This window comes from Fodinibius salicampi, from assembly GCF_039545095.1.
Classification (GTDB): Bacteria; Bacteroidota; Rhodothermia; order Balneolales; family Balneolaceae; genus Fodinibius; species Fodinibius salicampi.
In genome coordinates this window covers 1-114,090 of record NZ_BAABRS010000006.1, presented here as the reverse complement: position 1 = coordinate 114,090, position 114,090 = coordinate 1, and the positions used below count along the sequence as shown (strand labels likewise).

At 42.5% G+C, this 114,090-nt stretch carries 96 protein-coding genes and 2 tRNA genes; 38 read left to right on the top strand and 60 right to left on the bottom strand.

Features of this window, described 5'->3' with window-relative positions:
• From ABEB05_RS16770 to rpsL, 4 genes are all read right to left on the bottom strand, one after another.
• Positions 1–127 (bottom strand): GTP-binding protein (locus ABEB05_RS16770; protein ID WP_265790948.1); only part of this gene is annotated, 127 nt, incomplete at its 3' end.
• Positions 128–150: 23 nt separating this feature from the next.
• A complete protein-coding gene (gene fusA, locus ABEB05_RS16765) occupies positions 151–2,295 on the bottom strand; it encodes an elongation factor G (RefSeq protein WP_265791754.1) in 2,145 nt (714 codons plus the stop codon).
• Positions 2,296–2,321: 26 nt separating this feature from the next.
• Positions 2,322–2,789, bottom strand: a complete 468-nt coding sequence (gene rpsG, locus ABEB05_RS16760; protein WP_265791756.1) for a 30S ribosomal protein S7 — start codon at positions 2,787–2,789, stop codon at positions 2,322–2,324.
• 35 nt (positions 2,790–2,824) lie between these two features.
• Entirely contained in the window at positions 2,825–3,196 is a 372-nt protein-coding gene (gene rpsL / locus ABEB05_RS16755) for a 30S ribosomal protein S12 (RefSeq protein WP_095607485.1), read from the bottom strand.
• A gap of 197 nt (positions 3,197–3,393) precedes the next feature.
• Between rpsL and recG the strand changes: the two genes are divergently transcribed.
• From recG to ABEB05_RS16740, 3 genes are all read left to right on the top strand, one after another.
• Positions 3,394–5,463 carry an ATP-dependent DNA helicase RecG gene (recG, locus tag ABEB05_RS16750; protein ID WP_265791760.1) on the top strand — a complete coding sequence of 690 codons (2,070 nt, stop codon included), beginning with the start codon at positions 3,394–3,396 and terminating at the stop codon, positions 5,461–5,463.
• 457 nt (positions 5,464–5,920) lie between these two features.
• A complete protein-coding gene (locus ABEB05_RS16745) occupies positions 5,921–6,763 on the top strand; it encodes a helix-turn-helix domain-containing protein (RefSeq protein WP_265791762.1) in 843 nt (280 codons plus the stop codon).
• 391 nt (positions 6,764–7,154) lie between these two features.
• The gene (locus ABEB05_RS16740; RefSeq protein ID WP_265791764.1) at positions 7,155–10,568 is read left to right on the top strand and encodes an IPT/TIG domain-containing protein; all 3,414 of its coding nucleotides are present in this window, start codon (positions 7,155–7,157) and stop codon (positions 10,566–10,568) included.
• Positions 10,569–11,449: 881 nt separating this feature from the next.
• Here ABEB05_RS16740 and ABEB05_RS16735 read toward each other — a convergent pair.
• Together ABEB05_RS16735 and ABEB05_RS16730 are read right to left on the bottom strand one after the other, a co-directional pair.
• Positions 11,450–12,148 (bottom strand): DNA-binding domain-containing protein, encoded by a 699-nt coding sequence (locus ABEB05_RS16735; protein ID WP_265791766.1) that lies wholly within the window; start codon positions 12,146–12,148, stop codon positions 11,450–11,452.
• Between the two features lie 93 nt (positions 12,149–12,241).
• Positions 12,242–12,703, bottom strand: a complete 462-nt coding sequence (locus ABEB05_RS16730; RefSeq protein ID WP_265791768.1) for a DUF4112 domain-containing protein — start codon at positions 12,701–12,703, stop codon at positions 12,242–12,244.
• Positions 12,704–12,820: 117 nt separating this feature from the next.
• Between ABEB05_RS16730 and ABEB05_RS16725 the strand changes: the two genes are divergently transcribed.
• Positions 12,821–14,716: a M61 family metallopeptidase gene (locus tag ABEB05_RS16725; protein WP_265791770.1), complete on the top strand. Its 1,896-nt coding sequence runs from the start codon at positions 12,821–12,823 to the stop codon at positions 14,714–14,716.
• 76 nt (positions 14,717–14,792) lie between these two features.
• Here the strand turns inward: ABEB05_RS16725 and typA are convergent, their stop codons facing one another.
• Entirely contained in the window at positions 14,793–16,613 is a 1,821-nt protein-coding gene (gene typA / locus ABEB05_RS16720) for a translational GTPase TypA (protein WP_265791772.1), read from the bottom strand.
• A gap of 268 nt (positions 16,614–16,881) precedes the next feature.
• On the opposite strand from typA, the gene ABEB05_RS16715 reads away from it, so the two are divergent.
• Positions 16,882–17,658, top strand: a complete 777-nt coding sequence (locus tag ABEB05_RS16715; RefSeq protein ID WP_265791774.1) for an SDR family oxidoreductase — start codon at positions 16,882–16,884, stop codon at positions 17,656–17,658.
• Between the two features lie 71 nt (positions 17,659–17,729).
• A complete protein-coding gene (locus tag ABEB05_RS16710) occupies positions 17,730–18,161 on the top strand; it encodes a secondary thiamine-phosphate synthase enzyme YjbQ (protein ID WP_265791776.1) in 432 nt (143 codons plus the stop codon).
• A gap of 162 nt (positions 18,162–18,323) precedes the next feature.
• On the opposite strand, the gene ABEB05_RS16705 is transcribed toward ABEB05_RS16710, so the two are convergent.
• The 8 genes from ABEB05_RS16705 to ABEB05_RS16670 form a co-directional block, all read right to left on the bottom strand.
• Positions 18,324–18,563 (bottom strand): GIY-YIG nuclease family protein, encoded by a 240-nt coding sequence (locus ABEB05_RS16705; protein WP_265791778.1) that lies wholly within the window; start codon positions 18,561–18,563, stop codon positions 18,324–18,326.
• An 86-nt stretch (positions 18,564–18,649) separates the two neighbouring features.
• A tRNA-Ser gene (locus ABEB05_RS16700) sits at positions 18,650–18,739 on the bottom strand.
• A gap of 98 nt (positions 18,740–18,837) precedes the next feature.
• The gene (gene hpt, locus ABEB05_RS16695) at positions 18,838–19,395 is read right to left on the bottom strand and encodes a hypoxanthine phosphoribosyltransferase (RefSeq protein ID WP_265791780.1); all 558 of its coding nucleotides are present in this window, start codon (positions 19,393–19,395) and stop codon (positions 18,838–18,840) included.
• A 5-nt stretch (positions 19,396–19,400) separates the two neighbouring features.
• Positions 19,401–20,771, bottom strand: a complete 1,371-nt coding sequence (gene tilS, locus ABEB05_RS16690) for a tRNA lysidine(34) synthetase TilS (protein ID WP_265791781.1) — start codon at positions 20,769–20,771, stop codon at positions 19,401–19,403.
• Positions 20,743–21,537 carry a biotin--[acetyl-CoA-carboxylase] ligase gene (locus tag ABEB05_RS16685; protein ID WP_265791783.1) on the bottom strand — a complete coding sequence of 265 codons (795 nt, stop codon included), beginning with the start codon at positions 21,535–21,537 and terminating at the stop codon, positions 20,743–20,745. Before ABEB05_RS16685 ends, tilS begins: the two co-directional genes overlap by 29 nt.
• Positions 21,538–21,559: 22 nt before the next feature.
• Positions 21,560–22,603, bottom strand: coding sequence for a bifunctional phosphoglucose/phosphomannose isomerase (locus ABEB05_RS16680; protein ID WP_265791785.1), 1,044 nt, complete (start codon positions 22,601–22,603; stop codon positions 21,560–21,562).
• A 26-nt stretch (positions 22,604–22,629) separates the two neighbouring features.
• Positions 22,630–24,357, bottom strand: a complete 1,728-nt coding sequence (ptsP, locus tag ABEB05_RS16675; RefSeq protein WP_265791787.1) for a phosphoenolpyruvate--protein phosphotransferase — start codon at positions 24,355–24,357, stop codon at positions 22,630–22,632.
• The gene (locus ABEB05_RS16670; RefSeq protein ID WP_265791789.1) at positions 24,341–24,622 is read right to left on the bottom strand and encodes an HPr family phosphocarrier protein; all 282 of its coding nucleotides are present in this window, start codon (positions 24,620–24,622) and stop codon (positions 24,341–24,343) included. The genes ptsP and ABEB05_RS16670 overlap by 17 nt, the downstream gene beginning before the upstream one ends.
• Positions 24,623–24,785: 163 nt before the next feature.
• On the opposite strand from ABEB05_RS16670, the gene gatC reads away from it, so the two are divergent.
• Entirely contained in the window at positions 24,786–25,073 is a 288-nt protein-coding gene (gene gatC / locus ABEB05_RS16665) for an Asp-tRNA(Asn)/Glu-tRNA(Gln) amidotransferase subunit GatC (protein WP_265791791.1), read from the top strand.
• Between the two features lie 148 nt (positions 25,074–25,221).
• On the top strand, positions 25,222–27,696 hold the full coding sequence (locus tag ABEB05_RS16660; RefSeq protein ID WP_265791793.1) for a YfhO family protein: 2,475 nt from the start codon (positions 25,222–25,224) through the stop codon (positions 27,694–27,696).
• A gap of 14 nt (positions 27,697–27,710) precedes the next feature.
• Here ABEB05_RS16660 and ABEB05_RS16655 read toward each other — a convergent pair whose 3' ends face one another.
• Both ABEB05_RS16655 and ABEB05_RS16650 read right to left on the bottom strand, forming a co-directional pair.
• Positions 27,711–28,466: a sulfotransferase family 2 domain-containing protein gene (locus tag ABEB05_RS16655; protein ID WP_265791795.1), complete on the bottom strand. Its 756-nt coding sequence runs from the start codon at positions 28,464–28,466 to the stop codon at positions 27,711–27,713.
• The gene (locus ABEB05_RS16650) at positions 28,467–29,297 is read right to left on the bottom strand and encodes a glycosyltransferase (RefSeq protein ID WP_265791797.1); all 831 of its coding nucleotides are present in this window, start codon (positions 29,295–29,297) and stop codon (positions 28,467–28,469) included. It abuts the gene before it with no gap.
• 92 nt (positions 29,298–29,389) lie between these two features.
• Here ABEB05_RS16650 and ABEB05_RS16645 point away from each other — a divergent pair, with 92 nt between their 5' ends.
• The 6 genes from ABEB05_RS16645 to ABEB05_RS16620 all read left to right on the top strand — a co-directional run bounded on the left by ABEB05_RS16645 (position 29,390) and on the right by ABEB05_RS16620 (position 36,303).
• Positions 29,390–30,328: a glycosyltransferase gene (locus ABEB05_RS16645; RefSeq protein WP_265791799.1), complete on the top strand. Its 939-nt coding sequence runs from the start codon at positions 29,390–29,392 to the stop codon at positions 30,326–30,328.
• A gap of 11 nt (positions 30,329–30,339) precedes the next feature.
• On the top strand, positions 30,340–31,224 hold the full coding sequence (locus ABEB05_RS16640; protein ID WP_265791800.1) for an ATP-grasp fold amidoligase family protein: 885 nt from the start codon (positions 30,340–30,342) through the stop codon (positions 31,222–31,224).
• Positions 31,225–31,273: 49 nt separating this feature from the next.
• Positions 31,274–32,764: a lipopolysaccharide biosynthesis protein gene (locus ABEB05_RS16635; protein WP_265791802.1), complete on the top strand. Its 1,491-nt coding sequence runs from the start codon at positions 31,274–31,276 to the stop codon at positions 32,762–32,764.
• Between the two features lie 70 nt (positions 32,765–32,834).
• Positions 32,835–33,821 (top strand): NAD(P)H-quinone oxidoreductase, encoded by a 987-nt coding sequence (locus ABEB05_RS16630; protein ID WP_265791804.1) that lies wholly within the window; start codon positions 32,835–32,837, stop codon positions 33,819–33,821.
• Between the two features lie 159 nt (positions 33,822–33,980).
• Positions 33,981–35,240, top strand: coding sequence for a histidine--tRNA ligase (hisS, locus tag ABEB05_RS16625; RefSeq protein WP_265791806.1), 1,260 nt, complete (start codon positions 33,981–33,983; stop codon positions 35,238–35,240).
• Positions 35,241–35,259: 19 nt separating this feature from the next.
• Positions 35,260–36,303, top strand: a complete 1,044-nt coding sequence (locus ABEB05_RS16620) for a hypothetical protein (protein WP_265791808.1) — start codon at positions 35,260–35,262, stop codon at positions 36,301–36,303.
• A 38-nt stretch (positions 36,304–36,341) separates the two neighbouring features.
• Here the strand turns inward: ABEB05_RS16620 and ABEB05_RS16615 are convergent, their stop codons facing one another.
• From ABEB05_RS16615 to ABEB05_RS16605, 3 genes are all read right to left on the bottom strand, one after another.
• Positions 36,342–38,468 (bottom strand): amino acid permease, encoded by a 2,127-nt coding sequence (locus ABEB05_RS16615; RefSeq protein WP_265791810.1) that lies wholly within the window; start codon positions 38,466–38,468, stop codon positions 36,342–36,344.
• A 98-nt stretch (positions 38,469–38,566) separates the two neighbouring features.
• Positions 38,567–40,693 carry an amino acid permease gene (locus tag ABEB05_RS16610; RefSeq protein WP_265791812.1) on the bottom strand — a complete coding sequence of 709 codons (2,127 nt, stop codon included), beginning with the start codon at positions 40,691–40,693 and terminating at the stop codon, positions 38,567–38,569.
• Positions 40,694–40,806: 113 nt separating this feature from the next.
• Positions 40,807–41,037: a hypothetical protein gene (locus ABEB05_RS16605; protein ID WP_265791813.1), complete on the bottom strand. Its 231-nt coding sequence runs from the start codon at positions 41,035–41,037 to the stop codon at positions 40,807–40,809.
• Between the two features lie 314 nt (positions 41,038–41,351).
• On the opposite strand from ABEB05_RS16605, the gene ABEB05_RS16600 reads away from it, so the two are divergent.
• Complete coding sequence (locus tag ABEB05_RS16600) at positions 41,352–43,211, top strand: cation:proton antiporter (RefSeq protein WP_265791815.1); 1,860 nt, start codon at positions 41,352–41,354, stop codon at positions 43,209–43,211.
• Between the two features lie 199 nt (positions 43,212–43,410).
• Here the strand turns inward: ABEB05_RS16600 and ABEB05_RS16595 are convergent, their stop codons facing one another.
• Positions 43,411–43,785, bottom strand: a complete 375-nt coding sequence (locus ABEB05_RS16595) for a VOC family protein (protein WP_265791816.1) — start codon at positions 43,783–43,785, stop codon at positions 43,411–43,413.
• A 60-nt stretch (positions 43,786–43,845) separates the two neighbouring features.
• Positions 43,846–46,005: a cation:proton antiporter domain-containing protein gene (locus ABEB05_RS16590; RefSeq protein WP_265791817.1), complete on the bottom strand. Its 2,160-nt coding sequence runs from the start codon at positions 46,003–46,005 to the stop codon at positions 43,846–43,848.
• Between the two features lie 179 nt (positions 46,006–46,184).
• Here ABEB05_RS16590 and ABEB05_RS16585 point away from each other — a divergent pair, with 179 nt between their 5' ends.
• Positions 46,185–47,222, top strand: a complete 1,038-nt coding sequence (locus ABEB05_RS16585) for a S1 family peptidase (RefSeq protein WP_265791818.1) — start codon at positions 46,185–46,187, stop codon at positions 47,220–47,222.
• A gap of 12 nt (positions 47,223–47,234) precedes the next feature.
• Here ABEB05_RS16585 and ABEB05_RS16580 read toward each other — a convergent pair whose 3' ends face one another.
• The 3 genes from ABEB05_RS16580 to ABEB05_RS16575 form a co-directional block, all read right to left on the bottom strand.
• Entirely contained in the window at positions 47,235–47,477 is a 243-nt protein-coding gene (locus ABEB05_RS16580) for a D-alanyl-D-alanine carboxypeptidase (RefSeq protein WP_345694318.1), read from the bottom strand.
• Positions 47,366–47,653: a hypothetical protein gene (locus ABEB05_RS17155; protein WP_425558426.1), complete on the bottom strand. Its 288-nt coding sequence runs from the start codon at positions 47,651–47,653 to the stop codon at positions 47,366–47,368. Before ABEB05_RS17155 ends, ABEB05_RS16580 begins: the two co-directional genes overlap by 112 nt.
• A gap of 256 nt (positions 47,654–47,909) precedes the next feature.
• Positions 47,910–48,977 (bottom strand): hemolysin family protein, encoded by a 1,068-nt coding sequence (locus ABEB05_RS16575; protein ID WP_265791819.1) that lies wholly within the window; start codon positions 48,975–48,977, stop codon positions 47,910–47,912.
• 124 nt (positions 48,978–49,101) lie between these two features.
• On the opposite strand from ABEB05_RS16575, the gene ABEB05_RS16570 reads away from it, so the two are divergent.
• The gene (locus tag ABEB05_RS16570; protein WP_265791820.1) at positions 49,102–51,063 is read left to right on the top strand and encodes an ABC-F family ATP-binding cassette domain-containing protein; all 1,962 of its coding nucleotides are present in this window, start codon (positions 49,102–49,104) and stop codon (positions 51,061–51,063) included.
• Positions 51,064–51,098: 35 nt separating this feature from the next.
• Complete coding sequence (locus ABEB05_RS16565; protein WP_265791822.1) at positions 51,099–51,866, top strand: SDR family NAD(P)-dependent oxidoreductase; 768 nt, start codon at positions 51,099–51,101, stop codon at positions 51,864–51,866.
• A gap of 51 nt (positions 51,867–51,917) precedes the next feature.
• Here the strand turns inward: ABEB05_RS16565 and ABEB05_RS16560 are convergent, their stop codons facing one another.
• A complete protein-coding gene (locus tag ABEB05_RS16560) occupies positions 51,918–52,346 on the bottom strand; it encodes a VOC family protein (RefSeq protein ID WP_265791823.1) in 429 nt (142 codons plus the stop codon).
• A 197-nt stretch (positions 52,347–52,543) separates the two neighbouring features.
• Here ABEB05_RS16560 and ABEB05_RS16555 point away from each other — a divergent pair, with 197 nt between their 5' ends.
• Positions 52,544–53,134 (top strand): superoxide dismutase family protein, encoded by a 591-nt coding sequence (locus ABEB05_RS16555; RefSeq protein WP_265791824.1) that lies wholly within the window; start codon positions 52,544–52,546, stop codon positions 53,132–53,134.
• A gap of 114 nt (positions 53,135–53,248) precedes the next feature.
• Here ABEB05_RS16555 and ABEB05_RS16550 read toward each other — a convergent pair whose 3' ends face one another.
• The 5 genes from ABEB05_RS16550 to ABEB05_RS16530 form a co-directional block, all read right to left on the bottom strand.
• Positions 53,249–54,319, bottom strand: coding sequence for an alanine/ornithine racemase family PLP-dependent enzyme (locus tag ABEB05_RS16550; RefSeq protein WP_265791825.1), 1,071 nt, complete (start codon positions 54,317–54,319; stop codon positions 53,249–53,251).
• A 3-nt stretch (positions 54,320–54,322) separates the two neighbouring features.
• A complete protein-coding gene (locus ABEB05_RS16545) occupies positions 54,323–54,763 on the bottom strand; it encodes a GNAT family N-acetyltransferase (protein WP_265791827.1) in 441 nt (146 codons plus the stop codon).
• A gap of 31 nt (positions 54,764–54,794) precedes the next feature.
• Positions 54,795–56,243 carry a sodium:solute symporter family protein gene (locus tag ABEB05_RS16540; RefSeq protein ID WP_265791829.1) on the bottom strand — a complete coding sequence of 483 codons (1,449 nt, stop codon included), beginning with the start codon at positions 56,241–56,243 and terminating at the stop codon, positions 54,795–54,797.
• Between the two features lie 166 nt (positions 56,244–56,409).
• Positions 56,410–57,582 carry an alanine racemase gene (gene alr, locus ABEB05_RS16535; protein WP_265791830.1) on the bottom strand — a complete coding sequence of 391 codons (1,173 nt, stop codon included), beginning with the start codon at positions 57,580–57,582 and terminating at the stop codon, positions 56,410–56,412.
• Positions 57,582–58,736: an amidohydrolase gene (locus ABEB05_RS16530; RefSeq protein WP_265791833.1), complete on the bottom strand. Its 1,155-nt coding sequence runs from the start codon at positions 58,734–58,736 to the stop codon at positions 57,582–57,584. The genes alr and ABEB05_RS16530 overlap by 1 nt, the downstream gene beginning before the upstream one ends.
• Positions 58,737–58,946: 210 nt before the next feature.
• On the opposite strand from ABEB05_RS16530, the gene rocD reads away from it, so the two are divergent.
• Positions 58,947–60,188: an ornithine--oxo-acid transaminase gene (gene rocD / locus ABEB05_RS16525; protein WP_265791834.1), complete on the top strand. Its 1,242-nt coding sequence runs from the start codon at positions 58,947–58,949 to the stop codon at positions 60,186–60,188.
• A gap of 26 nt (positions 60,189–60,214) precedes the next feature.
• Here rocD and ABEB05_RS16520 read toward each other — a convergent pair whose 3' ends face one another.
• Positions 60,215–60,808 carry a peptidoglycan DD-metalloendopeptidase family protein gene (locus ABEB05_RS16520; RefSeq protein ID WP_265791914.1) on the bottom strand — a complete coding sequence of 198 codons (594 nt, stop codon included), beginning with the start codon at positions 60,806–60,808 and terminating at the stop codon, positions 60,215–60,217.
• 12 nt (positions 60,809–60,820) lie between these two features.
• The gene (locus tag ABEB05_RS16515) at positions 60,821–62,290 is read right to left on the bottom strand and encodes a glycine--tRNA ligase (RefSeq protein ID WP_265791835.1); all 1,470 of its coding nucleotides are present in this window, start codon (positions 62,288–62,290) and stop codon (positions 60,821–60,823) included.
• A gap of 139 nt (positions 62,291–62,429) precedes the next feature.
• Between ABEB05_RS16515 and asd the strand changes: the two genes are divergently transcribed.
• A complete protein-coding gene (gene asd, locus ABEB05_RS16510; protein WP_265791836.1) occupies positions 62,430–63,488 on the top strand; it encodes an aspartate-semialdehyde dehydrogenase in 1,059 nt (352 codons plus the stop codon).
• 69 nt (positions 63,489–63,557) lie between these two features.
• Here the strand turns inward: asd and ABEB05_RS16505 are convergent, their stop codons facing one another.
• Positions 63,558–63,950: a hypothetical protein gene (locus ABEB05_RS16505; protein WP_265791837.1), complete on the bottom strand. Its 393-nt coding sequence runs from the start codon at positions 63,948–63,950 to the stop codon at positions 63,558–63,560.
• 266 nt (positions 63,951–64,216) lie between these two features.
• Here ABEB05_RS16505 and ABEB05_RS16500 point away from each other — a divergent pair, with 266 nt between their 5' ends.
• The 3 genes from ABEB05_RS16500 (at position 64,217) to ABEB05_RS16490 (ending at position 72,060) form a co-directional block, all read left to right on the top strand.
• Positions 64,217–69,865 carry a lamin tail domain-containing protein gene (locus tag ABEB05_RS16500; RefSeq protein ID WP_265791838.1) on the top strand — a complete coding sequence of 1,883 codons (5,649 nt, stop codon included), beginning with the start codon at positions 64,217–64,219 and terminating at the stop codon, positions 69,863–69,865.
• 131 nt (positions 69,866–69,996) lie between these two features.
• The gene (gene murI, locus ABEB05_RS16495; RefSeq protein ID WP_265791840.1) at positions 69,997–70,821 is read left to right on the top strand and encodes a glutamate racemase; all 825 of its coding nucleotides are present in this window, start codon (positions 69,997–69,999) and stop codon (positions 70,819–70,821) included.
• An 18-nt stretch (positions 70,822–70,839) separates the two neighbouring features.
• Positions 70,840–72,060, top strand: a complete 1,221-nt coding sequence (locus ABEB05_RS16490; protein WP_265791842.1) for a BaiN/RdsA family NAD(P)/FAD-dependent oxidoreductase — start codon at positions 70,840–70,842, stop codon at positions 72,058–72,060.
• A 16-nt stretch (positions 72,061–72,076) separates the two neighbouring features.
• Here ABEB05_RS16490 and ABEB05_RS16485 read toward each other — a convergent pair whose 3' ends face one another.
• Both ABEB05_RS16485 and ABEB05_RS16480 read right to left on the bottom strand, forming a co-directional pair.
• Positions 72,077–73,408 carry a PhoH family protein gene (locus ABEB05_RS16485; protein WP_265791844.1) on the bottom strand — a complete coding sequence of 444 codons (1,332 nt, stop codon included), beginning with the start codon at positions 73,406–73,408 and terminating at the stop codon, positions 72,077–72,079.
• 126 nt (positions 73,409–73,534) lie between these two features.
• Entirely contained in the window at positions 73,535–74,320 is a 786-nt protein-coding gene (locus tag ABEB05_RS16480) for a TrmH family RNA methyltransferase (RefSeq protein WP_265791846.1), read from the bottom strand.
• Positions 74,321–74,441: 121 nt separating this feature from the next.
• On the opposite strand from ABEB05_RS16480, the gene amaB reads away from it, so the two are divergent.
• On the top strand, positions 74,442–75,971 hold the full coding sequence (gene amaB, locus ABEB05_RS16475; RefSeq protein ID WP_265791848.1) for an L-piperidine-6-carboxylate dehydrogenase: 1,530 nt from the start codon (positions 74,442–74,444) through the stop codon (positions 75,969–75,971).
• A gap of 80 nt (positions 75,972–76,051) precedes the next feature.
• On the opposite strand, the gene ABEB05_RS16470 is transcribed toward amaB, so the two are convergent.
• A complete protein-coding gene (locus ABEB05_RS16470; RefSeq protein ID WP_265791849.1) occupies positions 76,052–76,999 on the bottom strand; it encodes a DUF3078 domain-containing protein in 948 nt (315 codons plus the stop codon).
• A 75-nt stretch (positions 77,000–77,074) separates the two neighbouring features.
• Positions 77,075–77,587 (bottom strand): phosphoribosyltransferase family protein, encoded by a 513-nt coding sequence (locus tag ABEB05_RS16465; protein ID WP_265791851.1) that lies wholly within the window; start codon positions 77,585–77,587, stop codon positions 77,075–77,077.
• A 200-nt stretch (positions 77,588–77,787) separates the two neighbouring features.
• Between ABEB05_RS16465 and ABEB05_RS16460 the strand changes: the two genes are divergently transcribed.
• The 6 genes from ABEB05_RS16460 (at position 77,788) to ABEB05_RS16435 (ending at position 82,280) form a co-directional block, all read left to right on the top strand.
• Complete coding sequence (locus ABEB05_RS16460; protein ID WP_265791852.1) at positions 77,788–78,978, top strand: DUF2851 family protein; 1,191 nt, start codon at positions 77,788–77,790, stop codon at positions 78,976–78,978.
• A gap of 53 nt (positions 78,979–79,031) precedes the next feature.
• Positions 79,032–79,102 (top strand) — tRNA-Gln (locus tag ABEB05_RS16455).
• Between the two features lie 80 nt (positions 79,103–79,182).
• A complete protein-coding gene (locus tag ABEB05_RS16450) occupies positions 79,183–80,115 on the top strand; it encodes a ribose-phosphate diphosphokinase (protein ID WP_265791853.1) in 933 nt (310 codons plus the stop codon).
• Between the two features lie 139 nt (positions 80,116–80,254).
• The gene (locus ABEB05_RS16445; protein ID WP_265791854.1) at positions 80,255–80,971 is read left to right on the top strand and encodes a 50S ribosomal protein L25; all 717 of its coding nucleotides are present in this window, start codon (positions 80,255–80,257) and stop codon (positions 80,969–80,971) included.
• 27 nt (positions 80,972–80,998) lie between these two features.
• On the top strand, positions 80,999–81,556 hold the full coding sequence (gene pth, locus ABEB05_RS16440) for an aminoacyl-tRNA hydrolase (protein WP_265791856.1): 558 nt from the start codon (positions 80,999–81,001) through the stop codon (positions 81,554–81,556).
• 82 nt (positions 81,557–81,638) lie between these two features.
• The gene (locus ABEB05_RS16435) at positions 81,639–82,280 is read left to right on the top strand and encodes a hypothetical protein (RefSeq protein ID WP_265791858.1); all 642 of its coding nucleotides are present in this window, start codon (positions 81,639–81,641) and stop codon (positions 82,278–82,280) included.
• A gap of 31 nt (positions 82,281–82,311) precedes the next feature.
• On the opposite strand, the gene ABEB05_RS16430 is transcribed toward ABEB05_RS16435, so the two are convergent.
• Positions 82,312–83,100 carry an SAM-dependent methyltransferase gene (locus tag ABEB05_RS16430; protein ID WP_265791860.1) on the bottom strand — a complete coding sequence of 263 codons (789 nt, stop codon included), beginning with the start codon at positions 83,098–83,100 and terminating at the stop codon, positions 82,312–82,314.
• Between the two features lie 219 nt (positions 83,101–83,319).
• Here ABEB05_RS16430 and ABEB05_RS16425 point away from each other — a divergent pair, with 219 nt between their 5' ends.
• The 4 genes from ABEB05_RS16425 (at position 83,320) to rnhA (ending at position 87,336) form a co-directional block, all read left to right on the top strand.
• The gene (locus ABEB05_RS16425) at positions 83,320–84,588 is read left to right on the top strand and encodes an OmpP1/FadL family transporter (RefSeq protein ID WP_265791862.1); all 1,269 of its coding nucleotides are present in this window, start codon (positions 83,320–83,322) and stop codon (positions 84,586–84,588) included.
• Positions 84,589–84,606: 18 nt separating this feature from the next.
• Positions 84,607–85,923: an SGNH/GDSL hydrolase family protein gene (locus ABEB05_RS16420; protein ID WP_265791864.1), complete on the top strand. Its 1,317-nt coding sequence runs from the start codon at positions 84,607–84,609 to the stop codon at positions 85,921–85,923.
• Positions 85,924–86,051: 128 nt separating this feature from the next.
• Positions 86,052–86,891: an orotidine-5'-phosphate decarboxylase gene (pyrF, locus tag ABEB05_RS16415; RefSeq protein ID WP_265791866.1), complete on the top strand. Its 840-nt coding sequence runs from the start codon at positions 86,052–86,054 to the stop codon at positions 86,889–86,891.
• Positions 86,884–87,336 (top strand): ribonuclease HI, encoded by a 453-nt coding sequence (rnhA, locus tag ABEB05_RS16410; protein ID WP_265791868.1) that lies wholly within the window; start codon positions 86,884–86,886, stop codon positions 87,334–87,336. The genes pyrF and rnhA overlap by 8 nt, the downstream gene beginning before the upstream one ends.
• Positions 87,337–87,385: 49 nt before the next feature.
• On the opposite strand, the gene tsaD is transcribed toward rnhA, so the two are convergent.
• From tsaD to ABEB05_RS16355, 11 genes are all read right to left on the bottom strand, one after another.
• Positions 87,386–88,390, bottom strand: a complete 1,005-nt coding sequence (tsaD, locus tag ABEB05_RS16405; protein ID WP_265791870.1) for a tRNA (adenosine(37)-N6)-threonylcarbamoyltransferase complex transferase subunit TsaD — start codon at positions 88,388–88,390, stop codon at positions 87,386–87,388.
• Positions 88,391–88,470: 80 nt separating this feature from the next.
• Positions 88,471–89,412: a quinolinate synthase NadA gene (nadA, locus tag ABEB05_RS16400; RefSeq protein WP_265791872.1), complete on the bottom strand. Its 942-nt coding sequence runs from the start codon at positions 89,410–89,412 to the stop codon at positions 88,471–88,473.
• Between the two features lie 27 nt (positions 89,413–89,439).
• Positions 89,440–90,342, bottom strand: coding sequence for a carboxylating nicotinate-nucleotide diphosphorylase (gene nadC, locus ABEB05_RS16395; RefSeq protein ID WP_265791874.1), 903 nt, complete (start codon positions 90,340–90,342; stop codon positions 89,440–89,442).
• Positions 90,308–91,867, bottom strand: a complete 1,560-nt coding sequence (nadB, locus tag ABEB05_RS16390) for an L-aspartate oxidase (RefSeq protein WP_265791876.1) — start codon at positions 91,865–91,867, stop codon at positions 90,308–90,310. The genes nadC and nadB overlap by 35 nt, the downstream gene beginning before the upstream one ends.
• A 119-nt stretch (positions 91,868–91,986) precedes the next feature.
• Complete coding sequence (gene dnaK, locus ABEB05_RS16385) at positions 91,987–93,957, bottom strand: molecular chaperone DnaK (RefSeq protein WP_265791878.1); 1,971 nt, start codon at positions 93,955–93,957, stop codon at positions 91,987–91,989.
• Positions 93,958–94,067: 110 nt separating this feature from the next.
• Entirely contained in the window at positions 94,068–94,490 is a 423-nt protein-coding gene (locus tag ABEB05_RS16380) for an Hsp20/alpha crystallin family protein (RefSeq protein ID WP_265791881.1), read from the bottom strand.
• A gap of 137 nt (positions 94,491–94,627) precedes the next feature.
• The gene (gene aroA, locus ABEB05_RS16375; RefSeq protein ID WP_265791883.1) at positions 94,628–95,917 is read right to left on the bottom strand and encodes a 3-phosphoshikimate 1-carboxyvinyltransferase; all 1,290 of its coding nucleotides are present in this window, start codon (positions 95,915–95,917) and stop codon (positions 94,628–94,630) included.
• Positions 95,917–98,913 (bottom strand): tetratricopeptide repeat protein, encoded by a 2,997-nt coding sequence (locus ABEB05_RS16370; protein ID WP_265791885.1) that lies wholly within the window; start codon positions 98,911–98,913, stop codon positions 95,917–95,919. Before ABEB05_RS16370 ends, aroA begins: the two co-directional genes overlap by 1 nt.
• A gap of 281 nt (positions 98,914–99,194) precedes the next feature.
• The gene (locus tag ABEB05_RS16365; RefSeq protein WP_265791887.1) at positions 99,195–99,863 is read right to left on the bottom strand and encodes a CBS domain-containing protein; all 669 of its coding nucleotides are present in this window, start codon (positions 99,861–99,863) and stop codon (positions 99,195–99,197) included.
• A gap of 22 nt (positions 99,864–99,885) precedes the next feature.
• Complete coding sequence (gene hflX / locus ABEB05_RS16360) at positions 99,886–101,181, bottom strand: GTPase HflX (RefSeq protein WP_265791889.1); 1,296 nt, start codon at positions 101,179–101,181, stop codon at positions 99,886–99,888.
• Between the two features lie 39 nt (positions 101,182–101,220).
• Positions 101,221–101,808: a hypothetical protein gene (locus ABEB05_RS16355; RefSeq protein WP_265791891.1), complete on the bottom strand. Its 588-nt coding sequence runs from the start codon at positions 101,806–101,808 to the stop codon at positions 101,221–101,223.
• Positions 101,809–102,175: 367 nt separating this feature from the next.
• Between ABEB05_RS16355 and ABEB05_RS16350 the strand changes: the two genes are divergently transcribed.
• Positions 102,176–104,791: a BTB/POZ domain-containing protein gene (locus tag ABEB05_RS16350; protein WP_265791893.1), complete on the top strand. Its 2,616-nt coding sequence runs from the start codon at positions 102,176–102,178 to the stop codon at positions 104,789–104,791.
• A gap of 9 nt (positions 104,792–104,800) precedes the next feature.
• Here the strand turns inward: ABEB05_RS16350 and ABEB05_RS16345 are convergent, their stop codons facing one another.
• Positions 104,801–105,697 (bottom strand): TIGR01777 family oxidoreductase, encoded by an 897-nt coding sequence (locus tag ABEB05_RS16345; RefSeq protein WP_265791895.1) that lies wholly within the window; start codon positions 105,695–105,697, stop codon positions 104,801–104,803.
• 78 nt (positions 105,698–105,775) lie between these two features.
• Between ABEB05_RS16345 and ABEB05_RS16340 the strand changes: the two genes are divergently transcribed.
• Entirely contained in the window at positions 105,776–106,216 is a 441-nt protein-coding gene (locus ABEB05_RS16340) for a MauE/DoxX family redox-associated membrane protein (RefSeq protein ID WP_265791896.1), read from the top strand.
• 32 nt (positions 106,217–106,248) lie between these two features.
• Here ABEB05_RS16340 and ABEB05_RS16335 read toward each other — a convergent pair whose 3' ends face one another.
• The 9 genes from ABEB05_RS16335 to ABEB05_RS16295 all read right to left on the bottom strand — a co-directional run bounded on the left by ABEB05_RS16335 (position 106,249) and on the right by ABEB05_RS16295 (position 112,673).
• Positions 106,249–107,274 carry a dipeptide epimerase gene (locus ABEB05_RS16335; protein WP_265791898.1) on the bottom strand — a complete coding sequence of 342 codons (1,026 nt, stop codon included), beginning with the start codon at positions 107,272–107,274 and terminating at the stop codon, positions 106,249–106,251.
• Complete coding sequence (locus ABEB05_RS16330; protein ID WP_265791900.1) at positions 107,261–108,082, bottom strand: phosphatidate cytidylyltransferase; 822 nt, start codon at positions 108,080–108,082, stop codon at positions 107,261–107,263. Before ABEB05_RS16330 ends, ABEB05_RS16335 begins: the two co-directional genes overlap by 14 nt.
• 7 nt (positions 108,083–108,089) lie before the next feature.
• Complete coding sequence (locus tag ABEB05_RS16325) at positions 108,090–108,365, bottom strand: putative signal transducing protein (RefSeq protein ID WP_265791902.1); 276 nt, start codon at positions 108,363–108,365, stop codon at positions 108,090–108,092.
• Positions 108,358–109,320: a CPBP family intramembrane glutamic endopeptidase gene (locus tag ABEB05_RS16320; RefSeq protein ID WP_265791904.1), complete on the bottom strand. Its 963-nt coding sequence runs from the start codon at positions 109,318–109,320 to the stop codon at positions 108,358–108,360. The genes ABEB05_RS16325 and ABEB05_RS16320 overlap by 8 nt, the downstream gene beginning before the upstream one ends.
• Positions 109,321–109,337: 17 nt before the next feature.
• Entirely contained in the window at positions 109,338–109,931 is a 594-nt protein-coding gene (locus ABEB05_RS16315; protein WP_265791906.1) for a DUF4199 domain-containing protein, read from the bottom strand.
• A 17-nt stretch (positions 109,932–109,948) separates the two neighbouring features.
• The gene (locus ABEB05_RS16310; protein WP_265791908.1) at positions 109,949–110,401 is read right to left on the bottom strand and encodes a DUF2085 domain-containing protein; all 453 of its coding nucleotides are present in this window, start codon (positions 110,399–110,401) and stop codon (positions 109,949–109,951) included.
• A gap of 6 nt (positions 110,402–110,407) precedes the next feature.
• Positions 110,408–110,842, bottom strand: a complete 435-nt coding sequence (locus ABEB05_RS16305; protein WP_265791910.1) for an acyl-CoA thioesterase — start codon at positions 110,840–110,842, stop codon at positions 110,408–110,410.
• Between the two features lie 2 nt (positions 110,843–110,844).
• Positions 110,845–111,819 (bottom strand): acetyl-CoA carboxylase carboxyltransferase subunit alpha, encoded by a 975-nt coding sequence (locus ABEB05_RS16300; RefSeq protein WP_265791911.1) that lies wholly within the window; start codon positions 111,817–111,819, stop codon positions 110,845–110,847.
• Positions 111,820–111,944: 125 nt separating this feature from the next.
• Positions 111,945–112,673, bottom strand: coding sequence for a polyprenol monophosphomannose synthase (locus tag ABEB05_RS16295; RefSeq protein WP_265791912.1), 729 nt, complete (start codon positions 112,671–112,673; stop codon positions 111,945–111,947).
• Positions 112,674–112,832: 159 nt separating this feature from the next.
• Between ABEB05_RS16295 and tgt the strand changes: the two genes are divergently transcribed.
• A complete protein-coding gene (gene tgt / locus ABEB05_RS16290; protein ID WP_265791913.1) occupies positions 112,833–113,960 on the top strand; it encodes a tRNA guanosine(34) transglycosylase Tgt in 1,128 nt (375 codons plus the stop codon).
• The last annotated feature ends 130 nt before the right edge of the window (positions 113,961–114,090 follow it).

Genomic DNA, 114,090 nt, shown 5'->3' with positions numbered 1-114,090 from the left:
CGCCCCCGTAGTGCTTGGCCATCACCGTCGTGATCGCGGCCGTCAGGGTCGTCTTCCCGTGGTCTACGTGACCTATCGTTCCTATGTTTACATGCGGCTTATTCCGCTGGTATGTCTCTTTTGCCATAATACTGTAGTGTTAATGATGTTTTAAGATCTGGATTCTATAATTTCTTTTTCAACGTTCGAGGGAACTGCCTGATACTCAGCGAATTCCATGGTCGATGTTGCACGACCTTGTGTCATCGACCGGAGATCTGTTGTATATCCGAACATTTCGGAAAGCGGAACCTTTGCCCTTACCACAGACCCTTCCTTCTTATTGTCCATCTTACCAATGATTCCTCGTCGACCATTCAAATCACCAATCACATCCCCCATATATTCCTCAGGAGTAATTACCTCTACATCCATAATGGGTTCTAAAATAGCTGGATTGGCTTTCCTGGCAGAATTACGGAATGCAAGCTTGGCACAAAGCTCAAAGCTAAATGCATCCGAATCCACATCATGGTAAGAACCATCATAAAGACGAACTCCGATGTTTTGCACCGGATAGTCGGCCTGAATTCCACCGCTCATAGCTTGTTTGAATCCCTTCTCAACAGAAGGAATAAACTCACGGGGAATATTTCCACCGACAATTTCATCAATAAACTTAAATCCTTCACTTACTGACACATTATTGTCCTCTTCGTCATATTCCTCGAAATGATCGAGAGGAGCAATTTCAAATTCCATATCTGCAAACTTACCACGACCACCAGACTGCTTTTTATACGTTTCGCGATGTTCAATATTTGTGGTAATCGTTTCTCGGTAAGATACCTGGGGTGCTCCAACATTAGCCTCAACCTTGAATTCCCGCTTCAATCGATCAACAATAATCTCAAGGTGAAGTTCTCCCATTCCAGCAATTGTTGTCTGACCTGTTTCTTCATCGGTCTCAACCTGGAAAGTAGGATCTTCTTCAGCAAGCTTAATAAGTCCCGTTGTAAGTTTTTCCGCATCAGCCTTCGATTTAGGCTCAACAGCCAACTTAATAACAGGCTCAGGGAATGTAATTTCTTCAAGCAGAATAGGCTCATCAACATCACAAAAAGAATCTCCGGTGCGCACTTCCTTCACTCCAACAGCAGCAGCGATATCTCCGGCACGAACAATCTCTAGATCTTTCTTTTCATTGGCGTGCATTTCAAGGATACGCCCAATCCGCTCTTTTTTACCCGTAGTGGCATTATAAATATATGATCCTTTTTCAAGAGTTCCGGAATACACCCGGAAAAAAGTCAATTTCCCCACATAAGGATCAGACATGATCTTAAAGGCCAAGGCAGAAAATGGTTCCTGCACACTGGGCTTACGCAAGAGCTTCTCGTCATGATTTTCAGGATTCTTACCTTCGATTGGAGGAATATCATATGGACTCGGCATATACTTAATAACCTTATCCAAAAGCGTCTGAACACCCTTATTCTTAAGAGCAGAACCACACATAACCGTTGTAATATCCCGGTTCAGCGTAGCCTGACGAAGAGCATCTTCAATTTCTTCCTCACTAATCTCCTCATCCATCAAGTACTTTTCCATCAGCTCATCATTATGATCGGCAATAGCCTCGATCATAATTTTACGATACTTAGCGGCATCTTCCTTAAGATCATCAGGAATTTCGATCTCTTCATATTCCATTCCAAGAGATTCTTCATCCCAGATAATCCCCTTCATTTTGATAAGGTCAACAACACCGCGGAACGTTTCCTCTACTCCAATCGGTATCTGTATAGGAATAGGATTAGCTTTAAGCTTATCCCGCATCTCCTCAATCACATTAAAAAAGTCAGCCCCTACGCGGTCCATCTTATTGACAAACGCCATGCGGGGGACATCATACTTATTAGCCTGCCGCCATACCGTTTCGGACTGAGGCTGTACAGCACCTACCGAGTCAAAAACACCAATCACACCATCGAGAACACGCAGAGAACGCTCAACTTCAACCGTAAAATCAACGTGTCCGGGCGTATCAATAATATTAATACGGTGATCTTTCCATATACAATGAGTAGCAGCAGAGGTAATAGTAATACCCCGCTCCTTTTCCTGGTCCATCCAATCCATTTGGGATGCACCGTCATGAGTCTCACCTATACGATGAGTTATACCAGTATAATACAGAATACGCTCCGTAATAGTGGTTTTCCCTGCATCTACGTGAGCAGCAATACCAATATTACGCGTCCGTTTTATACGGTCTACAATTTTAGGATCTGTTTGTGTCTTTGTCTCAGCCATTACTATAAATTATATCTCTAAATCTTTTAGAATCTAAAATGGGCAAATGCTTTATTAGCTTCTGCCATTCGGTGGACTTCATCTTTCTTGCGCACTGCCCCACCTTCATTATTAGCAGCATCCATCAGCTCCCGTGATAATCGGCGAGCCATTGACTTATCATTTCTATTGGATGATGCGCTTATAATCCAACGCATCCCAAGTGCTGTTCCACGATCCGGACGCACCTCAACAGGTACCTGATAAGTAGAACCACCTACTCGTCGGGACCGAACCTCAACAACAGGCGATACATTACTTAAGGCATTCTTAAATACTTCCATACCGTCTTCGCCCGTCTTCTCTTCAATAATTTCAAAAGCCTGATAGAGTATTTTACGAGCTACATTCTTCTTACCATCTCTCATCAGATTATTTACGAAGCGCGTTACAAGCTTATCACCAAATAATGGATCCGGCTGTACATCGCGCTTATCTGCTGTCTTTCTTCTCATATTCCTATCGGTTTATTTCCTACCAACAATCTTATTTAATTAGGCTTTTTGGTTCCGTAAAGACTTCGACCCTGCTTACGGTCTTCAACGCCGGCTGTATCGAGCGTACCGCGTACAATATGGTAGCGTACCCCCGGCAAGTCTTTAACACGGCCACCGCGAACGAGCACAATACTGTGCTCTTGCAAGTTATGCCCCTCTCCGGGGATATAAGCCGTTACTTCATAACCATTAGTCAGACGAACACGTGCAACCTTACGCAAAGCCGAGTTAGGCTTTTTAGGCGTAGTAGTATAAACACGTACACAAACCCCGCGTTTTTGCGGGCAGTTTTCCAAAGCAGGGGCCGTTGTCTTTGACGGCTTACTTTTTCTACCTTTACGAATAAGTTGTTGTATTGTAGGCACGATTTTAAAACGCTTAATTGATTTTTCGGTCGAACAAGAGTTGCCAATGATAAGGAATTTATACCTACTTATGCAAGAAATAATTTATCTTTTCTTCTTCTTTTTTAGGTTTATGGCTTATTCCTTATATACCTTTCCTACATTGGGTTTATATACCTCAAATAAGTAGTATATTAATATATATCAGTATATCTATTTTGAATTTATCTGATCTTCCAAAGCTGGGTAACAAGCGAATAAAAGCGCTTTCTGAGAGTGGAATCGACACCATTCTCGATCTAATGAATTTCTTGCCTCGCCGGTATCTGGACAAAACTACAGTTTTACCTATTCGTCAAGTCAGCGGTAATGGAGAGCAAGTAACAGTAGTGGGACGTATCAAAAAGATCCAGCAGTCTGGCTATGGACGTAAAAAACGACTGGAAATTATTATACAGGATGATACGGCATCACTTAAAGGGGTATGGTTTAAAGGTGGGTATTATATAAAAAAGCAATTCTCTGAGGGAGAAGTAGTCGCTTTTTTTGGAAAAGCCAAGCAGTACGGTCGTTACCTGTCCATGGCTCACCCCGAAGTGGATAAACTGGATGATAAATCGGATATTAGCGATCTGAAAAAGATTGTTCCCATTTATCCAAGTAATAACGCCTTTTCCAAGCATCGCATTACAAACAAACTGATTCACAGCTGGCAGAAGCAGATCCTCCAGAAAGAAAAACCTCCGGAATTCCTCCCTCCTTATATTCTTTCTGAGTATGACTTACCCAAACGACATTTGGCTTACCGGATGATGCACTTCCCCCAGTCGAAGTCTGAATATAAGAAGGCCTTCATACGGTTTAAGTTTGAAGAACTTTTTCTATTTGAATTAAGTGTTGCTAAAACCAAGCACGAAGTAATTGAACAACACCAGGGACCGGTCTTTAATAATCTCGGAAATTACACCAAACAATTTTTTAATAAGAATCTACCCTTTGAACTAACAGAGGGACAAAAATCCGCACTTTCGGACATAAAAAAAGACGTCCGGTCCGGGAAGCAAATGAATCGACTTGTACAGGGAGATGTCGGTTCGGGAAAAACGATTGTAGCCATAGGCGCTATACTGATGGCTCTGGACAACGACTTCCAGGCTGCCTTTATGGCGCCTACCGAGATTTTGGCGGAACAACATTTTCGCACGCTCTCCAGTTTCCTGGATCCGCTGGATATTAACATCCGCTTGCTGGTAGGGAATCAAAAACCAACTCTACGTACAGATATTCTTACTGATATTGAAGGAGGGAATTGCGATATCGCAGTGGGGACTCACGCAATCATACAAGAAGAGGTCAATTTTTACCGACTGGGACTGGCTGTTATCGATGAACAGCACCGGTTTGGCGTAAAACAAAGAGCCGAAATTCTAACAAAAGGCTCCCATCCACATGTACTGGTCATGTCGGCCACCCCTATTCCGCGTTCTCTGGCGATGACCCTCTATAGTGATCTGGATATTTCTGTAATCAAAGGACTGCCCGGAGGACGAAAACCAGTAAAAACTGCTGTACGTCCCCAGAAAAAACAAGCAGATATCTACCGTTTTGTTGAGGAAGAACTCGCGGCTGGCGGACAGGCATATGTAGTGTATCCACTGGTGGAAGAATCAGAAAAAATGGATTTGAAAGATGCCACAGCAGGATTTGAGAAGCTCAAAAAGCGATTTTCGGATTTTGAGGTTGGATTATTACACGGGCAGATGAAATCCGAAGAGAAGGACGCCATAATGCAAAAATTTATTGAAAATAAGATTCAGCTACTTGTTTCAACGACCGTTATAGAAGTGGGAGTCGATGTGCCTAACGCCAGTATTATGATTGTTGAGCACGCCGAACGATTTGGCCTCTCTCAGCTCCATCAGCTAAGGGGACGGATTGGTCGTGGCAAACGACAGAGCTATTGTATTTTAATCCACGGACAAAAGGTAAGTAAAGAAGGACAATTCCGTCTGCGTAAAATGGCACAAACAAATGACGGCTTTGAAATTGCGGAAGCTGATCTTAAGCTTCGGGGGCCTGGAGATTTCCTGGGCACCAAGCAGAGTGGTATGCCTGAATTTAGGGTTGCTGATATTGTCGAAGACCAGTGGATACTGGAACAAACGAAATCTGCAGCTTGGGAGATCATGGATAAAGATCCCCACTTTGAAGAACCACCACATCAAGAGCTTAAGAAAGTATTCCTCCCATACTTTAAGGAACGAAGCAAATTTTACGGTATGGGATAGATAGCTAAAGTTAGGAACTGTAGACTAGTGCTTTTTTGCAGAATAGCGCCGATAACAGCGACAATCAATCCTCCCCCTCCTACTCAATCCTAGTAAGTCGATGTTCATCCTGTAAAGTTCAAATAATATTCTACGTATGGAGTTTACGAAACTACTACATTATAGCATTTAACCCTGATATAGTATAGATACCCTAATCCCTTGTCCCACCACGAGGTTCTTATTCATTTGCGATGCCTATTAAAATTAACTATTTACCTGATCAAGATTTACCGTTGGCCTAACCTGTTGATGCTGTACTGCTAACGCTATTGCCTAGGATTTTGTACTACAAATAAACGCAAAAATATTCTGTGATTGTACGCACGGAAGAGAGTAGAAATATCTTATAGGGAAATCAAAAAAATGATTCTATATCTAGTACAAAAATATACTCTGAGAAAGAATGTACTGACTTATGCATGAATTTATCTTGCCACCAAAGGAATTATCCCACTTTGTAAAGCGCATCTATGAGATCAATATACCGAGGCCAAGCACCTTCGAAGAAAATCGGGTTATCCCGATGGGAATGGGCACCATCACCATTGTTCTGAAAGGGAATCCACGTATTAAAGGGGTAAACGGTATTCGAAAGTTTCCAAAATATGCTTTGGGCGGACAGTATTTCCCCACCTTTTCTTTTGACAGTGACATCCCCTTGTTGTATTACGGTATTGCTTTAAAGCCCACAGCTACCTACAAGCTTTTCGGTATCTATTTAGCTGACATCCAAAATGATTTTATTTCTCTGGATCAGGTAATTGGTGAGGAGGCAAACCAGATTTGGCAACAACTCATTCAAACCAAATCCACTGAAAGCCGACTATTACTACTTAGCGATTTTATGCTCCGGAAAGTACCCAATATGACGGAATATACCCATTTGGATGTGGTAATCGATTATATTTATGAAAAAAAGGGCATATTGAAAGTTAAAGACCTATGTGATTATGAGGATGTAAGCCGGCGTTACCTGGAAAAGACATTCAAAAAGTTTATCGGTTTTACCCCCGGCCAGTTTATCCGTCAAGTCCGGTTCAATTTTACCTGCAGCGAAATTGCAGCAGCAGATACCGATGGTGATGTTGATCAAATTTTAATGAAGTTTGGCTATTACGACCGCTCCCATTTCATGAAAAAATTCAAGAAATATCACAGTGACGACCTTAGTGTACTCACTGGTGATAATCCCAGCCTTTTCAAAACTGTTTTCTCCAGGATTATGCGCAGCGATTCCGAAAATAGTTACCATCCATGAATCTAACGCACCGGACTTAGCCTTAATTCTCCGGATAAGGAATAATAACACCACAGTTATTGAACAAGTAATTCGATCTGTCTCTTGCCCTCCTGATTCTTGACCTATCCAAGACCGTTCGCATTTTTACTTTTCAATTCGAGAGAATCTCAATATTTATGCGCTTTCAATAATTAATGCTATTGAAAGACATTTATTAGCGATTGAATAAATATGATTATTTCTCCACAAAGGAGATACATATTACATCACCTACATTTATCTAAAAGTCCTATCGGGGCTCCAGCAGTTCAACTAAACAGTTCGTTGGCAAAGAATACTGCTATCAAATTTGGCTGTCCTATAGCTGATTAAATTAATTAACTAAGCATAACCCATATTACGTTTAAAAATGACAAAGACTATCCTTCGCCTTTCCTGGTCTATTTTACTACTTGTTTGTATTATCACCTTAAGCACTTCTTGCAGTGATACCGGAAGTAGTTCACAACAGAGCACCATCGAAATTACCAGCATCAGTCCCGATAGTGGCAAAGTTGGCAGTAAAGTAACTATCCAAAGCAATAGCATTGATCCCAAACACAACAGGAATCAAATAGAACTTAATGGCATAGATGTCCCCATCCTCAGTTATGGTTCAAACAGCCTTCGGTTTAAGGTTCCGGAAGGTGCAACTAGTGGACCCGTAACCCTGTCTGTAGGTGGAAAAGTAGCAAACGGTCCCTACTTCAAAGTGCTTACGGAGAAACCCCAGATTGAAGCCATAACACCTGCATATGGCGGTCCCGGGACCCAGGTCACTATCACGGGCAACCACTTTCTTCCCCCAGCTATGATGGCCACAGTACCCGGCGACAGCACTGTACAGAACCCAGGTTCAATGACAGACGATTCTCTTCAGTCCGATACTACCGGCATAACACTAAAAGCCAATGGAGAGCCTGGAACGAATATCAACGGACTGCCCGTCTCTGTCTCTTTTGGAAATCAGCTGGCACCCCTGCTTAGCCTCAGTGCTACAAAGATCATAGTTGAAGTTCCGGAAAACGCCAGCAGCAGCTCCATAGAACTGACCGTTGGCTCTAGGAGAGCTACCAGTACCGGTTTCACTCTCCTCAGGCAACCTCTGATTGATGAAGTGATCCCCAAAACCGGCCCTATTGGAACAAAAGTCACCATACATGGACACCACTTTTCTTCGCAGCCGGATAGCAACCAAGTGCTCTTTAATGACACACCAGCTATAATTACCCATACGGACAGTACAAAGCTCATAACCACCGTTCCCCAGAAAGCGACTTCAGGTTTGATCAAGGTTACTTCCAATGGTCAGACAATCACCGGACCAACCTTTACTCTATCGGAAGCCCCAGAACCGCAAGTCACAATCCAGGATATTAATCCCAAAGCAGGCCCGGCCGGCACTACCGTTACCATTTCCGGAACAAACTTCAGCCCCACCGCCACCAAAAATATTGTCACCTTTAATGGCACCCAGGCAACGGTCAACAGCGCTTCTACCACTGAATTGGTGACCAACGTACCCAACAATGCCACCAGCGGACCCGTCACGGTGAAGGTAGGTACCCAAACAGCTACTGGACCAACATTTACCGTTGGGAATAATGCCGCCCCCACGATTACCGGAGAGGGGTCTTTTGAAATTGAAGAAAACAGTTCTGAGGTCGGGACCATCACAGCATCAGATCCCGATGGGGATGCTCTGACCTTCAGCCTGAGCGGCGGGGCCGACCAGGGACAATTTAACATCGATCAAGACAGCGGCGCCTTGATATTTAGCACAATCCCTGATTTTGAGAATCCAGCTGATGCAGATGCTGACAATATCTACCAGGTAGAAGTCAAAGTCAGCGATGGCAATGTGAGCGTCACAAAAACCATTACCATAACTGTAACAAACGTCGACGAAGCTCCAGTCATGGTCAGCCCAGATATCCTGCTGGCCAATGAAAACAGCACCGACGCAGGTACCATTGACGCCAATGATCCAGAAGGAAATGCCATTACTTACAACATAACCGGTGGAACCGACGCAAAGGCATTGACGCTTGACCAAAACAGCGGTAAGCTGACCTTTAATACCGCTCCCAACTTTGAGAATCCGGCGGATGCCAACACCGACAACAGCTATGAAGCCGAAGTAACCATCAGTGACGGCAGCTTCAGCCTGACGAAAATCCTGGATATTACCGTTCAGGATGTAAATGAAGCCCCGGTCATTACCGGCGCAGGTCCCTTTACGATCGAAGAAAACACCGCTACCGTGGGCACCATCACTGCCAGCGATCCTGATGGGGATGCCCTTGACTTTGCCCTGCTGGGCGGCACCAAAGGGACGCTTACATTTAGTTCCGATGCCAATTCGGGGGAAATTTCTATCTCACCTGCACCGGATTTTGAGACCCCGCGCGATGATAATGGCGACAATACCTACGAGTTAGATCTAAACGTAAACGACGGGGCACTCGGCACCAGCCAGCAGGTGAGTATTACCGTAACCAACGTTGTAGAAGTGCCCACCATTAATCGTGGAGTCATTCGTCCGGCCACTACCGAAAGCTATTCCCTAAATTCGACGAATGAAGAGTATATCTACCGCTTTGATCCCGTCCCCGCTGGCACAGACCTACAAAATATTCTTAACTTTTCTCTTGGCACCAGCTTAACGGCGGACCTGGCGACCAGTGCCACTGTTACCGGGGGCACTGATGGCGGGCTGTTCAGCGTGAACAGTATTAATCAATATGCTATTCACATTGATGGCCCTTCCTCCCTTGATTACAACCACAGTGCCGACGGCAACGCCCACGAGTACCGGTTTACTATAACCGCTTCCAACGCGGGCGGCACCACCCCAACCTACACCATCATCATTCCGGTACAAAATCCCTTTCCCCAAGGCAGCGGCACGGCCACAGATCCTTACCAGGTAGAAACCATCGACCAACTGCAGGTTGTGAATCAATTTTTGGATGCTCACCTCGTACAAACCGCCGATATTGACGCCTCGGCCACAGCCGGCTGGAACGGGGGACAAGGATTTAAGCCTATTAGCGATTTAAACAACCAATTCTCAGGAAGCTATGACGGAAATGGCCATACGATCAACGGGCTGACCATGGACCGTAACCAAGGCACTATTTATGGATTATTTGGTGCAGTAAGCTCAGGAGGCCAAATTTCCAATGTACAACTGATCAACATCGATATAACCACAGAAGACACCGTGGGTGGACTGGCAGGGATTAATCAAGGGACCATCACCAACTCTTATGTTTCAGGAACCATAACCAATAGTATTAGTGGCACTACTGGTGGTTTAGTTGGTGAAAATAGTGGAGCCATAAGACGATCCTACTCCTTGGTCAATGTAAATGGCAGGGCTAATGTAGGTGGGCTTGTGGGAACTAACTATGCTGGTACTATCACCAACAGCTATGCCAGGGGCAATGTGTCTGCATCCTATACCATTGCCGGGGGATTGGTAGGAAATAATAAAGGAATAGTAGAACATTCCTATGCCACAGGAGCGATTTCTGGAAGTAATTCACTCGGCGGACTTGTGGGCTATGAAGATACACGCTTTGCTTCAGCTACTGCAACAGAAAGCTACTGGGATACCCAGACTACCGGTCTGGCCAATTCTGACGGCGGCACCGGGCTGACGACCAGTCAGATGCAAGGTTCCACCGCCCAAACCAATATGACGGGCTTTGACTTTGGCACCGTGTGGACGGTAAACCCAAATGAGTATCCAATTTTGATCGGGGTTGGAGGGCAATAGAAACTTTTATGAATGTATACTTTCGCGCACCGAAGCTTTAGCATAGGTGCGGCAAACCAATGCCGGGGATTACCCTTCCCTGCGCAACAACCCGGAATAATAACTTTATATAGGACCGGCTGCGAGCCCGTCCAGCCGGATTAGCAATCCAGCGTAAACAGAAACTGTATGTTATTAAAGGATTTTAGCCAGCATCATAATCCTGGCAATTGATAATAGTAGAGAGAGACAGATGACCAAGTAATGAGGCGTGTGGAAACGCAATATTCCGTTTCCACACGTTGGTCATCTTATTTTCTACCTCCTTGGAGGCTTTGAAAACCTTATTTGTCATCGCGAACGGAGTGCTGCGATCTCCTTATAGAGACTTTACTCACGAGATTACTTCGCTAACTCGCAATAACAAGGCTGAATTTGTGGAGTTTTGCAAAGGCTCCTCCTAAATAAATATCCGGTATTGTGGTAATCAGCTCAACAGCCCTCTCTTGCACCTACTCTATCAAGACTGGCCAAGAAAGGAAATGGTATCCGATCAATATACTGATTAGTCCCTGACACTATAGTGTCTTAATACAAGACATTAAGATGTCATACTTTCTGGCATTATAGTGTCGTATAGCACGACATTGTACTGTCAGTGATGCTGACACCAGAATGTTTTTTGCTTTGGTTAAGCAGTACAGAGAGGCTGATAGGGGCAGGTATGCCGCCGGCATTAGGTATTTGCCAGTATTCTCAATCGCATAGGGTCAAAAGGAGGGCAGTTATCAAGATTCGTCTTCGCTAACCAGCAATAGATCCATCAACGCATAAATGAATCTTTCTCCCAGAAAATGCTGCCCAGAAGAAGGATTAAACGCTTTTTATGGCAATGGGTACCCTTAAGATACGGTAAGCAAAGTATCCAATCTATCGCGCCGGATATGAGTGGTGCGACGTACAACCGCTCGTATTTCAATTTGGTAATCGCCGGCGGACAGATCCTCGGGCACACTCACATAAAGGGAACTGGGTTTATTGCGAATAGGTTTCGGTGCCCGGATCTGTCGGCCATCCGGTTCATTAAAAAAGATGCCCTGCTCTTCATCATCAGGATCGTACTTAAGCAGTTTACCGCGCACTTCAATAACACCGCCCGGGGTCAGCTGGCTGTTAACAGAATCCGTAGCAAAATCGGTGACGGATTGGATTTGCGGTCGCCGCTGATTAGGAGCTACTTTCCGGAGAGAGATATCCTCCATCGCCTCCTGCAGACGTTTACCCGGCGACAAGTTCAACCTTACCTCGTGCCGGGAAGCATCAAAGTAATCTTCCGTGCCTATAAAGTTACCTGCAATCGAGGGCGAAATATACATCAGAGAGGTATTAACGCCCCGACCCTGACTTACAAATTTTGCAATGGCAGCCTCGTAATTTTCGATATTGGCCAATGCATCTGCCCGGGTCAGGGTGCTTCCTCTGCTTATCATGTCATCGATAATATCATCTATAGTACAGCTGCGATAATTCTGAATGATGGCACGCCGGTGTTTTGGATTTTTGGCAAGTGAGTTGGGGTACAGGGCATATTTAATAGTCATGGCTCTCCGAATTTATGTGATTATTTATAAGTAAGACCGCTGACCAAGCAAATCCTTACAAACTTTTTTGAAAAATATGCCCTATCCTTGTTTTCAGAAAAGTATTTCAATAATGCTTGCAATGAGCCATCCAAGCAATGCCAACAGGCCGACGATCATCAGGATGAGTGTAATAGCAATAATCCAAAGCAGCCAACGGCTATGATGCTCGGTGGTTTTGGCATCCCGCCTGTATTTCTCCAAGAGCTCAGCATTGCGATTATTGGCTTTCCATCCCACATCAAAAAGATCGCCCAGAAGGGGCACAGAACCTATCACAATATCAATCAGAACATTGAATCCCATCCGCCAAAGAACTGCCGGAGGTAAATCAGCACGTGCGCCCAGCAGAATAAAATAACCGGAAATGATACCCGCCAGCCAGTCCCCGGCACCTGGTATCAGGCTGATAATGGGATCTAAACCAAAGCGTATGTTCGTACCGGGAATGGTGAAGCGGCTATCCAACCACTCAGCCAGCTTTGTTACTTTTTGCGCATTCTGGTTATTGTCCATTATTAAAAGATTTAAAATCCATATTTTTCCTGTAACACTACTGTTTAAAAAACGATATACTTTGTTCTTCAGCAATAATCAAAACTGTATTTAAAACGTTATCCAACAAAACTGTATATGCGAAGACTTCTTTATCTTTTTGTAGTATTAGTAACTTTTGCCAGTTGCTCTCCCAAAATGGGCGAGATGGTTGAAAATAAAAATCAAGAACCCCCTGCTGACCAAAAGCCTATAGCCTCATCCATCGATCTAACCGAGGTCAATAATGATCGGGTTTGGGTACAAATAAATCCCGGAAAATTTAATACGGACAGCGTCATCTTTCGCCTGCCCCGGGTTGTTCAGGGCACCTACTCTGTCAGTAATTTCGGAAATTTTACCGACAGTCTTGTGGCTTATAATTATGATGGCCAGCCCATAACTGCAACGAAGGAAGGCAAAAATACATGGATCATCCCAAATGCCAGCGAGCTTGACAAACTGGGGTACTATGTAAACGATACTTTCGATATTGAAAACAGTGATAAAGCAACTCCCTTTTCTCCATCGGGTACCAATATCAAGGAAGATAACTTTGTGCTAAACCTACATGGCTTCGTTGGGTATTTTGAGAATCTGCAAGACCAGGAGTATCGATTGGATATTACTGCACCCACAGAATTTAACCGCACAGCAGCACTACCTGTAATTAATACTACTTATAGCCGTGACAGTACTGAAGTGACCAACACCTATGCGGCGGATCGCTATTTCCAAGTTACTGACAATCCCATGATGTATGGCAACCTTGATGTTGCTAAATTCATGGTTGATGATATGCAGATTGTACTCAGTGTCTATTCGCCCAATGGAAATCATTCGGCATCGTCTATCCAAAAAACCATCAAAAGCATGATGGATGCCCAAAAAGATTACCTGGGTACCCTTAAGACGACCGACCGTTACGATATCTACTTGTACCTGGCTCCTCGAAGTGAAACGGCCCCCACGGGCTTTGGCGCGCTCGAGCATCACACCTCAACTGTGGTTGTGCTGCCGGAAGCCATGCCAGCTTCAAGGCTTAACCAAACTATGACGGATGTCGTCTCCCATGAATTTTTCCACATAGTAACACCACTGAACGTACACTCAGAGGATGTTCATTATTTTGATTACAATGCCCCGACATTCTCAAAACACTTGTGGATGTATGAAGGAGTTACGGAATATTTTGCCAGTCACTTCCAGGTTTATGAGGGGCTGCAGTCTAAGCAGGAGTTCTATGACAAAATGAATGGTAAAATTGCGTCTTCACTGGGGATGAACGACTCTATGAGCTTTACCAAGATGAGCGAAAACATCCTAGAAGAGCCGTACGCATCCAACTACTACAATGTATACCAGAAAGGGGCACTTATCGGCATGTGCATTGATATCTTGATGAGGGAAGAAAGCAACGGCAAGCGCAGCATGATGTCGCTTATGACCGAACTTTCTCAAAAATATGGTACGGAAAAACCCTTTACGGATGATAAGCTAATCAGCGAAATCACAACGATGACCTATCCATCAGTTGGTGATTTTTTGCAAACGCATGTAGTTGGAAACACGCCTATTGATTATAACGTTTTCTTCGACAAGGTTGGACTTGAGCGGGTAAAAGACTCGACGCAGACGTCCCTTTTCTTAAAGGGGCAAACACCGTTTATCAAAGCAAATCAGGAAGAAGGGAAAGTAGAATTCCGTGATATAGAGCTCAATAGTTCGCTTAAAAGACTTGGCGTACAGAGCGGAGATATTATCAAGTCAGTGAATGGAACGGAATACAGCCTTCAAAACATCCGTCAGCTCATCCCAGAATCTATGGGCTGGTCACCTGATACAGATATTAAAATGGTTGTTATCAGGGGAGATCAGGAAATTACCTTGTCCGGAAAGGTCGGAACCCCTATGGTTGAAGCGTTTAACCTTAAAGAAGTCGAAGAAGCAAATGAAGATCAGCTAAAACTCCGTAAACAATGGCTCGGCCAATAAATATTTGATAGCCAAACAAAAAGCCCTTCCTCTCAGAAGGGCTTTTTTATTTACAAGAATTTATCTCCTGTTCTATTTAAACGAACTCTTTGCGTTTCTCGGCACGCTTACGCTCGTTCGGGTCAAGATAGAGCTTACGGATGCGCAGGCTCTTTGGCGTGACTTCCAGCAGCTCATCATTGTCGATAAATTCGATATACTGTTCCAGGCTCATCTTCTTGGCGGGATCAATTTTAACGGCATCTGCGCTTTGAGTAGCCCGGTGGTTCGTGAGATTCTTTTTCTTGACCACATTAACAACCAAATCATCCGACCGGTTATTAATCCCTACAATTTGTCCCTGATAGACAGAATCGCCCGGTTCTACCAGAAAGGTTCCCCGATCCTGCAGACCTTCAAGCGCATAGCTGGTAACCTCTCCTCTTTCAAGGGCAATAAGCGTTCCACTCGTTCGTCCCGGTATTTCTCCGGCAAAAGGTTCATAGCTATCAAACTGCTGATGCATAATTCCGGTACCGCGCGTTTCCGTTAGCATTTCACTCCGGAAACCGATAAGCCCTCTGGAAGGTACTTTAAAGGTAAGCCGGTTATTCTCGCCTTCCTGCGTCATGGAAGTCATTATACCTTTCCTCTGCTGCAGGTTATCGATCACGCGGTTGCTATAGTCCTGATGCACATCCACCACTACTTCTTCAAAAGGTTCATGGCGCTGTCCATCAATCTCCTTGAAAAGTACCTCCGGGCGTGATACGGCAAATTCATAGCCTTCGCGTCGCATAGTTTCAGTAAGAATAGCCAGCTGCAGCTCGCCTCTTCCGGAGACTTTATAAATATCGGGATTTTCCGTTTGCTTTACCTCAATAGAAACATTCGTACGCGTCTCGCGCATCAGACGATCTTTAAGCATATTTGAGGTCACATACTCTCCCTCACGTCCGGCAAATGGAGAATTATTGACCCTGAAAAACATAGCCATGGTAGGCTGATCAATGTCATAGTAGTCGATAGCCGTCATATCAGAGGCATCGGTAAGTGTATCCCCGATATCAACCTGCTCATAACCGGCCAGTGCAAAAATATCGCCTGCTTCCGCCTTATCGATTGGTTCCCGTTTCAAGCCGTTAAATGTAAACAGCTTCGTTGCCTTTCCCTTTTCCTTCAGATTGCCTTTCCGGTCCAAGAGTGCAATCTGCTGATTTTGCTCAATGGTCCCCTGTTCTACCCGGCCAATAGCTATACGTCCCACATAATCATTCCAGTCAATACTACTGACCAACATCTTGAAATGAGTATCCGTATTTTGTTCGGGAGGTGGTATCTTTTCTACAATAGTTTCAAATAGAGGCTCTAAATCTTCATTATCATCCTCAAGCTCATATTTTGCAATACCGTTGATGCCTTCGGCATAAATGATAGGGAAATCAAGCTGTTCATTCGTGGCATCAAGCATTACAAAGAGATCAAAAATCTCATTGAGCACCTCATCGGGACGGGCGTCTTTACGGTCAATTTTATTGATCACTACAATGGGTTCATAACCAAGATCAAGTGATTTGCGCAATACAAATTTAGTCTGCGGAAGTGGTCCTTCTGCGGCATCCACTAATATGATAACCCCGTTAACCATTTTCAGGATACGTTCTACTTCGCCGCCGAAATCAGCGTGTCCAGGGGTGTCAATAATATTTATTTTGGTTTCTCCCCATTTTACAGCCGTATTTTTTGAGCTGATGGTAATGCCTTTTTCTTTCTCAAGATCACCGGAATCCATTACTCTCTCGGCAACCTCTTCATTTTCACGAAAAGTACCGCTTTGTTTGAGCATTTCATCAACCAAGGTAGTTTTACCGTGATCGACGTGGGCAATGATGGCAATATTTCTGATATCTTTGTACATATATAACATTGAATTAATTTGGATTAGGCAAGAAGCCAACCCAACGAAATTTAGCCTGCAAAGATACGGCTTTATTTGCGTAATTCATTATTATAAAATTTAATTCTTTTTTAGGATAAGGTTTTAGTACATAAATTGCTCATCAGCGTACATTTTGGTATATACACAGTTATTTGAAAGTGAATAAAAAATTTCTTTTCAGGTCAAAAAGAACTTTATTCCTGATAACTTCAGACCTTTTTAGAATCAAAATTAATTATTTTTACTCATGGATTTAAAAATTAGCGATCAACGCTTTATTGTGTGCGGTGCCAGCAGCGGTTTCGGCCGATCAATAGCTGAACAACTATTGGACGAAGGGGGGGGAGTTATTGCAGTAGCCCGCCGGGAGCAGAGACTCAATGAACTGCAAGAAGCGTATCCGGACCAGGTATCAATAGTTGCTGGTGATTTAACTGAAGATGATACCCACAATCAAATTGAGGCGGCCATTGGAAATAGCCAACTTCATGGCGTTGTAGTTAATGCCGGCGGACCTCCGGCCCTTACCCCTCTCGAAACGGCACTTTATGACTGGGACCAAGCCTATGAAAGTACTATGCGGTGGAAAATCGAACTAATACTACGTCTCGTTTCTTATTTTACATCCAAAAAGTACGGCCGAATACTCTTTGTGGAAAGCAAATCTGTTAAACAGCCTATTCCATCCCTTGTACTTAGCAACTCATTCCGTGCCGGAATTGTGGGCTTTGCAAAATCACTTTCCCAGGAAATTGCAGATAAGGGAGTTACGGTGAATGTTCTGGCCCCGGGAGCGCATGATACACCAGCCATTGAGCGGGTTATAAAGAAAAAAGTTCAGGATTCCGATAAATCCAAGGAGAAAGTTCGGGAGGAAATGGAGGCGGCTATACCAGTGGGACGCTTTGGTAAAGCTGAAGAAATTGCATCACTTGCCGGCTGGCTGCTCTCCCCACATTCGTCCTATGTAACCGGACAGACCATTAGTCATGATGGTGGGGCAATTCAAGGAATTTTCGGATGATAACGGATGCTTATTAATATAGAGGATACATAATCCCCGAATTTTTCATTTTAATTTTTTAATTGGAAAAAATGTGGAATCAAACAAAAATAACGCTTTCTAAAAAGGCACGGGGCTACCACATCATTACGGATGAAATTCTTCACCAAATTCCCGAGATCAAAAAGATTAAAACCGGCATTGCTCATATCTTTATTCAACATACCAGTGCCAGCTTAACCATTAATGAAAATGCTGATCCCTCGGTTCGGAGAGATTTTGCGACTCATTTTAAACGGATGGTTCCAGAGGATACCTCTATGTACGAGCATACACTCGAAGGGCCGGATGATATGACTTCGCACATCAAAAGCTCGATGCTGGGTTCATCGGTCAGTATTCCTATTACAGATGGAAGCCTAAACCTTGGGACATGGCAGGGTATTTATCTTTGTGAGCATAGAAATAATGGAGGGCGAAGAAAATTAGTAATAACACTCCATGGTGAAAAAGATATAGCCTGAACATAATACCCAGCTAAAATCCCAAAATAAAAAAAGCCTCGCTGAGCAAGCTTTTGCAAGCCTGCTCAACGAAGTACAGCCTACGTAGCCAAGCCCACTTCGGCGTAGTGGGCCTTTAGCGTAGTTGAGCGGAGAGGGTCGACTTCGCCAAGGCTTCGTCGACTACAAAATTCGCTTATTTAATACTGCACGTCCAGACCCAGTTTTAAAATATTTCTCTAACTCTTCTGCTTTTTTCTCCGTTTTCACTGCAACAAAAGCTTCAAGGGTGAAAGGGGCATAATGTTTAGTCGACTGTACGTTCCCTTCATTATGATTTTTTAAACGTCTTTTTAGATTCCCGGAATACCCAATGTATTGCCAATCTTTATGTTTACTTCTCAAAACATATACATACCACATAACTGTTCTCTCTTATATTGAATAAAAAAAAGCCTCGCTGAGCAAGCTTTTGCAAGCCTGCTCAACGAAGCTTCAGCGTAGTTGAGCGGAGAGGGAGGGATTCGAACCCTCGATACCCCGTATAGGGGTATACTCCCTTAGCAGGGGAGCGCTTTCGACCACTCAGCCACCTCTCCAAAGGAAGTCGCAAATATAAGTTGTTTTATATTTTATATCAATGAATTTGTGCGAAAAAAGATATTTCATACATCGGTCAATATTGAGTCAACACAACTTAATCTTCATCCAGGATATAAATTTGAGCCAGATTCCGTCCCTCCTGGGCGTAATCTAAACCGTAGCCTAATACAAAGAGTGTGGGAATTTCGAAACCTACATAATCCAGCTGCACATCGTGATGTGTAGCCTCAGTTTTATGTAAAAGCGTAACTGTTGCAATGGAAGCCGGCTTTTTCTTCTGCAGCTTTTCAACCAGGTACTTCATCGATAAGCCGGTATCAACGATATCCTCCACCAATATTACATGTCGTCCTTCAATATTAGCATCAATATCTTTCAGGTCAGTTACCTGTCCTGATGACACTTTTTCATCCCCATAACTGCTAAGCTTCAGGAAGTCCACCTCACAGGAAATCTCAACATACCGCATCAAATCTGAGAGAAAAATATATGCTCCGTTGAGCACTCCTATAAAAATAGGATGTCTATCTTTGTATTCCTGTGCAATTTCCTCTCCCAATTCACAGACACGCTCTTCAATCTTATTATCGGTCAAATATATCCGGAACGTTTCTCCATTACATTGAATGGTTTGAGGCTTGTATTGCGACATTAAATCTATTGACTGTATTTAATTTCCAGGCACTTTCCCGTATTGACTTCGCATTTTACCTCTTCGGAAATAGTACCAATTTTGATGCGTTTTTTTATTGGCGGAAAGATAACAGCACAGATTGTTTCTTCAAAAGATTCTATTACAAAGGCATCTCGTTTACGAGCTGCACTTATTTTCCGATTTGTCAGGTGATCAGCCACGGATTGGTGACCTTGCATTCCGAGGGGTTTAAACTGATCTCCATGCCACCAATGGCGAAGGGTCACAGGCCAGGAAATCTTATCAACATCCATAAAAAGGGTTTTATCGTTGAATAGCTCTTCAGAAAAGGTACACTCACTGATTGTCAGGAGAAGCTTATTATACCTATAATTACTTGCTACACGGCTTCTGGATAATGTTTCGATAACTTTTTTTTCTTCTGGACCGCCACTAATAAGGCGATAATACTCCCGGTCTCTCAACAACAGATAATCAGCGGTTAACTGAATTGTCTTCCCTGTTTGAAGCGTTTCTAACTTTTCTATCTGACTTAAACTATGGTTCGTTACTTCAATTCCCTCCTCTTCTTTTTTGAGCAAGTGTAGCAGTAAGGATTTTTGAAGATCTTCCTCGAGACTTTGAAACTGTTTTCTAATAATTCCATTTTCGTCTGTTACTTTATCTGCAATCCACTGTAAGGCATATTCAAAACATCCGGCCTGTTTACGAATACGAAGTACATTTTTTTTCCAGCCTGGAAAGAAGTTCGAAAGCTCTGTCAGCCATTCATTCCGAAGTAAATTACGGGCAAAATCTGAGGTTAGATTTGATTCGTCTGTTCGATAGGAAATGGCATTTTTCTCAACATAGGTCTTTATTTCTTCGCGACTGACCGTTAACAGGGGACGAAAAACACGCCCATCCCAAACTTCCATTCCCGACCAACTTGCCAGTCCACCACCGCGAAATATTTTTTGCAAAATAGTTTCAATCTGATCATCCCGATGATGAGCTACCGCTATTCCATCTGCCTTTTTACGCTCTAATACTTCTTCAAAATGCTCATATCGTTTATTTCGCGCCCATTGCTGGAAATTATATCCCTCTCCCTCCTTTGGCTCCACTTCAAAAGTTGTACAATCGATTCCCCACTTTCGGGCCGTATCGACAACCAGTTGTTCATCTTTTTCAGAAGCCCGGCCTCGTTTTTTGTAGTTAACATGAACTACGAAGGTAGAAATGCCAAGTTTTTTAAAAATATACAGAAGGCACATAGAATCCATGCCACCGCTTACACCAAGTATAAAGCTTGGAGTCTTTTTCTTTCCAAAAGTAGTGGTCACATTCTGTTCCACCGTCTCTTCAATCGGTGATAATTCGGATTTGCTCATATGCATATGATTGAAGTCCGCCTTCCTTATTCAAAACCAACAGCCGGCCCGTTTCATTAATACCGATAAGCTTGTAATGGTCAGATAATAGTTTGCCATCCACTTGCAAAGTAACCCAACGGCCATATCCTTGTATATTCCGATTAATCCTTCTCAACAGTTTTGTCTGTTTTTGTTGCCACAGCCGATATTTGTATTCTATCCGACTTAACAAATCAGCTAATAGAATTTCACGAGATACGGGCTCCCCCTTTTCCAAACGGACTGAAGTGGCAGTGGATACTAAATCTTTCCGAAAGTTCTGTTGGTTTACATTAAAACCTATTCCAATAATCAGTCGGGCAAGGCTATTGCCCAAATAAACGGTTTCCGTTAATAGTCCGGCGACTTTCTTTTCATTTAACAGAACATCATTCGGCCATTTGATACAGGCACAATTATGATTCACTATACTATTTAGCAGTTCAACCAAGACCAAGGCACAGGAGAGTGTCAAGGCATGAAACCCCTCGCGATTTTGAGGTCTGAGAATAATTGAAAATGTTAAGTTTTGCCCCTTCTCCCCCTGCCAGGATCTGTCATACTGGCCACGTCCGGCTGTTTGATCATCTGTTATAACAAGCGTACCATGGTTCACTTCATTATTTTTAACCTTTTTACTATAAGTATTGGTAGAAGGTAATGTTTCAAAATATCTAATATCCTGACCTAGCCACTGGGTAGACAAATGTTGCCTGAATGTTGATACCTCAAAAAAGTTACTCAAAACAGATCATTAAATATTTTGATTAAGCCTCTGCAAGCTTGCTTTTCAACAGGTCAATCTTTGTGACAGGGGTCGGGTCAATATTATTTAGCATAGCCAGGTAAAAGCTGGTCCAGTCAGCCAGCTGGATAAGTGAAAACATGCGTGCAAGCCTGCTTTCTCCCCGGGTTCTCAACAGGTGCATAGAAGCTGTTTGGTCTTCAATCAGTTCCCTAACAATATCCATACGCTTCTTTACCCGTTCATTATCGGCCTCATCAACCAGCATCAATACCGAGAGCCGGCCTGTCAAATGCACGATGCGCTCCCAACCAACAATTTCGTTGTGACTCATGCCAGGTAATGTATTGCCGTAAGCCAGTGTTTTAGCATTTTCTCCAAACTGTTGTCTCCATCGTAAATTTACCGGTTGCATAGTTATGGCATCCGAATAAATAATAGGAAGCGTATCATTAATATCAGTAGCTAAGCTCAGAGCTTCATTATCACTGGATTTGGAATAAAGTTCACTCTGTTCAGTTAGCAGGCGGTGTGTTTCATCCAGGGCATCTGTTCCCTCATCCAAAAAATCCAAATGCTGAAAAATCCAAAACAACGGCACAAAGCTGTACCCCAATGCAGCACGGGGCGGCATGCCCCCGGGAATTTTCACGTAGTCAAATTCTTCCTTAGCTGCTCTCAACATAAGCTCACCACCGGAAGTGATGCCAATGACTTGTGCCCCCTTTGCTCTTGCCTGTGTCAAAGCACTCAATGTTTCTTCCGTATTTCCGGAAAAACTACAGCCAATAAACAAGGTTTGTTCATTCACCCATTTGGGTATCTCGTAGTGCTGTACAACAGTAACCGGATACGGGCAGCTGTAATAACTATATGCCTGGATCAGCTTTGCGCCCGTTACAGATCCTCCCATCCCTACCAGACATATGGTACGAATACGTTTTTTATCAATCGTAAGTTCAATATCATCAGTCAGTCTTATTGCCTCAGCCCACTGATCGGGAAAATCCTTTAACAGATCCCACATATTCTGGGTATCCACTGATTGAATAGAAGATAAATCCATAATGCTTTAGAGGTAGTGCGTTTATTTTAAAAGTTGGAAAACAGTGAATCTACTTCAGCAGTTGTAGTGCATTTTAATACCTCAGAGACCAGTTGATCCATTTCCTTCAAAGTATGGCTGCATAATGCCTGCTTTACTTTAGGCAGCAGGGCTGGTGTCATACTTAATTCATTAATTCCCATTCCCAAAAGACAGCAAGCGGCAACGGGATCGGAGGATAGCTCTCCACAAACACTGACAGGAGTCCCCGTTCTCTTCCCCGCTTCTGCCACCATTTGGATTAATCTCCATACTGCCGGATGACGCTGATCATATAAATTGGAAATACGTTCGTTACCCCGGTCAACAGCTAAGAGATATTGGGTTAAATCGTTCGTTCCTATACTTAAAAAGTCGGTCTTTCTTGCAAAATCCTCTGCCTGGACGGCTACATTCGGCACTTCTACCATTAACCCGACCTCTATATCTTCGTCTACCTTACAGTTATTCTCTTTCAATTGATTCTGCAGCTTTTTGACGGTCTTATTAATGATCTCGACTTCATCAAGGGTAGTAACCATCGGGACTAAAATACGGGTACGGCCCGGATAGGTTCCGGCAGACTTCAATATAGCTTTCAGTTGTTGTTCCAACAGAGGTCGCTGATCCAGCAACATTCGGATGCCCCTCCATCCCAAAAAAGGATTTTGTTCTTCCTGGCCTAAATCAAAAAACTTATCTCCCCCTGCATCAAACAGACGAACGGTAACAGGATGCGGGTGGGTTGCCTTCAATACAGTACGATAAAAATCACATTGCTTTTCTTCGTCTCTAAAAGAAGACTGATGCAGGTACATCGACTCCGTTCTCAACAATCCAATACCTTCTGCCTGGTAGATATCTACAAAATTCAATTCCTCCTGAAACTCCACATTTGCCCGAAGAACAAAAGGATGTCCATCCGCAGTTTCACTCTTCTTCTCGCACAAGGCCTGCTCACGAGAATGTTCCTCGGCCACCCTGCTAATCCGCTCATCATATTTTTTTCGTGTTGTCGTTGAAGGATTAACTACGATCGAACCTTCAACTCCATCCAAAATCAAAAGTTCATCAGCGCCAATGGTTTCTGAAGCATCCTTAACTCCTACAATAGCAGGAATCTGCATAGCACGAGCCAATATAGCTGCATGTGAGGTCGTCCCTCCTTTATCCATTATAATACCCGCAATATTATTTTCGGAGAATTCGATAACCTCACGGGGACTTAAGTTATGGGCTACTAATATTGTTCCCGGCTCGAATCTCGGTTTCCCGTCTTCATTATTAACAATTTGTATCAGTCGATCTCGCACATCCGATATATCCACAGAGCGCTCTTTCAGCACCCCCTCTTGTCTCTTCATTACATTCAGATAGTCCTCAAATACCTTATCAATAGCGGCATCCGCAGCCTTGTTATTATTTTTTATTTCATTTTCTATCCGACTGTGCAAGTCGGGATCGCCAAGCATCTGAATCTGTGTTTGAAGCAGATCTGAGGCATCTTCATGATCTTGATCTGCGCGCAATGAGTCGAGTTCTTCCCGGGCTACATCCAGTGCCTTCTCAAAACGTTCCAACTGGTGACCTACCTGGTCATCCGTAATATTCTGACCATATATACGTGGACGCCGCTGCCTGTACAAGCTTGCCTTGCCCACAGCAATCCCGGGGGCAGCGGCAGCTCCCTTCAATAATACTTCCTCCGCTTGTAAATTATCACTCATCTTCTTCATACACCTCACCAAATCCATCTTCAATCAGTTCAATAATCGATTCCGCGGCCTCCTTTTCGTCCGGACCATCAATCTCAAGTTCCAATTCGGCTCCTTGTTCAGCGGCCAGAGTCATCACACCTAAAATACTCTTCCCATTTACCTTGTAGCCATACATGTGGATAAAAAAATCAGATTCAAATTTGCTGGCTAATTTAACAAGCGCCGCCGCCGGACGTGCATGAAGTCCGGCATTATTCACAATAGTAACTTTTTCTTTGATCATATAAAGTTTTATTTATCGTTTAAAATGCCAATAATTACATTAACTATCCATGCACTTTAACATACTTTTTTCGAAAAAATGTTTATAGTATTTAATTGCCGATTTCTATAATGTTTTATTAATTTACGATTCATTTTGAAACGAATTAAATATCAAAAATTTCATGTCTGTAACAAAAGAAGATGTTAAATATGTAGCTGATCTGGCTCATCTGCAGCTTACCGAAGAGGAAAGCGACTCATTAGTTAATGATATGAACCAGATTTTGGATTACATGACAACGTTAGAAGAGCTGGATACTTCCAACGTTGAACCATTGGAACATGTCATTGATCTGGAATATCGTCTGCGCAACGACGAGGCGAAAGAACCTGTAGATCACGAGGAAGCACTTAAAAATGCGCCGGATGCCGATAGCGACTACTTTCGGGTACCACGTGTTATTGAATAATAATTAAGCAATATCTGCTGCTTTCATTATTCTGAAGTTTTACCCAATCTGCTGACTCTTAAGTATTACTTTTTTTGTCTGCTATAGAAGCGGGCATACAATCTATCTCTGAATATAGGATAAATACTCAGCCTTAACCCTCACTGCTTTGGATAAACAAAAGAAGCAAACCCTGAAGGAAGATTTTATCTCAACCCTATCCCGGTCGAAACAACACTGGATAGCTCTTTCTGTTCTCTTTCTGCTTCCGCTTATCCTTTATTCGGCTATCTTTTTTGGGGGACACCAATTTTTGGGCAATGATGTGCTGCAGTACCGCGCCGGGGCAGAATCCGTCATTCAACATATGGAAGCGCACGACGGTGAACATCCCAATTGGGCTTCCAATATGTTTTCCGGGATGCCTTCTTACGTGCTCCATAATCCTTCGTCCCCTCCGAACATTGACAGTTTTTTTAAATGGGTTGGAGGTGATACCCATCCTCTTCCTTTTTTCTGGATCTTGCTCAGTGGAGCATACTTTTTCTTTGTTATACAGGGAGTACGACCATTTTCGGCGGCGTTGGGATCTATTCTCATTGGATTTACGACCTACCTTCCAATTATTATTGAAGCAGGGCACTACGGCAAATTCATGTCCTTTTCCTTTGTACCCTGGATGTTTGCCGGTTACTATATGGTATCCCGTTCCAGTCGCAAATTAGCAGCGTTTTTTATCTTCGCCCTTGCTATGGCGTTACAGCTAAGGGCTAATCATCCCCAAATTACCTATTACTTTTTATACCTGCTCGGTTTTTGGTGGATATATGACAGCTGGATGGCTTATAAAAAAGAGGATATTAAAGATTGGCTCGAACGGACAGGTATCGCCTTTGGTGCTGGGGTACTTGCTATAATTTGCAGTATCGATATATACTGGCGGCTCTATGAGTATTCCCAGTACAGCATGCGAGGGGGATCTTCACTGGGAAGTTCACAAACTAGTGGACTTTCACTCGACTATGCTTTCAGCTGGTCCCAGGGGGTTGGAGAGCTTCTGACACTCATCATCCCCGGCATTTACGGAGGATCATCCAGCGAAGCATACTGGGGACCAAAAACGTTTACAAGTGGACCTCATTATCTGGGAGCCATAGCCTTCGTACTGGCCTTGATTGGGTTATTTCGTTATCGAAAAAAAATAAAGTATGTCTTTTTTGGAGTCGGTACGCTGACCCTTCTCTTTTCTCTGGGAAATAATTTTCTGTTCCTTAATGAGTTTGCATTTAATTATATCCCCTTATTTGACAAATTCCGTGTGCCAGAGACATGGCTCATCGCCACGGTTTTCTGCTATTCTGTTCTGGCTGTTTATGGAATAGAGGCTCTATTCGATATTGCCCAAAATAAGAAAGCATCTCTTAAAAAATTATACTTGCCGCTGGGAATTGCCCTTGCACTCGGTATCCTGTTCTCACTGGCCAGCGATACTTTACTCTCCTTTGATAAGCCCGGGGAAATGGATCAGTATGCACAACAGGTAGCTCAGCAAAATAATGTTTCTCCGGAGAATCCCCAGGTGCGTCAGCAGATTGAAAACTTTATTAATACCCGGGTAAAGCCAGAGCGCAGGGAAATGGCAAGTAGTGATTCCATACGTTACCTTGTAATCGTTCTGCTGGCGGGAGCACTTATCTGGCTGCTCGTAAGAAAAAAAATAAGCAAGGGATATTTCTTAATCGGACTACTTTTACTTACTGCCTACGATATGCTAAGTATAGGCAACCGCTATGTTAGCGAAGACCAAATGGTTCCCAAACGCCTGGAAGCAGAACAGCTGATCCGCCAGCAACAGACAGAAGTCGATCGGTTTATCATGAAAAATATCGAGTCAGATGAAGGGTATCCATACCGAGTTTATCCACGGGCTGATAATGCATTTAACAATGCTATCCCCTCCTACTTCTATCCAACTATTGGCGGATATACCGGTGCAAAGCTGGGACATTACCAAGATCTTATCGATTACCTTTTGATGGATGGCAATAGGGGTTTCAATGATCCCATACTCGACATGCTGAATGTTAAGTATATCACCATACAGCAGTCTCTTACCTTCAGTGGTTATACCGAGGTAGAAAGTCAGGATGCCAAGCGTGTTTATCGGAATGACGACGTACTACCTAAAGCGTTTTTTGTAGATTCAGTTATAACTGTTAACAGCCCGCGACAAGCTGCTGAAAGAATGCAGCCCCAATCGAACTTCACCCCTGCCACAACCGCTATTGTAGAAAGCAGTGATGCAATCACTGCTACCCCCGACACTAATGCCCAGGTTTCTGTAACAACGTACAATTCCAAAACAATAGAGTTAGAGACCTCATCTTCTGAGAAAGGGTTCCTGGTACTCAGCGAAATCTATTATCCGGCGGGATGGGAGGCAACTATTGATGGAGAGGAAGCCAAAATTTACAAAACTAACTTTGTTTTACGCGGACTTCAGGTTCCGGCTGGAGAACACACCATCCGCATGACATTCGAACCTGCTTCCAGTTTGTGGGGAAAACGTATCGCCTGGGCGGGTCATATCCTATTGTGGATTGCCGGAGGCATGACCTTGATCGGCATTTACCGATCTGATTAAGGTATTAACTTCTACTATTTAGATAAGTCATCCGGACTAAAATAGTCCCCAAGCAGCTTATAATCTTTCTTATAAAATTCAATAGCCGCATCCAAAGCTTCTCTGGATATGTCATCCAGAGTAATATCTGTTCCCCCTGTTTTACGTTGGCGTAACTTTAAACCGGGCTTAAAACGCTGAAGCATTTCTTCCAACTCCGAAATCTCACTCAGCGTAAAAATTCTATCTAAATAATCGATTGTTTCGCCCAAAAATTCGTATTGAGGACGTGAATGGTGCTCAATACTTTTATTGATATGGCGATATTCTACTAAATTCAAAACGAAAGTATTGAGGTCCGGATTTATTGGCAATCCCTCATTTTTCAGTGTTTCTTGGCTGGATTCTAAGTCACCTAAATCCAGCACACGATTGCGATAGCAAGAGATTAACCGTTTTACCGGATCCCGTACCAGTGCAAAGCGGGTCGTATCTGTTCGTTTCTGAAGGGTAGATACGCTCGTAAAAGCAAAGGGGCGTTTTTTAAAATAGTCGTGATGCTCCCGATAATCGCTGAATTCCGGAAGGTTCGCATCGAAACGCTTACCGAATTCTATTTCGTGCAGGGCATGTTTAATAGACGTGCAGGCATTTTTGGGGATCGGAATATAAATCAGTCCTTGATCAGACAGGTATATTTGATGCACCTGATAACCAGGAACTCCCAGCATGCGACAGAAGTACCGGTAATATAGCCGTAATTCTTCCCAATTACGCTTCAATAAACCCATTTAAGTAGTAAAAAGTTTTTCCGCAAGCCAACTTTTTGCCTCCTTCCAATAGCGATGGGGAGGTACCCATCCCACTAAATCGGTAAAACCGGTTACCTTCCCTGTTGCCTTCCGGATATTATACAGCTGATACTTGCGCTGTCTCTTATTCATCTTATCCTTGTGTTTCTGATAAAACTTTAAATAACCTCTGAGCTGATCCCTAGGGTTAGAAATACGCTCCCCACCATGTTGCAAGTATACCTCCTGTAAAGGCTCCTGCACATTTCGAATGGGTCCGTATTCTTCTGCCAATCGAATCCATAGGTCATAGTCCTGTGCGGCATCCAGGGATTCATCAAATCCGCCCACGGCCTGTATGCGCTCTTTTTTTATCAATCCCTGATTGCCGACATAGTTGGTATACAGGAGATCTTCAAGCGTTATCACTTCAGGCTTCTGCCAGACAGGAACTCCTTTCTTGTACATCATGCGCACATCCGAAGTTACAAATGCATACTCATCAGAATATGCCTCTATCAGTTTTTCTATACGATCTTCTGTCCATGCATCATCGTCATCAAGTCCTGCGATAAAATCTCCAGAAGCTTCTTCTATTCCCTGATTCCGCGCTTTACATGCTCCCATAGGAGCCTCATTGCGAATATAGTGAAGAGAAATAGCATCGTAATAAGGTTCGACAATAGGCAGGGCTGACTGATGAGAACCATCATCAACTACGATTAATTCTATGTTATCATAACTCTGTACAACTACCGAATCGAGGGCCCGTGGCAAGAGCTGTAACCGGTTGTGGGTTGTAATCACAGCCGATACCAATGGTTTATCCATAGTTCCCAGTGCAATCTATTTGAAAATTGGCATTATTCACGGTAAAAAATGTATTTTCAAGCTTTCCAATAATGGTTATCATACCTTTTAGCATGAAACAGCGTTCAAAAGTTTCTTTTATTATCTGTAGTTATAACCGCGCTGGTTATCTCGACGATACCCTGCAATCCCTCGTGGAGTCCGGCCTTACCAGCCAACCGGCAGAATTGCTTATTATTGATAATAATTCTACCGACTCAACACCGGAAGTCGTTAAAGGTTATCAGCAGCAGTACGCTAAAGATGGTAATACCATCCGATATATCAAAGAGACAAAACAAGGTCTTTCGCATGCCCGAAACCGAGGCATAAAGGAGGCTCAAACTCCACGTGTTGTATTTTTGGATGATGATATACGGGCCACAAAAAAACTAATTCCCCGCTGGGTCTCTTTCTTTTCGAGCAATCCCAATGCCTTGGCGGCCGGCGGCAAAATTCATGTACAATTCGATGATCCGCGTCCCGATTGGATGTCCCATTTTTTATTACCCCTTCTAGGACATCATGATCTTGGTGATTCCCCCAGGAAATATCCTCAAAATAAATATCCCTTTGGCGGTAATATGGGGTTTCGTAAAAATATTTTTGGCCTGCTGGGTGGATTTGATACCGAACTTGGACGCAAAGGTAATCAGCTGAAAGCCAGTGAAGAAAAAGAACTCTTCCGACGGATCAGAGCTGAAAATATAGATATCCACTACCTGCCGGAAGCCAAACTCTTTCACAGGGTTAATGAAGAACGGCTTACCGAGGAATATATTCGCCGACAGGCTATTGGGCTGGGAGAAAGCATCGCCCTACAGGTACAAAATGAACCCAATCAAAGAACTGAAGAAATAGTAAGAGAACTTTTGAAAATAATTGCTACCTTTTTGCTCTTTTTTCCTTATGCATTCTCCTTACAGCTTCCGAAGGCCTTGATGCTCATTAAATTTCGCAAATGGATAGCAGAAGGATATTTTGGGATAAATGCTCAAACTCCTTCCCCATAAATATCAAGAATATGAAAAGAGGTATTAAACAGATACTCAGAAAACTCTTCTGGGGTTTTTACAGACATTTGCTTTCCGACAAGTGGTATGCAAGAGTGCGCTACTGGCTGGAGCTGGATGAATGGCCTGATCTCGAAAATCCTCAAAAATTTACCGAAAAAATACAATGGATAAAGCTTAACGAACGAACACAACTTCGGCAACTAGCAGCAAACCGCCTTGCAGTCAGAGATTGGGTAGACAAAAAAATAGGCAAAAGTCATCTGGTTCCACTCATAGATTCCTTTGATACCCTTACCCAACCCATTTGGGAATCTCTACCCCAACAATTTGTATTGAAAGCCAACCACGGCTGCGGAATGCTTTCAATAATAAGAGACAAAGAGAACGAACACTTAAACACTATTCAACAAAGTACAGAAGAGTGGAAGCAGACCAACTATTACCGATTCGGACGAGAGTGGGCCTACAAGGGATTACCCAGAAAAATCCTTGCTGAAGAATTACTGCTCACTCAAAAAGGAACCATCCCCAAAGACTATAAATTGTTTTGTTTCCATGGGAAAGTGAAACTAATACAGGTCGACTACGATCGCTTTGGCAATCAGAAACGAAATTTATTTAATCCCGATTTTGAACCTATTGAAGGCAGGCTACTTTATCCTCCCTACGAGCAACCTGTGCAATGCCCCAAAAATATTGATGAGGCGATTAACATTGCCGAAGCTTTGGCGGCTGATTTCAGTTTTATACGTGTGGATCTATACTTGTTAGAAAATCACATTTATTTTGGTGAACTGACTAACTATCCCGGAAACGGTTTCGTCCCTTTTCAACCTGAAGAGCTGGAATATAAAGTAGGATCTTGGCTTGACCTCAACAGAGAATTAACGTAACTACCAAAACAGTTAAACTACTTTTAATCCCTAACGTTCGATCAATACTTTGGGCGTAATTATTCGACAGAGCATAAAAAACACTATTATTTCCTATGTGGGAATAGGGTTGGGCTTTGTCACTACAATCCTACTCTTTCCCCGCATTATAACGCTCGATCAGTATGGACTTACCCGACTGCTCATTTCTCTTTCCGTGGTATGCTCCCAATTTGCCCATATGGGTATCAACAATGTGGTTATCCGCTTTTTTCCCTATTTCCAGCATTCGAAACGCTCTCGGAGCCGCTTCCTTTCACTCATCTTGTTAATACCGTTGGGAGGATTTCTGCTCTTCTCACTGATTTACCTGCTATTTGATGATCTTTTTATCTTCTATTTTAATGATCAATCCACGCTTTTCGCCGACTATTACCTCTATCTAATTCCCCTGGTGTTTGCTACTCTTTTTTTTGAAGTCATCAATAATTATGTCCGCGCTCTACAAGATTCGGTCACCGGCTCTTTTCTGAATGAAGTCCTGATGCGAGTGCTTATCATTCTGTTATTGGTTATCTACGATTTTGGGTGGATCTCTTTCACGCTTTTCATGATTGGCTTTGTTAGCATTTACTGTATTCAACCCTTTTATCTGCTGACCTACCTTTACCGTCGGGGAGAACTCTCGCTGGCTTTCCCCATACTCAATAAAAGATCAAAGTTTCTCAAAGGGATGGGGGTCTACGGCGCCTATTCTCTGCTCGGCGGACTCGCAACTTTACTGGTTGGCAATATTGATATTATCATGCTCGGGGCTATGACTAATCTCGACGATACGGCCGTGTATGCGATCGCCTTTTATGTCGGGTCTGTTATCGCGGTCCCTCAGCGTTCAATTGTGAAGATAGCTTCACCTGTATTAGCAGACCTTATCAAACAGAAACAGTTCAACCAGGTTGATTCGCTTTACAAACGTACTTCCCTGAATCAACTTATTGGCGGTGTATTGCTCTACGTTGGTATCTGGGCTAACATGCACAACCTGATGTTTTTACTACCTGAAGAATATCATGGAGCGCAATGGATTATTATCATAATAGGAGCTGCTAAACTTTTTAATATGGCTACCGGCATCAATGGAAGCATTATACTGAACTCCAAGTATTATCGGTTTGATCTCTATACAAACATCTTGCTAATCGTGCTTACCATTACTACCAACTACTTTCTTATTCAGCTTTGGGGAATGCTAGGTGCAGCTACGGCCACTGCCATTTCAATATTTGTTTATAATTTTGTCAAGTTCGTATATGTTTGGATTAAGTTAGATATGCAGCCTTTCCGATGGAATGCTTTTGCTGTGATCCTTATCGCAACCGCCTGTTTAGGTATTGCATCCCAAATCCCTTATCTCTATAACTTTATCATCGACTTAGTGGTACGGTCTTCCGTTATTACCCTCATCTTTACCGGAGCTATTTTATTATTTAACCTCTCTGATGATGTAGAAAACCTGCTTAAGGAAGGATATAAGCGCTTATATAACTTTATCTTTAGCTAAATAGTTATCTTGCAGATCCCAAAAATTGAGGAACCATAATTATATAATTGATAGATAGATCTACCAATATATGAAAGCTATACAAGTTCAAAACCCAGGCAAAAATTCATCTCTCGCTATTGAAGAAGTACCTACCCCAAAGCCGGGTCCGAATGAATTACTGGTTAAAATAAAAGCATCCGCTCTTAACCGCGCCGATCTCCTGCAACGCACCGGAAACTACCCTCCGCCAGAAAGTGCCAGCAATATATTGGGATTAGAAATGGCCGGTACTATTGAAAAGACGGGACGTGAAGTAGAACAGTGGGAAGCCGGAGATCGGGTTTTTGGACTCTTAGCAGGGGGCGGGTATGCCCAATACTGCACGCTCCATGAAAACATGGCAATGGCGATACCCGACAATCTCTCTTTTAACGAAGCCGCGGCTATTCCAGAAACATTTCTAACAGCATTTCAAAGCTTAGACTGGCTGGGCAAACTCCAAAAACAGGAGACTGTGCTGATTCACGCGGGAGGCAGTGGCGTGGGAACCTCTGCCATTCAGTTGGCCCGCCACCTCTATGATGCTCAAATAATTACTACCGCAGGGAAACAATACAAACTGGATGCCGCTAAAAAACTGGGAGCTGACTTTGCCTACAATTACAAGACCCAAAATTACGCTGAAGAAATTAAAAATAATGTCGGTCCCGAATCGGTTGATTTGATTATAGACTTTATTGGCAAGCCCTATTGGCATAATAATATGGAAGTTTTAGGCATGGACGGAAGAGTCGTCTATCTGTCATTTTTAGGTGGCCATAAAATTGAAGAACCAAGTCTGATTCCCATCCTCCGGAAAAGACTCACCGTAATTGGATCCACATTACGTTCCCGCTCTTTAGATTATAAAGCATCTCTCACAAAGGATTTTGCAGAGCATTGCCTACCCCTATTTAACAAAGAAGTTTTAAACCCTTTTATCGATTCAACCTTTAACTGGAAGAATACAGAAGAAGCCCATCAACGAATGCAAGACAACAAAAATACTGGCAAAATTATATTGACCGGTATGTAATTTCAATTACCTATTCATTTCTATTATTTAATCTGTTGATCCAGCATTCATCTGGATGATAAATAATATTTGATACCTCCATCCAAAATTGGATAAGAATTTCTATTGGCAGACTCTTATCTTAGGAGCAAATAATATCAATCCAGAATCAATTTATTCATGGCGCAACCCACGTTTAGTACCCATGTTGGGATGGTGGATATTCTCCCCGATGAAGTAGGAAAATGGCAGGCATTAGAACGTATTATTCACGAAGAGGCAAAAAGATTTAACTTTGAGGAGATTCGAACACCCATTATGGAGCAGACGGAGCTTATTGCCCGTGGTGTGGGGCAGCTGACAGATATTGTCTCTAAAGAGATGTTTGCCTTCGAACGCGGTGATGACCAGTATGTATTGCGCCCCGAATGTACAGCACCGGTTGCGCGCGCTTTTGTTGAGCATCATCTGGACCAGCGTGGAGGTACTCAAAATCTATATTACATCGGGCCGATGTTCCGCGCTGAAAAACCACAAAAAGGGCGCCAACGACAGTTTCACCAGTTCGGAGCTGAAATTATCGGCGCCGACGATCCCGCTGCTGATGTAGATATTATTGCGTTAATGATGGCTATTTATGATCGCATTGGAATTAGCAATACTACCTTGAAGATAAACTCAGTCGGAGATCCGGAAAGCCGTAAAGCCTATACAAAAGCCCTTAAAGATCACTTCCGACCAAATCTTTCCGAGCTAAGCCAAATTTCTCAGGATCGTTTTGAAAAGAACCCTCTTCGAATACTAGATTCTAAAGAAGAGGAAGATCAGCCTTATATCAAAGACGCACCAATTATTACCGATTTCCTGACCGAAGACACAGCTGATCATTATGCACGGGTCAAAGAATTATTGAAAGAACTTGATATACCTTTTGTAGAAGATCCACACCTGGTACGCGGACTTGATTACTATACCCGTACAGCCTTTGAGCTCATCAGTCCTGATCTGGGTGCCCAGGATGCCCTCGGCGGTGGCGGACGCTATGATCTGCTGATTGAAGAGGTAGGTGGTCAACCAACTCCCGCAGTGGGATTCGCTTCTGGTATAGAACGGTTAATGATCGCCTGCGAAGAACTGGGGATTCCTTTAGCTGAAGAAGAGATGCTTGATGTCTATATTGTAACGCTTGGAGAAAAAGCTCGTAAATGGGCTGTTAAACATCTACCCAAATTGCGTGAAGCAGGCCTTTCAGCTTCCATGGACTATATCGGGCGTTCTATCAAAGCCCAAATGAAAGATGCCGACCGTGAGAACGCCCGGCATGTCATTATCGTTGGAGAAAATGAACTCAATGAAGAAAAATTTGTACTCCGCGATATGAAGGCCAGTGAAGAAGAAACCTATAGTTTTGAAAATATCCTAAACCAGCTAGTCAATTGAGAAAAAGGAGGAGGATGCTATGAGCCGAAAATTATTGTACTCCCTTATTGGTTTTGGAGTCCTAATATTAGCCATTATCGGCTACCACTTTTATGCTGCCAATCAGGCGGAGCAACAGATAGAGATGCTTATTGAGCAACAAACCGATACCGCTAACGCCCCGGTTGTGGAATATTCCTCTCTTAAGGTTACTCCATTTTCGGGAAAGGTCATCATGCGTGACCTAACCATTGTTATGAACCAGCATATTGAACGAGCGGACAAGCTAACCATAGATCTCTCATATATTGATGCCCTGAAGTTTTATACAGGTGGCACGGAATATGCTCTGGAAAATATTTATAGCGGCAAAGCCAATTTGATTAACCCTTCATACCTTAATCAATCAAAACAGCATAGAGTATCGGCTGAGCAGCTACAACTCTTTTTTGAAGGACAGGCACTCGATGCTATCCGAACAGCCGTTTTAGACACCGCTTATTCCGTATCCCAGCATTTTCGTGCGGAAGGAACTAAGCTCCAAATGGAATTCCCGAATACTCTTGTTTCTGGTCTAAAGGCTAATACTTTTCAATATCAGGGATCCATCGAGTCAAACAACGTTGATTATTGGAGACAGGGGGTACATGAAGTGACTATGGACTCTCTGACATGGACGCCATTGGCATCTTTTCAGGAGAACTACAACTTCTTTATCAAAGGCTTTGGCTATGCTCCCGATGCTATCCCTTTTAAATCTGCGAGCTTTACTTCGAAGCCGGATTCTGCATCAAATCGATTATATATCCATTCCGAACTCAAGGCAGAATTGGCTCAAGTTACTGCCAAGGGATATCTTGATCCTCAACAGTCACTCGCCCAGTCTCAACTAGAGGAAGCTAGTATAACCATAGATAATTTTTCTGATTCTTTTGAACGAGTTCTCCAAAATGCACAAAAACTATTTTCCTTCTCCCTCAACCAAAGGAATGGTGCTATTGTATTTGATATACGAGGTACGATGGATGATCCTAATGTTAGCAAAAAAGCCAATTCACTCCCCGGTGATTCAACAGGAAATTAAATCATTTCCTTCCTTCAATCCAAGTGTCCTTAACTCGCTTAGTCAGTTTCTACCCAGCTTTTAATCCGTTCGATATCATCCACTTCACCGATAATAGATAGCTCATCATTCTCTTCCACGACCGTATAACCATGGGGAATTTTAATTTCGTCATTACGTTTTAAGATAGCGATAAGACTTTCACCCGGAAGAGAAATATCCTTAATTTTTTTACCTATCAACTCTTGAGTTTTGTTGTGAGATGAAACTAAGATATTTATAAATCGTTCATCGCGAAGCATAATTTCACGAAGTCCGCCTTCATTCTCAGCAGCTTTCCAACGAGACATGAACTTAGGATTATCAACCATCTCTGCAATATGAGCTAAAATTCGAAGATGTTGTCCTGATCTCTCAATCGAACTTACTAAAAAGATAATAGCTCTCAGCTCCTCTACTGAACTTTGCTTATTTTTATTCAGAGGCTCATAGCCCTCAGATTCGATAGATATACTTTCAGGAATTCTTACCAAGACAATCTCTGAAGGACGGTCTCGATCTACCCGTATATGGTTAAGGGCAATACCTCGGCCAATAGGAATCGTTCCCGAACTCTGGGCCTCACAAAACAACTCAAACAGATCATCAGACTCCATATGAAATCGAGGTGCAAGCTTCTCTGATGCCTTTCCCATCAACGTCTTATAGCTAATATCCGGATCCTTTTCATCAATCACTATAGAACGAGCTATAACTTTTTCATACGGATCATGATCCCGAAGGCCTTTTTCTCGAAGAATACCTCGCATTTCGTATTCGAGTCCCCGGTATCTACGTTTACCCAGTCGTGCATGAACGTGAAAAATAGCCCCTTCCCTTTCAATATTGCCATAACCGTAATAATAATACCATCCTACACTAAATACCGCAATAAGCGCTGTAAATAGAATAGAAAGAAAACCCATTTCCAAGATCAAAAAGACCGAAATAATCATTCCGGCAATATGCATCCATGGATACAGGGGGGATTTAAATCCCGGGTCATACTCTTCAATCTTGCTTTCCCGCATTACTATAACGGCAAGATTGAGTAACCCGAAAAGCAGTAACTGAAAAGCACTGGCCAATTTAGCAACGGCTTTCACATTAAATACTAGAAGAATAAATATCATCAAAAGCATAGTAACCAAAATTGATATCTTTGGTGTCCCAAAACGAGAACTTACTTCTGAAAAACGACTATTTAACAATCGATCACGGGCCATTGCCATAGGGTAACGGGAAGCGGACATAATACCTGCATTTCCTGTAGATGCAAAGGCAGCGATAGCGGCTACCACAATAAGTATAAGTCCCGTTGGTTCAGGCAGCCAATCTAAAAACACCTCACCAGCCGTTGCCACCGGCGTCAAATCTGAGCGGAGAGCAGCTGGATCAAGTAGTGCTACCATAAGATAAACTCCAACTACATAAACAAACACCGCCACGATCAACGACATTATCATCCCAAGAGGAATATTCTTATCGGGGTTTTCCACCTCCTCGGCAATACTAGCTACTTTGGTAAGCCCTGCATAGGAGACAAAAACCATTCCGACAGTTGATAAAACCCCATTTATTCCGTGGGTATAAAAAGGAGTAAATTGTTGTCGAGTTAGTTCAAAGAAATCTACAGAAAAGAAGTGAAGAACCCCCTGAAGTATATAAAAAAACATGATACCCAACAGAGCTGCTACCAAAACTTTCTGTATGAAGCTAGATTCTTTAGCACCAACAATATTGATTATCCCAAAAAAGACAGTGAGGACAATAGCAACTAATGTTATTGGGACCTCAATAAATATACCTATGTACGCTCCCATTCCAATTAATGCAAAAGCACTTTTTAAAATCAGTGCCAGCCATGAACCAAATCCACCTATCGTTCCCATTAAGGGGCCAAGACTGCGATCTATAAAATAGTATGTTCCACCCGCACGAGGCATTGCGGTACAAAGTTCGGATACACTAAACATAGTGGGCAGGACTAATATCCCCGCAAAAAAGTAAGCCAAAAATACGGATGGACCTGTTTCAGCAGCAGCCAGGCCTGGTAGCAGGAAAAACCCTGAACTGAACATTGCACCGGTACTAATCGCAAAAACATCCCAGAGTCCTAATTGTTTTTGTAACGTTTCATGCTCCATATTCTAAAAAAACTATAAATATATTTTTAAAATTATTTCTAAATAGATACGTATGAAAGAGAAACATAAAGTCCCATCAGTGACAGCACAATATATGATTAATTCTTTTTAAGCTCTTTAATTCTTTCGATATCTTCAGCTTCACCAATAATTGAGAGCTCATCGCCATCCCGGATAATAGTATTGCCATGTGGTATATTGATCTGATCCTCATGCTTAAGTATTGCGATAAGACTTTCTCCCGGCAAATCAATTTCATGGATCTTCTTTCCAATCATCCTGCCCGTTTCTTTATCAGAACGAATTTTCAGATTGATAAATCGTTCATTCCGCAGCAAAATCTCTCGTATTTCACTTTCATTTTCTGCCTTTATCCAACGCTGTAAAAAGTCGTCCTGATCAATCATATCAGCTATGTGTGCCAGAAAACGCAAATGTTGAGTGGCATTTTTTTCAGAACTTATCAAAAAGAAAATTGCATACAATTTATTTTCGACCTGTTCCTTATCGTTGTCTAATGACTTAAAATGTTTACTCTCTACTGATAAACCATCTTTTACCCTAATAATAAATAATTCAGGTTCAGTTTTTATATCTAGTCTTGAGTGATTCAATGCTGCTCCTTCCCCAATAGGTATAACCCCAAAACCACTCATTTTATCAAATTCCTGGAACAACTCTTCTGCTTCAACATTAACTTTTGTTGCCAAATTGCTACAGGCCTTTTTTACAATATTTTCGTAGGTAATATTAGGCTGCTCAACATCTAACACCGCTGCCTTACTAACAACCAACTCGTACGGATCTTCCTCGCGCAACCCCTTTTCCTGCATAATACGACGCATTTCACGCTCCAACCCGCGGTCCTTAAACTGCCCCAACCGCTCATGAACATGATAGATAGCTCCCTGTCGATCAATCTGGTTATATGCGTAATAATAATACCAGGCAACCGATAAAAGCATGATTGCAACGGTAAACATAATTGATAATATTCCCATCTCAAGGATTAACAGTCCTGATATCAATATACCAGCCATCTGCATCCAAGGATAGAATGGGGCTATATATCCGGGGTCATATTCTTTGATCTTGCTTTCACGCATTACAATGACTGCTAAGTTCAACAGCCCAAATAAGAGCAACTTAAATGCACTTGCCAGTTTAGCTACTTCTTTAACATTAAAGACCAATAATAGAAACACCATCATCCCGGTAGTGGCTATTATTGATATTGAAGGGGTGTCAAATTTGCCTATTTTGGAAAGTTTAGGATGAACTAATTTGTCTCGCGCCATTGCCAATGGAAATCTAGATGCAGACATAATACCTGCATTCCCCGTTGAAGCAAAAGCAGCGATAGCTGCAATAACAACTAAAATAAGCCCAATATCACCAGGCAACCAACTTAGGAAAATCTCTCCAGCCGTTGCTACGGGTGTTAGATCTTCTCTAAATGCAGCAGGTTCAAGAACAGCTGTCATAATATATACCCCCGCCACATAAACCGTAATAGCTGTAAATATAGATAGAAACATTCCGCGTGGAATATTACGATCAGGGTTCTTCACCTCTTCAGCGACGCTCACAACTTTTGTAAGTCCCGCGTAAGAGACAAAAACCATTCCGACCGTAGCAAAAAATCCCTGAATGCCATTCGTAAAAAATGGAGTAAATTGCTTGCGGTGTATATCCAAAAAATCAAGAGAAAACAGATATGAAAATCCCTGGACAAGATAAAAGGCCATAATGGAGATTAACGTTACAACTAAAATATTTTGGATTTTACTTGTCTCTTTAGCTCCAAAAATATTCAGTGCCCCAAATGCTAATGTCAGAATAATGGCTACTGGTGTAATAGGGACTTCAAAAAATATGGATATATATGCTCCCATCCCGATCAATGCAAAGGCGCTCTTAAATACCAGGGATAACCAAGATCCAAATCCACCAATGCTCCCCATGAGGGGACCAAGCGTTCGGTCAATTATATAGTATGTTCCACCTGCTCGCGGAAAAGCAGTTGCTAATTCTGCTTTGCTCAGCATAGTAGGCAATACGAATAATCCTGATACTAAATAAGCTAAGAAGACAGAAGGACCCGTTTCTCCTGCTGCAAGACCGGGCAATAAAAAAAGGCCAGAGCTAAACATAGCTCCTGTCGCAATGGCAAAAACATCAAATGCACCTAATTTTTTTTTAAGTTTTTTAGCCTCCTCAACCATTAGAAAATAGTTTTAATTTAATTAAACTGTATAGAAATGCATTAAGAAAACAGCTATCTCAAAAGGACTTTGGTAGTTATTATTCACTCTCGGTGCAAACCGTCTATTTACTATTATTGCTTACTCTCCTCAGGGGATTCTTCTTCACCACCCGTCATCCGAGCAACCATTCTGATTCCATAGGCAATAATGGTTAGACCTATAAGACCTTGTATTTTTACGCTTAATATAGGATGAAGATCAAATACTACAATTATAACATATTCCACTATCGCTGCAATCAAAACAAGTCCCATCAACCAGAGGAATTCAGTTAAAAAAAACTTTTTAAACGGTTTGTCCATACATTAGAAAAATATATAAAAATAAAGGTCTTATGAAGCATAGCATGAAACTGTACAACTAATTTTATTGGTACTGCGTTTCTACTTTCACAAACTCTTTATGCTGTCAACTTAAATTTAAGTACTTTTTTTACCAATAAGGAAAAGAGCCTTTCTTTCCTTGTTGGTAACAAGCATTAAACCATTGTCAGAAAATTACATAAAAAACTTTGGTTATAATATTACATTTGCTGATTTTTATACCCTCGATATAATGAATTAACTTTTCACCTTTCTATTCTATAACAGCCGGGTGGCTTGATTTATCTTATTTTATGGAAGGACATTTACTAATAGGTATTACCAGCATTCTTCTTTTCGGGATTGGTGCTCAATGGGTTGCATGGAAGTTTAAATTACCAGCTATCCTGTTGCTGCTTATTTCTGGTATAATGGCAGGTCCAGTCTTTGGGTTACTTCAACCAGATGTTTTGATGGGAGACCTCTTAGCTCCTTTTATTTCTGTTTCCGTTGCAATTATTCTCTTTGAAGGTGGATTGAGCCTAAGCTTTTCTGAGTTAAAAAATATTGGCGGGATTATAGGAAACCTGGTCAGTATAGGCGTCTTATTTACCTGGGCCATTATTTCCTTGTCAGCCCATTACTTATTTCCTTTCGGATGGGAGCTATCCATTCTTTTGGGAGCGATACTGGTCGTTACCGGTCCTACGGTAATTATTCCTCTTCTGCGACAAGTACGCCCCTCCGGGCAAGTGGGATCCATTTTAAAATGGGAAGGTATTGTCATCGATCCTATTGGAGCTATGTTGGCCGTACTCGTCTTTGAAGTTATTTTAAGCACCAGCGTCTCTGCGGCTACCACTTTGGCAGTAATGAGTATTGTTAAAACTATATTCTTCGGTACCCTCGTAGGATTGGCCGGAGCTGCGCTAATTTACTTTCTACTAAAACGGCACCTCTTACCTGATTACCTGCAAAACCCCATTAGCTTAATGGTAGTAGTAACCGTTTTTACCGCCTCCAACATGCTCCAGCACGAATCTGGCTTATGGGCTACCACACTTATGGGCATTGCACTTGCCAATCAGAAATCAGCCCGCATTAATCATATTACTGAGTTTAAGGAGAACTTGCGGGTATTATTATTATCGTCCCTCTTTATTTTATTGGCAGCTCGAGTTGAGCTCGAAGGTCTTCTTGCCAATTTAAACTGGAATCTTGTCGGATTTCTCGCCATTCTTATCTTTATAGCACGCCCCCTGGCGGTATATATTTCAACGATCTTTTCAGATATCAATTGGCGTGAAAAACTTTTCTTGTGCTGGATGGCTCCCCGTGGGGTTGTAGCGGCATCCATTTCATCCATTTTTGCTATTAGTCTGACTCAAAATGGCTTTGAACAAGCTGATCAGCTTGTTCCGATTGTATTTCTTGTCATTATAAGTACTGTGACAATATATGGGTTACCCGCTTCTTGGGTAGCGCGTAAGTTGGGGGTTGCGAAACCCGTTCCAAACGGCATTCTGATCTTAGGGGCCTACGACTGGTCTTTAAAAATTGCTGAAGCAATTAAAAATGAAGGATTCAAAGTATTAGTGGCAGATTCAAACTGGAAGAATATTGCCAAAGCAAAAACCAAAAATATAGGAACGTACCATGGTAACATACTGTCCGAGTATGCGCTGGAAAAAATTGACTTGGATGGAGTGGGTAGATTACTTGCCCTTACCCCGAACGATGAAGTCAATTCACTGGCAGCTCTCCGATTTGGTGAAATTTTCGGAAGATCTTATGTTTTTCAACTCCCTCCCAATATTCGGGGAGAAAAGGGAAACAAAGATGTTAGCAGCCATCTAAGCGGTAGAATACTCTTCCATGAACAACTCAATTTTGAAGAAATTTCAAATATTATCGACCAGAGAAAACCGCTGTCTGTTCAAAAAATAACCGATGATTCCGCCTCCACCGAATTCAAAGAGACTATCGGACAAGAACATATTCCGCTTTTTGTCATCACTTCCAATAATGAAATTCATCCATATACGGTTAATAATCCGCCGATGCTTACCAATGAGGATAAAGTATTTTATGTTTCAATAGATCAAGAAATCAAAGATAAGCTCCGAGATACCTCCTCCACCCCGGAAAAAGGTCAAGATGTAAATCCTTCTTAGCCTCATCTCAATCTAAATAAGACCGTTACACTTTCTCATATTTCAAGAAAAAAAATCACGACCTCACGTATAACCGGCGGACGAACCAAGGTTAATTCAGTTTTTTATTATTTAACTTCAAGAAATAAAAGTGAGCAAGAAAGGGCGAAATATGTCTACTTGAAAGGCGGTTTAAACAAATTTATTAGGTTTGTTAGATTCATTCTTTAAGAATACGAGTTGCAATATTCCACACATGGCCCGAAAGGTCAACAATTCGTCCAACTCGATCGCCCCAAGCTTGGTCTTCTGGCGGCAATAAAACCCGTGCTCCTTCAGCTACCGCTCGCTCAATGACTATATCTACTTCTTCCTCGCCGTACAAATATATGACTACTGATGAACTACCGTCTGGTTGTGGGGCGCGACTTGCCAAATGTGAAGATTCATTGTGAATCATGATTAGCGACTCATTAATTTTAAGTGTTGCATGTATAACACTGCCATCTTTTGCTTTACGCCGCGACAGCTCGACAGCACCAAATACACGTTGGCAAAATTTGATTTCGTCGGAGGCATTACTGCAAACCAGCATTGGTATTATCATTTTTGGTTTCAAAACATGATTTCTAATTTGCCTAACATGATATGATTATTACGTATTCAATATAAGTACCGGACAGGGACTTTGTTCAAGAATTGTTTCAACCCTGTGACCTAAATAAAGTCGATGTGAACCCGGACGAACATTTGTACCCAAGATGACCAAGTCAATTTCGTTGTCAACGGAAAAATCATAAATGGCCTGTTCGGGACTTTCCCCACGTTCAACTACGGTTTGTGTTTTCACTCCCATTGCTTCTCCCATTTGCTGCAGATCACCCAGGATATTATTTGCAATTTTAATCTCGTTATCCTTTTTAAATTCCCGTACGTGATAAGGAGTATCTGCATAATTATCTATCACAACATTCAAAATAGAAACTTCATGGCGGGAATCTGACTTAGCAATAAAAAGTCCCAGATCTACTGCATTTTTCGCCGCTTCCGATCCATTAGTGGGAACCAATATTCGTTCGGGACTCCATTGATCATCAATTTTTCGCCCTTGTACAATCAGTGTTGGACAGGGAGCTACTCTCGTCAAATAATCAATAAGAGGACTAAATAAATGGGATAAATTAGTTTGACGTTCCGTGGCTCCCAGCACGATCAGCTCATAATCTTTCTTCGCTTCATCTAAAATAGCATCCCCGATATTCTGTTCTTCAACGACTTTTGTAACGATCTCATCCTGGTTAAAATATCCAGAAAGTTTTTCTAAATATTCCTCACACTGTTCTTCATTATCATCTCTTGCAACGGTAAATAGCGTAAGCGACAATTCAGATTCCCGTCCTAACAATTCCAGTATTTCCGCTTCCACAGATTGTATGGTAAGTTCATCCAAATCATCTGACCGAAATCGTACGGGCAACAGTATCCGATGGACACCCGCGATGAGACTTTCTGCTTCCATCTCTTCTTTTTTTAAGCGCTCCTCTTCCTCGGCCCCTATTTCCACTCGCTTAAGTACCCAGCGAAGTGCCGACGGCGCCATCAGGGATGTAGCCATGGCCATCACTACGATAATAGAAAACATATCCTGGGCGAGTATTCCCAGGTTCAAACCGATGGTAGCAATAATAATCTCCATAGCCCCGCGAGCATTGAGTCCCGCGCCAAAACTAAGAGAGGACCAGTGATCTTTACCACCAATAACGCGTGCCCCCAAATAGGTACCTGCCACTTTCCCCAGTGTTGCTACTGCAATGACCAACAGGGTAATCAAAAAAAGCGTAGGCTCAAACAGATTGAGCATATTTACCTTTAATCCCGCTACAGCAAAAAAGACGGGGGCAAAAATTGCAAGAGCTACACTCTCAAGATTATGGATAACACTTTCCGGCAGCCGAGGCATCATCCCAAACAAGATACCCATCACAAAAGCACCCAGTACTGCTTCCAGATTCAACGCCTGTGTAATAGCCCCCCAAATAAACATCATGATAACAACCAGTGTTAACAGCCGGTCTGTACTTTCTACTTCATCCTGAACAAAAATTAACAACTTACGCACGAGCCAACGTCCCAGTGTAAAACTCAGAAGCATAAATGCCACGACACTACCTATAATTTGCAGCACGGTTCCCGCAGTTACGGCCTCACCGCTCGCCAGTCCTGCTACGATAGATAATAAAATCCATCCTGTAGTATCATCACTCATACCCGCCGCAATGATAGTCTGACCGATATCTCTGCGCATGAGGTTCAAATCCATCAGTACTTTGGCAATTACGGGTATAGCAGAAATCGACATCGATACTGCTACAAATAACTCAAAAATGAGACGGTTTTCGGGATCTGCTACTAAAAAATCCGGGAGATATTGCCCAAGCAGAAAACCTGTTGCAAAGGTAATAGTAATACCCCCGAATGAGACACCAATTGCGGTACGTGCATGACGTTTAATGAGCTTAATATCGGTTTCAAGTCCTGTTATAAGCATTAAAAACATCGCCCCTAACAGACTGACCGTCTCCAGCAGATATCCCTGCACTTCATTTTGCGGAATCATTAAATTCCCAAATTCAGGAAAGAGGCTACTTAACAAGGAGGGCCCTAATATAATACCGGCTAAAATTTCCCCAACTACGGAAGGTTGTCCCAAACGTTGTGCAACTTCTCCTAATGTTCGGGCTGCCAATAAAAGAATTCCAACCTGTATAACGAACATCAATACATCATGATGCGGCGCAGCAGAAAAAATATCCACTATGAAACGAATTTTAAGTTAGAGAGATTTTAGAGATAAAGAGAATACTATTTTTAATTTTAACATTCCATTTTTAGCATTTTTTCTGTTAAACTATGTAAGAGGAAGATATGAGCTGTTACGTTATTTTATGGGAAGTCAATGGATTCAATAGATTTTAAAAACCACATCTCACAATAATGAAGCTATTTCCAAAGCTTTTTTTCGGTTTTCTCATTCTAATAGGGATCGGAGCATGTCGCAGTTCAGAGCAAACTATAGACCAACCAAAAGCAGTCGAAGAATCTGAATTCTATACAACTGCCTTTCCCAGTCAAAATCTTTCTGAATCCCTGCAAAGAGCAGAAGAAGCAATTATTCGAATAATATCCACCTCTTTCTATGACACCTACTCGTTTAACAAACCGAGTGTTACTCTTCCAGACGTTAATACCAACAGACTGGAAGACATAGCCTCCCATAGTCATTCCACTGAAGAAAGTTCAGCAGGGACCTCCATCCTACTAGATGTAAATAATCGTGATAAAGCATTGCTTATTACTACAGCACACACGGTTACATCAGCGGATACCCTTATCACTTATTATGAAGGAGAACAAATATCCGCGAACACATTTATTGAAACCATCAGTATCAAAAGAAGACAAAATAACCTCATTTTCACACCAGAAGAATTGGGTATTTTTGAAATCATTGCACGGGATGCACTTTCGGACCTCGCTCTTCTTTCTGCCAATTTAAAGGCTGATATCCAGGATAATCATCAGGAACTGTCGTTTTCAATGGGCCATTCAGAAAAAATCCAGTTAGGGTCTTTTTTATATATCTTAGGTTTCCCAAAGGGATATCCCATAATAACCCGAGGAATCGCCAGTTCGACAAGGGGCCAATCTCGCCAACGTTTTTTTGTCAGTGATGCGCTTTTTAATCCCGGCATCAGCGGTGGGCTTGTACTTGCAAGCAACGATCAGTTCAATAGCTTTGAATGGGTCGGTATGGCCCGCTCAGCAGCAGCTACGCGAGAGCCTTACTTAATTCCTAATCCCGATGACGAATATTCGGACAATCTTATTGAACCCTATAACGGCTCGATTTTTATTGAAGAGAAACGAAGGATCTCTTATGGGATAACCCATGCCATTCCCATCAATGAGATCCGAAACTTTATTGACAGTAACAAGGATGTAATCCGTCGTAATAACTTTAATTATCCATAATGGTCCTATAACTTAATAAGTCATATGGATATACCTTAACACCTTCTCCATTTCCCGCTTTACAACTGAGGAGGAAGTTACATAGTGGTTATTCATAAAAGAAAAATATAATTTCTTACCGCTTCTGGTTATTATATAGCCACTTAATGCATGATTATTGCTAAGCGTACCTGTTTTGGCAAAGACATAAGGATCTTCCCCTTCTGGTGCTTCATACCAATTCCGAATCGTTCCCCTTTCTCCACCGGCTGGCAGCAGGTCTGAGCAGGTATATCAAGCATTGTTTTTAGCCCTGCCTCTGCCTTTTGAACCGCACGTATAGCATTCACCATAATGGCAGAAGTAGCGATATCGCCATTTATACCACCGGGGATCGTAGAAGTAAATTCCGGTGTACCCGTTATCCGGATGCTGTCATAAGATTTTTCAATCCCTATTGCAGCCTTAAAAACTAACGTAATTACCTCCTTACCTTTTTTAAACCTTTTGCCACCTGCTGAACTCCAGCTAACTCACCTTGATGAACGTTAATCGTGTCACCTTGGATGTTTTTTTCGGACAGAACGGGAATCAGCTTTTCCCGAACTTATATTCGACAGAACTGTAATTGGGAAGTATTAATTGCTGGTGCCCAACGTTCCGCAAAGCAATAGTATCCGAACTTGAGCTTTGTGCGCTTATCGCCTGCTACTCTATTTCCTCTTCAGCATCTTCTGATACAATCCCAAGGCGCTGAGCTCGTTCCATCCATTTTTTACGGGCCATTTTCTGCATATCTTCGATAGTGTCTACTTCATCTATAATTTCCATACCAAGGAGGGTTTCAACAAGATCTTCCATGCTTACGACTCCCGCAAATCCGCCGTATTCATCGACCACCATTGCAATATGTTCCTGTTTTTTCATCAACCGTTCAAAGAAATCCTGCAGTGGAGTCATCTCAGGCACAATAAGGATATCACGCTTAAACTCTTTTAGTTTTGTTTCCGTCTCTCCACGGGCCATCATCAATAACAAATCATTTTTTAAAACATATCCTGTTACTTCATCCCGCGCCTCTCCATATACCGGTAATCGCGAAAAATGCAGCTGCTCTACATTATCACTGATTTCCCCAACCGTAAGGGTTTGGTTAAATCCAACAACCACCGTGCGGGGAGTCATGATATCTTTAACCCGAAGGGAACTAAATCGAATCAAATTTTTAAAAATTCGGGATTCTTCTTCCTCAAAAATCCCTTCTTCTACCCCCAGATCGGCTAAAGCCCCAAACTCTTCGCGACTAAAGCTCGGTACTTCATCTTCATTGGAAAGCAACCGGGTAATAGCCTGCGACATTACCACAAAGGGATATAGCAGAAACATCAACCCGTGCAGCGTCTTGGCCGTAAATTTTGCCAATTCCCTCCAGTAGGTTGCTCCAATAGTTTTTGGTATAATTTCGGACAATACTAAAATAAGTAAGGTAAGAACGGCTGACGTTATGGCTACATAGCTTTCACCAAAAATAACCTGTGCCTGTGCACCTACACCTGCAGCACCTACTGTGTGCGCTATCGTATTTAAACTTAAAATAGCAGATAGCGGACGGTCAATATCCTCCTTATAACTGCGAAGCAATTTGCCGGTCTTACTCCCCTTGCGCTCCATTATGGCAATATAAGAATGACTTACCGAGAGTAAGACTGCTTCTAACATTGAACAAAGAAAAGAAACGCCAATAGCAAGTAACAAATAAAAAATCAATAAACCCATAGATCAAAAATAGGACATAAGTATCTTTATAAAAAGAAGAAGGTATAAAAATTTAAAAACAGATTTAGGCCTACCGCTGTGTTGGTTATATTAGACCTTCAAAAATGTTAAGAAAATTATTGCCTTGCTTTCATTAAATAATATATCTCTTTCCTTTGGAGGGGAACCCTTACTTCAAGAAGTTAATGCTCTTATTAATCCCGGTGACCGTATAGGGCTCGTCGGACCCAATGGGGCGGGTAAGTCGACCTTACTTAAAATAATTGCCGGAGAAGTTGTACCGAATGAAGGTACCATAAAAAAGTCCCAGGCTGCTACAATCGGGTATCTTCCTCAGGATGGGGTTGATCCCGATCCCAATCGTACCGTTTATGAAGAGGTCGAAAGCGCATTTGCAGACATTCGCAAACTCGAGAAAAAGGTGCAGGAGACCCAGCAAAAAATATCCAACATGGATACCGGATCCTCTGAGTATAAAAAGACCATGGAGCAGCTGGGAAAATATCAGAGCAAGCTTGAACAGTCCGGAGCCTATACGCTGCAGTCTGACATTGAGAAGGTACTTATGGGACTCGGCTTTTCCACCGATGACTTTAAACGGATGACGACCGAATTCAGCGGAGGATGGCTCATGCGTATTGCATTGGCTAAGTTATTGTTACAGAGACCTATGTACCTTCTCCTTGACGAGCCGACCAATCACCTGGATATTGATTCCCTGCGCTGGATCGAGCAGTTCCTGCAAAACTATGAAGGTGCCGTTATTCTTGTCTCTCACGATAAAGCATTTCTCAATAAGATTACCAATCGAACCCTTGCACTTGACCATGGAAAACTGCTGGATTATGCTGGAAATTATGACTACTACCGGGAAAAACATGCCGAACGAATGGAACACCGGCGCAAGGCGTATGAGAACCAGCAGAAGCAAATCAAGGAAATACAAGATTTTATTGACAAATTCCGGTACAATGCCAGCAAGGCGGCACAGGTGCAAAGCCGCATCAAGCAGCTGGAAAAAATGGACAAGATTGAACTGGATGAAAGGGAAGAAGAAATTACGTTTGAATTCCCACCACCCGAACGAAGCGGGGCTATTGTTATGAAGCTGGAGAATGTCCGCAAACAGTATGGCGATAATGTGGTATTCGAGGATCTCTCATATACCATCGATCGCCAAGATAAAATTGCGGTCGTCGGTCCCAATGGGGCGGGTAAGTCAACATTGATCCGTATCATGGCAGGAATTGAAGAAGCCACTAACGGCAAACGAGAACCCGGCCATAATGTAACCACCAGTTACTTCGCCCAGCATCAGGCCGATGAACTGGACCTTGAAAAAACCGTGTTTGAAATTATGCGTGAAGCGGATCCTCATGCCAAAGAAACCCGTTTGCGAACAATCTTGGGCTGCTTTCTTTTTCAGGGTGATGATGTCTTTAAAAAAGTATCGGTCCTTTCCGGTGGGGAAAAAAGTAGGCTGGCACTGGCACGGATGTTATTACGACCGGCCAATTTCCTGATTTTTGATGAACCGACTAATCACTTGGATATGCAATCCAAACGTATTCTTCAACAGGCGCTTGAGCAATATGAGGGTACCTTTATGATCGTTTCTCACGATCGTGACTTCCTCGATCCTATAGTCGATAAAGTACTGGAAGTACGTCCGCAAACCACTAATACATTTTTAGGCAATGTTTCCTACTACCTCGAAAAGGTGGAAGAAAGAGAAAAAGAGGATGATGATAACCGGGATACACCATCAAACGGCCAGAACAACGGCTTATCCAGAAAGGAAGAGCGGCGTATCGCAGCCCAAAAAAGGCAAGAAAAATATAACCAGCTAAAGCCACTCAAAAAGAAAATTGCGCCCCTTGAAGAAGAAATTGAGCAACTCGAAAGTCGTAAAAATGAAATTGAGGAAGAAATGGCCGAACCTGATTTCTATGACGATGAGGAACAAGTTAAAGAAATATCCATGGAATATGAGAAGCTCAAGGCCGAGCTGGTAGAAATCTATGCTGAATGGGAAGAATTAGCCATGGAGATCAGTGAAATCGAAGAAGAGTTCGCTTCAAAATGAAGGAACAGATGAATATATTTTTTAATCAATAGTCTATGGGAAAATTAGATAACAAAGTGGCCATTATAACCGGAGCTACCCGTGGGATGGGACGGGCAACCGCTGAACTTTTTGCTAAAGAAGGAGCAAAAATAGTGGTTAGTGGCCGCAATAAACAACGGGGGAAGCAAGTAGTAAAGACCATTTCCAAACAAGGTGGATCGGCCATATTTGTACCAGCAGATATTCGTATGCCCGAGGCGAATAACCAGCTTGTTGAAAAAGCGATCGAAGAATTTGGCCGCCTGGACATACTTATTCCCAACGCGGGAATACTTGGTCTAGGGTCCATAACCGAAGTTGAGAAAAACACCTGGCACCAAACACTAGATACGAACTTAAACGCCATATTTTACTTAATGCGTGCGGCTATTCCGGAAATGAAGCATAACGATGCTACAGGAAGTATTGTCGTAACAGGGTCTATCGCAGCTCATAAGGGCTTCCCAAATCATGCCGCTTACTGCGCCTCAAAAGGAGCCGTTGAAGCTTTGGTACGGCAGGCCGCCGTTGACTATGCCCCAGACATTCGCATCAACTTAGTACAACCGGGCCCCGTACAAACAGATCTCTACGATAATTCGGCGGCAGCTTTTCCTAACCCGGATACTATTCTCGATGAAGTGCCGGAAACCCTGCCTATGAAAAAAGTCGGTTCTCCTGAAGATATAGCCCGCACCATTCTTTTCCTGGCCAGTGACGAATCAGCCTGGACAACCGGATCTGTCTATACGATTGATGGAGGAGCATCTGCAGCAGGATAAATTAAAACGACGATAAAAATTAAATTACCGGTAGCTTTTATGAGTCAAACGCTAACTGGCAAAAATCTGGTCTTCATTCCGAAATGCCTTGAATTCCAGTGCATTCCCACTGGGATCCTTGAAAAACATAGTTGCCTGCTCCCCAGGTTGGCCTTCAAAACGGATATAAGGATCGATAATGAAATTGACACCTTTATTTTGCAACCTTTCAGCCAGTTCCTCCCATTGTACCCATTCCAGAATTAATCCAAAATGTTTGGCCGGCACCGCATGTCCGTCTACTTCATTCACACTTGATTTTCCGGCCTCATCCGGGCTAAGGTGTGCAACCACCTGGTGTCCCCAAAAATCGAAATCAATCCACTGATCTGAACTTCTTCCGGTTTCACATCCAAGCACATCACGATAAAAAATAAGGGTTTCCTGAAGATCCGTTACTGGAAATGCGAGATGAAAAAAAGGCTTTCTCTTATCAGTCATTTAATATAAGATAGAGTTTATTTTATAACATTAATATACGCTATAAATATTACTTAAACCTATGATAAAATTTGTTCAGGAATAAAAAAGATTGTATTTATATCCTCCGATGTTTGGAACCTAACCAGGCATTGAATGTTATAAAAAGCTTTGCTGTTACAAAAAGTAAGTTTTAATTAAATCTTAAAGAATATACCATGATAAAATTATTCACTAAATATGCTATAGGACTCTTTTTAATGACCTTTGCTGTTAGTTGTGCTCAGCAAGGTACTGAACAGCAACAATCCCAGGAAACAGTTACTGACACGGTTGAAGTAACCACAGATTATACCAAAGCAGTAGCTGTTGTTCATCCCACTGAAGGGAACAGTGCTTCCGGGACCGTTACTTTTAGCCAAACAAATGATGGAGTTCGCGTTGAAGCTGAAATAGAAGGACTTGAGCAAGGCAAGCATGGGTTCCATATCCATCAATATGGAGATTGCACTGCTTCTGACGGAACTTCTGCCGGAGGCCATTATAATCCGGAAGGCAATGACCATGCAGGGCCGGACGCCGAATCCCGACATGTTGGAGATATGGGGAATATTGAAGCCAACGAAAAAGGAGTCGCTACTAAAAACTATGTAGACTCCACTATAGAGTTAAACGGTTCCAATAGCATTATTGGCCGCGGAATTGTTATACATGGCGGAGAAGACGATTTAGAATCTCAGCCTACCGGTGCCGCAGGTCCGCGCATGGGATGCGGAGTCATAGGCATCGCCAATACCAGTGCTGAATAAGCAAAGGCTTACATATTCACTTCCAGCCCGGCCGTTGGGTCGGGCTTTTTTATTTATTGGTATTGCTTATCGGCTTTAAACCATTTTATCGGATAAGAATATACTTAACAAATCTTATTCAACAATCTTATCTATATAGTCTGAATTCATAATCCCTAATGCTCCCATATAATTCATCCGGAATCTTATAAAGTCGCCCACTTCATAACCAGATGTATTATCCCCTACATCCAGGATTAGCATATCCGAGCTTGCATCAACAATTTCTACATCATCCTCTACATTAATCAGATGATCCGGGTTTATATCCAGGTATCCAATATCCAGAATAGCCCGATAAGATGTTTTCCCATAATCATCCTCGTCAATTTCAACCGTGTTACCCTGCGGGTCTTTTCCCAGCTCTCCGGTCGGAACTTTAGGTTTTTCCGATATTTCAATAATCTGGGTATATAGTTCCAACACGTCATTGTGCATACCCTCGATTGTTCCGTCTGCAAAAAGGTCTTTGCCAAAGAACAGCGCTTCACCTACCCGAAAATGGTTGATACCTCTGGGCAACTGGTTTCTCAGCAGTAAAGGTATAGTGACCGTAGTTCCACCTGAAACCAATGGAATGGTTTTGTCGAATTGAAGTTCAATAATCTGTTTATACAGAGATAGTTGAATGAGCTTATCTTCATCAGGCATAACCCCGTGCATGCAATTCAGATTGGTCCCAATACCAATCACTTCTATATTGGTCAACTTAAATACCTTTTCGTAAAAACCAATAAGATTTTCCCGGACTACTCCCTCCCGCAGGTCCCCCATCTCAATCATTATAATAACCTTATGTACTTTATCCTGCCTTTTTGCTTCTTCAGAAAGGGCATGCAGGGTAGAAAGCTCCGTATTCAAGCTTGCATCGGCATACTTCACCACCGACTCGATAATATCCTTTGGCGGGGGCTTAATATAAGTAGTCATTGTATCCGGATCGATCTCTTTAATCTTCTTCAGATTACTGATCCGGGAATCATGCATTTCACCAATACCTAATTCAGCAACTTCTTTTAAGAACGCTTCATGTCCACACAGTAGCTTTGTTGTTATTCCCCATTTGATGTCATTCTCTTTAAAAAGATCATCGAGGAAATTATAATTATGACGCAGCTTATCTCTATATAATTTTAAATAGGCCATTCCCTATTTCTTTAGTCGCATTTCTAAATAATCATTTGTGAATCCATATTTTTCATACAGATGTATTGCAGGGTTATCGGGTTCCACATGAAGAGCAATATCTCCGTCCGTTGCTTCAATAATCCGTTCCATTAGCTGTTTCCCAACACCCTCTCCCCGCGTTTCTTTATGAACTGCGATATAAACCAAGATATGTTCCGGTATATATCCACCCATATTAGTATGATTAATAATAACCACACCCATAATTCTTTTATTTTTATGAGCGACTAATATAAACCCATCCTGACATTCTTTATCTCCGTAAGCATAGCTTATGCAATTTAAAATATGTTTCTTGGCGTCACCGTATTCATCCAGATGTTCATATAAGAAATTGGTGATATCCTCCCTTCCAAAAGAAGTAGGGTTTTCTGCATCTGATTGTAAAATGTCAAAGCGCATAAAAATATTTAATTGTTAAATATTGACTGACTTATGATATATTGGACGATTCATTGTCCGGGAATAATAGCGATAATGATATAAACACAATGGCTGATACTGTAATTCCAAACACATTGGCATCAAGACCCGCAGGAAGCTCTTCTATAAGTAACTCAAGTAATAGGGTTGTTGTTCCACCCATGATCATAGCTCCAATAGCACCTATGCTACTGCTTTTCTCCCAATAGAGAGCACCTAAAACCGGAACGAATAGACCTGATACCATAAAGGCATACGAATATAGCATCAGATCCAGTACATTAGTCATTGTGGTAGCAATAAGCAGAGCAAGCGTACCGATAACCAATGTGGTAATCTGGGAAAACCGTAAAAAGGTATCACTATCGTGATCTACCTCCTTAAAATAACCAATAATATCTGAAACTGTATTTCCCGATGCCGCCATCAGGCAACTATCAGCCGTAGAAAGAATAGCTGAAAAATACGCACTCATCATGATACCCATAAGCCCGACCGGTAGTATTGTTCGTAATAACATCGGTAGGCCTGTTTCGGGATCAGTATCCGATACATCAGCTGCTCCGAGATATTCGAACATTCCCTGTGCAGCACCTACCTTTGCAAAAAGTCCGAGAGAAACCCCCATAAAAGCCATAATCGGCCATTCAAATACACCAGCCAAATACCACGCTCTTTTAGCTGTTTTTTCGTCGTTGCAAGCATATATACGCTGATAGAGGGTCATTCCAACAAACCAGATAGGAATAATGGTAGCCCCCCAATAGACTACTCGCTGCCATGTTAAGTTACCCATCGATAACAGTGCAGGATCTACATTTTGGGTTATCCCTTCCCATCCTCCCACGGCGGTGTAAGAGAGCGGTACCCCAATAAAAATCAGGCCCAGCATCAAAATAGTCCATTGTACCGTATCGGTATAAATGACGGCTTTGAGTCCTCCCATCACTGTATATAATACTGCCACAGATCCCATAATTATGAGTGCTGTTTGGAGATCGAGATCGGCAAAGGTCCCCGTAGCTAATTTTGCACCGGCTAAAATCTGAGAGCTGGTAAATCCGGCGTAACCAATTGCAGAAATAATTCCGGCAACAAGAGCCACTTCAGGGGTAAAATAATGTTTGAATATTTCCGGGAAGGTAAAAGCTTTATCGAAAACAGGATTTCCTTTCACTTTGGGAATAAGGAAAACGGCTGCCAGCCATGCCCCTACCAGACCGGTAAAAAGCATCCAGGATCCTGATATTCCCATCACAAAACCGAGCCCTCCCAAACCAATAGAAAACCCACCACCGACATCAGTAGCAACTACTGAGAGACCAATATGGAGGCTGTTCATATTACGTCCACCCACATAGTAATCATCTGCTCCTTCATTTCTACTCAGGAAGAAGAAGCCAAATCCCAACATCCCTAACATATAGCAGATAAAGATCGTTAGGTCAATCCAATGCATAATTATTTTAATCCAAATGTTGGATTTCCATCTAATAAAAAAACCCTTGAGCTTTACACCCAAGGGTTAAAATTTATTGCGTGTTAATATAGGCTTTCCTTAACAGAATATCCAAATATGATACATGGCCACGTTTCTTCTCCATCTACACAGGCTGTATATATTACTAAACAATATACCGAGGCAATGTTGAAGGTATTTGTACAAGAACTTCATAATTCATGAAATTACGCATTTCACTAAAAGAAGCAACGGTCATTTCCTGATCTCCCTGTTTCCCTATGATTACTACTTCATCTCCTTTTTGAACGTTTGGGATATCGGTAATATCAACAGTCAATAGATTCATATTCACTAATCCCGCTACGGGTGCTCGCTCTCCATTAATAAGTACAATACCTACATTGGTCAAATTACGACCGAAACCATGCGAATAGCCAATGGGCACAGTTGCTATATTTTGGTCACGACTGGTTAAATAGGTATTGCCATAGCCCACAAATTCACCCGCTGGTACTTTTTTCGTGCTCATCACTTTACTCTTCCAGCTTATGATCCGTTTTAGGGGATCCTGATGTTCTTCATCAACTCTCGGATGTCGTTTTACAAAATTCATATATGTTTCGCGGTTAGGCCAAAAACCATACTGGGCAATCCCGATCCGGACCATATCCATAATAGTATCCGGATAATTCAGGGCCGAAGCTGAGCAAGCCGAATGTATTTGCTTTGCTTCGATTCCCTCTTCTTTAAACCAGGAACAATATTCATCAAAGTTTTCGATCTGCTTTTTAATACGGACGTAATTACCCACACTTTCCGCGCCAGCATAATGGGTACATAACCCATCTACTTCCAGATACTTGTGATTTTCCTTCAGCATCTGAACCGCATCTTCAAATTTTTCAGGCGCCAAGCCAAGCCGATTCATGCCGGTTTCAAGGTGCAAATGGATCCGAGCTGACTTGCCCAATCGCCGCGCTTCTTTGATCGCAGCTTTAAGCCTGTCTAATTCAAAAATAAAGAACGAGATCTCATGCTCAATTGCCCAGGCAATCACATCATTGCTAATCATACCCATAATCATAATATGGGTACTGGAATGGGAAGAAGCTCTCTGTGCTTTACGTGCTTCATCTGAACTAAACACTGAAAAATGACGAACGCCACAATCCTCTGCCATGGGGACAAAATATTCGATGCCGTGGCCGTATGCATTACCCTTTATAACTGAGCTGAACACTACATCTTTACCAATATAATCTCTGAGGAAGGTAATATTTTTCTTAAAAGCCGCTTCATTCAATTCAATGTGTGAAGGGTAGAACAGATCTTTCATTACTCCGATACCGTTTCTTTAATAATTTGCATAAACATTTTTACTCCACTCACAATAATTTCATCAGGAAAATCATAGCTTCCAGCATGCAGAGGTGGATGCCCCTCCCCGCTTCCCAACCCGAACATTGCTCCGGGTATTTCCTTCAAAAAATATCCAAAATCTTCAGACCAATTAAATGGAAGTTCTTTCCTTAAAACTTTAAGATTCTGATTTTCAGCACTTTCACGTATAACTTTTACTGCTTTACTATCATTCACCAAGGCTGCAAAAGGCTGAACCCAATCATGCTCTATCTCTAAATCATAAGTTGAAGCCAGTCCTTCAGCTATCTGAACACATCGATCTTGGAGGTTATTCAAAACGCCATCATCATAGGTACGAAGGGTTACTCTTACGGTTGCCTCAGCCGGAGATGTACCATAGGCTTCTTCACCCAATTCAACATTGACAACCGTCACTTTGACTGCCTGATCCAGCGACGAATAGAATTGAGGTACTGACGAAAGTGATTGTATGAGCTGTCCTACAGCCAGTGCGGGACTTTTTCCTTCTTCAGGATGAGCAGCGTGGGATGTTTCGCCATAAAAATGAATAGCTAACCCCGCCGAGGCGGCTGCAAAAATCCCTTCCCGAATAACAACCTGGTGTTTTTCGTATCCTGGCAGATTATGAAGTGCAAAACAATAATCCGGATTTAGCTTTTTAAACTTTTGATTCTCCAAAACAGCCATAGCTCCTTCTCCTGTCTCTTCGGAGGGCTGAAAGAGGAGGGAAACTTGACCGCTTGAAAGCCCCTCTTCTCCTAAAATATTAGCCACTCCACATACAATACTCATATGCCCGTCATGACCACACTTATGCCCCACTCCCTCCTTCCGGGACTTATAGGAAGCGTCAATTTTATCCTTAATAGGCAAAGCATCGAGCTCACAACGCAGTAAAATGTGCGGGCCGTTTGCCTCTCCCAGATAGGTTGCTAATATTCCGTGTCCGCCAATATTAGACTGGATGTCATCTGGATTAGTATCCGATAAAAATTCCTGGATTATTTGAGCCGTTTGCTTTTCTGAGCCTGAAATCTCAGCCTCAGCATGCAACCGGTGTCGTAGTTTTTTTAATTCGGGTATGTATTGCTCTATCTCGAAAGGCATGAGCTATAATTTTATTCCTTAACAATTCATAGCAAAGGAATAATAAGTGCATTTTAATGCAGAATTGCCAACGATCTTTTTTTCGATCCTTCTCAAATACTTTTTTATAAAATTGGGGGGGGATAAAGTATTAAAAAAATATTTTCCTTCTGTTGTTAAGACGGTATCTTCTTAATGTCATAAATTTTTCAATCCAACAATCACTTACTGATGATTACCACCGAACAAGCAATATCCCTTGAAGATAAATATGGAGCGCATAACTACCACCCGTTGCCGGTAGTGCTATCCAAAGGAGAAGGTGTTTTTGTTTGGGACCCGGAAGGTAATCGCTATTATGACTTTCTATCAGCTTATTCTGCCGTTAACCAGGGGCACTGTCATCCCCGTATTATTAAAAAATTAAAAGAACAAGCCGAAAAGCTTACTTTGGTTTCCCGTGCTTTTTACAGCGATCAGCTGGGTGCTTATGAAGAGTATATGAGTGAGCTGTTCGGTTATGACAAACTCCTGCCCATGAACACAGGTGCAGAAGGAGTTGAAACAGCCATTAAACTTTGCCGCAAATGGTCCTACGAAAAAAAGAATCTCACTCCTGAAAAAGCGACCATTATTGTAGCCAAAGGTAATTTCCATGGCCGGACCACCAGTATCATTTCTTTTTCCAACGATCCGGTAGCCCGAAAAAATTTCGGTCCTTATACTCCGGGCTTTGTTTCTATTCCCTACAACGATCTTGATGCGCTTGAGCAGGCTTTACAGGAAAAGGATGTCGCCGGATTTCTGGTTGAACCTATACAGGGAGAAGCCGGTGTAAAGGTGCCTGATGAAGGATATCTTACAAAAGCATCGGAGCTTTGCCAGAAATACGATACCCTGTTGATTGCAGATGAAATTCAAACAGGCATTGCCCGCACCGGGAAGATGCTTTGCGTCGATCACGAAAATGTGCGCCCCGATATTGTAATCCTTGGTAAAGCCCTTTCGGGCGGAGCCTATCCCGTATCCGCCGTATTGGCAAATGATGATATCATGGAGTGTCTGCGACCCGGTGAACACGGATCTACTTATGGAGGAAATCCATTGGCATGCGCCGTCACCATGGAAGCACTGGATGTTATTCGCGAAGAAAACCTGGCTGAAAATGCTAAAAAACTAGGGGAAATATTCCGTAAGGCTATGGCAGATTTCATTGAAGACTCTTCTCTGGTTAGTCTTGTTCGTGGAAAAGGATTACTCAATGCTATTGTCATCGATGACAGTCCTGAAAGCGATACGGCCTGGAACATTTGCCTTCAGCTTAAGGAAAACGGTTTGCTTGCAAAGCCTACCCATGGGAACATCATCCGCTTTGCCCCCCCGTTGGTAATGACAGAAACCCAGCTTCGGGATTGCATATCAATTATTACCGATACGATCAGCACTTACGAACAAGAAAATGAATTAAATTAAGAGATGTCTAAAAATATGGACTGGGCTCAATAAAGAGGTCCCAGTACCGTTCGGGGATCGGGATAGGCTGACAGAGCCTCCTCAAGGTTTTCTTCCGCCACTACCCCCGGCATATCCGCCTCTCCCGGATCTTCTAGTGAAAGTTGTAAGTGGAGATGGGGAACCCATCCACCATTTACCTCCTCGCTGCCAAGTTCTGCAATTTGCTCTCCCGTTGAGATACTCTCCCCCACACTAACCTTTTCGAGTGATTCTTTTGACAAGTGCCCATATAATGCAAAAAGAGTCGTTTCTTCTATGGAATATTCGACTACGAACGTCGGTCCGTAATCACCCGGCTGGTCGTTATACCGTATATAGGCAACTTCTCCTTCATAAAACGAATAGACATCGGCTCCGGCTTTAGTCCATATATCAATGCCCATATGAATATCACGACGGCTCTGATATTGAGGAGCAACATACATCTCGCTTCTTTTCTCGTTATATCGACCTATCCCCCATTCCTTCGACCGAATAAACTCGGGGTCGTAGCCTTCCGTAAAATCAAACACAAACATCTCGTCAGGATAATCCATAACCTTGGCGAAATGCGTATTCGAAAATTCAAGCCCTACCATGCTTTTCAATGACTATTCCGGTTTCCAGCTTCTCATCTTTTCTCCAATCACCTCGCGTAGACGGCTTACCGGTACGCGGTCTTGGGTCATATCGTCACGATAACGAATCGTAACGGTATCCTCTCCCTCAGATTCTACCCCATCGAAATCAACGGTGATACAGAAGGGAGTTCCGGCTTCATCCTGGCGGCGATAACGTTTACCTATAGAACCCGACTCATCATACAGCACATTGTAATCTTCGCGCAGATCGTGCTCAATTTTGTGCGCGAGATCCTGCAGCTTATCTTTTTTGATAAGTGGGAAAATACCGATTTTCGTTGGTGCTATCTTTGGGTTAAGCTTTAACACTGTACGGCTATCTCCATCTACTTCCTCTTCTCGATAGGCATCACAAAGTACCATCATTACAGCCCGATCCAATCCAATAGACGTTTCAATTACATAGGGAGTGTAACGCTTCTGCTTCTTTTGGTCATAATACTCCAGCTTTTTTCCGGAATACTCATGGTGCTGACTCAAGTCAAAATCTGTTCGATTGTGTACCCCTTCTACTTCCTGCCATCCTATGGGATATTCATATTGAATATCGGCGGCAGAAACCGCATAGTGAGCTAGTTTATCTTCCGGATGGGGATGGGTACGCAACTTATGCTCACGAATACCCAGTTCTTTATGCCAATCCAATCGTTTAGATAACCATTTTTCATAATTTTCTTCATCCGTTCCGGGTTCCACAAAGTACTGCATTTCCATCTGCTCAAACTCGCGCATTCGGAATACAAACTGCCGGGCAACCACCTCATTGCGAAAAGCTTTCCCGACCTGTGCGATACCAAAGGGAATTTTTTGGCGGGCGGTATCCATCACGTTCTTAAAATTCACAAAAATCCCTTGTGCTGTTTCAGGGCGCAGATACACCGCATCATCATCGTCTCCCGAAGAGGTCGCACCAAATTGGGTTTTAAACATCAGATTAAATTGACGCACATCCGTCCAGTCAAACGCCCCAGATTCGGGTGCCCGGATCTCATTTTCTATAATTAACTTATGGAGATCTTTGCACAAACCTTCGCGTTTGCCCGTTGTATCCAACAGCTCTTGGAGTTCATCAGCCTCCTCTTCCTTACCGTCTTTACGAAGTTTTGCGATATGTTCTTCCACCAGCATATCTGCCCGATACCGTTTATTGGACTGCTTATCATCAATCATCGGATCGTTGAATCCCTCCACGTGTCCGCTGGCCTCCCACACTTTGGGATGCATAAAGATAGAAGCATCCAGCCCCACAATATTATCGTGATACTGAGTCATCACCTTCCACCAGTGATCCCGGATATTACGCTTTAATTCGGTTCCCAGCGGACCATAATCATAGACGGCCCCCAAGCCACCATAAATTTCTGATGATTGATAAATAAACCCGCGGGCTTTTGCCAGCGAAACAATAGTATCTAAATTTTCGAGTTCAGTAACGGACATGTAGCTACAGTTTCTTTGTTATTTGATGCAATTCAAGAATGCTCAAAGATAGAAAAAAATATGTCTTTAATTAATGATTAAGATTTAATGATTTTATTGCGATATTTAGCACCGTTAATCGCAGCAAAAAAATAACCTGATGAAAAATCTTAACGTTGGAATTTTAGGTGCCACTGGTGCCGTCGGACAAAAATTTATCCGTTTACTCGAAACCCATCCCTGGTTTACTATAAGTTCACTGGGAGCTTCGAAACGATCAGCCGGAAAAAAATACAAACAGGCCGTCCATTGGATTGAAAAAACCGAGCTACCTTCCAACGCATCAGACATTGTAGTTACCGAATGTATCCCCTCGGAATTCGCTGATGTTGACTTTGTCTTTTCAGGTCTGGATTCATCGGTAGCCGGGGATATAGAAAAGAGTTTTGCTGAAGCAGGAATACCTGTTATCTCGAATGCAAAGAATTATCGCACGCACGAGCAGGTTCCATTATTGGTTCCGGAAGTAAATCCCGATCATGCTGAACTCATCACAAAGCAAAGCTTCAGCAAGAATGGTGATGGGTGGATTGTCACCAACCCGAATTGCGTATCGGTACCGCTTTCCATGTCGCTTAAGCCTCTCGACGATGCTTTTGGCATTGAGGCTGTTGTTGTGACTTCTATGCAATCGATCTCAGGGGCTGGATATCCCGGCGTAGCCAGCCTGGATATTGTAGCAAACGTGGTGCCCTATATTGGTGGTGAAGAAGACAAAGTGGAAACCGAATCAACCAAATTGCTTGGACGTGTAAATGAAAACAGCATTGCCTACAGAGATTTCCCCATCCAGGCAACGGCCGTACGGGTTCCGACGGTCGACGGACATCTGCTTTCCGTTTCAGTATCATTAGAAACTAAACCTGAGAGCATAGATGAAGTGCGAAAGGCCTTTACCGATTGGAAAAATCCAATTGCTGAACTTGACCTACCGTCCTCACCTGAAACTCCGGTACGTTTATATGAGGAAGACCGTCATCCTCAACCGCGACTTCATGCAGATCGTGAAGGCGGCATGCAAACAGCTGTGGGTCGTCTGAGAAAAGGAAAAGTAATGGACATAGGATATGTAACCTTGGCTCATAATACAATCCGCGGAGCAGCTGGTGGAGCCATCTTGAATGGCGAACTATTGGCTGCCAAAGGCTATTTTAAGTAAATTCACTCTTAATTTATCTGGATCGGAGTAACATGTATCCCTCGTGATAGCATTGCTCCGATTCATTTTTTAACGCTCTCCTTCCATCTTCTCAAGTTTATATTCGGATAGCCGCATACGAGCATGAGAGATTAAATTTTGTGCTTCATCCCGATCACTCCGCTTTATTTCAAGCGTACGACTCCCCGGCTCTGTGCCCGGAAGTCCGTTAAAAGCTTCCATCGAGTTTCCCTCCAATACAATTTTACCTCCGAACCAACCCTTCTTAAAGGTAATCTCCTGTAAATTATCAAAGGGAATTTTAATCGTTGATACTCCTGATTTGATCATTCCAAAAATACTGTCCTGTTCCTCGTACTCAATCTTCAGGCCATTCTCTTCCAACCCAATGAGTCCCTGAATCTCTTTCAGGCCATGAAATATATTTGTGATTTTAAATGGTACCGTCTGGCGATCAATCATAAGAATGCAAATTTATGCTTTTGGTTTCTCTACAAGCATGATATAAAAAAAATCTAAAAAATTTTGTAAGGATTTACCTCTGAAACGTACTTACTAATAGAACGTTTGAAAGAGAACGTATAAGCCGTTGAAATAGAGAGCAATCAAATGTCCTTCCGGGATGAGTCGGTTGAAAGCTGGCTCATCCCCTTTTTAAGTTCAAGGCCATTTTAGAGGGACTCTCCTTTTCTAGCTTTTACAAATCAAGAGATTTTAATATAAATAATATGTCCAACAACAAGACCCGACTATGTCTGTTGCTGATTCTCATTTTGGCGATTCCTTCAATCGGTTACGGACAATCTGTTAATTTTGAAGATGGCTTTGAAGATGGAGATTTTACAGAAAATCCCTCATGGTCCGGAGACGATAGCCTTTATACCATCACATCGGAAGAAGAGAATCATCTTCTAAAGCTAAATGGCAATGCAGGAGACAATCCTGCCTACCTCTCCGTTCCTTCAACCTCAATATCCGGAAGCTGGGAGTTCTATATCAAACTCGATTTTTCTCCTTCCAGTGGCAATCGTGCTGATATTTTCCTAATGAGCGATATTCCAGATCTGACAGGACCCGTTAACGGTTATGCCTTACGCGCCGGCGAAAACGGATCTGAAGATGTTTTTCGCATTGTTCGTTATAACAATGGAGCCGAAGAAGCAACTGTTCTTTCCGGCACCACCGATATAAGCGGTGGCGGTGCATTCAGAGTTAAAGTCAGCCGGGTCGCAAGTGGTGAATGGACCCTTGAGGTGGCTCAAGGTTATGATGGAATCCTATCTCAAGAGGGAAGCATCGAGACAGATAACACATATACAAGCTCCAGTTATTTTGGCATCCGATCCACATATACTTCTACCCGATCAGATAAATTCTTTTTCGACTTTAAAATTAATCTTCCCCCTTTTGCTATTACCGAAACAGTTGCAGCAGATAACCAGGTTACGGTCTACTTTAACCGGCCCTATGATCAATCAACCGTGGAGGTATCGGACTTTTCCATAAACAGCGAGATAGGATCACCTGCTTCCATAAGCCATACCGACTCGGTCACCGTAACCCTGGACTATAACAACAATTTCCCGTCGGGAGAATACATCCTCACGGTTGATAGCATAAATGATTTAAACGGAAAAACGATTACTACTACAGCTGGCTCTTTTATCGTATTTGGATATTCAACCCCCCAGGATGTCATTATAAACGAGTTTGTATACGACCCTCCCTCCAATTTTGGTGAATACATAGAAATTAAAAACAGATCGGATAAATACCTGAACCTTCAGGACTGGCTCGTCGGAGATGAAAGCGGTGCAACTAATATTGCAACCGAGGAGCTTGTGCTGGAACCAAATGAATTTATGGTGTTATCATCGGATACTACTACCCTATTTAATACATTCGGGAATCAGTCATATGTACAGGTATGGTCACTACCGGCACTGAATAATACGGGAGACGCAATCAAACTCATATCTGATGAGGGCGAACTAGTTGATTCCTTGTATTACATCTCGGCCTGGGGCGGAGAAGATATAGCATTAGAACGCCGTTCAGATTCAACACCAGCTATATACAAGGGAAACTGGGGCAATTCATCTGCATCGCTGGGCGGGACTCCAGGACAGTCCAATCAAATTTCAGCTGATACACAGCCCCCTGCTCTTACCCGGCTTAGTATAATCTCCGATAATACACTACAACTGACTTTCGATGAGCGAATTGACTCTACATTTTCCAACAGCTCTAATTATCAGATCAGCAATACCAGTATAAATTCGGTTACTGGATTAGCTCCAGATACAGTTCAACTAACGTTATCCCCTACCCTGGTCAATGCCCGGGAATACCAGCTCGAACTTTCAAGTATTGAGGATATTTTCGGCAATACTATTAGCAGCTATGATACCACATTCACCTATTTTGAAATATCATCCGCTGATTCCGGAGATGTATATATCAGTGAATTTATGTTTGATCCTCCTGAGGAAACACCAGAATATATTGAACTACATAATCCGACAGACCAAACTTTCGATCTCAGAGAATGGACTATAAATGACAATACGGGCAATCAAAGACCAATTACATACCATCAAAAGTTACTACCTCCGGATGAATTCATCGTTTTAACAACAGATTCGACCCTCCTGGAAATCTATCCGGATATTTCAATCATTGATATGGCATCCCGATTCCCTGTTTTAAACAATAATGGAGATGCTATTGTGCTCCGAGATTCTTCGGACATATTGTTGGATTCCCTGCAATATTCTCAAACCTGGGGTAAAAAAGAAATTGCATTGGAACGACGCAGCGAAGAATTATCCGCCAAGTATAAAGAAAATTGGGAAAATGCGCCTAACGATTTTGGAACTCCAGGTCAACCGAATGAAATAGAACCGGACGCCACGCCCCCTTTGTTTACTGATTTATTGATTAGTGGAATTCAAACCATAAGACTTACTTTCACAGAAACCTTGGAACGTGCTTCGGCCAATGATGTAGCTCATTACTCTCTTTCAACTGAGCTGGAAATCACCGATGCCTCACTTTTAACTGATGATTCAATAGAACTTACGTTATCTGACTCCCTACGCAATAACAAAGACTATGGCCTCACCGTAACTGGCCTTACGGATCTTTTTGGGAATATTACAACTGAGCAGGACACCTCTTTTACCTATCTTTCAATCTCATCGGTGGATTCCGGGGGCGTATTCATTAATGAGTTTATGCCTGATCCACCGGATGAGTACTCGGAATACATTGAGCTCTATAACCCAACATCTTATTCATTTAATATTCAGGGTTGGACAATTAATGATAATACCGGCAATCTGAAAACTATCACGACCGAAAGGTATATTCTTCCACCTGAAAGTTTTATTGTTGTTGCACCTGATCAAAGGTTACTCAATCACTATAACAATATTCCAATTATTCCGATAAGTAATCGCTTTCCAGCACTTAACAATAGTGGAGATAACATTGTATTGCGTGATTCTTCGGGTACGCTATTAGATTCTTTACAATATTCAGGATCATGGCGCGTATCCCAACAAGCCCTCGAGCGGCGAAGCCACAAGCTATCAGCAGTATACCAAGCTAATTGGGGAAGTGGAGATATTGGTCCGGGCTCTCCGGGTTACAAAAATACGGTATCACCCGATACACAAGCGCCTGCTTTATTTTCTTTTCATATATCCGGGCCCAAATCCTTTCAACTTTCTTTCGACGAGTGGATTGATGCTACCTCTTTGGAGAATAGCTTTTCTTTTGCCGAACCTCATCAAATTGCAGATACCCGTTTCCTTCCACCAGATACGGTCAATATCACACTATCTGAATCATTTCAAAATGCTCATTCCTATACGCTTGAAATTGATGGAATAAAGGATCTTTTTGGGAATATACTCTCTAATTCTGACACTTCATTCACCTACTACGAGATTAGTCCGGCAGATTCGGGACAAATATTTATTAATGAGTTTTCCTATAATCCTGCTCCCGGAGAAACCGAGTATATCGAAATATATAATTCTACCAACCAATCCTTTAACCTGAAAGAATGGACGCTGAATGATAACCGCGGGACTCCCATCCCCTTAACTCCGGAGAAGTTAACCTTTCCACCGAAAAGCTATGTTGTTCTTGCTCCTGATAATACTCTACTGAATAAAAGTCCGAATATGAATCTTGTTGAAATGGGGAATCAATTCCCTGCTCTGAATAACAGCGGCGATGATATTGTTTTAAAAACCAGCGACGGTACTTTACTGGATTCCCTGCAATACACTTCCAGCTGGGGTGGAGATGAAACAGGGTTAGAACGAAAGGTAACTAATGTTTCCGGAACGTTTAGAGAAAACTGGGGGCCTGCCCCTGATGATGGCGGAAGTCCGGGTCGACCAAATAACATTCTAAAAGATCAAGAACCGCCGAAACTGGCAAAACTCTACCCGATTGATGAATCAAAGGTGCAACTGATATTTTCAGAAACCATTACCACAGCAAGTGCGGCGAACTTTGCAAATTATAAAATATCTCCCGCTCGGGACATTCAGCTTGTATCGGTAAAGTCCGATTCTGTTACATTATTTCTGTCTGAGTCCCTAATTTCAGGCCAAACCTACGAAGTTACTGTTTCAAACATCTCAGATATTTTTAAGAATTCAAGCACTTCAACAAGCCAGAAAATCGAGTACTTACATCTTGAAGAGGCGGTACACAATGACATCGTGATCAATGAAATCATGCATCTCCCCGCAGGTGATCAGGCTGAATTTATAGAACTCTATAACAGATCTGATAAAAATATTGATCTTACCAACTGGTCCTTCGGTGACGTTACGAGTGAAATAACCATTACGGAACCTATTCAGTTTCGGTCTCACAGCTATCTCACCATCAGTGGAAGCACTACTTTTGCTCAGGAAAATAACAATGCTATTAGCTTGGCGGCATTTCCGAACCTAAATAATGCAGGCGATGCCCTTTTTATGAGGAATGAAGCTGGAGAAACCATTGATTCGCTTTACTATGAAGCATTCTGGGGAGAAAACAGGAAAGGATATTCTCTGGAGCGAAAAGATCCGTATTCGGCTTCAAATGATGCTTCCAACTGGCAAAATAACACTTCAGAAAACAACCATTCAGCCGGAGTCCAAAACATCAGTTTTCAAGAGGACAATGTTCCACCAAAGCTTATATTTGCCAACGTTCGCGCTAACAACCAGATTGAAGTTCATTTTGATGAATTCATCAGGATAAATGACGATATTCAGTTCACTGTAGACGGCAAAACTCTTGTTTCCAATTCCTTTGACTCATCCAATGCCAATAAGCTTCTCCTTCAGGAATTCCCCACAGAGCTCAAAGGAAAAGATTCAAAACTAACGGTATCAAACTTCTCTGATTTTCGGGGAAATATAACCGGAAGCAACAAAATTTCTATTGCTCAACCGGTACAGTCCAAGGATCTAGTCATTAATGAAATTATGTTTGACCCGATAAATAATCCTGGTGATAATCAAGGCGATCAAAGTGAATACATTGAACTCTATAATACACGGGATTACGCCTTGTCTTTAGAAGGGCTCATATTTCACGACGCCCCGGATGAGAAAGGTTCGGTTCAAACACTTCAACCGGTTTCAACCACCGCCAAGTGGGTCCACCCACATGAAACCGTACTAATATATGGCGATCAGATCCAAAATTTTGAACAATCTAAACTGGCTGACTTTTATGATTTAAAATCTACCAATATGCAAGATATCGTTCGCATTGACCGAAACAGTTTAAGCTTAGCCTCCAGTAATGATGCTATCTATATTTCCGATAGTTTGGGAGCCGTAATTGACTCGGTTCACTACAGCGATGAATGGCATAACCCCAATCTACTTGATACCAAAGGAATCGCCCTTGAGCGTATTGATCCGGATGGCCCAACGAATATCTCATCAAACTGGAGTTCAAGTGTGGAATCGAAAGGAGGTACACCAAAGGCTCGAAATTCCATCTATCAGGATCAGCCTCCAAATCCGCAAAATACAGGAATTAATTTTGCCCCCAACCCCTTCTCACCGGATGGGGATGGCTATGAGGATAACCTGATTATTTCCTATAAATTGGATCAGTCAGATTACCTACTCCGCGTTAATATTTTTGATCGCTATGGAAGGCATATCAAGGAGCTTGCAGATGGCAAACCCGCCGGGTTTGAGGGAACACTGATCTGGGATGGCCGCCGTGAGGACGAACGTCGCAACCGCATAGGTATTTATATTATCGTTTTTGAGGCCTATGACAGTACCTCCGGTAAAGACAAAGCATTTAAAAAAACGGTGGTGATCGCACGAATACTAAATTAGCAATTATTTTTTTATTAAACTTATCCATGTCTGTCGCAATAATGTAATATTATTTGAAAGCATCTCTTTTTTCAATACTCTGCGGATCTTTCTACCTTTCATCAAATCTTTTTTAACCTTTCGACAGCTGCATGAATAATAAAGCTCCTATTGGTATTTTCGACTCCGGAATAGGCGGATTAACGGTGATGAAGGATATTGTTGAGCATCTGCCTTCATACGATTATCTCTATCTTGGTGATAGTGCACGAACTCCATATGGAAATCGATCATTTGAATCTATTTACCAGTTCACACTGCAGTGTGTTAAGTTTCTCTTCAAGCAGAACTGCAGCCTGATTATACTGGCCTGCAACACGGCATCTGCTAAAGCATTGCGTACCATTCAGCAGCGGGATCTTCCCACAATAGCGCCTGAAAAACGAGTTCTCGGGGTTATTCGTCCTACCGCAGAGGTCATTGGCCTCCATTCCGATACAGGGCATGTAGGGGTATTGGGAACCTCCGGAACGGTGCAATCAGGCTCGTATGAGATTGAAATTGCACAACAGTTTCCCAATCTGTCAATCTACCAGCAAGCCTGTCCGATGTGGGTACCCTTGGTAGAGAATCATGAACACAATGCACCCGGTGCCGATTATTTTGTGACCAAATATCTGGATCAACTTCAGCAACAGTCACCGGCTATCGATACGCTTCTGCTGGCCTGCACGCATTATCCACTGCTTTTGCCCAAAATCCGCCATACGCTGGATTCCAATATATCTGTACTAAGTCAGGGTCCTATCGTAGCGGCAAGCCTGGAAGATTATTTACAAAGGCATCCTGAAATTGATGAAAAATGTTCAACAAATGGAACGCACCGGTTTTTAACAACGGATGCTCCGGAACTTTTTGACCAACATACCTCTACCTTTTTTGGGCAAACAGTAGAATCTGAATTTGTTAAAGTATAAAACAGGCCGGTTTATTCAATGCATAAACGAAAATTAGCAGTTATTGGCGGAGGTGCTGCGGGGTTCTTTGCCGGCATTAACGCCGCTCGGCAATACCCAGAATTAAAAGTCACCATATTTGAACGAAGTCGGGAAGTACTCTCGAAAGTACGTATTTCCGGCGGTGGCCGGTGTAACGTAACTCACCACTGCTTCGATCCTGCAATACTGGCAAAGGCATATCCGCGTGGACAAAAAGAATTACGATGGGCATTTGAACAGTTTCAGGCAAAAGATACCGTAAACTGGTTTGAGCAACGGTGCGTGGAACTGAAAACAGAGAGCGATGGGCGCATGTTTCCGGTAACTGATGATTCGAAGACCATAATCCGCTGCTTGAAATCAGAAGCCCAGAAGCATGGTGTGGAAGTTCGCACCAAAACTGCTGTAACTAACATTACTCCTATTGATGATAATCGCTACCAGGTTGGCCTTCACGGCCAACAGTCAATGAGTAGTGATGCGGTCGTTATTGCTACCGGCGGATCTAATCGCAGCAATAAGTATGACTGGCTGCGTGAATTGGGTCATTCGATTGTTGAGCCGGTCCCTTCCCTCTTTACCTTTAATTTTCGACATAAAATATTCGAGGATCTGGCTGGCATATCTGTTCCTGATGCTTCTGTTGCTATCAAAGGGACAAACTTCCGGCACGAAGGCCCTATTCTCATTACCCACTGGGGATTAAGTGGGCCAGCTGTGCTCAAAACTTCTGCCTGGGCTGCTCGATATCTCTATCAGGAGGATTATCGATTTGTCATAAAAGTGAACTGGCTTCATCCAAAAACGCAGCAGGAAGTCCGGGCGGTAATAAACCAGCTTAGGAATCGTAATGCCCGGAAGAAAATTACCAAGCAAGATCGCTTTCCCCTCCCCAATCGGCTGTGGAAACGCTTTTTAGAACTGACAGAAGCCAATAACCAATTGCGCTGGGCCGAACTTTCCAATGAACAGGTACACCGGCTGGTACAGTACCTCACGAATGCGGAATATGAGATTCAGGGGAAAACAACGTACAAAGAAGAGTTCGTAACCAGTGGGGGCGTCCCGTTGGATGAAATCGATATGGGAACCATGGAAAGTAAACTTCGACCCAACCTCTATTTTGCCGGTGAAGTACTCAATATTGATGGTATCACCGGAGGATATAATTTTCAATCGGCATGGACTACCGGCTGGATTGCCTCAAAACATCTATAAATAGAATAACCGGTTTTTATAACAACTTACTTGCCAGGTTCGCAAGTTCAGAGCGTTCGCCCTTCTCAAGGTTAATATGAGCATACAGGTCATTATCCTGCATTCGATCTATCAGAAAAGAAAGTCCATTACTCTGCGTATCCAAATAGGGCGTATCAATCTGGTAGATATCACCGGTAAAGATAATCTTGGTATTCTCTCCGGCCCGTGTGATAATGGTTTTCACCTCATGTGGCGTCAGATTCTGAGCCTCATCCACAATAAAAATGATGTTTGACAAGCTGCGTCCCCGAATGTATGCCAGGGGAATGATGCGAAGCTTTTCAGTCTCTACCATTTCTTCAACTTTCTTATACTCCTTACTATTCTGTGTAAATTGATTCTTGATAAACGTCAGGTTATCCCATAAAGGCTGCATATAGGGATCAATTTTTGAATTAATGTCGCCAGGTAAATAACCAATATCGTTATTACTGAGCGGTACAATAGGGCGGGCCAAATAAATCTGTTGAAAGTTATGGCGTTGTTCCATAGCCCCGGCCAGCGCCAGCAGTGTTTTTCCGGTTCCAGCAGCCCCGGTAATGGTTACCAAAAGGTTTTCCGGATTCAAAATGGCATGCATTGCAAAAGTTTGTTCAGCATTACGGGGCTTTACCCCATAAGCGGTTTTCTTTCTAACCAGCTCGATTATCTCTTTTTGATCATTATAGTAGCCCAGAGCCGAACTGGAATGATTTTTCAAAATATAAAAATGATTACTGGTAGGTGCTTCAGAAGTGACAGCATCAATATCTAATATCTCTTTTTGATAGAACCGGTCAATAATATCGGTATCGTCATAGCAAATCTCCGTTTTGCCTCTGTAAAAATGATCGATATCCTTAATTCGAATAGTCTCGTAGTCCTCAGCATCTATATTCAACGCCCGGGCCTTAATACGCAGATTAATATCTTTAGAAACCAAAACAACTTTCTTTTCAGGCTCTTTCTCTATCAGTCTGAGTACGGAATTTAGGATCCGGTGGTCATTTTTCTTTTTGCCGAACACCTCTGCAGCATCCACCTCACTATTCTCATCACTGAGCACCCGAAGTTTCCCATGTGTTTTTCCGTTGAGTGGAATCCATTTCTGCAACAAATTCTTATCAGAAATCTTGTCCAGGTAACGACTAAACTCCCGGGCGTGGAGATTGATTACATCATTTCCCTTCTTAAAAGTATCAATCTCTTCCAATACTGTAATTGGAATAGCAATATCATTCTGCTGAAAATTCTTAACGGCATCAGAATCATATAAGAGAACGGAAGTGTCGAGAACGTATATCTTTTGCTTTTTAGCCGAAGGCATAGCGTATAACTTTAATTGAAAATAAGACCCGTAAACCAAACCCTTGATATTACAACATTATATAATCACTCTGTTAGAGTCAATATTAAATATTTGTTAACTGATTAAATCTTATCCACCCAAATTTCAATCTATAGTCAGGCTGTATAGGGCTATAGAAGTAGCAATAGCAGCGTTCAAACTTTCTACAGCTGGTTGGTCATGAAAAGCCGGTATTACGGCCTGTGTACGATCCTTTTTAATAAGTTTATTGTCAATGCCATGTGCTTCATTTCCGACTACAACAATCGTTTTTCTGTTTGCCTGTACTTCCGATAGAGGCGCCGAATCACTGCTTTTATTGAGCAATATGACAGACCAATCATTCTCTTCGAATTCCGGCAGGATATCCAAAAGATCCCCATTAAGATATCCGACCGCTCCTGTGGCTCCTGCCGTACTGCGTACAACTTTGGGATGAAAAAGATCGACGGTTCCTTTGCCGGAGAGAAGTGCTGCAGCGCCAAACCAGGATGCCGTACGAATGATAGTTCCCACATTTCCCGGATCTTGAATAGAGTCCAGCGCAATAATTATCCCCTCCTGGTCACACAATTTACTCACGGTGGTTTCATCCGGCATTTCACATAATGCCAAAACTCCCTGAGGATTTTCGGTATCCGTAACCTCATGAAATATTCCGGTATCCAGTTTCCTTGCATCAAGCCTTTTGATCCATGGCAGCCATTCATCCTGCGTCCAATAATGTTGGGAGTCATCAAAAAATAATGTTTTAATCGTTACCACCTGATTTCCGGCAATTTGTCGAACAGCCCGATCGCCCTCCACAAAAAAGAGGCGTTCACTATAGCGGTGTTTTTTCCGATTTAGTTTTCTGAGAAGTGTTTGCTGACGATTAGAGGCTGATATCATTTTTTATTTCGTAGGAACTAAGATTAACGGAAACCCAATTTTAAATAACGAGCTTCTGCTTCAAAACTCAAAAAGTATCCTTATCTTAATCACAAACCAATCAAAAAAAGAGTAAAACCATATGGATTTTTTAAAAAAGCTAGGCATCGAGGGCACTAATCCGGGTACAAGCACCGGCCAGAAGTTTTACGGGTCAGGTGCAAAGGAAAAGCTATCGAGCTACACTCCTATTGATAATACCCAAATTGCTGATACTACCATAACAACACGGGAAGAGTATGACAAAGTAGTTGAAACAGCCCAAAAGGCATTTAAAGAATGGCGTATGGTTCCTGCTCCCAAACGAGGCGACATTGTACGTCAGATTGGCCTCGAATTGCGGGAACACAAGGAAGACCTTGGGCGTCTGGTGACTTATGAAATGGGTAAGATTTACCAGGAAGGTCTCGGGGAAGTACAGGAAATGATTGATATCTGTGATTTTGCCGTCGGTCAGTCACGCATGCTATACGGAAAGACCATGCAGTCTGAACGTCCCCGCCACCGTATGTATGAACAATGGCATCCTCTGGGAATAACTGGAATTATTTCAGCCTTCAATTTTCCGGTAGCCGTGTACAGCTGGAACGCCATGATTGCGGCTATATGTGGAAATGTCATGATTTGGAAAGGATCTGAAAAAACTCCTCTGTGTGGTATTGCCGTACAAAATATTATTGCTAAAGTTCTGAAGCGTAATGATCTGCCGGAAGGAATTTTCAATCTCATTACCGGTGATCGCGAAGTAGGAGAATGGATGACCGAAGATGAGCGGATTCCCTTAATCTCTGCTACCGGTTCCATCCGGATGGGACGGGAAGTAGCTAAAACTGTGGGCGCACGCCTCGGAAAAACGATCCTTGAACTAGGGGGAAATAACGCTATCATTGTTTCTAAAGATGCAGATCTTGAAATGGCTGCCCGTGCGATTGCGTTTGGCTCTGTAGGTACCTGCGGACAACGCTGTACTTCTACCCGTCGACTAATTATTCATGAAGAAGTTTTTGACCAGCTTAAAGAACGACTGGTTGAAATTTATAAAGATGTTAATATCGGTAATCCCCTGGATGAAGATACACTGGTGGGACCGCTCATTGATCAAGACGCTGTTAACAGTATGCAATTCGCCCTTAACGAATTAAAAAAACAAGGTGGCGAAGTTGTATACGGTGGAGAAAAACTTGATGATAATCATCTGGAAGGAAATAACTATGTACGACCAGCAATAGTCACAGCTAAGAATGAATGGGATATCGTTCAGGAAGAAACGTTTGCTCCTATCCTTTATCTTATAAAATACCGTGACTTCGACGAGGCTATTGCGAAGCATAATGGCGTCAAACAGGGACTCAGCTCCTCTGTTTTTACTCTTAATCTCCGCGAAGCGGAAACCTTTTTAAGTGCTCGCGGTTCTGATTGTGGCATTGCTAATGTGAATGTCGGTACTAGTGGAGCCGAAATAGGAGGAGCCTTCGGTGGAGAAAAAGATACCGGAGGAGGACGAGAATCAGGTTCGGATGCCTGGAAGGCCTACATGCGCCGCCAGACCAATACTATCAATTGGAGCGATGAGCTACCATTAGCCCAGGGGATTGAATTTGAGGTAGATTAAAACTGGTTATTATACGTCTACATCCCAATAACAAAGCCCCGGAATGGGGCTTTGTTATTGAAGAAACATAATCGAAATCATTATAAAATAGTTACAGATACCCCCGCTGACAGAACTTGTTTAATCTGTACTTTTTTGGAATAGTCATCGTCATAGATAGTTACATATTGAAAAGACATATTCATAAAATTATTAATCTCTCCGATAATTTCATTAGAAAAGTGCACATCTGTACTTGAAATACTACGCTGCAGGTTCGTAAAAGTTTCTACCGAGCTAATAAGACGAATATTACTAAAAAGCTCTTTCTCAAAGTACATGGCTGCTGAATATCCCGGTTCAAAACGAAACCTTTCTCCTGCTTCCAATCCATAGCGCTCTGATAGCGATGTATCTTCAATAATCGTTTCTTTCATAGCCATACCCGCCTGAGCAGAAAAATAGTCTACCGGTGTAAATGCAATACCTAACACCTGTGTAAAATAAGCGGGAGCAAAAGTTTTAGAAATTAATTCGGGCTCTACCGTATCCGGAACACTATAGTTAAAGCCTTTATCAAACTGCGTGCTAAAGTTAATATTTGCAAAAGCACTCCACTTTTTATTATCGAACAAATAACTAAATTTATTATTGATGGCAAAGCGATCATCCGTTTTGCGTGTCCCCTCATTTTGTATTCTTGCCTTCCCATATTTCAGATTTGTATCCAAAGCATAAGCAAATCGATCATACCGGTATTTAAGGTTAAAAACAGTAGAGGCAGTAACACTAATGGTGTTGGTCCCTCCCTGACTCCAATTATTATAGGCTGCCTGGGCACCATTTAATCCACCGGACCATCGAGCATCCCATCCATCAAGCGTATCTGCAACAACTACTGTATTATCGATGCGTGACATATCCCGAACGGAAATATCGCCGTCATCTTCCAGCAACTCACTTATCTTTATTGCCTCTTGGCCGAGAGCTGGAACTGAGCTAAATAATATTAGGAATAAAATGCTTACAAAGCAGACTTGTTTACCCATCAAATGGATAGAAATTATATTAATAATAAAAGTTGAATTTAAAATACGGAAAATAACCTCAATAGAAAAGGAGTCTCACCGGCGATCGAGTTGAACTTCCCGAACCTTTCCATCTGTTACAACCACTTTCACATGTTCATTTAGTTTAGTTGGTAGCTCCATACCATAAAATTCAGCTTTGACCGGGAATTTGCGATGTCCACGATCTACGAGTACCGCTGAATGAATTTCTTGAAGTTCCAGCTCCTTAACAATGGTCGTCAATGCAGAAAACATCGTTTGCCCGGAAAAGATGACATCATCTACAATGATAACAAACAAATTCCCATCGTACTCTTTTTGCATCCACTCCGGATCTGCTGATATTTCCTTATCTAATCGAAGATGTTCAATCGATACTTCTTGTTCGATAACTTCATCTAAATGCTTAGCTAAGAGGTTGGCCACTGCTAAGCCCCGCTGGTTGACCCCGAGTAATAATATAGATCGATCAGTTTTGTTCGCTTCATTAATCTGATGGGACATCCGTTTCATTGAGCGCTGAATACGATCGAAGGTCATAAGCGTGAGCGTGTCTGAAATAGGCATATTACTTTTTAATACTAAAGTTAAATTGAATTCTTATTGTAGTTATATTCCTTTTTATTTAAAATACATTTTATATGATGACTTATAATCATTCCTGATAATTAAAGAAAGAGGGTACCAAAAAATATTCATTCAAACAGGGAATTCCTTATTTTTAGAAGCTACGGATTATATCCCCAGAGATAAAGACGCCTTTATCGATGCCAAATAACAGACCTACATATCGGGAAGAGCTACTCCATTGGATTTGGGAAAACCGCCAATTTTCCAGCCAAGACCTTCAAACGACCCACAAAAATAACGTAGCAATTCATTTTCCCGGATATCATAACAAATCTGACGGACCCGACTTTTTGAGAGCTGAAATTACGATTGGTCAATTCCGGTGGTATGGTGATATTGAAATACACTGGAAACTGTCCGACTGGCGAAACCATAATCACCAACAGGATTCACGATACAATAATGTCATTCTCCATGTAGTATTTGAAGAAACAAAGGAAAGAATACAGCGGCAAGATCAAACTAAAATACCTACTCTTTGTCTCTCTCATTATGTATCTCAACCATTGGAATCCTTCTTAGTTGAATACCTGAGACATCCCCAGCTTCCCTGTGCCAAGCACCTTTCCTATATATCAGAAGAGGCTTTTTTAAAACAACTAAATAAGGCACATAAAGAATACTTCGAGCAAAAAGTTGAAGATCTGCTCGAATTCTATGATCCTGATCTCCCTCCCTCTCAAGCGTGGGTTAAGCTACTTGTTATTTCTCTTTTCGACGGGCTGGGTATTTCTCATAACAGGAAGGCGATGCGTCAGCTGGCACATATTCTTTTACACGAAGAAACCCATTGCTCCTCTGCAGAATCTTTAACAAATCGCGCACTGACAATTTCAGGTCTGCACGAAAAGGAACATGACCGTGCTCCGGATTTTGAATGGAATCACAAAGGCTGTCGCCCCAATAATCATCCCGAAAAACGTGTCCCTCAAGCCACATTGGCTTTATATCATATAATAGACCAACCTTTCAAAAGGTGGATGCAAGAAGATCCCAAAGAATTGTGGAAAGAGCTTATCAATACAAAAAATGCAAATCCTTCCATCGGAAAAGAAAGAGGTGAGATTCTATTTGGAACAGTTTTTCTGCCTGCCTTATATTTACTTGGGCAGTTATTTCATTCAGCAAAAATAAAAAACAGAAGTTGGTCTTTATGGAAAACCCACCGCGTATCGTTGCCAAAATCGTTACTAAAAAGATTAAACGATACCGATCTAAAGTCTTCTGTCTATAAAAGAAAACTTGGTACCATCCACCAATTAAGGCACTACTGTAAAGCCGGACGGTGTCAGAAATGTTTTGTATTCAAAAACGAAATTTCCTCTTGATTTGAACTCAGCAAATCCCTATTATCTGTCTCTCTTAAAAAGAGAGAACAAATTGCCCGGTCGTCTAATGGCAGGACAGCGGTTTTTGGTGCCGTCAGTGGGGGTTCGAATCCTCCCCGGGCAACACTCCAAAGCATTTAAACAGAAAGGATGACTGCAAAGCCATCCTTTTCTTTTTATTTTAAACTTTTGAAATAGGTTTCGTTGGATACGCCTTTAGCCATATTTGCCGGACGCAGCAATATAGCTCTTTCGCGAGCTGTAGCTGAGCAATACGGCACTTCGTTAGGTGAGGTAACCATAAAACCTTTTTCAGATGGCGAACTTTATGTAAAGTATGAGCAGAGTATTCGTGGAGAGGATATATTCGTAGTACAATCCACAACACCTCCGGGTGATAATATTATTGAACTCTTGCTCATGCTGGATGCTGCAAAAAGGGCCTCTGCAAAGCGTGTAACGGCTGTAATGCCCTATTTTGGATATGCCCGGCAGGATCGGAAGGATCAACCGCGCGTTTCCATTGCTTCCAAGCTCATGGCCAATTTACTTACAGAGGCCGGGGCTGATCGTATATTAACTATGGATCTGCATGCAGCTCAAATACAGGGTTTTTTTGATATTCCGGTTGACCATTTATATGCCAGCCGGCTTTTTATAGATCATTTTAGCGAGCACCCAATCGATAATTTGGTTGTGGTTGCTCCTGATGTAGGAAGCCTTAAAATGGCTCGAGCCTACGCCAAACAGCTTAATGCACGGCTTGCATTTATTGACAAGCGTCGCCCAAAGCAAAATGTGGCGGAGGTAATGAATATAGTTGGTGAGGTAGAAGGTAAAAACGTGCTGATTGTTGACGATTTAATTGATACAGCAGGTACTCTCACAAATGCGGCCTCCGCACTAAAAAAACGAGGGGCACTAGATATAAAAGCAACCTGCACGCATCCCATTTTATCGGGACCTGCGTTTCAACGTATTGAAGATTCTCCAATTGATGAACTTTTGGTAACAGATACCGTGCCATTGCGAAAGCCTTCGAACAAAATTAAGGTATTGAGTGTAGCAGGGATTTTTGCTGAAGCAATTCAGCGTATCCATACCAACGATACAATAAGTGCACTATTTGACGATTAACTTGGTAACCACAAACACGAAAGCACTAACTCTAATATTATACACTTTAACAAAACGTTACTGAATTATATACCAATAGCTGGAAATACAGTTTTTCTTGGTGTTTTGTGCTTTAGTGGTAAAAAAACTTAACAGAATTATGACTACGCCTGAAGTTATTACATTAAATGGGAAAAAAAGAGAAACCGGCCGTAAGGCTGCAGATGCGTTGCGAGATGCTATGCGCGTTCCAGCTGTATTGTACGGGCCGGAAGTGGATGAGAATGTTCACTTCTCTATTGACGAGCTTGAGTTTGAAAAAATATTAGCAGATAGTAAGCGTCAAATTATTGAGCTGGAAATTGACGGAGAAACCTATCGTACGCTACTTAAAACGACAGAATTTCATCCGTTAACAGATCGACCCGTTCATGTAGATTTTTACGTGCTTGCCGATGATCATAAAGTTACTATCAGCGTACCCATCCATCTGGAAGGGACTCCTGTGGGCGTAACAGAAGGAGGCGGACGTATTTTCCAGCCCATGCATATCCTTCGTATCCGAGTTACACCAGATCTTATTCCGGGAGTATATACCGTTGATATAAGTGATCTCAAAATTGGAGATTCATTGCACGTCAGTGACCTCGAACTTGAGGGTATTATTCCACTGGATGATCTTGCCCGAACAATTGTTACCATTCGTCCTCCAAAATCCGAAGAACTCCTCACTTCCTCTCTTATTACCGAAGAGCCAGGCGAAGAAGAGCTCGAAGAAGGCGAAGAACCTCTTGAAGGAGAAGAAGCCGAAGGTGAAGGAGAAGAAGCCGAAGGTGAAGGTGAAGAAGAGGACACTGAAGAAGGTGGTGAACAATAATACTTCTCAAACCGATGCTAGTTTATTATGCCTATCATTGTAGGTTTAGGGAATCCCGGACGTAAGTATGAAGGGACCCGACACAACATCGGTTTCAAGTTTATAGATCAACTGGCAGAATCACTGTCTGTACGAATGGGGCCCGGTAAGGGCCCTTTTCATATAGGTAAAACAAGTCGTGCTGGGAAAAATATTTATCTGGTTAAACCTACTACCTATATGAATAACAGTGGAGATGCTGTACAACAGGTTCTCAACTGGTATAAAACAGATATAGATTCCTGTATGGTTTGTTATGATGACCTGAACCTTGATATTGGCACGATTCGGTTACGGCCCGGAGGCAGCGCAGGAGGACACAATGGTATTAAAGATATCATTCAAAAACTGGGCACTGAGAATTTTCCGCGTTTACGTTTGGGTATAGGTAATGAGTTCCCAAAGGGACAGCAGGTAAATTATGTCCTCTCCCCTTTTACTGATAAGGAAGAACAGGCTATCAATGCTGCCATCGATAGAGCAATTGACGCCGTTTTTACCTACGTTAGGGATGGTATTGAGCAGGCTATGAATGATTATAACTGATTAAAAAATCACTTTTAGTATCTCGCATCCATTTTCATGATCTCTAATATAACAGGCTTTTAATAACCAAACGGTATCGGTCATGGATATATTCAAACTGTTTTTTAATCATGATCAATCTCTTGGAGACCTAAAGGAAAAAGATACTACCCAGGAACAGGATTCCAGACTGGCAGACTTCATGAAGCCCTCTCCTACCTACTCCACCTTTTATATTACCGGTACAATTCTACCAGAAGAACAACTCGGGCTGAGTACCCTGCAGCAAAGCTCCCAAATAATTGATCAGCTGGGAAAAGTTTTTAAAAATCGAACTATTCATACTGCTGAGGATACGTTCCAAAAACTGGATATGGCCTTAAATCATGTACAAACCGGCCAAACTTTAATTTTAAATACTAATACTAAAAAGAGTACATATAACTTTCCGGCCCTTGCTTCCGATGATCAATCAGCCCCTATCCTTGGAGAATTACTACAAACAGAAGCATGGGTTATATCAAAGGTTCAGGCACCCCATGGTTATGATCTCTACCTCTATTCAAGAAAGAATATTTATCCCGATCTTTTTGCGGCATTCAAGCCCTTGATAGGTGAGCAATTACGATTTTTTAGCATTAATCGTAAACGCATCAGAACGGATCGACAATTCTATTTTGAGACTAATTCACTTAAAAAGCCACCTCACGGAGCCGAAGAAGTTTTTCCGGATACGACGCTATAATTTATAAACTCCATAACACTGCTTAATAATGTTATTTCTTATCCCCACTTTTTCCATCGGCCTTCAGGTGGCTTATAATCAATAGCCTGTCACTTTTTTCGGGATCAAACTCTTCTCCCTTATAATCCCCAAACACATCATCTATTATCAAGTTGTTTGCAGACATTTTTTCCTGAAACCAATCCAGATCATACAACTTAACGCGTTCTGAATAATGACGGGTTTCTTCGATATTATCGCCTGAAAAAGTGATATCTTTATATACAGAATCTTCTTCTATATACCGATGTATGCGATAGTTAATGCTTTTCAACCTGCCTTCATCAGAGGTTTGAAGTTCATTTCGAACTTTAGCCGCATTAAGATAATCGATTACAAAAATTCCATTGGCAACCAGCATTTGCTTCACACTTTTAAGTACACTGATGTTTTCCTCATCAGATTTAAAATATCCGAAAGTTGTAAATAAATTCAGTATAGCATCGAATTTTTCCGGGAGTGGATTGCGCATATCACGAACCTCAAAACGTATGTTCTCAAGGCCTTCCGCTTTGGCCTGCTCTCTGGCGGTTGTAACCGCACGTTCCGAAAGATCAACCCCCGTCACCTGATATCCATTCTCATGCTTTTTAGCTGCTTTTTTATATAAATGAATCGCATGGCGTCCCCTTCCGCATCCCAGATCTAATACTTTTGCCCTTTCCTGAAGGGAAAGATAGTCTTCAAGAAAATCAACTAATAAAGCAGCCTCCTCTTCATCTCTGTCGGCATACAGTATTTCATAAAATGGACTGTCAAACCATTCTTCAAACCAATCCATGTAACTTAAATTATGTTCTAATTCTAATATATGATCATAGAATGAAAAAAAAATCCACCCTTATTGCAAACTTCACTTTTATATTTGTCAAGCTTTTAGTTATTTAAAGTTAACAGCGTTAAGTGAACCAATAGGTATCATCTGCAAGTATAACAAAGTAATAATGGAATACATTCTTATTCCCTTTTAAATCCAACCTTAATTATTAACGGAGGTTTTATGCGAAGAATAATAGCTACACTATTCATCCTTTTTATGTGTTCGGGCTCCGCTTTTGCCAGCGGATTCTCGATCTATGAAGCCAGCGTCCGGGCAAATGGAATGCTTGGCGCTTTCTCTGCCTATGCTGATCATGTATCTACCATCTATTATAATCCTGCAGGATTAAGCGGCCTCGATGGGTTAAGAATTAGTACAGGTGCCACAATTATTGCCCCACGATCCACTTTTAGAGGTCCTTTTGCAAGTTCTGCAGCCTTTCCGAGCAGCAATAGGAGATACGATATGGAAAAACAGAACTTTTTTGTTCCGAACTTTTACGCTTCTTACGAAATAAAAGAGGGATTAACGGCCGGCATTGGCGTTTATGCCCCCTTTGGGTTAGGGACAAAATGGAATCAGAACTGGGTTGGACGAACAGAGGCCATTAACAGCTCTATTGAGACTATTTTTGTTCAGCCCACTATAGGATATCAGCTGCCCGATTTTGGTATTGGGAATATTAAAGTTGGGGCAGGGCTCATGATTGCTGCTCATGGTAAAGTTGAACTCTCGCGTGCTGTCGAAGATTTTGCCGTAGAAGATGACATCTTTTCCCTGGATGGTGAACTTGACAAACCGGGGATTGGCTATAATTTAGGTCTCCTGTATGAGCCAGACGAAATGGTAACCCTAGGGTTTACTTACCGAAGTAAAGTAGAGACCAAATTTAGTGGCAGTGCTGACTTTGGTGATCTGCCTACTGCGCTCTTCCCTTCGGATACCGAGGGAGGCACCACCCTTGAGTTACCCGCCAATTGGGTTGCGGCCTTAAATGTCCAGGCCTCCGAAAACCTGAGCCTTGAAGTAGATTATGTATGGTGGGGCTGGTCGAGCTATGATGAACTGGTCATTGAATTTGACCAGCCGATACCCGCTTTTGGGTCTAATCAGCTTGCAAACACAAGAGGATATGAAAATTCCTGGCAGCTGCGTGTTGGAGGAGAGTATTTAAATGCCGGAGTTGAAGGGTTGGATCTACGGGCTGGCATAGCTTATGATGAATCTCCCCTGCCCGCGGAATATATGGACCCTACTCTTCCCGATTCCGACCGCTGGCTCTTTTCCGGTGGGGTAAGCTATGACTTGACCGATTATCTGACAGTGGATGCATCTTATATATTCATCCGCGCCAAGGAGCGTGTGAATCGAGAATCAGAAAATGGATTCCATGGCATTTACAATACCCATGCCAATCTTCCCTCTCTCGGTTTAACGATGAAATTTTAAGTATAAAGGAGTTCAACTATGAAATTACGCAAACGATCACTTCATTTTGTTCTGACGCTCGTTATAGCGTCACTGACACTATATTCCTGTAAAGATTTTAATGATGTAACCTTTGAATCCAACAGCGGTGATGCCGATTTTTCTACGGTTGCAGCAGTAGGTAATAGCTTGGTTGCCGGAACGCAAAGTAATGCTTTATTTGAAACAGCCCAGCGATACTCTTTTCCCTCTTTAGTAGCGGGACAAATGGAATCTGTTCAGAATTTCGAACAGCCATTGATAAGCAATCCCGGTATCGGTGGACGCCTGGGACTTTCAGATGATCTTTCAGGTCCCACCCAAACAGACGAACAAGGTCAGCCTATCAACGCAGAACTTGATCGCCCCTATAATAACCTGGGAATTCCGGGAGCTATTTTGGCTGATTTCCTGGGTCAAGACTTACCCAATGCCCCTTATTCTGCCCGTCAACAGAATAACCCTTTTTTCGATATCGTATTAAGAGATTTGGGCAATACTCAGGCTGAACAGCTTGCCGCCCTCCAACCCTCTTTTGTAATGTTCTGGCTGGGTAATAACGATATCCTCGGTTATGTTACGAGCGGAGGAACGCAACCCTATGTTCCTCCCAGCGACTTTCAGGGGTTGTACCAAGCTTCTATGCAGAGTCTTGCTCAAACAGAAGCTGACGTGGTACTCTATAATATCCCGAATGTAACTACTATTCCTTATGTATTTTTTCTCAGGGAACAATTGCTGCAACAAGAGGTCATTACTTATGATGAACCTACACAATCATACCGACTAATAACTCCACAAGGAAACCTCCCCATATATATAGAGACAGCTAATGGAACACGGATCATGAGCGAAAATGACTTCCTCTTACTTCCTGCATCTGACTATTTTGCAGGAATTCAGTCTGGAAACACGCCTCCTCCCGTAACGCCGGATAATCCCGTGCCAAATAATCTGGTATTGGATGGGCCGATCACTTCTCCCCCTACGGGACAGTCTGAGCTTGCCCAGGCTACCAGTGTTGTTCAAGAATACAATAGCATCATTACTTCAGCTGCATCAAATCATAACTATGCCCTGGTGGATATCCATACCGCTTTCCAACAAATACTCAGTGAGGGCGGAAGAGAAATAAATGGAGATATGATGCGTCCCGTGCCCGGGGAACTCTTTAGCTTTGACGGCGTACATCCCAGCAATCATGGCCATGGAATCGTGGCTAACCTTACTATTGAAACTATCAATAATACATATAACGCTAATCTTCAGTCTATCGACCTTAGTACTATTCCCCGTGGGCTTCCGATCAACAATTAAAAAACTGTTAATGCTTGCTTATTAGATAAAAAAGGAGCCGTAAGTTACGGCTCCTTTTTTATGCACTAAACATTTCGAAACCCTTAAATGAGTTTGTATCTTCTGCTGAACTTTAAATTATACGCAGCATGACTTTCAGAGAAAAACTAAAGACAGCCATACAAACCTCTAATTCTACCCTCTGCGTAGGGCTTGATCCCAATCTCGACCGATTACCTGCCGACCCTAAATGGATTAGTGATTCTCCTGCTCAAAAAGTTGAACAGTTTCTTAAAACCGTAATTGATGCAACCTCAGATTTTTGTGCAGCTTATAAACCCAATCTTGGTTTTTTTGAGGCATTGGGTCCTGACGGATGGGATACTTTCGAAGAAATTCTGGACTATATTCCCAGTAACAAGATTATTATTGCTGATGCTAAACGAGGAGATATCAGTTCCACGGCCGAACACTATGCAAAAGCATTTTTCGAACAATTTGATATAGATGCTATTACATTAAATCCGCTCATGGGCTTTGAAACCCTGGATCCTTTTCTGTCTCATTCGTCCAAAGGAGTTTATGTCCTTACCCTGACCTCCAATCCCGGAGCCAAAGATATTTTGCTTCAGGAGCTCTCCGACGGACAGACCGTTTCAAGCTATATTTCAAAGCAACTAAGCAAAAAACAAGCCTCGAGTGATACATCCATTGGAATGGTTGTAGGTGCAACTAAAGCACAAGATCTAGGTCCCGTTATTACCCCTTTTCGAAAGGCTCCCTTACTTATACCCGGCATCGGCAAGCAGGGCGGTTCAATTACTGAATTAAAAAATGCTTTACATCAACATCAGGGGCTTCCCCTCGTCAATTCCAGCAGAAGCATTATTTATGCAGGTGAAGGTTCAGCTAATTGGGAGAAAAGTGTGGCCAGAGCTGCAGAGAATTATAAAAAGAGATTAGGTCCAATTACAGAACAATATGTCTAAGAAAAGAAAGAAAACAGTTATTGTCTTTACCGATGGAGCCTGTAGCGGCAATCCTGGTCCAGGCGGTTGGGCGGCATTGCTGCAATGGAACAGTAAGGAAAAAAAGATTACAGGGGGAGAATCACACACAACCAATAATCGCATGGAGATGCGCGCCGTGATTGAAGCCTTGAATGCCATTAATCAGCCGTGCCACGTAAAAATTCACAGTGACAGCGCACTTATAGTCAATGCTTTTAAACAAGGATGGATTGATGCCTGGCTCAAACGTGGATGGAAAAAGGCCAATAAAAAGCCGGTAGAAAACAAGGATTTATGGGAAGAGATGCTTACTGCTATGCAACCGCATGATGTGGAGTGGATCAAAGTGAAGGGACACTCCGATAATGAACGGAATAACCGAGTTGATGCGTTGGCGGTAGAGGCCTCAAAACGGTTCCAATAACCCTATCTTGCAGGGATTTATTGCAATAAGCCCCTGCTTCATGACCACCTTACTTATTAATAGCATTCAAATTGGCGAAAGGTTTCAGGTTCATACCCGCAAACATTTTGCGCTGAGCCATCATATAGCCGGTAATGGCAATCATTGCTGCATTATCTGTACAATAAGCCAGTTTTGGGATATATAATTCACAATCCTCCTCTGCGGCTAAATCCCTTGCTTTCTTGCGCAACATAGAATTAGCCGATACACCGCCTGCCAACACAATGGTTTTTACTCCGGTATGTTCAATGGCATTCCGAAGTTTCTTGATAAGTACCTCAGTAATTGCGTAGCTAACACTGGCACAAATATCGTTCAGGTGCTCGGATAGAAATTCTTCCTCATCTTTCTGGTCTTGCAGGTAGTACATTACAGACGTTTTTAATCCGGAAAAGCTAAACTCAAAATCGTTATCCAGCATTGCTTGGGGAAAATCATGAAATTGGGTATCACCATGCTGTGATCGTTCATCTATAACAGGTCCCGCAGGATATGGGAGGCCCAATATTTTCCCGATTTTATCAAATGCCTCTCCGGCCGCATCGTCGCGTGTCTGGCCTAAAAGAGCATGCTCAAAAGGAGCTTTCACGTGAACCAGCTGCGTATGCCCACCAGAAACCGTGAGCGAGATAAATGGATATTCTGGTTGGTTATCAATGAAATTGGCATAGATATGAGCATCCATGTGATTGACCCCCACCAGTGGAATATTACGAGATAAACATAACCCTTTAGTAAAACAGAGTCCTACTAAAAGGGATCCCATCAAGCCGGGTCCCTGGGTTACGGCAACCGCATCAATAGCATCCAGCTGGATATCGGCTTCATCCAGTGCCTGTCGCACCGTCCGCCAAATGGTCTTGTGATGGGCGCGAGATGCCAGCTCAGGAACAACCCCTCCATACTGTTCATGAACTGCCTGAGAAGCTATTATATTCGATTGTAGCCCATTATTATCATAAACAGCGGCAGCAGTTTCGTCACATGAGGACTCAATTCCAAGAATCTTCATACTAGATATTTTTTTGCAAACACAGCTTGCCTACCCCTACTTTAATCTTAACACTTAACATACTTATTTATTGGATTAAATCATGCGATACTCAGCATACGCTCTATAGGCAAGTGAGCCTGTTCTGCAAGTTCAGCAGACACTTTTACTTCATGCTGCTCGTACTTTAGGGCGTCATGGAGTTTTTCAAGCGTTATCATCTTCATGTATTCGCATACGGAGTTTTCGTTTGCAGGATAAAACTTCTTTCCCGGGTTCTCCTTCCGCATCCGGTGCAGAATTCCCGTTTCTGTGGCTACCACAAACTCCTCCGCATCCGATTCGCTGGCCCGATTGAGCATACCACTGGTTGAATGAATATGTCCGTCATCGCAATCAAAGTACATGGCCGATTTCATCATGCAGGATGTAGAGCAGCCGCATTCGGGATGGATCAGAATTTCAGCCTCGGGATACTCTTTTTGTTTCTCATTCAGATTCAGCTCTCCTATTTTTTCATGCACGTGGCAGGCTCCGTCCCAGATATTCAGCTCCCGCCCCGTTACCATTTCGACATAAGAGCCGAGGAATTTATCCGGCAGAAACAGTATTTCTCTCTCTTCCGGAATTGATTCTACTATATCAGCTGCATTAGATGATGTACAGCAGTAATCACATTCTGCCTTTACAGCCGCGGTCGTATTTATATAAGTGACCACAACCGCATCGGGATGCTCAGCTTTCCATTCCCTAAGTTGCTCTACTGTAATGCTGTCGGCCAGCGAACAGCCCGCATCCAGATCCGGAATTAAAACTTTTTTCTCGGGAGAAATAATGGAAGCCGTTTCCGCCATAAAGTGTACACCACAAAAAACAATGAGTTCAGCCTCTGTTTCTGCAGCTTGATGCGATAGCCCCAGTGAATCACCGATATAATCAGCAATGTCCTGTACTTCCGGCACCTGATAGTTATGAGCTAAGATTACTGCATTTTTTTCTTCTTTTAACCGTTTAACTTCGGTTATTAATTCTTGGGTATTCATAATTTATCCCAGATAATTGCGATTTAGTTAAGAAATATGTTGTAAAGTTTGACTGATATCAAATGCCTGTACTGAGTGGGTAAGGGCTCCTACCGAGATATAATCGACTCCGGTTTTAGCTACCTCGCGCACATTATTAAGTGTTATGTTCCCGGAAGCCTCAACCCGGGCCTGTCCGTCAATACGGGCAACCGCCTCCTTCATAAGTGCAGGAGTCATATTATCGAGCATAATAATATCAGCCCGTGCTTCCAATGCTTGTTCAACCTCTGAGAGGTCCTTCACCTCAACTTCTATTTCCAGGTTGGTTTTTTTTTCTCGTACTTGCTTGACCGCCTTGTTAATACTTCCTGCTGCAACAATGTGATTATCTTTAATCATCGCCAGATCATAAAGTCCCATTCGGTGATTCTTTCCTCCTCCTGCCTTAACAGCGTATTTATCCAGAAGACGAAGTCCCGGCACGGTCTTACGCGTATCTAAAATATCAGTTTCCAATCCTTTTATAGCACTTACAAAACGATTCGTTTTAGTAGCAATACCAGACATTCGCTGCACGATATTCAAAGCAATACGTTCTCCTGTTAAAAGTGCCCTCCCGAGTCCGCGAAAGCCTATAATTTCCGTTCCCTCTTTAATCTCATCACCCTCTTCAATATAGGGATTCCACTTGAGATCGGGATCCAATTTCCTGAATACAGTTTCAGCTATATCAAGCCCGCTTATGATTCCCTTGTCTTTAGCTGTCCATACGGCATGAGCCCGACGTTTATTATCAATAATGGCATTGGTCGTCACATCTCCGCTTTGGATGTCCTCCTCGAAGGCACGTTCTACTAAATTGGCAATAGCCTCATCCATATTTTGTGTTTCTGATGCAAGTACCATCTGTAATTCAGGCCTGCCCTGTATATTTAATGGAGTTTTCAAACGATAGATGTTTTGCTTTTGTCCAGCGATCAGGAAAATCTGTTCTTTGATGAACGCCCCGGCTTTCTTCTCGTTTCAAAGCCGCCTTACTAATAAAGTATGCAAGTTGTAATAATCCTTGAGAACGTATTGAAAAATATTCTTCGGATGTCTCGGAAAATGAGCCAGAAAGCTGATCAACCTGTTCTATAATATACTCAAGGTCCCCTTTATTTCGCTGGATACCTACAAAATTACTTAATAATGAGGCAATCTGCTTCTGCAGTTGCACAAAGTCGTCTTTGTTTGCTTCGTCAACATAAAAATTTGCCACAGGTACATTATGCTCAGGAGCTTCGACATCTACCGCATGCTCAATAGCCCGTTTACTAAATACCAAGCATTCCAGCAATGAATTGCTTGCCAATCTGTTTGCTCCATGTACGCCGGTTGCCGCGACTTCGCCACAGGCATATAATCCTTTTACTGAGGTACATCCATCCAAGTCGGTAGCCAGTCCTCCAATGCAATAATGAGCGGCAGGAGCTATCGGGATACCTTCTTTCTCGATATTGATACCCTGTGCCTCAATTCTGGATATAATATTCGGGAAGTGTTCTCGGATACGACGGGCATCCAAATGGCGAAGATCCAGATATACATAATTTTCTTTCTGCTGCCGAATTTGACGAAGTATTTCTCCGGAGACTATATCCCGGGGCGATAACTCTTTTCGGGGATAATCCTCCATAAATCGGGTTCCTTCTTCATTATACAGTCGGGCTCCTTCGCCCCGTAACGCTTCACTAATTAGAAATGTAGATCCATCATCGGTATAGAAGGCGGTAGGATGAAACTGAACAAACTCCAGGTCTTGCAGCTTTGCTCCGGCATCTAAGCCGAGCCATAATCCATCCCCGGTGGAAGTATGAGGATTGGTGCTCCGTTGAAACAATCCTGAATATCCGCCGGTAGCTAATATAGTAGCCGGGCTTTCGATACTGATATTTTTATCCTCCTCAAACAGATAGGCCGCTGCACCACTGCATTCAATTTCATCAGCGAAAAGCTGATAGATGAAGGCGTGCTCGACCACGGTTATTTGTTCCTCTTTTTTTACGAGTTCAGTCAAAAATTCCACAAGCGCTTTTCCAGTAGCCGCTCCATTCGCATGCAATACTCTGCGGTTAGAGTGCCCCCCTTCGAGTCCAAGGTCCAACTCCCCATTCGTTAAATCAAATGGCATCCCCAAGTCAATATACTTTTTTATTTCGTGAGCTCCTTCCCTAACTAACAGCTCAACGGCTTCGGTATTACAGAGACCACGTCCCGCCTCAAGCGTATCTTTTATATGACTTTTGTAGGAATCATCTGAATCTAACACAGCAGCAATTCCACCCTGGGCCCAATAGCTACTGCTATGCTCCAAATTGGATTTTGTTACGAGGTGGACTTTACCATATCTGCTGGCATGTAAAGCAGCACTCAGTCCGGCTGCTCCACTTCCAATAACAAGAAAATCAGTGCTAATCGTTGTGCTGTTCACAATAGTAACCTTTCTAAAATCTGATGCTAATATAAGACATAATTAGGAGGCTCCCCAAGATAAAAAAAGCCCTCCACCGATCGGTGGAGGGCTTTTACATTTTTCAGATGTGTAAAGCATTATTCCTTATCGTCTTCATCGACGACTTCGAAATCAGCATCTACTGCATCTTCTTCATCCTCATCTTCTCCTTCAGCCTGACCAGCTCCATTTGCTGCATTTGCAGCACCTGCAGCGGCGCCTGGTCCGGCTCCGGCAGCGCCAGCACCCGGCTGACCTTGTTCTTGGGCAGCAGATTGATAGATCTCTTGTGAAGCTTCAGACCATGCGTTATTTAACTCTTCCATGGCATCATCAAGCTCATCGACCTTTTCCTGATCGTGAAGCTCTTTAACTTTTTCAAGTGCGGCTTCTATCTTCTCTTTATTTTCATCAGAGATCTTATCTTCGTGCTCATCAAGCTGCTTGCGCGTGGAGAAAACCAAGCTGTCAGCTTTATTCAGTTTCTCAGCACGCTCGCGAATACGCTCGTCTTCCTCTTCGTGCTTCTCGGCTTCTTCCTTCATCTTTTCGATTTCTTCCTCGGAAAGACCCGAAGAGGCCTCGATACGAATACTTTGTTCTTTGCCTGTTCCTTTGTCTTTGGCACTTACGTTGAGCACGCCATCAGCATCAATATCGAACGTAACCTCAATTTGAGGCACGCCCCGTGGTGCCGGCGGAATGCCATCTAAGTGGAAGCGGCCAAGCGTTCTATTGTCCTGAGCCTTGGCGCGCTCACCTTGCAGCACATGGATTTCTACGCTGGTTTGGTTGTCGGCAGCAGTAGAGAATGTCTCCTTCTTACTAGTCGGGATAGTAGTATTTGACTCAATCAGCTGTGTGGATACACCGCCCAGCGTTTCGATACCCAATGAAAGCGGCGTAACATCCAGCAAGACAACATCATCAACATCACCGGACATTACTCCACCTTGAATAGCAGCACCTACCGCTACAACTTCATCGGGGTTTACGCCCTTGCTTGGATCCTTGCCGAAGAAATCTTTAACAATTTCTTGGATTTTTGGAATCCGGGTAGAACCACCGACCAAAATAACCTGGTCGATATCATTCTGAGACAGATCCGCATCATCCAGCACTTTCTTGCACGGACCAAGCGTCTTCTGAACCAGATCATCAATCATCTTTTCAAACTGTGAACGAGTGATGTCAATGTTCAAATGTTTAGGTCCGGAATCCGTAGCTGTAATAAACGGCAGGTTTACATTTGTTTTTTGTGAGCTTGAAAGCTCTATTTTGGCCTTCTCTGCAGCATCTTTGAGTCGCTGCATAGCCATCGGATCATCCCGGAGATCGATACCCTCGTCTTTCTTAAACTCTTTAGCCAGGTGGTCGATCAGACGGGAGTCAAAGTCATCACCGCCGAGATGGGTATCTCCATAAGTAGATTTTACTTCGAATACACCGTCACCGAGCTCCAGAATAGAGATATCAAAAGTACCACCACCGAGGTCATACACAGCAATGGTCATATCCTGATCTTTCTTATCAAGACCATATGCCAGTGAAGCAGCGGTTGGCTCGTTTATAATTCGTTTTACATCAAGACCGGCGATTTCACCCGCTTCCTGAGTAGCTTTACGCTGCGCATCGTTAAAATATGCAGGTACCGTAATAACCGCCTCAGTTACCTCATCTCCGAGGTACTCTTCAGCGGTCTGCTTCATCTTCTGAAGCACCATAGCTGAAATTTCCTGAGGAGTATAGGTGCGGTCCTCAATTTGAACGCGGGCCGTATTGTTATCACCTTTTACAATCTCGTAAGAGGCTTGTTTGGCTTCTTCCTCCACTTCATCGTAGAAGCGGCCCATAAAGCGCTTAATTGAGGAAATGGTTTTTTCTGGATTTGTGATTGCCTGTCGTTTGGCAGGGGCACCGACCAAACGTTCTCCGTCTTTAGAAAATGCTACAACAGAGGGCGTTGTACGTCCGCCTTCAGAGTTCTGAATAACGGTCGGTTCGCTGCCTTCCATTACAGCAACGCAGGAGTTGGTAGTACCTAAATCAATTCCTATGATCTTTCCCATAATAGTAATCTATGTTTTTTGTTAACTGTTTTAATTCTTTAAGAAATATCTTTTTATCCGAAAGCTCGGATTTATATTCGAATTATTTTAAATTTCTTGAAGCAACATTCTTATTTAATCGGTATAGAAGTCGCATCATTGGGCACACCGGATTTTGGCATGGTAATCGTCAATACTCCATGACTACTCCGTGCATCTATTTCGGCGGTATTGACATTTTCCGGCAAAGCAAACGAACGTGAGAAAACACCGGTAGAGCGTTCCTGTCGCCGATACGACTGATCGTCCACATCATCAGCACGTTCTCCTTTTACCGTTAACACACGATCTTTTAGTGCAAGGTTTATTTCTTCTTTAGATAAACCGGGCAAATCAAGCTTAATTACAAATTCTTCTTCACTTTCAATAATATCACAGTCGGGCGTAAAGTCATGCCCTTTATCTTCAAGCGGTACAATACGCTCAACAATATTCTGTATATCCTTGCCCAGCCGGGTTAATTGCTTTTCAATGTCAATACTAAATTCACTCATGGGTATACCCATTTGTTATGGTTCGCTCTTATATGAGCAATGACAATGCCAAGTTGTGTAGGAGAGATAATTTTATGACGTATTGGCATTATTGTGCCAACAAAAGAAAGGAATTGTCAGATTTGCGGACTATAAAATCAATTCGTCAGCATTGACAGGTCATCCCAAAATCCGGGATATGAAATAGCCGTACATTCTCCGCCTTCAACGGTTGAAGTGGAAGTCCCCATCAAACCAAGTACTGCTGCTGACATTGCAATACGATGATCGTGATAACTTTGGAACGTTGCAGCATCAGGGATAAAGTCTGGATCTCCCTTAATTTCCAGCCCATCCTTGTATTCTTTGAAATCAGCTCCTACTCCCTCCAGAATTTCTGCTATGGCTGTCAGACGGTCTGTTTCTTTATGACGCAACTCTTCCGCTCCTGAAATTTTTGATAATCCGTCAGCAAAAAGCATTGCCACCGAAAGAATGGGAATTTCATCTATACAGTTGGGAACGACCTCTTCTGTAATATTAATAGGCTGAAGTGTTGAAGAATAAACGGATAAATCGCCGATAGGTTCGGGGCCTTCAAAATGCCGGTTATTAATTTTTATATCGACATTCATCTGCTGCAATATCTCCAGCGCTCCTGTGCGAGTGGGATTGAGACCTACTTTAGGTAGCACAATCTCGGCATCAGGATGAATAGCACCCGCTACCAACCAAAATGCCGCGGCCGAAAAATCATTAGGCACGCGATAGGATTGCTCCGGCACCTCATCTTCTCTGCTGGAGAATATTCGCTTTTCCCCATTTTCTTCTTCGATAGGCAAATTGAGCAAACGTTCTGTATGATCACGACTGGGCAAAGTTTCAATAACTTTTGTAGGTTTTTCCCCATACAATCCAGCTAATAGCACACATGACTTCAGCTGTGCACTGGCAATAGGAAGCGGAAAATACAAGGGATTGAGTGGGATATCTCTCCTTATATTCAGCGGGGCAAAATCGTTATCTCTTGCTTCTATTACTGCTCCCATCTCGGTAAGCGGATCGATGATTCGCTTCATGGTGCGAGACGAGAGTGATTCATCTCCTGTCAACCGAGCTGGAACCCCGGAGCCGGCAATGATGCCGCTGAGCAGCCGCATTGTCGTTCCGGAGTTTCCACAGTCCAAATCCTCGGAAGGATGCAGGAAACCGTCACGTCCCACGCCCTCCACCTGGATAATGTTCTTATCCTTAATTTGTATTCCGACCCCTAATTTACGGAGGCAGTCCAGCGTACTGTGAGGATCAGCGGCCTCTGAAAAATTTTTTATAATTGACTGTCCCTCATGCAAGGCAGCAAACATAGCCGACCGATGTGAAATCGACTTATCAGCCGGGAGTTGAACATTACCATGAAGTGTATCCGCAGGTTGAATATCGTAGTTCATTAATTGATAGAATCCAAGAGTTCTTGTGCTTCCTGTGCTTCCGGCTTATTGGGATAGTTCTGAATCAAGTTTTCCAAGGTTGACTTCGCTTCACCCGTTTGTCCTAATTGAATAAAGCTTTCGGCTCTTCCTAACTGGGCCCGAGCAATCCATGTATCAAATGCTCCATATAAAACACTTACTCGCGAATAATTTTGAAGTGCTTCTTCATAATTTCCACTTCTTTGATTCACAACACCCAAAAGGTACTGTGCCTCTGCTCCAACTTCCGAAGTATTTGCCTCGGCAACCAAGCTAAGCAAATCTCTTGCGTCCTGATATTCTCCATTTTCAAGCTCAACTTTTCCTAATCCTACATTCGCGGAGGCGTAACTGCTGTTAATTTGTAATGCGGACCGATAGGCCTCTTCAGCTGCATCGATATTACCCATTTGAAGCTGGGCGTTACCTCTGCCAATATGAGCCTCCAAACGATAATCATTCCTGCCTTCTTCCAAAAGCTGGCTAAAATATTCATGCGATTGCTCAAAATTACCTCTGTTATAGTAAATTCGGCCCAATGCCGCAAGCGAGGGACCAAAACGATCCGAGTCGGGAAATTCCTGGACTACGGTCTGATATGCGCTGATAGCTTCTCCAAGCTGATCTGTTTCTTCGTATGCATTAGCCAAGTTGAAGTGGGCATCCGGTAACAACTCTTCATTATTAGTAATTCGGATGTACTGCTGAAATTCCTCAATTGCACTATTATAATCTCCGGATTGCATCAGGTTATCCGCCTGACGGAAACGAAGACGATCTGCCATTGAAGTCTGTGGATTCTCTTCCAGAAACTGCTCCAATGCATCTGAACTGTTATCGGCTCCTCCCACTGACATTTGGGAGTATTGAATCCCATTGACGGCCTCGATAACATATTCGCTATCCGGATATTTTTCCATGACTTTTTTATAGGCGGCAATAGCCTGCTCATAATCGCCGGCGTTATAATAGGTATCTCCTATATTGTATTGCGCGCGAGCCGCCCAACTCGTACCGGGATACTTACTGATTACCGTTTGAAATTCTTCCACAGCTTGAGAATAATTTCCGGTATTTAAATAGATATAAGCAATATTATACTGCGCCTGCTGGCTTAACTGACTATTCGGATACTCTTCCAGAAACCGACGAAATGTGGTCACGGCATCATATGTTTGGTCACTTCTATAATAACTGTTTGCTATCTGAAACAGAGCGTAATCTCCACCAGGTTCTGCTCCTAATACCTCCCTGTAAGTAGACATAGCATTACTATAGTCCCCAAGTGCAAAGTACGCATCTCCAATACGAAGGCGCGTATCAGTATTATAGGGATAGAGAGCTGTTTCAGGCGGGTCGTATTCCTGTAGAAAGGTATTCAACGGACCAATGGCCTGCTCAAATTCACCCATTTTAAAATAACTCCATCCAAGGGAATAACTCGCAGGGCCTACCAATTCATGATCGCCATACTGCTGTGTAAATTGTCTAAACTGCTGTGCGGCCGGACCATATTCTTCCATATTATAATATGCATCAGCGCTCCAAAACAAGGCTTCTATTCCAACTTCTTCTTCAGGCACCTCTTCATACAGGGATTCAAAATTTTTCTGCGCCTCCTGATAGGCCTGGTTGCTATATTGTACCCATGCTTTTTGGAAACGTGCTTCACGCTTTACTTCCGGATCGATATTTGCCATCCCTTCCGCTTCTTCAAAAGCCTGGATAGATCGGGTATACTCTTCATTCGCAAAATAGGCTTCACCCAACAGGGTATACACCTTACCGCTCCACTCTAACTCATCTTCATTACGGACGAGGGACAAAAGAACTTCAATAGTTTCCGGATGATTGCCCATTTCATAGGCCGTTATTGCCCATTCGTAATAAGCCTGCTCTACCCAGCTTCCTTCAGTAAATCGATCCCCGAAATGACGGAATGTGTTCATTGCTTCTTGGTAGCGAGACCCCATCTTTTCATTTACCGCTTTATAATAAAGCGCTTTCCGTGCTAGTTCGTCGGATCCATTCGCAGCTTTTTCAAACTCATCGGATGCCCAATGATAAATTTCTTGTTTATGATATAGCCATCCTAATCCATAATGAGCTGCCCGTTCTGCTTCTGTTCCCTCCGTACGATTTATATATTGCCGATAATAAGTAGAGGCTTCATCAAAGTTTTCTAAATAGTTATAACTTTCGGCAATGAGCAATACGGCTTTGGTTTCCATCTCCTCATCCAAGTATGGCATGGCATTCTTAAATGCCTCTATAGCCTGCTCATAGCGCCCCTGCTGGTAATAAGATTCGCCAAGGGCCATTGCTGTGCGACGGGTTATATCCGCATTGGGATATCGTTCTTTTAATAATTCGAAAGCATCGGTCGAAGCGTCATAACGTTCCTCCGATAAAAAGAGCTGTCCTCTTTCATAAAGTGCCTTCGGGGCCCAGTCCGTATCCGGATAATCATCTGCTAATTTTAAAAAATAATTTCTCGCCTGTTCAGGCTCATTGTTAGAGCTCGCTGTTCTTGCCATCCAGTAATATGTTTGAGCTGCCTTTTTTTGGGGTAATCCCAAATCGATCGCCCGCTGGTAATAGGCCAAAGCTTCATCATAAGCCTCGTTCCTTTTTGCCCGGTCCGCAAGATCAAATAACAACTTCGAGGAAAAGTCAGAGTGGGGATGCTCCGAAATGAACTGCTCATAATAGGCTTCTTGATTTACAGAATCTGTCTTACCGCGGGCCCGAGACAAATAAAAACGGGCGGAAATAGCCATTTGATGATCTTCGTGATGTTCAAGAAACTGCTCTAATTCTCCTGAGGCCTCTTCGTAAAGTCCTTCCTCAAATAATTGAATACCATTTTGGAAGGTCTCTGTAGCAGGTTCCTGCACGCTTTGCGCCACAGATTCATTGGTTAAGCCGATCAGCAACAGGAAAACTAGACTGAAATGTTTTTTCATTATCATCATGGATACAGCAACCGATTATTTCTTTTAAAAATATATAAAAGGTAGTATAACAGGTCTAAATGTAAAAAATAAGTATGAGTTGACCTATTTATTTAGCAGTGATTCTGCACGTTTTATCATCGGACCTACAGCATACTTAAAAGCCGTTATACTCCTTGTTTTGGTATACAAATAATTTAAAAAAGTTCCCTTGGATGCACGCTTCATTTAAGGAGGGAAAATAAACAAGTATTAATGCTTTCGTTAGACCCGTCTATAAACGCACTAATAGCTTATTTTATTTACATATCAATATATTTAATTAACTCATCTGCCCGGTTTTCGAGATCATCCCGTAAAACCTCATTTTCAGAATCAGTTGCAACGATGTAGTCGTACCGTCGAAGCGCTGCCGCAACGCGACTCACGTCCTGTATATCAAGCACAAAAGATATAGTAAATGTCTGCTGGGATTCACTGGGTTTTTCAACCGTCATACCCAATATCTTGGCCCCTTCCGTTTCAATTATATTAACGATTTCTGAAATTGAAAAATCAATACGATCAAGTGTTACGGTAATGGCAGAACCTGTTTCCGCTACATTTAACAACTGTGCCAAATGCTCTAAAATCACATCTCTGGTTATCACTCCAAGCAGCGTCCATTCCTCGTCAATAACCGGCAAAATTTCTCGCTCATACTGGAGGAAGAGCCGTGCTGCTTCAAAGATATGCTGGCTTCTGTACACTTTTACCGGCTCTTCGAGTTCAAGATCGGAAACAACCTGCCCTTCTTCTGCTCCATCCAACTGACGTAAAGAAACCTGGCCAATTAAGGCATGCGTAGTGCTATCTACCACTGGAAGAGTATATATACCAGACTCTTCCATACGCTTCTTAACCGATTCGAGAGACGTATCTCCCTTTAAGGGTTCGAACTTAGACGTTATGAGTTTTTTTGTTACCAGCATAAGCAGTGACCTGTTTGGATATTTACTCTATAACTGATTCAGCCGTATCGATATTATCCAGTAATGATTTTAACCGCTTTAAATCGGGCTTTGCTATACTAAATGTGAGTTCTATATCTGATCCTACATATTTCTTTTCCAAAATATTCGCCTCGCGATGTAAAAATGCCACTCCTTCGTACTTTGCGGCCGGTATCCTCATTGTTTCGGTCACAAAATCCTCTTCAATGAGGTTCTGTATTTGCTCTTCGAGCTTTCCAATTCCGATCCCCCGTTCTGCTGAAATAAATACAGCATCCGGATAAACACGGCGCAGTTCAGTAATCTTCCGGGGATCAATTGCATCAATTTTATTAAATACCAGCAAGAGCTTCTTATCGTCCGTTACCTCCATATCTTTTAGGGTATCATCAACAACTTCAATATAGTCATCAATCATTCGAGCGGAGGCATCAACAACATGAAGTAAAATATCTGCTTCCCGCACCTCGTCTAAGGTTGATTTAAAACTTTCAATCAAGTCGTGCGGCAATTTGCGAATAAATCCGACTGTATCTGAAAGTAATACTTCATATTCTGATATTTCGCACCGTCGAACCGTCGAATCAAGCGTCGCAAATAACCTATCTTCTGCCAACACCTCGGTGTTGGTTATGGTATTCATTAGTGTTGACTTACCCGCATTCGTATAACCCACCAGGGAAATACGGATATTATCTGATCGCCTTTTACGTTGAGTCTGTCGCTGACGATCCAACTTTTCCAACTTCTCTTTTAGTGTGGCAATGCGTTTGTCAATCAGCCGGCGGTCGGTCTCAATTTGGGTTTCACCGGGCCCTCTGGTCCCGATTCCACCTTGCTGCCGGGAAAGGTGAGTCCAAAAACGGGTAAGGCGAGGTAACAAGTATTGCAACTGGGCAAGTTCAACCTGGGTTTTAGCCGCGGCTGTTTTGGCCCGTGAGGCAAAAATATCTAGAATGAGCCCGCTGCGATCCAGTACCTTTGCTTTTGTCTCCTCTTCAATATTCCGGATCTGGGTAGGCGACAAATCATCATCAAAAATAAGCGTTTCGACGTTCTTATCAGATGCCATACGCTTTAATTCTCTCAGCTTCCCCGAGCCAACATAGGTAGAGGGATCCGGATGAGTCCGATTTTGCAGAATCTTATCTATGGTGATCCCTCCTGCTGTATGAGTGAGCATTTGCAGCTCATCCAAGTATTCTTCGGCCTGAATACGCGGAGTTTGCGGACCATAAACTCCTACCAAGAAAGTCCGCTCTTGAACTATATCTGAATTTTGTATCTCTTCGAACAAATGCCTAGAACTTTAAATTAAAATTAATCAGATGCAGAATTACTCAAACTGTTCGACGTTGATGTCGTCATCATCCTTTATATAACAACGAATACGGCGTCCAAGTTTATGTGAAATCAAATTTCTGAACGCTTCCTTCTTTCGTAACGGAACCTGAAGCTCCAAACGAATAAGTTTGGAAGTACTGTCATAAATATCACCACTATAAATGAATATATAGTGAATATGATTTTCTTTTTCTTTTTCTACAAAATCACGTATCTGGTGCCATGCTATGGTCTGCATCGGCTCATTTACATTTTTCACAATACCATGATCCGTTATATATCTCTTTGTGGCAACAAAACTGGTAAAAAACCAGCAACCGCCCATCCAACCATACAAGCCGGCAGCAATTATTTCTTCTACTGAACCATAATAAAGAGCTATCCCTGCGACAATTAAGGTAGAACAGACAAATAAAGTTGAAAATAGCGGATATCCCCACACCTTACCAGCTTTCCAACTGAGCCGTACATTGCGTAACCGTACAACATTAAATAATGTCGCAGTGGCCATAACTACTGATCCCAGGGTAAATAATCCCAAGATAAGCCAAAATAAAATATGTAAATTGATCTCACTCATACCTCAATGGATATGGTTATAACTTTAGTCTCAAGTTCAATTCCCAACGGTATACAAGTAAGTAAAGCAATACGGGACAAATAAACCAATTCATCTTATAATTCTTAACATTTATCTATTAACGGATACACATCCATTCCATTGCATATTATTCTATATGCCCGTTTCTGTAGAGGGAACTTCTCTAATTCCAAGCAGTTAAAAGGAAGCACTGATGCTCCTCGAAAATTAAAAGCATTCATTTATCCTAATAATTATTACTTTTGGCTCGTTACAAATATTTTAACGGCTACCTGCATAATTCAACAATTAGAACTAGCTTGCTGCAGAATTTTTGATACCATTTATGAGAACTGAGTTTTTATTTATGAATAAGCTAAAGTACTTTTCATTTCTACTGCTGATTCCCATAATCCTATTATCCTGCTCCTCCTCTGAAGATCGTCCGTGGGTGAGAGCCGTACCCGAGAAAGCCCCCTTTATAATTGTACCAGCTGAAAATACGACGCTACGATCTGTTATGGAGGCTCCCTATTCTTCCCTGGTGGATGGTGTTACGGCCTCCGCAATTACACCGCTTAAAGCTATTGACTCTACCACGACCTCCAACTTGGATCTAAATGGATTGATCCTCTACCCCGGTGCGGAAAACAGGCTTGAAGCTATTTGGGTTGGTCAAGCCCCGGATGGCTTCAGCGAAAAATTATTCAAAAACTACTATCGGGACTTTGCCCAAAATAAATACCACTTCCAGGAAACCACCATTCATAAACTCCAAATTAAGGATCAGATTTTATTCACTGCTACACTCAATGACCTGCTTCTGCTTTCCGAATCAAGTTTGGGACTTGAAGATGCAATTCGGGCCTACTCCAATAATGACAGAAGAGCTGATTTAACCCATATCGAATTGCAGCCGGGCCATGTTGTTATGAATACCCCTTCTTTGCGCGAGATTTCGCGACAAATTGCAAAAGTGACCTATCATCCTGCTCTTAACCAAGCGTTTCAGGGTACAAAACCGGCTTTGCTTTCAATATCTGATCCAAACGAAAAATATGATTTCCAACTTTCCGGAACAATACCACTCGCACAGGAAGAAAAAAGTGCCTTTATTGAAACTATTTCTGATGCCAATGCTCCTATTAGCCTGGATCAATATATTTCATCCAGTGCTGCTGCTTTTGGAATTTTTCGTCAAAATCCAGCTAAAGATTTGCCCGACTCTTTACCCGATACCTCCCACACCGATTCGATGCTTATTAGTCAACCGGATCGTTATGCTACGATATCGGAGTCTCTTGAATCTGAATTTGCCGTTTCGATCTATGCCGAATCGGGATTTCTAACAAATGGCGAACATATTTTTGTTCGTAAACTCGATGACCCTGCCGGATTTAGAGAAATACTTAATAATTTAGTTGATGATGACCACGCTGAAGTCCAGAATGGCATCTACTTTATTCAAAGCAGAATACTTGCTCAACTTATCGGGAGCTCTCTTAACTCCTCTCCCAGTTTTTACCTTTCAGTTATTGATGATGTGGTAGCCATATCCAAACGCAGAGAGCTCACAGAAATTATTTCAGATGACAAGGAACGCAGAAGGACAGTCTACTATGAACGAACTTTTCGAGATATAAAAGAAGACCTGCCTGAAGAAATAAGTGGACTATTTATTACAAATGAAAACTTCGGTTCTTTAATAAACCCTTTTACCTATCCGGATAGTTATCTCAACACGATATTGAATAGATCCAGCTTTCTAACACTATCAACTTCTCTTACAGAAGAGGGGGACAGTCTTCAATTTTATGCTACTTCTTATAAGGGAGATGAGGAAAGCGATCCCTATGAAGAAAATTGGGTGTTTCCCTTGCAGTCAGACCTTTCTGGTGAAGTGGTCGTTGCCGATATCAGCGGCAGTAGTCGCGATGAAATTGTATTTGCATCTCCATCGGGTAGTGTCTTTGCACTTTCTGCTGATGGGAACCGTATTCTGGAAGCTAATACCGGAAATGACACGCCGGTTGGATCTCCAGTAGTCTATGACTGGTATGGAACCGATAAAAATGTGATTCTTTTAGCTGCCGGTAATAAAGTTTACGGTTGGGATGAAAATGGCGACTTACTGCCAAGGTTTCCATTTACGCTTGATGAAACCATTACTTCCCCACTGGTTGTCTCAGATGTAGATGGAAATGGACTGCCAAATGCCTTGGTCGCCACAGCCGATCGAAAGCTTCACATCCTGAACGGGCGTGGAAATAATATAAGCGGATGGCCGGTAACGACCAATACTCAAATTACTGCTCGACCCATAGTCGAAGAATACATGAATAGTAAATCAGTTATTGCCTTTTCCGGCAATGGTGTGCATGCTTGGGAGATTAACGGGAGCTCAAAAGAGGGTTTCCCACGCTTTGCCAATGCTCCCATCAATGGTTCGCCTCAAATATTTGAGGACTATATTTTGGCCAACGCTGAGGATGGTAATCTATATGCTATGGGAGCTGGCCAGCTTTTCCCGAATACACAACAGGACTCAAATTCCTCCGGATCAAGTTTTATTAATATTTCAAGTAGTGCCTTAACCGGAACTCCTTCCCTCAGCGATATGCGTGTTCGAAGTGATGGACAATTAGCAGAGGGAACAATGATTATTACCGCAGATGCTAATGGTTCTTTTTACATCTTAGACAGCACTGGACAACTCCTATTTACTCAAAATATTGGCCAGCCTGTTCAACAAAACTTCTCTCCTCTTATAACTGATATTAATGAAGATAGTCGAAAAGATATTCTCATGCTGACAAATGCCGGAAGACTTTTGGGATGGCAAGTAACGGATGGAACATCACTTAATACACTGCCCTCTAACAGCATGCGATACCCGATAATTAATGATGTGAATGGAGATGGTTATCAAGAGTTGATCGCTTTTACTAATGAGGGGGTCATTTCCTGGACGCTTTTCGAATAAAAAATCCAGTCATAAAATATCTCCCAGGGCGTTAGTCAGATATTCATATTGAAATTCAAAGCCGTGTTGCTGTAATTTTTTAGGCTGCATGCGCAGGCTTTCGGTTAGTGGCAAAGCCGCTTCTCCCAAAGCCAATTGTAGGACAGAGGTGGGAACTCTGAAAAGGGACGGACGATTAAGCTGCGATCCCAGCTCATCGGCAAATTCTCTCATCGTAACGGGATTCGGGGCATTCAAATTAAAAGGACCACTAAAGTCTTCTTGTTGGATCGCAAAGAGTAATCCCCTGCACACATCATGCATATGAATCCAAGGAAAATACTGTTCCCCACTGCCAATAGGTCCGCCCACAAACATCTTAAATGGCGTTAACATTTGGCTAAGTGCCCCCCCTTCCTTTTCCAATACAATCCCAAGCCGTGGAATAGCAACTCTCACTCCTACCTCCTCTGCACGACGGGCTTCTTTCTCCCAGTCAATACATACATTAGCAAGAAAGTTATCTGCTCGTTCGGCCGACTCGTCCAGCACTTGATCTTCCTTGCCCTTATAATAATTAGCTGCTGAGGTTGAAATAAAAGTATCGGGAGGATTATCAGCTCCTTTTACAGCTTTTACCAAGGTGCGGGTACTTTCTATTCGGCTGGAATAAATTTTTTCCTTGACTTCTTCGGTCCATCGTCGTCCAAAAATAGAAGCTCCAGCCATGTTAATAACCACATCCGACTCCTCCATCCGGGATACCAAGTCATCATCCCAGGATACAAATCGCTGATTCTCAGCTGATTCATCTTCATATTCATCAGGATGACGTGTAAGAACTGTCAACAGATGCCCCTCTCTAAGCAACATCATACGCAAATAGTCCCCTATAAATCCTGTTCCACCAGATATAAAAATATTCATAAAATGATTTCTATATTGTACTTTGCATCAACTACATTAACAAATAAATATTCATTCCATAAAAGCATAATAAAGATAATGAAGCCCAAATATAAAAACATAGCATTAAAGACCATCCGTATTCTATTGGGAATTATCTTTATGGCTTCCGGTATTGGCAAGCTTATCAGTGGTTCAGACGCCCAGTACCTGGTAGAATTAATGGCAACGGAATTTTATTGGCTCATAGAATACAGCAGTTTGATTGTTATCTCCACTTCTATACTTGAGCTTATTCTGGCCGTTTTTTTGCTTTGGGGACGGTACCTCAAATGGGCACTGTCCGGGACTCTGTTAATGCTCATCGGCTTTTCTTCGGTTCTCTCCTACTTTTATTTCCAGGGAATGAGCGTAGAAAATTGTGGCTGTTTCGGTGCTTTGGGCTTTGCTTCGGGACTGGAGTTTACGCTTTTGCGAAACATGGTACTGATTTTTCTGATTGTCGGAGCTTTTTTGTTGATACGATCCCAAAACGAATAGCAATCCCAACATCAGCATGAGAAAGCTTAATTCTATTTTGCATGTATCCCCAATCCGGGTTCGTTACTCAAAACTACTCTCTTATCCTTATTTAAACTTACCCCTGCAAAAGGATCATCTTTTATAAGCAGGTTACCATCCAGATCCACATAATCAGCTTGCGTAGCCAAAAGAGCTCCGGCTGCGATTCCTAATGAACTTTCGATCATACAGCCGATCATGACTTCTAAATTCTGCTTTTGGGCATGTTCAATTACTCTTTTTGCTTTTACTAAGCTTCCAATCTTCGCCAATTTTATATTAATCCCATCAAAAGACTGCCCAATTTCTACAAGGTCTTCATCCCCTTTAAAACTTTCATCGGCAAATAATGGCAGTCGGGACCACTGCTTCAGCTGCTGCATCTCTTCCTTCATAGCCACAGGCATCGGCTGCTCTACGATTTCAATATTCTGGTCGGCCAAAAAAGATATCTGTCCTTTCGCTTCGCCCAAGGTCGTCCATCCCTCATTGGCATCCACGCGGATGGGCTTATCCGTAATTTCTCGTATGGCCCGGATGATGTCGCGATCCTTATCTGTACCCAGCTTTACTTTTAGGATGGGATAGTCTGAAGCGGCACGTACTTTTTCCTGCATAACTTCCAGCGTATCAAGACCAATAGTGTAGGAGGTCGGCGGAGTGGTATTTGATGGGGCCTTCCACAACTGCCAGAGAGGGCTATCCTGCTTTTGACCCCACCAGTCGAGCCAGGCCATCTCTACCGCTGCCATCGCAGATTGCACTTGGGGACGACGGGCGGAAAGCTTATTCGCAAGAGCTTGGGCGGTTGATATGTTGTCGAAGAAATCGTTTGAAAGGCTTTTCGTAAATGCCGAAACTCTTTCCGAATCTTCATTATAACGGGTATTCGGAGCAGCTTCACCATATCCAGTAATACCATCAGCAGATAACCGCACGACTACGTTTTCAACCGTTTCTTTGGTGCCCCGTGCTATGGTAAAGGGCTGAGCCAAGGTTAAGGGCAATCTCTCAGCACAAATGTCAATATGTGGCATAATCAAAAATCCTTAACAGCTCTAAATAAAAATAAAAAGCAGGTGCCGCCAGAATCAACGCGTCAAACCGGTCAAAAAAGCCTCCATGTCCGGGCAGTATATTTGAAGCATCTTTCAAAGAAGCGGCTCTTTTCAGGCGGCTTTCGGTCAGATCCCCAATGGGACCAAAAACGCTAACCAGTACTACTGCCGGTAACATTAGTAACAATGAAGTCGGAAAATCGATCGGAATCGTGTACACGGCAATAAGTAAACCAACAAGCCCCCCAACTATGCCAAAAAAGAAGCCCTCCCAGGTTTTATTCGGACTTACCGTAGGAGCCAAATGATTTTTACCAAACTGTTTGCCTCCAAAAAAAGCAAAAATATCATTTCCCCAGACCATAAGCAGAAGCGTCAGAGTGAGCAGAAAGCCCGTCTCCGAGTTTCCCAGCTGACGAACTAAAATCAACGCTAACATTCCCAACGGAGCGTATATACCACAAAAAAAGGTTGATATGAGTGATTTAAGTCCTATGTCACCGGTCTTAAACAACTGAATAGCCACAAATAAAAGAAAAATCCCTAAGCCAATAATTAAAACATGTGAAAGAAAAGGAGCTAGCAGTATCCATATTCCAATAGTATAGGGGAAATAAGGATCAGCTTTAAAGCCGGCTCCCTCGCTGATATCTATTAATTCATATTGTATTAAGAGGCTGACAAAGATAACCAGTCCTACAAAGTAAAATCCACCTAAGTAGGTAATATACAGGAAAAACGCAGCGGCCGGAGCAGCAAAAAGAATACGTTTAGTTAGTTCACTCACAAAAGAATTACTCCTCTTCCTGATCTACATTCGAATCGCTTGGGAGATCCAGCTCCTCAATAGCCTCCCGGGCTTCCTGCTCATATTCCTTTGGAACGTATAAATAAACCAAGGCCGTTTCGCCCACATTCAAACTAAAGGCAGAATCTCGTTTGGAAAGAATATTGGAAGGAATATCGAGGCTTGAAAGATAATTCTTGGCCGCTTCTACCTCATACTCTGTCCCCCGTTCAAATACACAAACCCAATCTTCGATGTCGTTTGGCTTTGGACCATCAAACATAATAAGCCTCCCCGTGCGGATTTTGTTGATACTGATTGTACATCCAATATACAATATATGTACAAATTAACAGACTAATTATTACGGCCCAAAGCGGGGGCATCGATTCCGGAGTCATCTCTGCAAAAGCCGATTCCGGGTAATGCGTTCCTACTAATACACTACCGCCATTATTAATAAAATGCGCAGCTATTGCCGGGAAAATACTCCTTGAAACCCAAGTCAGATAGGCAAAAAGCATTCCCAGCGAGGCCAAAGGCAACAGATTACTCAATTGTACATGATACAAGCCGAATAAAAGTCCTGAAATTACAATAGCGGGCCATATTCCCCAGCTTTTCTCAAAGGCACGAAGCACATAGCTGCGGTATAATATCTCCTCACAAAAGGCCGGGACCAGGGCTACATGAAACAACGTGAGCCAAACTAGATGGTCGCCCCTCAAATAGTTTTCGATCATCTCCATTTGCGAACTCTGGATATTTGAGAAAGCCTCCGGCATTGGGATCAGGGCATTTAGCCATGACAAAAACCAAATAGTGGGCTGGACGGCTATAACCAGCAGCCCTGCCAAAAGGACAAACTGTAAACTGTCATCCCGAAACTTAAATCGCATAAAAGAGCGATGAGAATCGGAGGAGGTATGCAATCGGGCAAAAAACCAAGTGGCTAATCCCAGAAAAAGAATCTGGCCGACCGAATTACCGATGAACATAAGATCCAGATACTCGGTTAGAGAGGCCATCATCTGGGCGGGATCAATATCTCCCTCAGACCGACTCACAATTAAGACTCCGGCTACCACCATAGCGGTAAACTGAAACAGAAAGAAAGCGGCAATAATCCACAATAATGCCAGAGCCCAATCAGAAAACCCATTCCGTTCTATCCAGGAACGATGATTATTATGTTCAATATGCGAAGGATCATGCCAATTAACTGAATCTTTTTCCATTAACAAGAATCGTTAAGTTATTCTTCTTCTTTTCCAAAAATTTTAGCCCCGATCATGCCCGTAATCAAATTGAGAATGCCGTACATAGGAATTCCCCAAAGCAGTTGGCTGCCAATATTTTGCTGGCTCCTGATATTCTCGGCGGTCATGTCAATCATCTGCTGTTTTTGCTCCTGAGGTAACTCCATTGCCTCCATTTGTGCAATCGTACTTTCAATAAGTTTTTGGGTCATATCCGGATCTATAAGCTGCCATAACTGACCTAAAACAACACTTATAACGGTAATAACTACTCCCGTTAGAAAGCCAATTAATGCCCCTCTCCCCAACTTTATTCCAACATTAAATTCCTTCGCATAATGCCAGGTTGCCAACATTCCCCCAAAAGCGCCAGCCAGACAAACCAATACCCCAATAAACTGTACCGGTGAAAACATTGATCCACTGGGTTCTGAGTTGATTGTAGCATAAGATGTTATTAAAGACAGCACGAAGGCTAAAATCCCAAATATCAGACCGGCAACCGTTACAGAAGTCCAGTATGAGGGAAGTTCTGCATTTATGGTTTCTTCTCCCGGATTATTAAATCCCTTCGTTTGTGATTCTTCCATAGTATTTCCCTTTTGATTTATTTTTTATTAATGAATTCTCCCGTAAATAGCATGGCTGCTGCGCTCCCTAGTAGCATTCCCAGTACTAAACGCGAGGTTAATGTATTTTCCCAATAGTTAATAAAATCACCACTGATATCTACTAAATTTACCAATACTATTCCAACAAGTATTTTAACTAAAATATTAAAATCTACGATTCTAAGTATATTTAGTATTGGCAAGAGAATCCACCCCAAAGCCCAACCTGTGTAAACTCCCAGACACCGGCTGCATACAGCCATAGGTTGCCCATTAAGATCAAAAGACCGATCAGGGATCTGATGACAAAAATGCTGAAATAAACTATGTTGCCACTGAAATTGCCAAGGTTGACTCTGTCCCCACACGCCTCCACCAAGCGCAATAACCATTAAGGCAAGAGAGAAGAAGAAAACAAGATAATAAAGAATCATCTTTTGACTTTTCATAATCTCTCATGATTCCACAGCAGCTGTTAGATTCGCTATAAAGTCATCCGGTGCGCGACAAGGTTTACGACTTCCTTCATTCATAAAACACAGAACAACTTTACCCCGCGAATGTGGTTTTTCCCTGCGTTCTGTAAACACCGTATAGTAGGTTTCCAGTTTTACAGTGGGGATTTCAAACAAACTTACCTCAATTCGCATAAGTTCATCATAAAAAATAGGAGCTTTATAATCCACTTGTGCATGAACGACTGGTAGCATTACTCCATTTTCTTCCAGGCGGGAATAGGGAAAACCGAGGGAACGAATCATCTCAGTTCGGGCTTCTTCAAAATATTCCAAATAACGGCCATAATAAACATATCCCATTTGGTCTGTTTCACCATATCGGCTACGGAGTTCGTGGGAATAATGGTAGATGGGGGTTTCAGCAGGAAACACGACTATTGTTCTGTTTTGGCTTTACTGGCAATTTCCCACTCTCCCATTTGCGAATATTTATCGATACGTGCTGCCACCAGTTCATTTTCACTCATCTCCTTAAGTCTACTTAAGGATGCCAAGAGCTGATTTTTAACGGCTTTGGCCGAACGATCGGGATTTCGATGAGCACCCCCCAATGGTTCTTTAATAATGCCATCTATCACTTTTAGTTCATCAAGATCCTCGGCGGTAAGTTTTAAAACGGCCGCAGCCTGTTCCTTATAATCCCATGTTTTCCAGAGAATAGAAGAACAGGACTCCGGAGAAATAACTGAATACCAGGTATTCTCCATCATATACACTTCATTACCCATTCCTATGCCGATAGCCCCGCCACTAGCCCCTTCTCCAATAACTACTGATATAATAGGAACTTTGAGCGTAGCCATCATTTTCAGATTTTTGGCAATAGCTTCTGCCTGTCCCCGTTCTTCTGCCTCAAGTCCGGGATAAGCGCCCGGGGTATCCAACAGCGTAATAACAGGAATATCGAACTTTTCTCCCAGTTTCATGAGCCGATAAGCCTTGCGATAGCCTTCGGGATTTGCCATTCCAAATCGACGGAATTGTCGGCTCTCGGTATCCCTGCCCTTTTGATGACCCATGATAACCACAGATTGGCCTTCGATAGTGGCAAACCCACCTACTATGGCCTTGTCATCACTTTGATAGCGATCTCCATGGATTTCGACAAAATTATCGGTAATCCTTTCAATATAATCGAGCGTATAAGGGCGCTCTGGATGCCGGGCCAACTGTACTCGTTGCCAGCGGGTCAAATTTGAAAATATTGATTCCCTCAGTTCATCCACCCGATTTTCGAGGCGCTCAATTTCCGGCGACAAAACCTCTTCATCGGCAATTGAAAGACTACGCAATTCTTTAATTTTTTCTTCCAAATCAGCAATAGGTTGTTCAAAATCTAAATACTGCATAATTATAATATCAAACTGTTTCGATCATTGAATGCTCAAATATACAAACTACAGCGAAGAGTTTAAGGACTTTCTTAATCAGAGAAATATGAGTTTTTAGTTAGCCTATTTTTAATGAAATTAATCTATAAAGCACCAAAAATACTCTTAATTTTTAATGCCCATACACGCCAAATCGCTTCCCATACAATGGATTTTGACATCTTGGATACCCCCTCTTCACGTTCTCTAAAAATAATGGCCACTTCCTTGAGACGAAATCCGGCAATCCAAGCCCTAAAATGAAGCTCTATCTGAAATGCATAACCGTTAGAACTAATTTTATCAACGGAAATACCCTCTAATACTTTACGATGGATACATTTATAGCCAGCTGTAGTATCAAAGATTGGAAGCCCCGTAATAAATCGGGCATAAAGGTTAGCACTATATGATAAGATGAGCCTGCTTAACGGCCAGTTAATAATACTTATTCCGTTTGCATAGCGCGAGCCAACCGCTAGGTCCGCCCGACCATCTTTTACCTCATTTATCAGTATCGGCAAATCATTAGGATCATGAGAGAAATCAGCATCCATTTCACATATATACTGATAGTCATGCTCCAGGGCATATTTAAAACCTCGCACATAAGCAGTACCTAAACCAAGCTTTCCCGGCCGCTCTATTAATAAAAGATGATCAGAGAATTTCTTTTGCTCTTCTTTAACAATTTCAGCTGTTCCATCCGGCGATCCGTCATCTATAATTAATAGATCAATATCCCCCAACTTCATTACCAGCCGAATAAGTCTCCTGATATTATGAGATTCATTATATGTTGGTACAATAACTAATGAGGAATGTCTTCCCATAGAATAATGATTTTAAAATCGACTTTGCTAACACTATTTAGGTTTTAAAAATCTTATCCCTCTTCTGCCAAGGGATTAAAGTTACAGTAAGAAATTCATTATTTTAAGTTGAATTCGTTAAATAAACAACCATTTTCATTTTCTAAAAATTCTATTTCATTGTTTTCATTACATAAGACGGCTGAATCAACCAAAGCCCGCCTGGGCACACTTCATACAGATCACGGAAAAATTGAGACCCCGATATTCATGCCGGTAGGCACACTGGGATCGGTTAAAGCAGTAAAACAAGATGAATTGATAGATAAGGTAAAGGCTCAGATCATTTTAGGGAACACTTACCATTTATATTTACGTCCGGGTTGCAACATTATAGAAAATGCAGGTGGACTACATCCTTTCATTAATTGGGAACGTCCCATACTTACTGATTCCGGCGGATATCAGATATTTTCGCTCTCTGACAATCGAGAACTTAAAGAGGAAGGCGCTCATTTCAAGAGCCATTTGGATGGTTCTAAACATCTCTTTACGCCGGAAAATGTTGTAGATATACAGCGCACCCTTGGCTCTGATATCATCATGGTATTGGATGAATGCCCTCCGTACCCCTGTAGCTATGAATATGCCAAAGAATCGATGGAGCTCACCCACCGCTGGGAAAAAAGGGGGCGGGAACATTTTTTAAACACCCAACCAAAATATGAGCATAAACAATTCCAGTTCGGAATTGTTCAGGGGGGGACTTTTTCTGATTTAAGAAAAGAGTCCTCAAAATATGTAACTGATCTCGATTTTGAAGGTATTGCTATTGGTGGACTCAGTGTAGGAGAACCCACGGACCTGATGTATGAAATGACTGATTTAAATACTGATTATTTACCCGAAGAAAAGCCACGCTATCTTATGGGCGTTGGGAAACCGGCCAATCTTTTGCACTGCATTGCCCGTGGTATTGACATGTTCGATTGTGTACTTCCTACTCGTAATGCCCGGAACGGACAAATTTTCACAAAGAATGGCTACATTAACATTCGCAACGCTAAATGGAAAAATCATAACAAGCCTTTGGATCCTGATTTTCCCACAGATTTATGCTCAAAGTACAAAATGTCCTATATTCACCACCTTTTCCGCAATAATGAGCTCTTAGGTTTACAGTTATCTTCTCTCCACAATCTTACCTTCTATTTATGGTTAATGGATGAGGTAAAAGAGCGGATTAGCAATGACTCCTTTCATGAATGGTATAAAGAAAAGGCAGAGATATTAGATACTAAGATTTAATGCATTGTATCTAATAAAAAAAAGAGGTGACTCCCGTGGGGAATCACCTCTTGGTAAATAAAAGAGCAGTCGGGGACCTACGCTCCCGGCCGGTCGGCCAGTACCATCGGCGCTGCAGAGGGTCACGTCC

Bases quoted from the DNA above. Each gene is read 5' to 3' on its own strand.
- fusA (WP_265791754.1), bottom strand. From the start codon at position 2,295: ATGGCTGAGACAAAGACACAAACAGATCCTAAAATTGTAGACCGTATA.
- rpsG (WP_265791756.1), bottom strand. From the start codon at position 2,789: ATGAGAAGAAAGACAGCAGATAAGCGCGATGTACAGCCGGATCCATTA.
- ABEB05_RS16745 (WP_265791762.1), top strand. From the start codon at position 5,921: ATGCATGAATTTATCTTGCCACCAAAGGAATTATCCCACTTTGTAAAG.
- ABEB05_RS16740 (WP_265791764.1), top strand. From the start codon at position 7,155: ATGACAAAGACTATCCTTCGCCTTTCCTGGTCTATTTTACTACTTGTT.
- ABEB05_RS16735 (WP_265791766.1), bottom strand. From the start codon at position 12,148: ATGACTATTAAATATGCCCTGTACCCCAACTCACTTGCCAAAAATCCA.
- ABEB05_RS16730 (WP_265791768.1), bottom strand. From the start codon at position 12,703: ATGGACAATAACCAGAATGCGCAAAAAGTAACAAAGCTGGCTGAGTGG.
- ABEB05_RS16725 (WP_265791770.1), top strand. From the start codon at position 12,821: ATGCGAAGACTTCTTTATCTTTTTGTAGTATTAGTAACTTTTGCCAGT.
- typA (WP_265791772.1), bottom strand. From the start codon at position 16,613: ATGTACAAAGATATCAGAAATATTGCCATCATTGCCCACGTCGATCAC.
- ABEB05_RS16715 (WP_265791774.1), top strand. From the start codon at position 16,882: ATGGATTTAAAAATTAGCGATCAACGCTTTATTGTGTGCGGTGCCAGC.
- ABEB05_RS16710 (WP_265791776.1), top strand. From the start codon at position 17,730: ATGTGGAATCAAACAAAAATAACGCTTTCTAAAAAGGCACGGGGCTAC.
- ABEB05_RS16705 (WP_265791778.1), bottom strand. From the start codon at position 18,563: ATGTGGTATGTATATGTTTTGAGAAGTAAACATAAAGATTGGCAATAC.
- hpt (WP_265791780.1), bottom strand. From the start codon at position 19,395: ATGTCGCAATACAAGCCTCAAACCATTCAATGTAATGGAGAAACGTTC.
- tilS (WP_265791781.1), bottom strand. From the start codon at position 20,771: ATGAGCAAATCCGAATTATCACCGATTGAAGAGACGGTGGAACAGAAT.
- ABEB05_RS16680 (WP_265791785.1), bottom strand. From the start codon at position 22,603: ATGGATTTATCTTCTATTCAATCAGTGGATACCCAGAATATGTGGGAT.
- ptsP (WP_265791787.1), bottom strand. From the start codon at position 24,357: ATGAAGAAGATGAGTGATAATTTACAAGCGGAGGAAGTATTATTGAAG.
- ABEB05_RS16670 (WP_265791789.1), bottom strand. From the start codon at position 24,622: ATGATCAAAGAAAAAGTTACTATTGTGAATAATGCCGGACTTCATGCA.
- gatC (WP_265791791.1), top strand. From the start codon at position 24,786: ATGTCTGTAACAAAAGAAGATGTTAAATATGTAGCTGATCTGGCTCAT.
- ABEB05_RS16655 (WP_265791795.1), bottom strand. From the start codon at position 28,466: ATGGGTTTATTGAAGCGTAATTGGGAAGAATTACGGCTATATTACCGG.
- ABEB05_RS16650 (WP_265791797.1), bottom strand. From the start codon at position 29,297: ATGGATAAACCATTGGTATCGGCTGTGATTACAACCCACAACCGGTTA.
- ABEB05_RS16645 (WP_265791799.1), top strand. From the start codon at position 29,390: ATGAAACAGCGTTCAAAAGTTTCTTTTATTATCTGTAGTTATAACCGC.
- ABEB05_RS16640 (WP_265791800.1), top strand. From the start codon at position 30,340: ATGAAAAGAGGTATTAAACAGATACTCAGAAAACTCTTCTGGGGTTTT.
- ABEB05_RS16630 (WP_265791804.1), top strand. From the start codon at position 32,835: ATGAAAGCTATACAAGTTCAAAACCCAGGCAAAAATTCATCTCTCGCT.
- hisS (WP_265791806.1), top strand. From the start codon at position 33,981: ATGGCGCAACCCACGTTTAGTACCCATGTTGGGATGGTGGATATTCTC.
- ABEB05_RS16620 (WP_265791808.1), top strand. From the start codon at position 35,260: ATGAGCCGAAAATTATTGTACTCCCTTATTGGTTTTGGAGTCCTAATA.
- ABEB05_RS16615 (WP_265791810.1), bottom strand. From the start codon at position 38,468: ATGGAGCATGAAACGTTACAAAAACAATTAGGACTCTGGGATGTTTTT.
- ABEB05_RS16610 (WP_265791812.1), bottom strand. From the start codon at position 40,693: ATGGTTGAGGAGGCTAAAAAACTTAAAAAAAAATTAGGTGCATTTGAT.
- ABEB05_RS16605 (WP_265791813.1), bottom strand. From the start codon at position 41,037: ATGGACAAACCGTTTAAAAAGTTTTTTTTAACTGAATTCCTCTGGTTG.
- ABEB05_RS16600 (WP_265791815.1), top strand. From the start codon at position 41,352: ATGGAAGGACATTTACTAATAGGTATTACCAGCATTCTTCTTTTCGGG.
- ABEB05_RS16595 (WP_265791816.1), bottom strand. From the start codon at position 43,785: ATGCTGGTTTGCAGTAATGCCTCCGACGAAATCAAATTTTGCCAACGT.
- ABEB05_RS16585 (WP_265791818.1), top strand. From the start codon at position 46,185: ATGAAGCTATTTCCAAAGCTTTTTTTCGGTTTTCTCATTCTAATAGGG.
- ABEB05_RS16575 (WP_265791819.1), bottom strand. From the start codon at position 48,977: ATGGGTTTATTGATTTTTTATTTGTTACTTGCTATTGGCGTTTCTTTT.
- ABEB05_RS16565 (WP_265791822.1), top strand. From the start codon at position 51,099: ATGGGAAAATTAGATAACAAAGTGGCCATTATAACCGGAGCTACCCGT.
- ABEB05_RS16560 (WP_265791823.1), bottom strand. From the start codon at position 52,346: ATGACTGATAAGAGAAAGCCTTTTTTTCATCTCGCATTTCCAGTAACG.
- ABEB05_RS16555 (WP_265791824.1), top strand. From the start codon at position 52,544: ATGATAAAATTATTCACTAAATATGCTATAGGACTCTTTTTAATGACC.
- ABEB05_RS16550 (WP_265791825.1), bottom strand. From the start codon at position 54,319: ATGGCCTATTTAAAATTATATAGAGATAAGCTGCGTCATAATTATAAT.
- ABEB05_RS16545 (WP_265791827.1), bottom strand. From the start codon at position 54,763: ATGCGCTTTGACATTTTACAATCAGATGCAGAAAACCCTACTTCTTTT.
- ABEB05_RS16540 (WP_265791829.1), bottom strand. From the start codon at position 56,243: ATGCATTGGATTGACCTAACGATCTTTATCTGCTATATGTTAGGGATG.
- alr (WP_265791830.1), bottom strand. From the start codon at position 57,582: ATGAAAGATCTGTTCTACCCTTCACACATTGAATTGAATGAAGCGGCT.
- ABEB05_RS16530 (WP_265791833.1), bottom strand. From the start codon at position 58,736: ATGCCTTTCGAGATAGAGCAATACATACCCGAATTAAAAAAACTACGA.
- rocD (WP_265791834.1), top strand. From the start codon at position 58,947: ATGATTACCACCGAACAAGCAATATCCCTTGAAGATAAATATGGAGCG.
- ABEB05_RS16520 (WP_265791914.1), bottom strand. From the start codon at position 60,808: ATGGTAGGGCTTGAATTTTCGAATACGCATTTCGCCAAGGTTATGGAT.
- ABEB05_RS16515 (WP_265791835.1), bottom strand. From the start codon at position 62,290: ATGTCCGTTACTGAACTCGAAAATTTAGATACTATTGTTTCGCTGGCA.
- asd (WP_265791836.1), top strand. From the start codon at position 62,430: ATGAAAAATCTTAACGTTGGAATTTTAGGTGCCACTGGTGCCGTCGGA.
- ABEB05_RS16505 (WP_265791837.1), bottom strand. From the start codon at position 63,950: ATGATTGATCGCCAGACGGTACCATTTAAAATCACAAATATATTTCAT.
- ABEB05_RS16500 (WP_265791838.1), top strand. From the start codon at position 64,217: ATGTCCAACAACAAGACCCGACTATGTCTGTTGCTGATTCTCATTTTG.
- murI (WP_265791840.1), top strand. From the start codon at position 69,997: ATGAATAATAAAGCTCCTATTGGTATTTTCGACTCCGGAATAGGCGGA.
- ABEB05_RS16490 (WP_265791842.1), top strand. From the start codon at position 70,840: ATGCATAAACGAAAATTAGCAGTTATTGGCGGAGGTGCTGCGGGGTTC.
- ABEB05_RS16485 (WP_265791844.1), bottom strand. From the start codon at position 73,408: ATGCCTTCGGCTAAAAAGCAAAAGATATACGTTCTCGACACTTCCGTT.
- ABEB05_RS16480 (WP_265791846.1), bottom strand. From the start codon at position 74,320: ATGATATCAGCCTCTAATCGTCAGCAAACACTTCTCAGAAAACTAAAT.
- amaB (WP_265791848.1), top strand. From the start codon at position 74,442: ATGGATTTTTTAAAAAAGCTAGGCATCGAGGGCACTAATCCGGGTACA.
- ABEB05_RS16470 (WP_265791849.1), bottom strand. From the start codon at position 76,999: ATGGGTAAACAAGTCTGCTTTGTAAGCATTTTATTCCTAATATTATTT.
- ABEB05_RS16465 (WP_265791851.1), bottom strand. From the start codon at position 77,587: ATGCCTATTTCAGACACGCTCACGCTTATGACCTTCGATCGTATTCAG.
- ABEB05_RS16460 (WP_265791852.1), top strand. From the start codon at position 77,788: ATGCCAAATAACAGACCTACATATCGGGAAGAGCTACTCCATTGGATT.
- ABEB05_RS16445 (WP_265791854.1), top strand. From the start codon at position 80,255: ATGACTACGCCTGAAGTTATTACATTAAATGGGAAAAAAAGAGAAACC.
- pth (WP_265791856.1), top strand. From the start codon at position 80,999: ATGCCTATCATTGTAGGTTTAGGGAATCCCGGACGTAAGTATGAAGGG.
- ABEB05_RS16435 (WP_265791858.1), top strand. From the start codon at position 81,639: ATGGATATATTCAAACTGTTTTTTAATCATGATCAATCTCTTGGAGAC.
- ABEB05_RS16430 (WP_265791860.1), bottom strand. From the start codon at position 83,100: ATGGATTGGTTTGAAGAATGGTTTGACAGTCCATTTTATGAAATACTG.
- ABEB05_RS16425 (WP_265791862.1), top strand. From the start codon at position 83,320: ATGCGAAGAATAATAGCTACACTATTCATCCTTTTTATGTGTTCGGGC.
- ABEB05_RS16420 (WP_265791864.1), top strand. From the start codon at position 84,607: ATGAAATTACGCAAACGATCACTTCATTTTGTTCTGACGCTCGTTATA.
- pyrF (WP_265791866.1), top strand. From the start codon at position 86,052: ATGACTTTCAGAGAAAAACTAAAGACAGCCATACAAACCTCTAATTCT.
- rnhA (WP_265791868.1), top strand. From the start codon at position 86,884: ATGTCTAAGAAAAGAAAGAAAACAGTTATTGTCTTTACCGATGGAGCC.
- tsaD (WP_265791870.1), bottom strand. From the start codon at position 88,390: ATGAAGATTCTTGGAATTGAGTCCTCATGTGACGAAACTGCTGCCGCT.
- nadA (WP_265791872.1), bottom strand. From the start codon at position 89,412: ATGAATACCCAAGAATTAATAACCGAAGTTAAACGGTTAAAAGAAGAA.
- dnaK (WP_265791878.1), bottom strand. From the start codon at position 93,957: ATGGGAAAGATCATAGGAATTGATTTAGGTACTACCAACTCCTGCGTT.
- ABEB05_RS16380 (WP_265791881.1), bottom strand. From the start codon at position 94,490: ATGAGTGAATTTAGTATTGACATTGAAAAGCAATTAACCCGGCTGGGC.
- aroA (WP_265791883.1), bottom strand. From the start codon at position 95,917: ATGAACTACGATATTCAACCTGCGGATACACTTCATGGTAATGTTCAA.
- ABEB05_RS16370 (WP_265791885.1), bottom strand. From the start codon at position 98,913: ATGATGATAATGAAAAAACATTTCAGTCTAGTTTTCCTGTTGCTGATC.
- ABEB05_RS16365 (WP_265791887.1), bottom strand. From the start codon at position 99,863: ATGCTGGTAACAAAAAAACTCATAACGTCTAAGTTCGAACCCTTAAAG.
- ABEB05_RS16355 (WP_265791891.1), bottom strand. From the start codon at position 101,808: ATGAGTGAGATCAATTTACATATTTTATTTTGGCTTATCTTGGGATTA.
- ABEB05_RS16350 (WP_265791893.1), top strand. From the start codon at position 102,176: ATGAATAAGCTAAAGTACTTTTCATTTCTACTGCTGATTCCCATAATC.
- ABEB05_RS16345 (WP_265791895.1), bottom strand. From the start codon at position 105,697: ATGAATATTTTTATATCTGGTGGAACAGGATTTATAGGGGACTATTTG.
- ABEB05_RS16340 (WP_265791896.1), top strand. From the start codon at position 105,776: ATGAAGCCCAAATATAAAAACATAGCATTAAAGACCATCCGTATTCTA.
- ABEB05_RS16335 (WP_265791898.1), bottom strand. From the start codon at position 107,274: ATGCCACATATTGACATTTGTGCTGAGAGATTGCCCTTAACCTTGGCT.
- ABEB05_RS16325 (WP_265791902.1), bottom strand. From the start codon at position 108,365: ATGTTTGATGGTCCAAAGCCAAACGACATCGAAGATTGGGTTTGTGTA.
- ABEB05_RS16320 (WP_265791904.1), bottom strand. From the start codon at position 109,320: ATGGAAAAAGATTCAGTTAATTGGCATGATCCTTCGCATATTGAACAT.
- ABEB05_RS16315 (WP_265791906.1), bottom strand. From the start codon at position 109,931: ATGGAAGAATCACAAACGAAGGGATTTAATAATCCGGGAGAAGAAACC.
- ABEB05_RS16310 (WP_265791908.1), bottom strand. From the start codon at position 110,401: ATGAAAAGTCAAAAGATGATTCTTTATTATCTTGTTTTCTTCTTCTCT.
- ABEB05_RS16300 (WP_265791911.1), bottom strand. From the start codon at position 111,819: ATGCAGTATTTAGATTTTGAACAACCTATTGCTGATTTGGAAGAAAAA.
- ABEB05_RS16295 (WP_265791912.1), bottom strand. From the start codon at position 112,673: ATGGGAAGACATTCCTCATTAGTTATTGTACCAACATATAATGAATCT.